At 60.2% G+C, this 115343-nt stretch carries 93 protein-coding genes, 1 CRISPR repeat array and 1 other annotated feature (1 of these 95 running past the window's edge); of the genes, 31 read left to right on the forward strand and 62 right to left on the reverse strand.

All coding sequences use genetic code 11. From position 1 onward, the window contains the following. Positions 1–625: 625 nt before the first annotated feature. The 5 genes from CYR32_RS09275 to CYR32_RS21400 all read right to left on the reverse strand — a co-directional run bounded on the left by CYR32_RS09275 (position 626) and on the right by CYR32_RS21400 (position 6288). Positions 626–1147, reverse strand: coding sequence for a hypothetical protein (locus tag CYR32_RS09275; protein ID WP_101824114.1), 522 nt, complete (start codon positions 1145–1147; stop codon positions 626–628). Between the two features lie 942 nt (positions 1148–2089). Next, the gene (locus CYR32_RS09280; RefSeq protein ID WP_101824115.1) at positions 2090–2491 is read right to left on the reverse strand and encodes a flagellar protein FlhE; all 402 of its coding nucleotides are present in this window, start codon (positions 2489–2491) and stop codon (positions 2090–2092) included. Continuing rightward, positions 2491–4578: a flagellar biosynthesis protein FlhA gene (flhA, locus tag CYR32_RS09285; protein WP_101824116.1), complete on the reverse strand. Its 2088-nt coding sequence runs from the start codon at positions 4576–4578 to the stop codon at positions 2491–2493. Before flhA ends, CYR32_RS09280 begins: the two co-directional genes overlap by 1 nt. After that, complete coding sequence (gene flhB, locus CYR32_RS09290) at positions 4571–5719, reverse strand: flagellar biosynthesis protein FlhB (RefSeq protein ID WP_101824117.1); 1149 nt, start codon at positions 5717–5719, stop codon at positions 4571–4573. The genes flhA and flhB overlap by 8 nt, the downstream gene beginning before the upstream one ends. A gap of 320 nt (positions 5720–6039) precedes the next feature. Continuing rightward, complete coding sequence (locus CYR32_RS21400; RefSeq protein WP_146000685.1) at positions 6040–6288, reverse strand: hypothetical protein; 249 nt, start codon at positions 6286–6288, stop codon at positions 6040–6042. A gap of 200 nt (positions 6289–6488) precedes the next feature. Here CYR32_RS21400 and CYR32_RS09300 point away from each other — a divergent pair, with 200 nt between their 5' ends. Then, complete coding sequence (locus CYR32_RS09300) at positions 6489–8213, forward strand: retron Ec67 family RNA-directed DNA polymerase/endonuclease (protein ID WP_101824119.1); 1725 nt, start codon at positions 6489–6491, stop codon at positions 8211–8213. Between the two features lie 424 nt (positions 8214–8637). Here CYR32_RS09300 and malI read toward each other — a convergent pair whose 3' ends face one another. Together malI and CYR32_RS09310 are read right to left on the reverse strand one after the other, a co-directional pair. Continuing rightward, positions 8638–9654 carry a Mal regulon transcriptional regulator MalI gene (malI, locus tag CYR32_RS09305; protein ID WP_101824120.1) on the reverse strand — a complete coding sequence of 339 codons (1017 nt, stop codon included), beginning with the start codon at positions 9652–9654 and terminating at the stop codon, positions 8638–8640. 75 nt (positions 9655–9729) lie between these two features. Then, positions 9730–11229 (reverse strand): PTS transporter subunit EIIC, encoded by a 1500-nt coding sequence (locus tag CYR32_RS09310; RefSeq protein ID WP_101824121.1) that lies wholly within the window; start codon positions 11227–11229, stop codon positions 9730–9732. 356 nt (positions 11230–11585) lie between these two features. Between CYR32_RS09310 and CYR32_RS21675 the strand changes: the two genes are divergently transcribed. Further along, positions 11586–11795 carry a hypothetical protein gene (locus tag CYR32_RS21675; protein ID WP_165698212.1) on the forward strand — a complete coding sequence of 70 codons (210 nt, stop codon included), beginning with the start codon at positions 11586–11588 and terminating at the stop codon, positions 11793–11795. Positions 11796–12289: 494 nt separating this feature from the next. Here the strand turns inward: CYR32_RS21675 and cheZ are convergent, their stop codons facing one another. The 16 genes from cheZ to CYR32_RS09390 form a co-directional block, all read right to left on the reverse strand. After that, positions 12290–12934: a protein phosphatase CheZ gene (gene cheZ, locus CYR32_RS09315; RefSeq protein ID WP_101824122.1), complete on the reverse strand. Its 645-nt coding sequence runs from the start codon at positions 12932–12934 to the stop codon at positions 12290–12292. A gap of 10 nt (positions 12935–12944) precedes the next feature. Beyond that, positions 12945–13334, reverse strand: a complete 390-nt coding sequence (gene cheY / locus CYR32_RS09320) for a chemotaxis response regulator CheY (protein ID WP_101824123.1) — start codon at positions 13332–13334, stop codon at positions 12945–12947. A gap of 68 nt (positions 13335–13402) precedes the next feature. Then, a complete protein-coding gene (locus CYR32_RS09325) occupies positions 13403–14455 on the reverse strand; it encodes a protein-glutamate methylesterase/protein-glutamine glutaminase (protein ID WP_101824124.1) in 1053 nt (350 codons plus the stop codon). Further along, positions 14452–15324, reverse strand: coding sequence for a protein-glutamate O-methyltransferase CheR (gene cheR, locus CYR32_RS09330; RefSeq protein ID WP_101824125.1), 873 nt, complete (start codon positions 15322–15324; stop codon positions 14452–14454). The genes CYR32_RS09325 and cheR overlap by 4 nt, the downstream gene beginning before the upstream one ends. 140 nt (positions 15325–15464) lie before the next feature. Beyond that, complete coding sequence (locus tag CYR32_RS09335) at positions 15465–17135, reverse strand: methyl-accepting chemotaxis protein (protein ID WP_101824126.1); 1671 nt, start codon at positions 17133–17135, stop codon at positions 15465–15467. A gap of 116 nt (positions 17136–17251) precedes the next feature. After that, on the reverse strand, positions 17252–18292 hold the full coding sequence (locus CYR32_RS09340) for a fimbrial protein (RefSeq protein WP_101824127.1): 1041 nt from the start codon (positions 18290–18292) through the stop codon (positions 17252–17254). After that, positions 18289–19023 (reverse strand): fimbrial biogenesis chaperone, encoded by a 735-nt coding sequence (locus CYR32_RS09345; protein WP_101824128.1) that lies wholly within the window; start codon positions 19021–19023, stop codon positions 18289–18291. Before CYR32_RS09345 ends, CYR32_RS09340 begins: the two co-directional genes overlap by 4 nt. A gap of 58 nt (positions 19024–19081) precedes the next feature. After that, entirely contained in the window at positions 19082–21544 is a 2463-nt protein-coding gene (locus tag CYR32_RS09350) for a fimbria/pilus outer membrane usher protein (RefSeq protein WP_165698213.1), read from the reverse strand. Positions 21545–21643: 99 nt separating this feature from the next. Further along, positions 21644–22195, reverse strand: a complete 552-nt coding sequence (locus CYR32_RS09355) for a fimbrial protein (RefSeq protein ID WP_101824130.1) — start codon at positions 22193–22195, stop codon at positions 21644–21646. A 265-nt stretch (positions 22196–22460) separates the two neighbouring features. Further along, on the reverse strand, positions 22461–22958 hold the full coding sequence (gene cheW, locus CYR32_RS09360; protein ID WP_101824131.1) for a chemotaxis protein CheW: 498 nt from the start codon (positions 22956–22958) through the stop codon (positions 22461–22463). A 44-nt stretch (positions 22959–23002) separates the two neighbouring features. Then, positions 23003–25012, reverse strand: coding sequence for a chemotaxis protein CheA (cheA, locus tag CYR32_RS09365; RefSeq protein WP_101824132.1), 2010 nt, complete (start codon positions 25010–25012; stop codon positions 23003–23005). 4 nt (positions 25013–25016) lie between these two features. Next, complete coding sequence (gene motB, locus CYR32_RS09370; protein ID WP_101824133.1) at positions 25017–26111, reverse strand: flagellar motor protein MotB; 1095 nt, start codon at positions 26109–26111, stop codon at positions 25017–25019. Further along, positions 26108–26989: a flagellar motor stator protein MotA gene (gene motA, locus CYR32_RS09375; RefSeq protein WP_101824134.1), complete on the reverse strand. Its 882-nt coding sequence runs from the start codon at positions 26987–26989 to the stop codon at positions 26108–26110. The genes motB and motA overlap by 4 nt, the downstream gene beginning before the upstream one ends. Before the next feature lie 156 nt (positions 26990–27145). Continuing rightward, positions 27146–27727, reverse strand: a complete 582-nt coding sequence (gene flhC / locus CYR32_RS09380) for a flagellar transcriptional regulator FlhC (RefSeq protein WP_101824135.1) — start codon at positions 27725–27727, stop codon at positions 27146–27148. Next, positions 27727–28086, reverse strand: coding sequence for a flagellar transcriptional regulator FlhD (gene flhD / locus CYR32_RS09385; RefSeq protein WP_165698218.1), 360 nt, complete (start codon positions 28084–28086; stop codon positions 27727–27729). The genes flhC and flhD overlap by 1 nt, the downstream gene beginning before the upstream one ends. A gap of 1068 nt (positions 28087–29154) precedes the next feature. Next, positions 29155–29979: an SDR family oxidoreductase gene (locus CYR32_RS09390; protein ID WP_101824227.1), complete on the reverse strand. Its 825-nt coding sequence runs from the start codon at positions 29977–29979 to the stop codon at positions 29155–29157. Positions 29980–30258: 279 nt separating this feature from the next. On the opposite strand from CYR32_RS09390, the gene hisL reads away from it, so the two are divergent. The 9 genes from hisL to hisIE all read left to right on the forward strand — a co-directional run bounded on the left by hisL (position 30259) and on the right by hisIE (position 37547). Beyond that, positions 30259–30306 (forward strand): his operon leader peptide, encoded by a 48-nt coding sequence (gene hisL, locus CYR32_RS21405; RefSeq protein WP_118665699.1) that lies wholly within the window; start codon positions 30259–30261, stop codon positions 30304–30306. Then, positions 30282–30407: a sequence feature (His leader region), on the forward strand. Its footprint overlaps the gene before it by 25 nt. 58 nt (positions 30408–30465) lie before the next feature. Continuing rightward, positions 30466–31365: an ATP phosphoribosyltransferase gene (gene hisG / locus CYR32_RS09395; protein WP_101824137.1), complete on the forward strand. Its 900-nt coding sequence runs from the start codon at positions 30466–30468 to the stop codon at positions 31363–31365. 2 nt (positions 31366–31367) lie between these two features. Beyond that, complete coding sequence (hisD, locus tag CYR32_RS09400) at positions 31368–32678, forward strand: histidinol dehydrogenase (RefSeq protein WP_101824138.1); 1311 nt, start codon at positions 31368–31370, stop codon at positions 32676–32678. Further along, positions 32675–33787, forward strand: a complete 1113-nt coding sequence (gene hisC / locus CYR32_RS09405; RefSeq protein WP_101824139.1) for a histidinol-phosphate transaminase — start codon at positions 32675–32677, stop codon at positions 33785–33787. Before hisD ends, hisC begins: the two co-directional genes overlap by 4 nt. Beyond that, complete coding sequence (gene hisB, locus CYR32_RS09410; RefSeq protein WP_101824140.1) at positions 33784–34851, forward strand: bifunctional histidinol-phosphatase/imidazoleglycerol-phosphate dehydratase HisB; 1068 nt, start codon at positions 33784–33786, stop codon at positions 34849–34851. The genes hisC and hisB overlap by 4 nt, the downstream gene beginning before the upstream one ends. Beyond that, complete coding sequence (gene hisH / locus CYR32_RS09415) at positions 34851–35441, forward strand: imidazole glycerol phosphate synthase subunit HisH (protein WP_101824141.1); 591 nt, start codon at positions 34851–34853, stop codon at positions 35439–35441. The genes hisB and hisH overlap by 1 nt, the downstream gene beginning before the upstream one ends. Before the next feature lie 5 nt (positions 35442–35446). Beyond that, the gene (gene hisA, locus CYR32_RS09420) at positions 35447–36184 is read left to right on the forward strand and encodes a 1-(5-phosphoribosyl)-5-[(5-phosphoribosylamino)methylideneamino]imidazole-4-carboxamide isomerase (protein WP_101824228.1); all 738 of its coding nucleotides are present in this window, start codon (positions 35447–35449) and stop codon (positions 36182–36184) included. Further along, entirely contained in the window at positions 36166–36942 is a 777-nt protein-coding gene (gene hisF / locus CYR32_RS09425) for an imidazole glycerol phosphate synthase subunit HisF (protein ID WP_101824142.1), read from the forward strand. Before hisA ends, hisF begins: the two co-directional genes overlap by 19 nt. Beyond that, entirely contained in the window at positions 36936–37547 is a 612-nt protein-coding gene (gene hisIE / locus CYR32_RS09430; RefSeq protein ID WP_101824143.1) for a bifunctional phosphoribosyl-AMP cyclohydrolase/phosphoribosyl-ATP diphosphatase HisIE, read from the forward strand. The genes hisF and hisIE overlap by 7 nt, the downstream gene beginning before the upstream one ends. A gap of 82 nt (positions 37548–37629) precedes the next feature. Here hisIE and gndA read toward each other — a convergent pair whose 3' ends face one another. The 8 genes from gndA to rfbC form a co-directional block, all read right to left on the reverse strand. Further along, positions 37630–39036, reverse strand: a complete 1407-nt coding sequence (gene gndA, locus CYR32_RS09435) for an NADP-dependent phosphogluconate dehydrogenase (RefSeq protein WP_072928447.1) — start codon at positions 39034–39036, stop codon at positions 37630–37632. Positions 39037–39348: 312 nt separating this feature from the next. Continuing rightward, positions 39349–40161, reverse strand: a complete 813-nt coding sequence (locus CYR32_RS09440) for a glycosyltransferase family 2 protein (RefSeq protein ID WP_101824229.1) — start codon at positions 40159–40161, stop codon at positions 39349–39351. Positions 40162–40175: 14 nt separating this feature from the next. After that, positions 40176–41102, reverse strand: coding sequence for a glycosyltransferase family 2 protein (locus CYR32_RS09445; RefSeq protein ID WP_101824144.1), 927 nt, complete (start codon positions 41100–41102; stop codon positions 40176–40178). A 74-nt stretch (positions 41103–41176) separates the two neighbouring features. Then, on the reverse strand, positions 41177–45184 hold the full coding sequence (locus CYR32_RS09450; protein ID WP_165698214.1) for a glycosyltransferase: 4008 nt from the start codon (positions 45182–45184) through the stop codon (positions 41177–41179). Continuing rightward, positions 45171–46559, reverse strand: coding sequence for an ABC transporter ATP-binding protein (locus CYR32_RS09455; protein ID WP_101824146.1), 1389 nt, complete (start codon positions 46557–46559; stop codon positions 45171–45173). Before CYR32_RS09455 ends, CYR32_RS09450 begins: the two co-directional genes overlap by 14 nt. Next, entirely contained in the window at positions 46549–47382 is an 834-nt protein-coding gene (locus CYR32_RS09460) for an ABC transporter permease (protein WP_101824147.1), read from the reverse strand. Before CYR32_RS09460 ends, CYR32_RS09455 begins: the two co-directional genes overlap by 11 nt. 118 nt (positions 47383–47500) lie before the next feature. Beyond that, positions 47501–48373: a dTDP-4-dehydrorhamnose reductase gene (gene rfbD / locus CYR32_RS09465; RefSeq protein WP_175578813.1), complete on the reverse strand. Its 873-nt coding sequence runs from the start codon at positions 48371–48373 to the stop codon at positions 47501–47503. Between the two features lie 101 nt (positions 48374–48474). Beyond that, positions 48475–49008, reverse strand: coding sequence for a dTDP-4-dehydrorhamnose 3,5-epimerase (rfbC, locus tag CYR32_RS09470; protein ID WP_101824149.1), 534 nt, complete (start codon positions 49006–49008; stop codon positions 48475–48477). Positions 49009–49584: 576 nt separating this feature from the next. Between rfbC and rffG the strand changes: the two genes are divergently transcribed. Both rffG and rfbA read left to right on the forward strand, forming a co-directional pair. Beyond that, positions 49585–50649, forward strand: a complete 1065-nt coding sequence (rffG, locus tag CYR32_RS09475; RefSeq protein ID WP_101824150.1) for a dTDP-glucose 4,6-dehydratase — start codon at positions 49585–49587, stop codon at positions 50647–50649. Between the two features lie 19 nt (positions 50650–50668). Then, positions 50669–51535 (forward strand): glucose-1-phosphate thymidylyltransferase RfbA, encoded by an 867-nt coding sequence (gene rfbA, locus CYR32_RS09480; RefSeq protein WP_101824151.1) that lies wholly within the window; start codon positions 50669–50671, stop codon positions 51533–51535. Between the two features lie 99 nt (positions 51536–51634). Here rfbA and galU (CYR32_RS09485) read toward each other — a convergent pair whose 3' ends face one another. The 20 genes from galU (CYR32_RS09485) to CYR32_RS09580 form a co-directional block, all read right to left on the reverse strand. Continuing rightward, complete coding sequence (gene galU, locus CYR32_RS09485) at positions 51635–52522, reverse strand: UTP--glucose-1-phosphate uridylyltransferase GalU (protein ID WP_101824230.1); 888 nt, start codon at positions 52520–52522, stop codon at positions 51635–51637. A gap of 263 nt (positions 52523–52785) precedes the next feature. After that, positions 52786–53802 (reverse strand): UDP-glucose 4-epimerase GalE, encoded by a 1017-nt coding sequence (gene galE, locus CYR32_RS09490; protein ID WP_101824152.1) that lies wholly within the window; start codon positions 53800–53802, stop codon positions 52786–52788. A 147-nt stretch (positions 53803–53949) separates the two neighbouring features. Then, complete coding sequence (locus CYR32_RS09495; RefSeq protein WP_101824153.1) at positions 53950–54948, reverse strand: glycosyltransferase; 999 nt, start codon at positions 54946–54948, stop codon at positions 53950–53952. Beyond that, positions 54945–55892 (reverse strand): polysaccharide pyruvyl transferase family protein, encoded by a 948-nt coding sequence (locus CYR32_RS09500; RefSeq protein WP_165698215.1) that lies wholly within the window; start codon positions 55890–55892, stop codon positions 54945–54947. The genes CYR32_RS09495 and CYR32_RS09500 overlap by 4 nt, the downstream gene beginning before the upstream one ends. An 11-nt stretch (positions 55893–55903) precedes the next feature. Then, positions 55904–57385 carry an MOP flippase family protein gene (locus tag CYR32_RS09505; RefSeq protein WP_101824155.1) on the reverse strand — a complete coding sequence of 494 codons (1482 nt, stop codon included), beginning with the start codon at positions 57383–57385 and terminating at the stop codon, positions 55904–55906. Positions 57386–57541: 156 nt separating this feature from the next. Beyond that, positions 57542–59470 carry a hypothetical protein gene (locus CYR32_RS09510; RefSeq protein WP_101824156.1) on the reverse strand — a complete coding sequence of 643 codons (1929 nt, stop codon included), beginning with the start codon at positions 59468–59470 and terminating at the stop codon, positions 57542–57544. A gap of 193 nt (positions 59471–59663) precedes the next feature. Further along, positions 59664–60569, reverse strand: a complete 906-nt coding sequence (locus CYR32_RS09515; protein ID WP_101824157.1) for a sugar phosphate nucleotidyltransferase — start codon at positions 60567–60569, stop codon at positions 59664–59666. Between the two features lie 43 nt (positions 60570–60612). Beyond that, positions 60613–61503 (reverse strand): UTP--glucose-1-phosphate uridylyltransferase GalU, encoded by an 891-nt coding sequence (gene galU / locus CYR32_RS09520; RefSeq protein WP_165698216.1) that lies wholly within the window; start codon positions 61501–61503, stop codon positions 60613–60615. Between the two features lie 77 nt (positions 61504–61580). Further along, positions 61581–63014, reverse strand: coding sequence for an undecaprenyl-phosphate galactose phosphotransferase WbaP (wbaP, locus tag CYR32_RS09525; protein ID WP_101824158.1), 1434 nt, complete (start codon positions 63012–63014; stop codon positions 61581–61583). Between the two features lie 90 nt (positions 63015–63104). Beyond that, entirely contained in the window at positions 63105–64478 is a 1374-nt protein-coding gene (gene cpsG, locus CYR32_RS09530; RefSeq protein WP_101824159.1) for a phosphomannomutase CpsG, read from the reverse strand. An 88-nt stretch (positions 64479–64566) separates the two neighbouring features. After that, positions 64567–66021, reverse strand: coding sequence for a mannose-1-phosphate guanyltransferase (gene cpsB, locus CYR32_RS09535; RefSeq protein ID WP_101824160.1), 1455 nt, complete (start codon positions 66019–66021; stop codon positions 64567–64569). A gap of 18 nt (positions 66022–66039) precedes the next feature. After that, the gene (locus CYR32_RS09540) at positions 66040–67194 is read right to left on the reverse strand and encodes a glycosyltransferase family 4 protein (RefSeq protein ID WP_101824161.1); all 1155 of its coding nucleotides are present in this window, start codon (positions 67192–67194) and stop codon (positions 66040–66042) included. After that, the gene (locus CYR32_RS09545; RefSeq protein ID WP_101824162.1) at positions 67184–68191 is read right to left on the reverse strand and encodes a glycosyltransferase family 4 protein; all 1008 of its coding nucleotides are present in this window, start codon (positions 68189–68191) and stop codon (positions 67184–67186) included. Before CYR32_RS09545 ends, CYR32_RS09540 begins: the two co-directional genes overlap by 11 nt. Continuing rightward, positions 68184–69422, reverse strand: a complete 1239-nt coding sequence (locus tag CYR32_RS09550; RefSeq protein ID WP_241523798.1) for an O-antigen ligase family protein — start codon at positions 69420–69422, stop codon at positions 68184–68186. Before CYR32_RS09550 ends, CYR32_RS09545 begins: the two co-directional genes overlap by 8 nt. After that, positions 69419–70588, reverse strand: coding sequence for a glycosyltransferase family 4 protein (locus CYR32_RS09555; RefSeq protein ID WP_101824163.1), 1170 nt, complete (start codon positions 70586–70588; stop codon positions 69419–69421). The genes CYR32_RS09550 and CYR32_RS09555 overlap by 4 nt, the downstream gene beginning before the upstream one ends. 46 nt (positions 70589–70634) lie before the next feature. After that, the gene (locus tag CYR32_RS21990) at positions 70635–71219 is read right to left on the reverse strand and encodes an acyltransferase (protein WP_101824164.1); all 585 of its coding nucleotides are present in this window, start codon (positions 71217–71219) and stop codon (positions 70635–70637) included. 28 nt (positions 71220–71247) lie between these two features. Continuing rightward, positions 71248–72081: a glycosyltransferase gene (locus CYR32_RS09565; protein WP_101824165.1), complete on the reverse strand. Its 834-nt coding sequence runs from the start codon at positions 72079–72081 to the stop codon at positions 71248–71250. Positions 72082–72217: 136 nt separating this feature from the next. Further along, a complete protein-coding gene (gene wzc / locus CYR32_RS09570; RefSeq protein ID WP_101824166.1) occupies positions 72218–74395 on the reverse strand; it encodes a tyrosine-protein kinase Wzc in 2178 nt (725 codons plus the stop codon). Positions 74396–74407: 12 nt separating this feature from the next. Further along, positions 74408–74842 carry an arsenate reductase/protein-tyrosine-phosphatase family protein gene (locus tag CYR32_RS09575; protein WP_101824167.1) on the reverse strand — a complete coding sequence of 145 codons (435 nt, stop codon included), beginning with the start codon at positions 74840–74842 and terminating at the stop codon, positions 74408–74410. Between the two features lie 5 nt (positions 74843–74847). After that, on the reverse strand, positions 74848–75981 hold the full coding sequence (locus tag CYR32_RS09580) for a polysaccharide export protein (RefSeq protein WP_101824168.1): 1134 nt from the start codon (positions 75979–75981) through the stop codon (positions 74848–74850). Between the two features lie 1130 nt (positions 75982–77111). On the opposite strand from CYR32_RS09580, the gene CYR32_RS09585 reads away from it, so the two are divergent. After that, positions 77112–78698 carry a TerC family protein gene (locus tag CYR32_RS09585; protein ID WP_101824169.1) on the forward strand — a complete coding sequence of 529 codons (1587 nt, stop codon included), beginning with the start codon at positions 77112–77114 and terminating at the stop codon, positions 78696–78698. A gap of 54 nt (positions 78699–78752) precedes the next feature. Here CYR32_RS09585 and CYR32_RS09590 read toward each other — a convergent pair whose 3' ends face one another. The 5 genes from CYR32_RS09590 to udk form a co-directional block, all read right to left on the reverse strand. Continuing rightward, on the reverse strand, positions 78753–79841 hold the full coding sequence (locus CYR32_RS09590; RefSeq protein WP_101824170.1) for an acyltransferase family protein: 1089 nt from the start codon (positions 79839–79841) through the stop codon (positions 78753–78755). Between the two features lie 243 nt (positions 79842–80084). Next, positions 80085–81437 carry an anaerobic C4-dicarboxylate transporter DcuC gene (gene dcuC, locus CYR32_RS09595; protein ID WP_101824171.1) on the reverse strand — a complete coding sequence of 451 codons (1353 nt, stop codon included), beginning with the start codon at positions 81435–81437 and terminating at the stop codon, positions 80085–80087. 294 nt (positions 81438–81731) lie between these two features. After that, positions 81732–83573 (reverse strand): outer membrane assembly protein AsmA, encoded by a 1842-nt coding sequence (gene asmA / locus CYR32_RS09600; RefSeq protein ID WP_101824172.1) that lies wholly within the window; start codon positions 83571–83573, stop codon positions 81732–81734. Between the two features lie 36 nt (positions 83574–83609). Continuing rightward, positions 83610–84191: a dCTP deaminase gene (gene dcd / locus CYR32_RS09605; RefSeq protein ID WP_101824173.1), complete on the reverse strand. Its 582-nt coding sequence runs from the start codon at positions 84189–84191 to the stop codon at positions 83610–83612. A gap of 28 nt (positions 84192–84219) precedes the next feature. Next, positions 84220–84861, reverse strand: a complete 642-nt coding sequence (gene udk, locus CYR32_RS09610) for a uridine kinase (protein WP_101818105.1) — start codon at positions 84859–84861, stop codon at positions 84220–84222. A gap of 303 nt (positions 84862–85164) precedes the next feature. On the opposite strand from udk, the gene CYR32_RS09615 reads away from it, so the two are divergent. Continuing rightward, complete coding sequence (locus tag CYR32_RS09615; protein WP_101824174.1) at positions 85165–85818, forward strand: phosphatase PAP2 family protein; 654 nt, start codon at positions 85165–85167, stop codon at positions 85816–85818. Between the two features lie 67 nt (positions 85819–85885). Here the strand turns inward: CYR32_RS09615 and apbC are convergent, their stop codons facing one another. Further along, the gene (gene apbC / locus CYR32_RS09620; RefSeq protein WP_101824175.1) at positions 85886–86998 is read right to left on the reverse strand and encodes an iron-sulfur cluster carrier protein ApbC; all 1113 of its coding nucleotides are present in this window, start codon (positions 86996–86998) and stop codon (positions 85886–85888) included. Positions 86999–87157: 159 nt separating this feature from the next. Here apbC and metG point away from each other — a divergent pair, with 159 nt between their 5' ends. Beyond that, positions 87158–89188, forward strand: coding sequence for a methionine--tRNA ligase (metG, locus tag CYR32_RS09625; protein ID WP_101824176.1), 2031 nt, complete (start codon positions 87158–87160; stop codon positions 89186–89188). Between the two features lie 109 nt (positions 89189–89297). Here metG and rhaR read toward each other — a convergent pair whose 3' ends face one another. Together rhaR and rhaS are read right to left on the reverse strand one after the other, a co-directional pair. Continuing rightward, positions 89298–90134: an HTH-type transcriptional activator RhaR gene (gene rhaR, locus CYR32_RS09630; RefSeq protein ID WP_101824233.1), complete on the reverse strand. Its 837-nt coding sequence runs from the start codon at positions 90132–90134 to the stop codon at positions 89298–89300. Between the two features lie 96 nt (positions 90135–90230). Then, positions 90231–91055, reverse strand: a complete 825-nt coding sequence (rhaS, locus tag CYR32_RS09635) for an HTH-type transcriptional activator RhaS (protein WP_101824177.1) — start codon at positions 91053–91055, stop codon at positions 90231–90233. A 391-nt stretch (positions 91056–91446) separates the two neighbouring features. Between rhaS and rhaB the strand changes: the two genes are divergently transcribed. From rhaB to CYR32_RS09660, 5 genes are all read left to right on the forward strand, one after another. Then, positions 91447–92919: a rhamnulokinase gene (gene rhaB / locus CYR32_RS09640; protein ID WP_101824178.1), complete on the forward strand. Its 1473-nt coding sequence runs from the start codon at positions 91447–91449 to the stop codon at positions 92917–92919. Next, the gene (locus CYR32_RS09645; protein ID WP_101824179.1) at positions 92916–94175 is read left to right on the forward strand and encodes an L-rhamnose isomerase; all 1260 of its coding nucleotides are present in this window, start codon (positions 92916–92918) and stop codon (positions 94173–94175) included. Before rhaB ends, CYR32_RS09645 begins: the two co-directional genes overlap by 4 nt. 85 nt (positions 94176–94260) lie before the next feature. Then, complete coding sequence (fucO, locus tag CYR32_RS09650) at positions 94261–95409, forward strand: lactaldehyde reductase (protein ID WP_101824180.1); 1149 nt, start codon at positions 94261–94263, stop codon at positions 95407–95409. A 48-nt stretch (positions 95410–95457) separates the two neighbouring features. Beyond that, positions 95458–95772: an L-rhamnose mutarotase gene (rhaM, locus tag CYR32_RS09655; protein ID WP_101824181.1), complete on the forward strand. Its 315-nt coding sequence runs from the start codon at positions 95458–95460 to the stop codon at positions 95770–95772. Between the two features lie 249 nt (positions 95773–96021). Next, entirely contained in the window at positions 96022–97176 is a 1155-nt protein-coding gene (locus CYR32_RS09660; protein WP_101824182.1) for an iron-containing alcohol dehydrogenase, read from the forward strand. 10 nt (positions 97177–97186) lie between these two features. Here CYR32_RS09660 and CYR32_RS09665 read toward each other — a convergent pair whose 3' ends face one another. Then, positions 97187–97813, reverse strand: coding sequence for an NUDIX hydrolase (locus CYR32_RS09665; protein WP_101824234.1), 627 nt, complete (start codon positions 97811–97813; stop codon positions 97187–97189). 233 nt (positions 97814–98046) lie between these two features. Here CYR32_RS09665 and CYR32_RS09670 point away from each other — a divergent pair, with 233 nt between their 5' ends. Further along, positions 98047–100953 carry a hypothetical protein gene (locus CYR32_RS09670; RefSeq protein ID WP_101824183.1) on the forward strand — a complete coding sequence of 969 codons (2907 nt, stop codon included), beginning with the start codon at positions 98047–98049 and terminating at the stop codon, positions 100951–100953. 9 nt (positions 100954–100962) lie between these two features. After that, entirely contained in the window at positions 100963–102123 is a 1161-nt protein-coding gene (locus CYR32_RS09675) for a hypothetical protein (protein WP_101824184.1), read from the forward strand. A 79-nt stretch (positions 102124–102202) separates the two neighbouring features. Here the strand turns inward: CYR32_RS09675 and ansP are convergent, their stop codons facing one another. Continuing rightward, entirely contained in the window at positions 102203–103672 is a 1470-nt protein-coding gene (gene ansP, locus CYR32_RS09680; protein ID WP_101824185.1) for an L-asparagine permease, read from the reverse strand. 385 nt (positions 103673–104057) lie between these two features. On the opposite strand from ansP, the gene CYR32_RS09685 reads away from it, so the two are divergent. Continuing rightward, a complete protein-coding gene (locus CYR32_RS09685; RefSeq protein ID WP_101824186.1) occupies positions 104058–104453 on the forward strand; it encodes a YgiW/YdeI family stress tolerance OB fold protein in 396 nt (131 codons plus the stop codon). Positions 104454–104516: 63 nt separating this feature from the next. Here the strand turns inward: CYR32_RS09685 and CYR32_RS09690 are convergent, their stop codons facing one another. After that, positions 104517–106061, reverse strand: coding sequence for a methyl-accepting chemotaxis protein (locus tag CYR32_RS09690; protein ID WP_101824187.1), 1545 nt, complete (start codon positions 106059–106061; stop codon positions 104517–104519). Positions 106062–106689: 628 nt separating this feature from the next. Further along, positions 106690–107023: direct repeats of the CRISPR family, unit length 29 nt; unit sequence GGAAACACCCCCACGTGCGTGGGGAAGAG. Between the two features lie 470 nt (positions 107024–107493). Between CYR32_RS09690 and cas3 the strand changes: the two genes are divergently transcribed. The 7 genes in view from cas3 to cas1e are tightly spaced (at most 9 nt apart) and all read left to right on the forward strand, a layout consistent with a single transcriptional unit that may run on beyond the window. Next, positions 107494–110115: a CRISPR-associated helicase Cas3' gene (cas3, locus tag CYR32_RS09695; protein ID WP_101824188.1), complete on the forward strand. Its 2622-nt coding sequence runs from the start codon at positions 107494–107496 to the stop codon at positions 110113–110115. Then, positions 110112–111587 carry a type I-E CRISPR-associated protein Cse1/CasA gene (gene casA, locus CYR32_RS09700; RefSeq protein WP_101824189.1) on the forward strand — a complete coding sequence of 492 codons (1476 nt, stop codon included), beginning with the start codon at positions 110112–110114 and terminating at the stop codon, positions 111585–111587. The genes cas3 and casA overlap by 4 nt, the downstream gene beginning before the upstream one ends. Then, entirely contained in the window at positions 111584–112117 is a 534-nt protein-coding gene (gene casB / locus CYR32_RS09705) for a type I-E CRISPR-associated protein Cse2/CasB (protein ID WP_101824190.1), read from the forward strand. Before casA ends, casB begins: the two co-directional genes overlap by 4 nt. Next, complete coding sequence (cas6e, locus tag CYR32_RS09710; RefSeq protein ID WP_101824191.1) at positions 112110–112760, forward strand: type I-E CRISPR-associated protein Cas6/Cse3/CasE; 651 nt, start codon at positions 112110–112112, stop codon at positions 112758–112760. Before casB ends, cas6e begins: the two co-directional genes overlap by 8 nt. A gap of 9 nt (positions 112761–112769) precedes the next feature. After that, positions 112770–113798, forward strand: a complete 1029-nt coding sequence (gene cas7e, locus CYR32_RS09715; RefSeq protein WP_101824192.1) for a type I-E CRISPR-associated protein Cas7/Cse4/CasC — start codon at positions 112770–112772, stop codon at positions 113796–113798. Between the two features lie 5 nt (positions 113799–113803). Then, positions 113804–114511, forward strand: a complete 708-nt coding sequence (gene cas5e / locus CYR32_RS09720) for a type I-E CRISPR-associated protein Cas5/CasD (RefSeq protein ID WP_101824193.1) — start codon at positions 113804–113806, stop codon at positions 114509–114511. Further along, on the forward strand, positions 114511–115343 hold the 5' portion of the coding sequence (cas1e, locus tag CYR32_RS09725; RefSeq protein WP_101824194.1) for a type I-E CRISPR-associated endonuclease Cas1e. 43 nt of this gene lie beyond the right edge of the window; the window shows 833 of its 876 coding nt (coding positions 1–833); its start codon is at positions 114511–114513; its stop codon lies off the right edge, out of view. Before cas5e ends, cas1e begins: the two co-directional genes overlap by 1 nt.

Genomic DNA, 115343 nt, shown 5'->3' on the forward strand with positions numbered 1-115343 from the left:
CCGCTGCCGCCACCGCGCAAGGGGCGCGTAGGCGCGCGCCCCTTGCATCCCCGCGCCTTGGGTGATCCGGCTGAATCATTGCACGCTCTCGCGTGTCCCCTCACTTCGTCTCCGGGCTTTTCGGGCCGGTACAGACACGCTCCCAGCGTGGCTGTACCTCTCGCGGACGTCCTGTCCGCTCGCCCGGCCCTGCGTCTCCGTTCGGCAATGATTTTTACGCCCCCACCACTTCTGCAAATCATCAGGTATGTAAGGAAAGAGTAGGGGAGGATCTCTATAGGAACTGTGTGTTCAACTGGCTTTGCATCTCTGTTCGGCAATGATTTTTACGCCCTCACCCCCCTCTGCAAACCATTGGATATGTAAGAAAGAGTAGGGGCGTATCTCTATAGGAACTGTGTGTTCAACTGGCTCTGCATTTCTGTTCGGCAATGATTTTTACGCCCTCACCCCCTTTGCAAATCATCGGGTATGTAAGGAAAGAGTAGGGGCGGATCTCTATAGGTACTGTGTGTTCAACTGGCTCTGCATCTCTGTTCGGCAATGATTTTTACGCCCTCACCTTTCCTGTAAATCGTTGGGTAGGTGAGGAAATGGTAAGTGGAGATTGCGGCTGAGCATTGCGCTAGTTTGTGGTGACCTGGCTGAACATCATGCCGACGGCGCGATCCTGGTTAAACAGATAATGGACGCTGTTCAAGGTAGTGAACTGGCCTGCTTCACGGCTGTGGAACAGGGTGGCGCAGGCGGCACCGGGCGGTACGGCGGTGTGGAAATGGTGGTTGATGGCGGCGAGATCAGCGCCGGGCGCGGGGAGTGTTACGCCGGTGAGTGAGAGCGGTCTGGCCGGTTGCCCGCAAAGGTTGTGCTTTTCAAGCGGTGTGACCGCCAGCGATGAGACCCTCCCTTGTTGCATCGGCATATAGGAGAGGAACCAATACGCCCGGTTACCAGGTTTATCCTGATAACAGACCCAGCGGCTCTCACCGTTTTCCTGAAGGGTGCCGCCAAACAGACGCTGAATATCCTCAAGCGTCGTCTCTTCCAGCACTACCCGCGCACCGCCTGCGGTAAAGACGCCGGGCAGCGGCTGCCCGGTCTCCAGCTGACCATTCTCCCCGGCACACCCCTTTTCAAGCCAGGCCACAGGGCCGCTTAATGTTGCTGATTGCGCACAACAAGCCCACAACGCAGCGATTCCAACGACTTTCATTATCTGTTTCATTTCATTACCTGCCCTCTTTCCCGCTCCCTTACCCCAGATATTTTTGCGCACAGAAAACATGGCAACGATACCCCCTTTGCAACGCCCCTCCAGCATTGCAGGCGTGTCCGCCCGTTATTTTGAGAGCAAAACCCCGGTTGCAAAACCTTAACCACACAAAAAATATGGCTAGGTCACACATCACCCTATGTGTCCATTAACAGACAACAGAGGAAGACAGAGAAAAAATCATTGCCGAATGGAAACGCCTGACGAAAGCCAGTAGCCCAGCGCATAGATGCCCACCTACTCTTTCCTTACATACCCAATGATTTGCAGAAGTGGTAGGAGCGTAAAAATCATTGCCGAACGAAGACGCAAGGCCGGATGAACAGATAGATCATCCATAAAACTCCCCCCTACTCTTTCCTTACATACCTAAAGATTTGCAGAAGTGGTGGGGGCGTAAAAATCATTGCCGAGTGGAGACGCAGGGCCGGGTGAGCGGGCATGGATGCCCGCGAGAGCCGCCCATGACAGGGACTGTCATTAGCGGCGGCCCGATCAGCCCGGAGGCGTAATGAGGGAACACGCGGGAGCGTGCAATGATTCAGCCAGATCACCCAGGGCGCGGGGATGCAAGGGGCGCGCGCCTACGCGCCCCTTGCGCGGTGGCCGCAGCGGGGCCGCAGAAAGACGCCGGGCGTATGCCAACGCAACCTACCCCGATCCCCTCCAAACCCAACGACATAACCGCCCATGAATAATTGAAGCAGGCCACATGACACCCGGTAACGGCAGCAGCCCCACAAAAAAACGGCCAGGCCACCCCTGCCCCAAACCTTCCCCCATAAAAAAAGAAAAAGGGCGCTTTCGCGCCCCCAATCACCGATAGTTAACCCGTAACTCCTGCCCCACCACCCGCAAGGGCGGGTTCAGCACCCCCCGGCCCGCGACGCTGAAAATCAGCCGCAGCGGCTGGTTGGCGGCTTCACCGCCCAGGCCGCGGGTGGTGCCGCTCTGGCCGCTTATCTCCGTGCAGCGCTGCAACGTGCAGAGCCGCACCAGCAGGCCGTCCGGCGTCGGGCCGAGCAGCCGGTAGCGCCAGCTCACCGTGGAGATCAGCGCCTGCCCCACCGGCGCGCTGGCCGGGGGGGGCAGCGCCGGGGTGCTGATCGCCTGGTTGCGCAGCGGCAGCGTGATGCCTGCGCTGCCCGCGCTCCAGGTGCCGTCGGCAAACCCGGCGGCGGGCAGCAGCGCCAGCAGCATCAGCAGCAGCGGGCGCATTACTGGCCTCCGATGGTGGCGGTCATGCGGATCTGGCGGTTGTCGCTCAGCTCCAGATTGGAGAGCACCACCATGTTCGGCAGCGAGCGGCGCAGGAAGCGCGCCAGCAGCGGCCGCAGGGCGGCGTTCACCAGCAGCACCGGCGGCGCGCCCAGCATCTCCTGGCGGTGCAGCGCCTGCCGCGCCTGATCCAGCAGGCGATCCGCCAGGCCCGGCTCCAGCCCGCCGCCGCCCTGCAACGCCTGCAACAGCAGCCGCTCCAGCGGGGTGTCCAGCCCGATAATCTGAATCTCGCCCGTGCCCGGGTACCACTGCTGGGTGATCGCGCGGCCCAGTGCCACACGCACCACGGTGGTCAGCTCCTGCGCGTCCGTCTGCGTCGGGGCGTGCTCCGCCAGCGTCTCCAGAATGGTGCGCATGTCGCGGATCGACACCCGCTCCGCCAGCAGGTTCTGCAACACTTTATGCAGCGTCGTCAGGGAAACCACGCCCGGGATCAGATCCTCGGTCAGCTTCGGCATCTCCTGCGTCACGCGGTCGAGCAGCTGCTGCGCCTCCTGGCGGCCAAACAGCTCATTGGCGTACTGGCTGATGATATGGTTCAGGTGAGTCGCCACCACGGTACTGGCTTCCACCACCGTGAAGCCCTGGATCTGCGCCTGCTCACGCAGCGCCGGTTCAATCCACACCGCCGCCAGACCAAAGGCCGGGTCTTGCGTCACTTCGCCCGGCAGGCTGCCGGCCGCATTGCCGGGGTTGATCGCCAGCCAGCGGCCCGGGTGCGCCTCGCCGCGCCCCACTTCCACCCCTTTCATCAGGATGCGGTAGCTCGCCGGGGCCAGCTCCAGGTTGTCACGGATGTGCACCACCGGCGGCAGGTAACCCATCTCCTGCGCGAATTTCTTACGGATACTGCGGATACGCCCCAGCAGCTCGCCGTCCTGCTGGAAATCCACCATCGGGATTAACCGGTAGCCCACTTCCATCCCCAGCGGATCTTCCAGCTGGACGTCAGACCAGCTCGCCTCCACGGTTTGCGGGCTTTCCGGCATCGCGGCGGCGGCAGCGCTGTTCGCCGCAGTGGCGGCTTTCTGCGGCTGGCCGCGGCGCCACCATGCCAGCCCCAGCAGGGCGGCGGTGAACAGCAGGAACACCAGGTTCGGCATCCCCGGCACCAGGCCCAGCAGGCCGAGTACCCCGGCGCTCAGCACCATGACGCGGGTATTGGAGAAGAGCTGCGTCACCATCTGCTCGCCGACATCCTGATCGGTGCCGACGCGGGTCACAATCACGCCCGCTGCGGTGGAGATCACCAGCGCCGGGATCTGGGCAACCAGCCCGTCACCGATGGTCAGCAGGGTGTAGGTCTCGGCCGCGTGGCCCAGCTCCATACCGTGCTGCACCACGCCCACCAGCAAGCCACCGATGACGTTGATCGCCATGATCATCAGCCCGGCCACCGCATCGCCGCGCACGAACTTACTTGCCCCGTCCATTGAGCCGTAGAAGTCCGCCTCCTGCGTCACCTCCTGGCGGCGGCGCTTCGCGTCATCTTCACCAATCAGCCCGGCGTTGAGGTCGGCGTCGATGGCCATCTGTTTACCCGGCATCCCGTCCAGCACGAAGCGGGCACCCACTTCGGCGATACGCCCGGCCCCTTTGGTGATCACCATAAAGTTGATCACCACCAGAATGATAAACACCACGATACCGATGGCGAAGTTGCCGCCCACCAGGAAGTGGCCGAACGCCTCCACCACCTGCCCGGCCGCAGCCGCGCCGGTGTGCCCTTCCATCAGGATCACACGGGTCGAGGCGACGTTCAGGGAGAGGCGCAGCAGCGTCGAGAAGAGCAGCACCGTCGGGAAGGCGGCGAACTCCAGCGTGCGCTGGGTGAACATCGCCACCAGCAGCACCATAATCGACAAGGCGATGTTGAAGGTGAACAACAGATCGAGGATGAACGGCGGCAGCGGCAGCACCATCATCGACAGGATCAGCAGGATCAAAACCGGCCCTGCCAGAGCCTGCCACTGTGAGTCTTTCATGTTTGCGGGCAACCGCAGGAGTGAGGCCAGATTAGCCATTCGACGTGCTCTCTTTTGCAAAATCCAGTGCGTCCGGCACCGGCAGGTGTTCAGGTTTTTTCGGGATCAGGCCGCCCTGGGTGCGCCAGCGTTTCAGCTGGTAGACCCAGGCCAGCACTTCCGCCACCGCCGCATAGAGCGTGGCGGGGATCTGCTGACCAATTTCGCTGTGACGGTAGAGCGCACGCGCCAGCGGCGGGGCCTCCAGCATCGGGATGCGGTGGGTGCCGCCCAGTTCGCGGATTTTCAGGGCGATGTCGCCCGCGCCCTTGGCCAGCACTTTCGGCGCGCTCATTTTGTCGTTGTACTGCAACGCCACGGCGTAGTGCGTGGGGTTGGTGACGATCACATCCGCTTTCGGCACATCTGCCATCATGCGGCGGCGGGCGATGGCCCGCTGTTGCTGGCGGATGCGCGCTTTAACCTGCGGGTTACCGTCGTTCTCTTTGAACTCATCGCGGATCTCCTGCTTGGTCATGCGCAATTTTTTCAGGTTGCTCCAGATCTGCCAGAACACATCAAACCCGACCATCGGCAGCAGGCCGAGCAGCACCAGCATCGCGCAGCCCACCACCATGCCCAGTGCGTCGCCCAGAGCCGGCAGCGTCGGCGAGGCCATCAGCCGCAGCATCTCAGGCCAGTTGTGCGCCAGGTAGAGCCAGGTGACCCCGCCCACCAGCAGCGCCTTGAGGATCGCTTTCAGCAGCTCCGCGCCAACCTGGCTGGAGAAGAGCCGCCCGAAGCCGCTTATCGGGTTCAGGCGGCCAAAATTGGGTTTCAGGGACTCGGCGCTGAACAGCAGCCCGCCCAGCAGCATCGGCGCGGCCAGGGCCATCAGCACCAGCCCGCCGAAAATCGGCAGCATCGCCCAGAACGCGCCGGTCAGCAGCGTGCCGATCTGGCGCAGGATCTGTTTGTCATCACTTACCACGCTGTGGTCAAAGTGCAGCCCGGAGGCCAGCATGGCGGCCAGCTTGCGCGCCATCGGCTCTCCCGCCATCCACAGCAGTGCCATCCCGGCGGCCAGCATCAGGATCGAGGTCAGCTCACGCGATCGCGGGATCTGCCCCTTCTCCCGCGCTTTCTCCCGCCGGTGGGGTGTGGGGTCTTCGGTCTTTTCGAGGTCGCTCTCTTCAGCCAAGGCGGTTTTCCTCATCACGCTGACGGCGGAATAATCTGAGGCATAGCATGACAAACTTCGGTCGGTCTAATGGGGGGAACAAGGGGGAGAAATGGGGGTTATTTGGGTTATGGGGAAGGAGACAGCCTCTGCCGGCTGAAATTCATCCGCTGACAGCTTTGGTCGTGGCATCGTCGCGTGGTCTTGCTGCCAGACATCTTACGGCAGCAGAAATGGATGCGCTCAAGGGAATGATCTTCATTTTTATACAATGCAGGATGTTCAGGGTTAACCGTGACATACATCAGGCCCGGCTCCGGGCACTATCCCAGATGCCCTTTTCACGGGATGACATAGGTTCCCGTTTTTACCACCACATTGACAGAGGGCCGCGGCATCACCGCTTTGGCGCGCATCATCTTCAGGTTCTCTTCGTCGAGGTGTTCAATGAGTTCACTGAAAGCGTCAGCCCGTGACTGCCATATGTTTGCAAGGTTGCCACTCCAGCTTGTGGGACTCGTTAATTTTGCAAAAGACTCAAGTACCAAGGAACGTTCAGGTGCCGCCTCCAGGAATTTAACAGCATTCATTTAATGGCTAATCATGTTGAAAACATACGGAATGTGTGAAATATTTGAGACTGGTGTGCAGGCAGAATTTTGAATTGTGTTTCGCAATTCTTGACTTCAAAGGCTCAAGCTCTCGCTGCTATGATTCTCATAGCAGGATTTGCTGGGAATACTGCAAAAGTGCGTAAGAGTGCCTGCACACCGCTATTTAAGGAGCAGTGATGACTACCCGCCTAGAAAAATTAAAAGCATGTAATTCCAAACCAGATTTCGCACGACTTTTAGGAATTGACCCGGTTTTTATGACCCGTGTCATATATATAAGAAATACTGATAACCTATATTCACAATTCGCTATTAAAAAAAAGAATGGTTCTAATAGAATTAGATCAAACCCAGACTCTGAGCTCAAAGAAATACAAAGCAAGCTTTCCGATTTACTACAAGAATGTTTAAATAACCTCCGAGAAAATTTAAAAGAAGATAATCATTTCTCTCATGGATTTGAGCGCAACCGTAGCATTATTACAAATGCAGAAAAGCATAAGTCAAAGAAGTGGGTTCTTAATATAGATCTTTGTAATTTCTTTGATGAATTTAATTTTGGAAGGGTTAGGGGTTACTTTCTAAAAAATAATAACTTTTCTCTCAACACAGAGCTTTCCACATTAATAGCCAAAATCGCATGTCATCAGGATAAGTTACCCCAAGGTAGCCCCTGCTCTCCCGTAATAACCAACTTAATCCTAGTTTCTTTAGACAGGCGGCTAAGTAATCTATGTAATAACGTTGGCTGTACATACACACGATATGCTGATGATATAACAATCTCAACTAATAAAAAAGAGTTTCCTAAGGAGATTATCAGAGACCAAGATGAGAAATCCATTATGTTAAATAACAAATTTCTTAAGGAAATAACATCTTCAGGCTTCAGAATTAATCATAACAAGTTAAGGCTTCTCGACAAAAAAATCCGCCAAGAGGTTACAGGATTAACTGTTAATCGTTTTGTAAATGTAGATAGTAAATATGTAAAAACAGTTCGCGCAATGGCACATAGTCTATTTAACAAAGGGGAGTACACATTAATAGACAGAAAAACGCGCCAAGAAAGAGCTGGCACTATCAATGAGTTAGGTGGCATGCTGAGCTTTATTGATTTTGTAGATAAATACAACAATAGATTACCGCACGTGATCAAATCCTCACATAACAAGCGTGAAAAAGTATATTCGGATTTTCTTTATTACTCTGCTTTTTGGGGAAATACAAAGCCAACAATCTTGACTGAGGGAAAAACAGATATTACGTACCTGAGGGTAGCTTTGGATGCGTTATCAGAAAACCATCCCAATCTAATTGGGAATAAAAACCTGGGCAATAAAACAGTACGAGATTATGGGATTAAATTCTTCAAAAACACATCTAAAACAAAATATCTTTTAAACTTAGACGGAGGGGCTCCACATCTCAAAGATTTTATTATTGGCTTTGAAAAAAAGACAGATGCGTTTAAAGCAATCGCCAATCAAAAGCCTGTGATTGTTATTTTAGACAATGATTCAGGCAGCGCTGGTGCTAATGGAATTTTCCAAACTTTAATTGGAAAATCTTTCCCTAACATTACTCTTACAAGAGGTGAACTAAGAAATCAGAAGTGGACGTGGGTTACAAAAAACTTATATATAATTTTCACCCCTCTTAATGGTTTAAAAGATAGTTCTATGGAAGATCTTTTCCACAGTTCAGTATTACAAACAACGCTTGGTGATAAAGTATTTAACCGAACTAATACCAAATGCAAGGATAATGAATACGGCAAAGAGTTTTTTGCTACAGGCGTTGTGTTAAAACAGCGTAAAACAATCGATTTTTCAAATTTTAATTACATTTTTGAATCAATTTCAGAAATAATTGAACATAATAATTCCAGAAAAAAATAATTAAAGTTAATATTAAGCAAGATTCATTAGGTTGCTAATTATAATAATTAGTAGTTCCTGATTGAAGCAACTGTAACTTAGAGTGCAAACACTCAAGAATCACGCTGGCGGCGATTGTGAGCGACAACTTTTGACAACTCCCTCCCTTCACAAACTGACTGACCTCTTCTCGATTGATTAACACATATGATTTCAGCAATATTCGCTCCTGGCACAACGCAGACATTCGCTTGCCACACCCGCAACCCCTTTTTTTCCGTGAAGCAACAGGAGCGTGAAACATTCAGGTATGCCAATGCCCTGAAAGCCGGGTGGGGAGAAACCCTGCGGCTCCGCCCGGCAACAATGTTGATTCCCCCCTGCCACACCCGCAATGCAATGAGCCTGTCAGAAAACGGCGGGGGCAGCGGCTGTTCAACGGGCATCAGGCCGACTCCCGGATCACCAGGTGGCCGGAGAGGGTGATCTGTTGGGGCGGGAGATCCGGGTCGCTGAGTTTGCGCAGGATTAAGGCGGCGGCCTGGCGGCCTGCCTCGTCGCTGGCGGAGGAGACGTAAGTAAAGGAAGGCGACGTGAGGTTGACGTGCAGCATGTCTTCAAAGCCCAGCAGCGCCACTTGCTGGGTCAGAAAGACATCCTTGCCCAGCGTGCGGCCGACCTGGTGGATACCGGCGATCCCGCCAATCACCGCGTTCGGCGAGTGGCAGAGCAGCGCGGTAATGCTGTTGCTCTTCTCCAGCAGGCGGCGCGTCACCAGGCCCGCGGCCTGCGTGCTTTCAGCACACGCGGGCGCGAACTCCTCCCGGTAAGGCAGGCCGTATTGCGCCAGCGCGCTGCGGTAGCCCAGCAGGCGCTGCTGGCGGATGCGGTCCTCTGCCGTGCCGCCGAGATAGGCGATCTGCCGGTGGCCGCGCTCGATCAGGTAACGCGTCGCCAGCCCGGCCGCCTGCCGGTTGTCCCGCAGTACCAGATCGCCCGCCTCCTCCGGCAAAGACTGCGACACCACCACCCGCGGCAGCGGACAGCGGCGGATCTTCTCCGGCAACGCCGCGGACGATGAACCGGCAGCCAGGTAGATCACCCCCGCCACCCCCTGCTGCGCGAACGACAGCAGGCAGCGGTCCAGCGCCTCGCCCTCGTCCTGCGGCTGCCCCAGGAACACCATATACCGCTGCGCCTCCAGCGCCTGCACAATGCTCTCCATCACCCGCACGGTAAAACTGTCACTGAAATCGCGCACAATCAGCCCGATCAGGTTCGACGTATTGGCGCGCAGGTTCGCCGCTGCCACATTATGCACATAGCCCAGCGCCTGAATCGCCGCCTGCACCCGCGCAATGGTCTCCGGGGAGATCTTCCCTTTCCGGCGTAACACCAGCGACACGGTGGAGACCGACACCCCCGCCTCCCTGGCGACATCAACGATGCTGACCTTTTTCACCTCTCCTCCCTGAACGCGCGACATAATCCGTAGAGAATAAAGCCTCCGGCGGGGAGCCCACAGCGAAATTTCCGCTTATTTACCCAGTGCCGCCGTCATCCGCTGGGCGATAAATTGCGCCCGTGCACCGAAGATCACCTGAATGCCGCGATCGCCGACGAACACCACGCCGCGCGCGCCCAGGCTGTTCAGCCCCTCTTTATCCACCGGCCCGCCCTGGGCTACCTCCAGGCGCAGGCGGGTGATGCAGGCCCCCACGGAGCTGATGTTCCCGGCCCCGCCCAGCAGCCCGATGATCTCGGTGGCCAGCTCGTCGTCGCTTTTGTCCCCGGCGTCGGCGGTGACATCCGCGCGCCCCGGCGTTTTGATGTCAAACCGGCGGATCACGAAGCGGAAGGTGACGTAGTAGATCAGGCCCATCGGCACGCCGATGATAATGGCGTTGAGGAAGTTGGTCTGGTAGCCGTTGAACGACGGCAGAATGCCGAAGGAGATGTAGTCAATCAGCCCGGCGGAGAAGGATTTGGCGATATGCGCATGCAGCAGGTACATGCCCATGTAGGCCAGCCCGGCCATGATGGCATTGAAGACGTAGAGCACCGGCGCGACGAAGATAAAGGTGAACTCCACCGGTTCGGTAATGCCGGTGAGGAAGCAGGTGAGCGCGGCGGAGAAGAGGATACCGGCGGCAATTTTTTTGTTTTTGCTGTGCGCTTCGTGGTACATCGCCAGGCAGGCGGCGGGCAGCGCAAACAGCATCAGCGGGAATTCGCCCTGCATGAATTTACCGGCGTTCTGGTAGCTGTCGCTGCTGAAGGATTTAACGCCCTCTTCCAGCATTTTGAACCAGATGGTCTGGTCACCGTGGATCACCTGCCCGGCCTGGGTGGTGTAGTCACCGAACGAGTACCAGAAGGAGGGGTACCAGATGTGGTGCAGCCCGAGGGGGATCAGGGCGCGCTCGACCAGCCCGAAGATGAAGGTGGAGGCCGCCTGGTTGTCGCCGTTGACCACCACCGAGAGCGCATCGATGCCGGACTGGATGTACTGCCAGATGTAGGGCAGCAGCAGGCCGAGCAGGAAGGAGAGGAAGGCGGTAGCGATGGCGACGAAGCGTTTGCCGGAGAAGAAGCCGAGGAATTCCGGCAGCTGGATGGTATGGAAGCGGTTGTAGCACCAGGCGGCCAGGATGCCGCAGATCAGTCCGCCAAAGACGCCCATCTGGAGGGTCGGGATGCCGACCACCATCGCATATTTGCCGCCCTGCGCCGCCATTTCCGGGGTAATGGAGAGCACCGTGCCGATGGTGACGTTGGTGATAAACACCGACACCGCCGCCGAGAGCGCGGCGATGCCCGATTCCGACGCCAGCCCGACCGCCGACCCGATGGCAAACAGCAGCGGCAGGTTATCGAAGATCACCCCACCGGCATTCATCATCAGCGGTAAGTGGAACTTATCCCCGAACGCCAGCAGCAGCCCGGCGGCGGGCAACAGCGAGATCGGCAGCATCAACGCCCGGCCAATCATTGAGAGCTTAGACAGCGACTTCACTAACCCTGAGAGCAGACTCATCGTTATTCCCCTGAAAAACACCCAAACCCTGCGCCAACCGCGCGCTGATAATGTAAGTAGAACGTTCTAGTAAAACGTTCTACTACTGTGAAATACGCGCCGGAAACGCGCAACAGAAATCACGTCCCCAGCCATAGGGAATTGTGATTGTTTGAACCGCATCAATAATCGCTGTACATACTTCCGCCCGCCCCGCATCAATGCGCAGCGTTCTTCCCGTTGTTGGGGGAGCCGACCTGAAGGGAATGAAAGAACAATTGCTGAACGGAGACACAAAAGGAAAGTAACAGCCGGTTTGCGAAATCCATCGCCTCTGCTTTTTTCTGGTATGTCAAAAAACTTGCGGAGGGGGTGAGATGGTACGTAAAAATCCTTGCCGAACAGAGTCAGAAAACGCCTTCATCAAAGATAACGCCCCTGCTCTTTCCTTGCCGAATACGAATCAAAAGGAACGTAACAGCACGCTGCGACATGAATCGCCCCTACTCTTTCCTTACATACCTGATGATTTGCAGTCTGGTGGGGGCGTAAAAATCATTGCCGAATGGAGACGCAGGGCCGGGTGAGCGGGCATGGACAAATTGGCCGGGAGCCAATTTGAACAACGCGAAGCGTTGGCCCCGAAGGGGTGAGCCCCAGGGATGGGGCGAATCTCCCCGCGAGAGGGACAGCCACGCTGGGAGCGTGTCTGTACCGGCCCGATCAGCCCGGAGGCGCAATGAGGGACAAATTGGCCGGGAGCCAATTTGCACAACGCGAAGCGTTGCCCCGAAGGGGTGAGCCCCAGGGACGGGGCGAATACACACGCGGGAGCGTGCAATGATTCAGCGGGGGCACCGGATGTGCGCGGGTGCAGGGCGAGCGCACTGGCGCGCCCTGCTCGGTTGAGGCTCGGAAAGCCGGGTAGACAACGGGACATAAACAACCGAAACATCCCGCCCCGCCTATCAAAGACAAATGCGGCGTACCCACGCCCGCAGGCGCTGGCCCCAATCGCCCCCTGCCGGCAGGCAAAAAAAATCCCCCCACGGCCACCGTGGAGGGATCACCAAAAGCAGGATCAGAACCCCAGACTATCCAGCAGATCGTCAACCTGTGCCTGGCTGGCAACAACACCCACACCGTTCGCATCGAGTTGCGGCCCGTTGAGCAGGCTGTCGTTTTCGCGCTTCGGTTTGGCGGCCTGATCGGGAATGTTCTCCATCAGCACCATCAGCAGCTGCGTTTCGATCTCTTGTACCACGCTCATCATGCGCTTGATCACCTGACCGGTCAGGTCCTGGAAATCCTGCGCCATCATGATCTCCATCAACTGGGCGTTGGTGAAGCTGGTGTGGTCCGGCACGGCCGCCAGGTAGCCGCGGGTGTCGGTGACCAGTTCGCGGGCGTCCGCCAGCTCGATCGGGTTTTCAAACCAGGCGTCCCAGCGCCCGGAGAGCGCTTTCGCCCCGGTTTCCAGTTCGTTCTGGCGCGGCTGGGCCGCCTCCACGCTGCTCAGCGCACGCTCGGCGGCCTGCGCGGTCATGGTGACCACGTAGTCCAGCCGGTCACGGGCGTCAGGAATGGCTTCCGCCGCCTGCGCAATCGCCTGATCCAGCCCCAGTTCCCGCATACTGTCGCGCAGCATACGCGTCAGCTGCCCGATGCGCGAAATAATGTCGCCGGCGGAGGCGGCATCCAACGGGGGCGTGTGATGTTGTGCCATACCCTTCTCCTTACATCCCGAGTTTTTCGAAGATCTTATTCAGTTTTTCTTCGAGGGTGGCTGCGGTGAACGGTTTCACCACGTAGCCGCTTGCGCCGGCCTGGGCGGCGGCGATGATGTTCTCTTTCTTGGCTTCGGCCGTCACCATCAGCACCGGCATGGAAGCCAGGGCAGCGTCGGCACGGATGGTCTGCAGCAGTTGCAGGCCGTCAACGTTCGGCATGTTCCAGTCAGAGACCACGAAATCAAACGGCGCGCTGCGCAGTTTGTTCAGGGCGTCGGCACCGTCTTCGGCCTCTTCGACGTTGTTAAAGCCCAGCTCTTTCAGCAAGTTCCTGACGATGCGGCGCATCGTGGAGAAGTCGTCCACCACCAGGAAGCGAAGGTTCTTATCTGCCATACGTACTCCTAACTAAGGTTTGTTATTCAGTTCTGAGCGAAATTGCTCATGTTAAAAGGCACCGCGCATCAGATGCGCAGAGCCTGCCCGGCTGAGATTTGCGCCAGCATCCGCTGGCTTATCTGGCTCAGGTCCACCACTTCGCTGACACCGCCGGCGGCGATGGCTTCACGCGGCATGCCGAATACCACGCAACTGGCCTCGTTCTGCGCCAGGGTGTACGCGCCTGCCCGGTGCATCTCCAGCATGCCTGCGGCACCGTCGTTGCCCATCCCGGTCAGGATGACCCCTACCGCATTGCGCCCGGCGTACTGCGCCACCGAGCGGAACAGCACATCCACTGACGGCCGGTGGCGGTTGACCGCCGGGCCGTCAGTGATTTTGACCTGGTAGTTGGCGCCGCTGCGCGCCAGCTCCATATGCCGGTCGCCCGGCGCAATATAGGCGTGGCCCGGCAGCACACGCTCGCCGTCTTCCGCCTCTTTCACCGTGATCTGGCAAAGCTTGTTGAGCCGGTCCGCAAAGGAGCGGGTAAAGCCCGGCGGCATATGCTGGGTAATCATCAGCGCCGGGCTGGAGGGCGGCAGCGGTTGCAGCACATGGCGGATCGCCTCGGTGCCGCCGGTAGAGGAGCCGATGGCGATCAGCTTCTCACTGCTGAGCAGCGGCGCATGGCTGAGCATCGCCGGGCTGTGTGCGCCCGGCTGGCGCTGGGTCAGCCGCGCCTTGGAGGCGGTGCGGATCTTGTCGGCGATCATCTCGCTGTAGGCCAGCATCCCCTCGCGGATGCCGAGCTGCGGCTTGGTGACGAAGTCGATCGCGCCCAGCTCCAGCGCCCGCAACGTGATCTCCGAGCCTTTGCCGGTCAGGGAGGAGACCATCACCACCGGCATCGGCCGCAGGCGCATCAGCTTCTCGAGGAAGTCCAGCCCGTCCATGCGCGGCATTTCGACGTCCAGCGTCAGCACGTCCGGGTTATATTTTTTGATGAGATCGCGCGCCACCAGCGGATCGGGCGCGGTGGCAACCATGTCCATGTCCGGGTGGCTGTTGATGATCTCGGTCATTAACTGGCGCATCAGTGCTGAGTCATCAACACTCAGTACCCTGATTTTACTCATGACTTCTCCTTGGCCAGGCTATACACGGTCTGGCCGCGCAAGCAGAATTCCCGGCTGATCTGACTGAAGTTTTCAGAATGGCCGGCGAACATCAGCCCGCCCGGCTTCAGCAGGGGAACGAAACGCCGCAGGATGCGCTCCTGGGTCTCTTTATCGAAATAGATCATGACGTTGCGGCAGAAGATGGCATCAAACTGCCCCGGCAGCGCCCACTCCGGTGCCAGCAGGTTCAGCGGCTGGAAGGCCACCATCGCCGCCAGCTCCGGCCGCACCCGCACCAGCCCCTCATGCGGGCCGGTGCCGCGCAGGAAGAAGCGCTGCAACTGCTGCGGGCTGAGGGTGCGCAACTCCTCCTGCCGGTAAACGCCGGCGGTGGCCTTCTCCAGCACCTGGGTGTCGATGTCCGAGGCGATCACCTGCACGCCGTTGCCGCGGTTGCCGAGCGCCTCCATCAGGGTGATGGCGATGGAGTACGGCTCTTCGCCGGTTGAGGCTGCCGTGCTCCAGACGCTGTAGTTGCCGCCGCGCGACCGGGCGTGCTCCGCCAGGATCGGGAAGTGGTGCGCCTCGCGGAAGAACGCCGTCAGGTTGGTGGTCAGGGCGTTGATAAACGCCTGCCACTCCGCGCTGTTCTGGTTCTGCTCCAGTCTGGCCAGATACTGGCCGAAATCGTTCATCCCCAGGGTGCGCAGGCGGCGCACCAGCCGGTTGTAGACCATTTCACGTTTGTGGTCGGCCAGCACGATGCCGGCACGCTGGTAAATCAGCTGGCTGATGCGCCGGAAATGCACATCAGACAGCGGCAGGCGCTGGGCCATCTGTGACAATGAGGCCAGATCAGGTTCCGGGGTCAGTGGTTGCCGGTTCATAACGCCCCCTCAGGGTGCAAACAAAGCGCTGTGTTAATACTCAATCTCGGTCTTCCTGTGCTGCGGGCTGTTTGCGCCTGCCGGTAGGGCACCGGCAGGGTAATCACCGTCCTGTGGCCTCTGTCAGGCGTTGCCGCCGGTCAGAAGGTTTCCCAATTTTCTGTAGAGCTTGCCATTGAAGGCTTTTTCAGCACCGGGGCCGCGGCCGCCGGGCTTTTCGGTGCCAGCCCGGCCACCGCGCTGCGCTGCTGGCTGGTGGTGAGGCGGAACACCGCCACCGACTGGGTCAGGCGGCTCGCCTGCTCTTCCAGCGCAGCGGCGGCGGACGCGGACTCCTCCACCAGCGCGGCGTTCTGCTGGGTGACGCGGTCCATCTCGGTGACGGCCAGCCCGACCTGCTCGATGCCGCGGCTCTGCTCGTCAGAGGCAGAGGCGATCTCGCCCATGATGTCGGTGACGCGGGTCACGGCGCTGACGATGTCGCTCATGGTGTCCCCGGCGCTCTCTACCAGGATCGAGCCGGTGTCGACGCGGGCCACGGAGTCATCAATCAGCCCTTTGATCTCTTTTGCGGCCTGGGCGCTGCGCTGCGCCAGGTTGCGCACCTCACCGGCCACCACGGCGAAACCGCGGCCCTGTTCACCGGCCCGGGCGGCTTCCACCGCGGCGTTCAGCGCCAGGATGTTGGTCTGGAAGGCGATGCCGTCGATCACGCCGGTGATGTCAGCGATCTTCTGCGAACTGCTGGCGATGTCCTGCATGGTCTGCACCACGTTCGCCACTACCTTGCCGCCTTTCTGCGCGGTTTCGGAGGCGCTCAGCGCCAGCTGGCTGGCCTGACGGGCGTTTTCGGCGTTCTGTTTCACGGTAGCGGTGAGCTGCTCCATGCTGGCGGCGGTCTCTTCCAGGGAGGAGGCCTGCTGCTCGGTGCGTGAGGAGAGGTCATTGTTACCGGCGGAGATTTCGCTCGCGCCGCTGTAGATGGCGTCTGCCCCCAGGCGCACGCCGCTGACGGTGGTGATCAGTTCGCCCTGCATGTGTTGCAGGCTGGCGGCCAGCTGGCCCATCTCGTTGCGGCCTGCCCCTTCAACCGGGTGGGTCAGGTCACCGGCGGCGATGTGTTTGATGTGGCCGATCAGGCGGTTAAGCGGCGCAATCAGCGCGCTCTGGATGCCGAACCAGGCAGCGGCAATCAGCACCACCACCAGCACCAGCACGGTGCCGAGCACCCACATGGCCTTGTCGAAGGAGGACTGGCTTTCATTGACCGCATGTTTGTAAAGCTCGTCGTTCTGGTCGATGTAGTCGACGAACGCCTTTTCAAAGCCGTCCTGGTAGCTCTGGGTCGGCTGGTCAAAGAAGTCTTTGATGCGGCCGTTTTTGAGCATCTCGATCAGCTCGCCCAGCGCGTTGTGCAGGATGTCGTAGTTCTTTTTCACCTCATCGGCGTAGCGCGGGTCCTGGCCGGCGTCCAGCGGGATCTTCTGGTAGAGGGCGTAGTGCTGCGACGCAATCTCCAGATCCTTTTCGGCCACAGCGATAAGCTCGCTCACCGTGGCACCGCTGCCCATCTGGTTAGCGTCCATCGAATAGCGAATGCCCGCGCGGTTCAGGGTGTTGCGGGTTTGCAGCAGGTAGATCCAGCTCGCATTCATCTCCGCCTGTTGCTGGCGGATACGTTGCGAGGTGGCAAAGTTATCTTTGTCGTTTTTCAGGGCTGAGAAAAACAGGCCGCCTGAGGCCAGTTGCAGTGCGCCGAACAGCGCCAGCATGATGACCAGGCTGGTGACCACTTTCATTCGCTTTAACATGATGTCCCTTAGTAGGTGATTCAACTGAACAGGTTATCGGCACCAGAGAGGGGAACTTTATGCGGCATTTGCTGAAAAGCGTGGGGGGCAGGCGGCAAGCCTGCCCGGGGGGATAATCAGTAGTAGTTGATCCTGAAAACCGTGGTGGCTTCCCACGGGCCGGGCGTGAGCGGCCGGCCGGGGATCGGCAGCAGCTGCGCCACAAAGGCGTTACTGACGCTCAGGGTGCCGGTGCTGAACTCCGCGAACAGAAAATAGTGGTTGAAAAGCTGCGGCGTTTTTGCTTGCAGGATTTTCAGCATCAACCCGTTTTGCAGATCCAGCGCGGTGTTGCCCTCCCGCAGCGGCTGGTCCGTGTAGAACTCGGCGGCCAGCCGGAACCCGGTGCTGCAGGCGTGGTCCTGGATTTTGGAGGCGGTCACCGAAAAGGCGCGCTCACGCGGCCCCCCGGCCAGGTCAACGGCGCTGAAGGCACCGAAATCCACCACCTGGTTCTCCGGGTGCACCGACAGCGTGGCCCCGCAGTCCAGCACCGTGATGTTGTTCAGCCCGCTGAGGCGGTATTTGAGGTTGCGGGCGTCCGCCAGCTGGTTGATGCCGCCTTTGCCGTCAAACTGCACCAGCGCGTAGCTGCTCAGGGAACTGCGGTAGCCCGGCGGCGGCAGGCTGTTCAGCTTCACATAGAGGCGGAACCGCACGCTGAACGTCCGGGAGGGGTGCACCTCCTCTGCCCTGCCCGAGCAGAGCTTTTCGGGGTGCGCCTGCCTGCTCACCGGGTCAGCGGCCAGGTCGCGGTTATCCACGCACTGGCGGGTGTCCAGCCCATAAGTGCCGCCTGATGCGTCAAAACGCTGGCCGTCAAAGGTCACGCCGAGTTGGTAATGGGGATCGGTCTGCGCCGGGTAGGGGTTAATCCAGGCGAACACATCCTCGTGCGCCATCTGGGCGGCGGTGTTGTTGTCACAGTAGACGGTAATGGTGTAGTCGTTGCTCTCCCAGATGATGTCGCCGGGCTTCGCGTTGGCGGGCACCGCAAAGGGCTCGACCTGTGCGGTGACATCCACCTCCCCGCCCGGCCCGTTGAGGGTGCAGTCCAGCGCCAGTACGCGGCCGCTTAACAGCAGCAGGCCGAGCCACCACCAGGCTGCCCACCTCATGGTGCCACCCCGTTGTCAGGCTTCACGTCACAGGGGGACGCTGCCGCACAGTTCACCCGCAGCATCTTCAGCGCGCCGTAATCATTGATATAACCGATCAGGAACACCGGGTGCAGCGAACCGCCGGTCGCGGCGCTGACCGTGCCGAACGGCGGCACCATCACCCCGGCAAAGTCTTTGATGCCCGGCTGGGCGCGGTGGCCGACAAACCCCACGGTGATGAAATAGGGCGAGGGGTTGCTCAGGGTCAGTGCGGCGGCGCTGCGCGTCACCTGAAGGCGCTCCTGCCACGGCACCGCGGGAAGGGTTGCAATGGCCGCCGGGCGGTAGAACAGCTTGATGCGGCTCTGGATCGCCATCTGCATCACGTTGCGCTGGGTGGCTTTGGGCGGCACTTCGCGCACGTTGAAGTAAAACAGGCTCTCACGGTCAGCGGGCAAGGCTGCCGCGCCCGGCTGGCGCACCAGCCTGACCTGACTATTGCCCTGCGGCTCCAGCCGCTGGATCGGCGGCAGCGCCATAAACGCCGAGGCGTCTTTATCACCGGCGGCGTTCTCCACCCAGGCGTGTGCCAGATAGGGCAACGCGTTGCTCTGGTTGGTCAGCATCACACTGACCGATTTATCCGCCTCATAGGCGATAAGCCGGGTACGGTCGAGGTTGACGGCGGCGCGGCCACTGAGGGCAGCGCAAAGCAGCACGGGCAACAGCACTCGCAATAAAAGTTTCATGATGGTCACTCCTTTGATGGCCGGGCCAGGCGGCCGGAAAAGATCAATACGGTGGCGGTCAGGGCGTGCGGCACGGCAGCAGCAGCCGGTCACCGGCGGCGAAGGCATCCGGCAGCACGGCGCGGCAGGCCGCCGCCCCGCCCCACTGCACCCGGAGCGCATGGCCCGGCGTGACGCCCTGCAGCCAGGCCAGACCCGCTTCGCTGACCATGCCGACGCTCAGCGCGTTCGCCTCATCCACAATCTCCGCGCCCAGCGGCGGGAAACGGCCGTCCGCCAGCCGGAACACCACCACGGCCTGCCCGCCCTGCACCGCCTTCAGCGGCCGGTAGCCGATCGCCCCTTCGGTGAAGGTCTGGCGCAGCACGTTGTCATGCACGGTCACCTCATCAGGCAACTGGTTAACGTCGACCCGCACCTCGTTGGGCTGGTAACTGCTGAGGGAGGGAACCACCGCCACGCCAAACGGGTTAGTGACGGCGCTGCCGTTATTGAGCGGGATGGCCGCCACGCCGTTGCCGTCCACCATCAGCCGGGGTTCGTTGCCCTGGTTGTAGCGGTGCAGCGCCGCGCCGTGGCGGGTGGCGGTGAGGGAACCGGACCAGCCGGCACTGACGGTGTGGTAAGCCTGCTGTTTGACGCCGGCGGCCAGGGCCAGCTCACCCTGGGGCAGGCGCTGTTGATAGTTGCCGCGCGCCAGCACGCCCTGCCGGCTGTTGCCCTGCTGGTGGCCGAGGCTGATGCCCCAGTTGCTGTCGCGCGCCGGGAAGGCGGCATAGCTCAGCGTCTGGTCCACCCCGTCGCCCTGCTGCACGCTGTAGCTGAGGCGGTCGCCGCCGCTGAGCGGCAGGCTCAGGGTAAAATAGAGCTGGGTGTCCGCCTCGCCCCGGTCGCTGAGAGTACGGCTGGCGGAGAGGGAAGCGGAAAGGTTGCGCAGGCGGCCGGAATCAAACAGCCGCCCCAGCGTCAGGCTGTAGGTGTTGTCACTCTTACCCTGCCGGTAGGCCTGGTTGCGCAGGCTGAGCGTGACCGACAGGGCCAGCGGTGTGATGTACTGGTTGGCGATAAGGGTAAACGCCTGCTTTTCTGCCCGGCCTGACTCCGGCCCGCCCTGCGCCCAGTCGGGCAACGGGAGGAAACGGGCGGCGTAGCGCTCGCCGGAGAAGGCGATCTCGCTGTTGGCCGCGGCAAAGCGTTTATTGTAATTCAGGCGGTAGCGCCGCCCGCGCTGTGCGGCCTGCTGCGGTAACGCCGCCCCGGTTCCGGTCACGTCAAATGAGAGTGCCCCAAGCTGCGCCAGGTTCTGCCCCACCCCGGCGCTCACCGCGCGGTAACCGCTGCCGCCCATCAGCAGCCCGCCATAGAGCGAGGTCTGGTTAAACGCCCCCCATGAGGCTTCGCCGCTGTAAAAACCGGGCTGGTGCGCCCCCTCACCCGGCCACGCCAACTGCCCGGCGGCGAGCCTGTAGCGCCACTGCCCTTTGCGCGTCAGGAACGGGACAGAGGCCGTCTCTACCGTGAAGGTGGTCTGGCTGCCGTCCTCTTCAGTGACGTTGACCTCCAGCGCGCCCTGATGCGCCTCGCTGAGGTCCTGAATCAGGAACGGGCCGGGCGGCACCCCGGCCTGGTAGAGGACACGGCCATTCTGGCTGACGGTGACGCGGGCGTGGGTTTTGGCCAGGCCGCTGACCTGCGGCGCATAGCCGCGCAGGGCGTAGGGCAGCATCCGCTCATCGCTCTCCAGCGCGGCCCCGGTAAAGGGGACGCTGTCAAAAAGGTCGGAGTGGAGATCGGTTTCGCCAAGCCTGGCGGTGCCCTGGAGTGACGGCAGCGGCCGGAAAGCATAAAGCCGCGACGGGCTGAAGCGGCCCTGCTCTGCCCCCTCACCGGCCGTATAGTGCAGATCGCTGCGCAGCCGCCAGGCACCGAGGTTGATGCCCGCCGTGCCGTAGGCGTCGGCGCTGGTGGTGCGCCCGTTCTGTTGCGCTGCCCCGTCCTGTGCTGAAACATAGTGGGCGGCAAACAGGCTGTAGTCGAGGAACGCGCCGCTGATGCCGGTATCCCACTGTTCGGGCGGCACCCACTCCCCGGGGTGGTAGCGCAGCCACGCCTGCGGCACCGTCACGGCCAGCGTCTGGGTGGCCCGATCCAGCCGGAAGGTGATTGCCGGGTGTTCAGTAAAGGAGACGCACCCCTGTTGCAGCGGCAGGCGGCGGCGAACCGTGGGTTGCAGCCCGAGGCTGTCGGCCAGGTCAGCAGGGACGCAGAGCTGAGGCTCCGGCATGCCGGGGCGGGCGTGCCAGGTCATCATCCGGCGGCCGGGCAGGCGTTCACCGTTAATGGTGACATCCAGAAGATAGTCCCCGGCGGCGATTACGCCGGGGCGGGAAAAGGCCGCGAGGTCGATATTTCCCCGGACATCAGCATCAAGGGCATGGAGATTAAATTCCGTGGCGAACAGGGGGAAAGAAATAATCAGCAGTGACGCCAGCGCGTTTATTACGCGCTTTCGGAAGGGCAACGTGATTAACCGCATAATACTCTGACCGGCCGGAAAGAAATAAACGCCGGGGCGTGCCCCGGCGGTGAAGAAATTGCGGCCTGATACCGCAACAGACGATCAGAGATATTCGAGAACGTAATTGGCCGTGGCTTCGACTTCACCCGGCGTCGGGGCGCCGCCTACCGGCTCCATATGCGCTTTAAACTTCAGCACCTGGATTTTGTTGGTGCCGGTCAGCGGCACCTCAACGGTGGAGCCGATGCCGATATGCTGCTCGTTCTCCTGCATCAGCCGGACGCCCACATGCTGGGCACCGCCGGACAGCAGGTTCGCCAGCAGGTTGTTATCCACGCCGGTGACGGAGGCGCTGGTGAATTTCACTTTTACCTTGCTGAACAAGGCCCCGCCGCTGCCGTCATCCAACACGCAGTCATTCAGCTGGATGTTGACCGGCACAGCGGCCGAGGTGCCGGAGGCCAGCGCCTTATCCGAGACTTCGCCCAGTGAAACCTGCAGGTCCACACTCTCCGGGTCCACCGAGCACGGCGCATTGATCACCAGCCCTTTGAAGGTAATTTTCCCCTGCCCCTGTTCAGCCGCGGAGGCACCGCCAACGGCAAACAGCGCAGAGACAGCCAGGCAGAGCAGCGTTTTCTTTATCGGTTGCATCTTGATTTCCTTATAGGATTAAAATAATCCGAACTGTGCCAAAAAGCACAGTCGCCTTATTGAGAAACAGATACTAGGTAGGGATACAGGCTCTTACAATTTAAAGGCGGTATAAAATGACATGACGGAAATTAAATAGTGGTGCCAATTAATAATCCAGGAATTATTAATTTCAGCCAAAAGAAGGGAGGCAATAAAATAGCGGGGCAGACGACCACAACAAATAAAAAAGCCCCCTTTCCCGGTGGGAAAAGGGGGCGGTTTATCAGGCTTTGGCGACCACTTCCATCAGCGCCATCTCTTCGCTGCTGAGCAGCTTTTCGATGTCCACCAGGATCAGCATCCGCTCGCCGAGGGAGCCGAGGCCGGTCAGGTATTCTGTCGCCAGCGTGACCGCAAATTCCGGTGCCGGGCGGATCTGCTCAGTCGTGAGTGACAGCACGTCAGAGACGCCGTCCACCACAATGCCCACCACGCGCTGCTCAAAGTTCAGCACAATCACCACGGTGTTGTCGTTGTACTCGACGTCCTGCTGGGCGAACTTCACCCGCAGGTCGATGATCGGCACAATCACGCCGCGCAGGTTGGTGACGCCTTTAATAAAGGAGGGGGTGTTGGCGATGCGCGTTACCTGATCGTAACCGCGGATCTCCTGCACCTTGAGAATATCAATCCCGTACTCCTCGTCGCCCAGCGTAAAGATCAGGAACTCCTGTCCTACCGTTTCGCCCGCCAGTTTTGTCACAGTTGCCAGTCCTGCCATGTTAGTTACCCTACTCGTTATGCGGCTCTAGATAATGGGCGGCCTCAGGCGGCCACACCCGATACCCGTTTTTCACGGTTCAGCGCCTGAAGCGCGGAGACATCAACGATCAGCGCCACGCTGCCGTCGCCAAGGATGGTGGCCGCGGAGATGCCCGGCACCTTGCGGTAGTTGCTCTCCAGGTTTTTCACCACCACCTGGTGCTGGCCGATCAGCTGATCCACCAGCAGCGCATAGCGGCGGCCGGCGCTTTGCAGGATCACCACAATGCCCTGCGTCGCTTCGGTGCGGGCATCGGCCACGTCAAACACCCGGAACAGCTCGACCAGCGGCAGGTATTCGCCGCGCACCTGCAGCACGCGCTCGCCCCCGGCCAGCGGGTGCAGATCTTCTGCCAGCGGCTGGAGTGACTCCATCACCGCGTTAAGCGGCAGGATGAAGACCTCGCTGCCGACCTTCACGGACATGCCGTCGAGGATCGCCAGCGTCAGCGGCAGCAGGATGCGGATGGTGGTGCCTTTGCCCTGCTGGGAGTGGATCTCCACATGGCCGCCCATCTCCTGGATGTTCCGTTTCACCACGTCCATGCCGACGCCACGGCCGGAGACGTCGGTGACCTGTTCGGCGGTGGAGAAGCCGGGGGCGAAAATCAGCATCCCGACCTCTTCATCCGTCATGCTGTCGCTGACCGGCAGGCCTGAGGAGGCCGCTTTCGCCAGGATGCGTTCGCGGTTCAGCCCCGCGCCGTCATCGATCACTTCGATGCAGATGTTGCCGCCCTGATGCTCCGCAGAGAGGATCAGGTTGCCGACCGGGTGTTTGCCGTTGGCCTCACGGGTCGCGGCATTTTCGATGCCGTGGTCGAGGCTGTTGCGCACCAGGTGGGTAAGCGGGTCGATGATGCGTTCAATCAGGCTCTTGTCCAGCTCGGTGGAACTGCCGCGCAGCGTCAGCTCCACCTGTTTGTTGAGTTTGCTGGCCAGGTCACGCACCAGGCGCGGGAAGCGGCTGAAGACATACTCCATCGGCATCATACGGATCGACATCACCGACTCCTGCAGATCGCGGGCGTTGCGCTGCAACTGCCCCATGCTGTTCAGCAGGTCGCCGTGGTTGACCGGGTCCAGGGTGCCGGAGCGCTGCGCCAGCATCGACTGGGTGATCACCAGTTCGCCCACCAGGTTGATCAGCTGGTCAACTTTCTCTACCGCGACGCGGATGCTGGTGGATTCCGCTGCCTTGCCGGCTTTCGCCGCTTTGGGTGCGTCCGCTTTCGGGGCGGCAGGCGCAGGGGCGGCCGGCGCCGGGGCCACGGCGGCCGGGGCCGGTTCTGCGGCGACAGGCGCGGCGGCAGCCGGGGCCGGGTTAATGCTGATCTGCTCCGGTTCCAGCACGAAGCAGAGCACTGCGCTGATGTCGTCGGCGCTCACTGAGGTCACCAGGGTAACGTCGAGGGTGCTTTCGGTCTGTTGCGGCGCGGTCACCTCGCCGAGATTGCCCAGCTCTTCGAGCATCAGCGGGATCTCCTGCGGCTTCAGCCCGCTCAGGCGGATATGCAGGCCGCCGCCGGAGGCCGGGCCGGCGGCCGGGGCCTGTGCCACCGGCGCAGCCGGGGTGCTGACGGCCGGGGCGGCAGGGGCCGCAGCGGCCCCCTCCCCGCCCTGGGCTTCCAGCGCCAGCTGGCGCAAGGCGGCGCAGATGTAGGTAAAGCTCTCTGCGTCCGGTTCCCGGGAGGATTTATAGGCGTCCAGCTGCTCCTGCATAATATCTTTGGTTTCCAAAAACAGGTTGATGATCTCGGTGCTGAGCTGCATTTCACTGCGGCGCGCGCCGTCCAGCAGGTTTTCCAGCAGGTGGGTCGTCTCCTGCAAAATTGAAAAACCGAAGGTTGCTGCCCCGCCCTTTATCGAGTGCGCCGCGCGGAAAATCGCGTTGAGCTGTTCGATGTCGGGGCTGTGCGGGTCAAGCAGCAGCAGGTGCTGCTCCATATCCGCCAGCAATTCATCCGCTTCGTCAAAAAACGTCTGATAAAAATCACTGATATCCATGCTCACGGTGTCACCTCTGCTGTGAGTCGCGGCTGCCCGGTGCAGCCTGGCTGTCCGGTGCGGCCGGCAGTGCGGCGGTCGGCCGTGCTGCCTGGGCGGCCGCCGGCACAGGGGCCGCTACCGGGGTCGGTTGTTGTTGTTGTTGTGAAGTCGGGGGTGCCGGCGGCGGTGTCGCGGGCTGGGCCGGTTGCACCGCTGCCGGTTGCACCGCCGCGCCGGGCTCCAGCGCTTTCAGCGCGTCAGGCTGGCTGATGTCCACGCCGGCGCTTTCGCTGTTTTCGCGCTCAATATGGGCCTGCGCCTCTTTATTCAGCACCAGGATGCTGATGCGGCGGTTGATCGCATCATCAGCCTCATGGTTTTTCAGCTGCATGGTGGAGCCAAGCCCCATCACCCGCAGCACTTTGCCTTCGGTCAGGCCGCCGTAGACCAGCTCACGGCGGCTGGCGTTGGCGCGGTCTGCCGAGAGCTCCCAGTTGCTGTAGCCGCGTTCGCCTGTGACGTACGGCATGTCATCGGTGTGCCCGGCCAGGCTGATTTTGTTCGGGAAGTCATCCAGGATCGGGGCGATGGCGCGCAGGATGTCACGCATGTACGGCTCTACCTGCGCGCTGCCGGTGCGGAACATCGGCCGGTTCTGGCTGTCGATGATCTGGATGCGCAGCCCCTCTTCCGTCAGGGTGATCAGCAGATGCGGGCGCAGCGCACGCAGGCGCGGGTCGGAGGCCATCAGCTCATCCAGGGTTTTATGCAGCTTTTCGAGTTTTTTCTTCTCTTCATCCTGATCGGCGTGGTTCAGCACCGCCTTATGGACTTCGCCCTCCTGGCGCGTCGGGTCATCGCCGCCGCCGGGGATCGGGCTTTCGCTGTCGCTGCTGCGCTGGCCGCCGGTGATGGCGACCTTCAGCGGCGTGCGGAAATATTCAGCAATCTGCGTCAGCTCTTTCGGGCTGGCGATGGAGATCAGCCACATCACCAGGAAAAACGCCATCATGGCCGTCATAAAGTCAGCGTAAGCGATCTTCCACGAGCCGCCGTGATGGCCGCCGCCATGCTTACCTTTCTTCTTTTTGACCACGATTACCGGGTGATTTTGCTGTTTCATGCCTTCTCTTCCGCTGCGGCCGGGGATTTGGTTTTGCGCACGTGCTCCTCCAGCTCAACGAACGACGGGCGCTCGCTGGTGTAGAGGGTTTTACGGCCGAACTCCACCGCAATCTGCGGGGCGTAGCCGTTGATGCTCGACAGCAGCGTCACCTTGATGCACTGCATCATCTTGACGTTCTCCGCGCACTTCTGGCGCAGCACCGAAGCCAGCGGGGAGATAAAGCCGTAGGCCAGCAGGATGCCGAGGAAGGTGCCGACCATCGCGTGGGCAATCAGCTCACCCAGCTCTGCCGCCGGGCGGTCTGCCGAAGCCAGCGCGTGCACCACGCCCATCACCGCCGCCACGATGCCGAACGCCGGCAGCGAGTCACCGATCATCGACAGGCTGCCCGCCGGCACTTCGCTCTCGTGCTCGAAGGTTTCGATCTCCTCATCCATCAGCGCTTCGATCTCATGGGAGTTCATGTTGCCGCTCACCATCAGGCGCAGATAGTCGGTGATGTATTCCATCAGCACTTTATCGGCCAGGATGCGCGGATAATTAGAGAAAATTTCACTCTCCGGCGGGGAGTCGATGTCCCGCTCCAGCGACAACATGCCCTGCTGGCGCGATTTGGCCAGCAGCCGGTAGAGCAGCCCCATCACATCCATGTAGACCGCTTTGTTGTATTTGGAGCCGCGCATCAGTTTCGGCAATGCCCGCATCGTCGCTTTGATCGACTTGCCGTTATTGCCGACGAAGAAGGCACCCACTGCCGCGCCGCCGATGATGATCAGTTCGGAAGGTTGATAGAGCGCACCCAGTTCACCACCGACCATCATGTAGCCGCCCAGGACGGCGCCTAAGACCAGGATGTAACCTATGATAACTAACACGATGATTCCTTAATAAAATGGTTGGAAAGGCGGGGTGTTGCGCACAGCAGGAGAGGCCGGGCTTTCGCCGCGGGCACAGAACATCGGGGGGGTGGTGCTTGCTGAACCGGGCCGGCCTGGTGCCGGCCCCTGTTCAGGTGGTTGCCGTTATTCCGCTCAAACTGCGCGCTTGACCTGTTCGTCCAGCGTTTGAGGAGTTATATCGGCCATTTGCGGCGAAAGTTTACGTCTTTTTACTGCGCGGGAAGGTGGCTGGCACAGGCTGCACACAAAGGTGTTGGCCGGGTGGTGCGCATGGGTGATAAATGCACCGTTGCAACAGGTGCAACCCGACATCTGCAACATGCCGCTGTCGACAAAGCGCACCAGCGTCCAGGCGCGGGTCAGCGCCAGCACCGGGGCCTCACCCGCCTGCTGCGGGCACTGCTCCAGGTAGAGGCGGTAGGCTTTGATCACCGCTTCCACCCCGTTGCAGCGCCCTTTCTCCGTCAGAAACAGGTAGATGTTGTAGAACATCGAGGAGTGGATGTTCTGTTCCCAGGTCATAAACCAGTCGGTGGAGAACGGCAGCATCCCTTTTGGCGGCGGGCTGCCGCGCAACTCTTTATAGAGCTTGATCAGGCGGCCGCGGCTGAGCTGGGTTTCACTCTCCAGCATCTGCAGGCGCGCGCCCAGGGTGATCAGCTCCATCGCCAGGTGGATATCCTTGGCTTCCTGAACAATGCTTTTCTCGCTCATCACATCGCCCTTTTCTTTTGTGCGGCGGCGGCGGAGTCTGCCTGCGCCTGGCTTTTGCGCATATTGCTGGATAACAGGATGCCGGTGTGGATCTGCTGGAGATCGTCTACCCGCGAGGCCTGGGTCAGGCGCTCGATCGATTTGTGGTCTTCAAAGCGGAACTGGCAAAGCAGCTGATTGGTTTCCGCCAGTTTGACCATCTGCGGCAGGGTTAACTGCGCCAGTGCATCTGCCATGGCCTCATCAATTCCCAGCCGGAACATGGCTGCATCTTTTTCGTCATTGATTAAACGCTGTGCTAAAAGCAGATACGACAAGTTAATGTCATAAATATGTTTGAGTAATTCGGACATACTCAGTAACCCCACCTGACCATCTATGTTTCTTAACATAAATAGCTAAATAAATATCACATGCCCCAGGTGAATCCCCAGAACAAACCTTGATGACTTGGCCGGAAACGGCCGTAATCGTATTCCTGGCGTACTATAAAATAAGAGTTGACAGCTTAAAAACAGACCGATTGGTCAACAGAATTTGACGTTTTGCGGCGTTATTTCCTGAGGGAAACTATTCCATTGCTGAAACGCTTTTACACACTTTCTTAGGATTATTCCTAATTGGCGCAACTCTACTCTTCCTACCGGTAAGGACACAACGGAGGCGGGTAAGAATTTTCGAAAAAGTGTGACGTGAGTCACAAAAATAAAATAAATATTGGTCTAAAAAGCGTAAAAGTTTCGTTTAGGTCATCAAAATGCGCGTTAAAAATCATGCCAATGTAAAAATCCGGCTAAAAACCCCCGCATTAAAGGCAAATATCTGCCCTTTTTGAGATCATTTCGAACTTGTGCATAAAAAAGTGGAATTAGCAGATTTTCATGCTGGTTTTTGATCCTTATGTCAGCGTGACCTGCTGTTTTATGCCTTTTTTCAGGAAAGTGAAGAGAATCAATCGGCTAGGATTTATACCAATAATTTCGCTTAATGAACGCGATTTAATTGGTTATTTATTAATCAACGGGATGAGAAAAGTTAAGAGTCGCTGTTGCTTGGGGGCAACAAGACAGGAAAGGTAAAAAAATGTGTCAGAGACGTGACAATGCCTCCCGGCCAGGTGGGCAGGATAGGCAAAAAGCACTTAATAGATGCGAATGGATATTATTTAATAACTGGAATAATGACTATCGGCATTAATTAAAAAAACTTTAGCCTTAATAATAAAAAAAACAGGAGGTGTTGCATTATTGTTATTTTTTACCGGGTGCAGGTATCGCTTATTTTCCCTTACCCGAGAGTTTTTCAGATTGCGGTCAGACGTGGGCAGAGTGACCTGAGACAGGCCGGGCCTGGCAGAACAGATTGCCCGCCATGCAGCAGGGCAGCCTGCAGGCTGCCCTTTTATGCGCGTGGGGAGGAAAAGAGGCTCAGCTGACCGGCATCCGGTCAGGGTCAGGGAACTGGTAGGCAAACCCGAGTTCGCGGCAGATGCGGCTGCCGTCCACGATCTTCCCGGCGCTCTGGTCATCCGGCTCAAACTGCGGCGGCGTCAGCCCCAGCCGCGCGGCGGCGCTGCGGTAAAACACCGCTTTGGGCGGGTGCTGCGGCGCGCAGAGGTTATAGGTGCGGTTGCCGTCCGGGTGGCGGAGCAGCAGGCGGATGGCGGCGATCACATCGTCCTGATGCACCAGGTTCACGCCGTGTGAGCCGTTTTTGATGCCGGTTTTCCCCGCCAGGAAGCGGCCGGGGTGGCGGTCCTGCCCCACCAGCCCGCCGAGGCGCAGAATGTCCACCGCAATATTGGGCAACTGATTCAGCCAGACTTCCAGCTCTGCCAGCGCCCGGCCGCTGTGGGTCACCGGGTCAAGCGGGGTCGTTTCATCGACGTCGCGCGGCTGGTCGCCATACACCGCGGTGGAGCTGGTGACGATAATCCGCTTCACCTGGTGCGCCAGTGCGCTGTCCACCAGCAGTTGCACCGCCTGTAAGTAGAGGCGGCTGCCCTCCGGCGTGCGGCGCGCCGGCAGGGTGATCACCAGCGCGTCCACATCCAGCAGCTGCGCCAGGTCTTCGGCGTCACCGGCCATCTCCGGTGTAATCTCCAGCGGGTAGCACTCCACCCCCGCCATACGCGCGGCGTCCACCCCATCCGGGGTGGTTTTGCTGCCGACCACCTGCATTCCGTCGGCGGCCAGGGCCAGCGCCAGCGGCATCCCCAGCCAGCCCAACCCCACAATTGCGACTTTTTTTATCGCCCCGTTTTCCATCTTCTCTCTCCTGCGGTGGTCTCTCTCTTCGTACCACGCTACGCCGCCCCACCCCGCCCGGCAATAGGACTGGCCTGAGAGCGGCGCGTGGCCATACTGTCTGCTTATTCTATTACCCGGCGTGATGAATACTGCGCCGCGATGAAAAAAAATCATGCGCAGAAAAAAAGGTTGCGCGCGGCCGCACCGATGGTTTAGGTTAATTAACAGTTAAATCTGAACCGGCCACGCCGCCGGTTACCCCAAACAGACGAGAAAAAAATTATGAAACGCGTTCAGTTCAACCACCATCATCACCATCACCCTGACTAGTCTTTCAGGCGATGTGTGCTGGAAGACGTTTAACGGATCTTCCAGTGGCGGCAGAACGCGAGAGAAAAGCCCCCGGAAGAATCTTCCGGGGGCTTTTTTTTTAACTCCTTCATCATAAAGAATTTTTTAAATCACAATTACGGGTAAGAGGGTGTCACCATGCTGGATAAAACACGTTTACGGATAGCAATGCAGAAGTCGGGCCGCCTGAGCGAGGAGTCCCAGGAGCTGCTGGCCCGCTGCGGGATCAAAATCAACCTGCAGCAGCAGCGCCTGATCGCCTTCGCGGAAAACATGCCGATCGACATTCTGCGCGTGCGGGATGATGACATCCCCGGCCTAGTGATGGACGGCGTGGTAGACCTCGGCATCATCGGTGAGAATGTGCTGGAAGAGGAGCTGCTCAGCCGCCGCGCCCAGGGCGAAGACCCGCGCTACACCACCCTGCGCCGCCTGGACTTCGGCGGTTGCCGCCTCTCGCTGGCGGCCGCGCTGGACTTCGACTACACCGGCCCGCGCAGCCTGCAGAATGCCCGTATCGCCACCTCTTACCCGCACATCCTGAAACAGTACCTCGACAAACAGGGCGTGGAGTTCAAATCCTGCCTGCTGAACGGCTCGGTGGAAGTCGCCCCGCGCGCCGGCCTGGCGGACGCCATCTGCGACCTGGTCTCCACCGGCGCGACGCTGGAAGCCAACGGCCTGCGTGAAGTGGAGGTGATCTACCGCTCCAAAGCCTGCCTGATCCAGCGCGACGGCGAGATGCCGCAGGAGAAGCAACTGCTGATTGACCGGCTGATGACCCGCATCCACGGCGTGATCCAGGCGCGCGAATCCAAGTACATCATGATGCACGCGCCGAGCGAGCGGCTGGAAGAGGTGATCGCCCTGCTGCCGGGCGCGGAACGCCCGACCATCCTGCCGCTGGCCGGTGACCAGAACCGCGTGGCGATGCACATGGTCAGCAGCGAAACGCTGTTCTGGGAAACCATGGAGAAGCTGAAAGCCCTGGGTGCCAGTTCGATTCTGGTGCTGCCGATTGAGAAGATGATGGAGTAACCATGCGCGCATTCGATCAGATTATTGACTGGGAGCAGTGCAGCGCCGATGAACAGCAGGCGCTGCTGACCCGCCCGGCGGTCTCCGCCTCGGCACGGGTGACGGAATCGGTACAGGCGATCCTCAGCCGGGTGAAACAGGAGGGCGACGCCGCCCTGCGCGACTTCAGCGCCCGATTCGACAAAACCACCGTCGGCGCCATCCGCGTCAGCGAGGCGGAGATTGACGCGGCCGCCGCCCGCCTGGGTGACGACGTGAAGCAGGCGATGGCGGTGGCGGTGCGCAACATCGAAACCTTCCACAATGCGCAGAAGCTGCCGGTAGTGGATGTGGAGACCCAGCCGGGCGTGCGCTGCCAGCAGCTTACCCGCCCGATTGATTCGGTCGGCCTCTATATTCCCGGTGGCTCCGCGCCCCTGCCCTCCACGGTGTTGATGCTCGGCACGCCGTCGCGCATCGCCGGCTGCCGCCGCGTGGTGCTCTGCTCGCCGCCGCCGGTGGCGGATGAGATCCTCTACGCGGCCCAACTCTGCGGGATTCAGGATGTGTTCCAGATCGGCGGCGCGCAGGCGATTGCCGCGATGGCATTCGGCACCGAAAGCGTGCCGAAAGTGGACAAAATCTTCGGGCCGGGCAACGCCTATGTCACCGAAGCGAAACGCCAGGTGAGCCAGCAGCTCGACGGCGCGGCGATCGATATGCCCGCCGGGCCGAGCGAAGTGCTGGTGATCGCCGACAGCGGTGCCACCCCGGCGTTTGTCGCCTCTGACCTGCTCTCCCAGGCGGAGCACGGGCCTGACTCCCAGGTGGTGCTGCTGACGCCGGACCGCGCCCTCGCCGAGGCGGTGGCCGTGGCGGTAGAGGAGCAGCTCGCCACCCTGTCACGCAGTGAGATCGCCCGCCAGGCGCTGGCGGAAAGCCGCCTGATTGTGGCGCGTGACCTGGCGCAGTGCGTGGCAATCAGCAACCGTTACGGGCCGGAGCACCTGATCCTGCAAACCCGTGACCCGGATGCGCTGGTAGAGAGCATCACCAGCGCCGGGTCGGTGTTCCTGGGTGACTGGTCGCCGGAGTCGGCGGGCGATTACGCCTCCGGCACCAACCACGTGCTGCCGACCTACGGCTACACCGCGACCCACTCCAGCCTCGGGCTGGCCGATTTCCAGAAACGCATGACGGTGCAGAAGCTGACGCCGCAGGGGCTGCTGCAACTCGCCCCGACCATTGAAACACTGGCCCAGGCCGAGCAGCTCACCGCCCACAAAAACGCCGTGACCCTGCGCGTGGCCGCCCTCCGGGAGACACAACCATGACCGATCGTGATGACATCTCCGCCCTGGCGCGTGCCAATGTGCGGGAACTGACGCCTTACCAGTCCGCCCGCCGCCTGGGCGGCAACGGCGACGTCTGGCTGAACGCCAATGAATACCCCGAAGCGCCGCACTTTGCGCTGACGGCGCAGACCTTCAACCGCTACCCGGAGTGCCAGCCGAAACAGGTGATCGCACGTTACGCCGCCTACGCCGGGCTGCTGCCGGAACAGGTGCTGGTAAGCCGCGGCGCGGATGAGGGCATCGAGCTGCTGATCCGCGCGTTCTGCGAGCCGGGCCGGGACGCGGTGCTCTACTGCCCGCCGACCTACGGCATGTACGGCGTCAGCGCCGAGACCTTCGGCGTGGCGCGCCGCACCGTGCCCGCCAAAAGCGACTGGCAGCTCGACCTGCCGGCGATCGCCCGCAGCCTCGACAACGTCAAGCTGGTCTATCTCTGCAGCCCGAACAACCCGACCGGTAACCTGATCGACCCGGCGGCAATCCGTGAGGTGCTGGAGATGACGCGCGGCCGGGCGATTGTGGCAGTGGACGAAGCCTATATCGAGTTCTGCCCGCAGGCTACCGTCACCGGCTGGCTGGCGGAGTACCCGCACCTGGCGGTGCTGCGCACCCTCTCCAAAGCGTTCGCGCTGGCAGGGCTGCGCTGCGGCTTTACGCTGGCGAACGAGGCACTGATTACGCTGCTGCTGAAAGTGATCGCCCCCTACCCGCTCTCCACGCCGGTGGCGGACATCGCCGCACAGGCGCTGAGCGAGCCGGGCATCGCGGCGATGCGCGCCCGCGTGGCGGGGGTGCTGGAGACCCGCCGCGCCCTGATGCAGGCGCTGGAACAGTGCGCGCAGGTGGAGCAGGTGTTTGCCAGCGAGAGCAACTATGTGCTGGCGCGCTTCACCGATTCCGCGTCGGTATTTAAATCCTTATGGGATCAGGGCATTATCCTGCGTGACCAGAACAAACAACCGGGGCTGGCCGGCTGCCTGCGCATCACGGTCGGTACCCCGGACGAGTGCCGCCGGGTAATAGACGCCCTGCGCGCGCTGCCGGCCGCGGCCGCCCCCCTTAACAGCCCCAGCAAGGAGCCGATGTGAGCGAGAAGTTTCTGTTTATTGACCGTGACGGTACGTTGATTGCCGAGCCGCCGGAGGATTTCCAGGTAGACCGGCTGGATAAGCTGGCGCTGGAGCCGGATGTGATCCCGGCGCTGCTGGCGTTGCAGGGTGCGGGGTTCCGGCTGGTAATGATCACCAACCAGGACGGCCTCGGCACGGCCAGCTTCCCGCAGGAGACCTTCGATCCGCCGCACAACATGATGATGCAGATCCTGACGTCGCAGGGCATCCGCTTTGATGAGACGCTGATCTGCCCGCACCTGCCGGACGACCACTGCGCCTGCCGCAAGCCGAAAACCGCGCTGGTGACCTCCTACCTGGAGAGCGGCGTGATGGACACCGCCAACAGCTATGTGATTGGCGACCGCGAGACCGACATGGTGCTGGCGCAGAACATGGGCATCGCCGGGTTGCGCTACCAGCGCGACACCCTGAACTGGAAAGCGATTGAGAAACAGCTGACCCAGCGCGACCGCCACGCCCATGTCAAACGCGTGACGCGTGAAACCGCCATTGATGTGGATGTCTGGCTGGACCGTGAAGGCGACAGCAAGATCAAGACCGGCGTCGGCTTCTTCGACCACATGCTCGACCAGATCGCCACCCACGGCGGCTTCCGCATGAACATCGAGGTTAACGGCGATCTCTACATCGACGATCACCACACCGTAGAAGACACCGCGCTGGCGCTCGGCGAGGCGCTGAACAAAGCGCTGGGCGACAAACGCGGCATCGGCCGTTTCGGCTTTGTGCTGCCGATGGATGAGTGTAAAGCCAGCTGTGCGCTGGACATCTCCGGCCGCCCGCACCTGGAGTTCAAGGCGGAGTTCAGCTACCAGCGGGTCGGTGACCTGAGCACCGAGATGGTGGAGCACTTCTTCCGCTCACTCTCCTATGCGATGGCCTGCACCCTGCACCTGAAAACCAAGGGCAAGAACGATCACCACCGCGTAGAGAGCCTGTTCAAAGCCTTTGGCCGCACCCTGCGCCAGGCGATCCGGGTGGACGGCAATACCCTGCCGAGCTCAAAAGGAGTGCTGTGATGAATGTGGTGATTCTGGATACCGGCTGCGCCAACCTCTCCTCGGTGAATTATGCCGTTCAGCGCCTCGGCTATACGCCTGTGGTGAGCCGCGACGCCGACGTGGTGCTGCGGGCGGACAAGCTGTTTTTGCCCGGCGTGGGCACCGCGCAGGCGGCGATGGAGCAGCTGGAACAGCGCGACCTGATCGACCTGATCAAAGCCTGCACCCAGCCGGTGCTGGGCATCTGCCTCGGGATGCAGCTGCTGGCCTCCTCCAGTGAAGAGAGCGGCGGCGTGCCGACCCTGGGCATTATTGATACGCCGGTCATCAAAATGGAAGATCGCGGGCTGCCGCTGCCGCATATGGGCTGGAACCAGGTCACGGCCAACGCCGACAGCCACCTGTTCCGCGGCATCCCTGAGGATGCTTACTTCTACTTCGTCCACGGATACGCCATGCCCGTATGCGCCGATACCATCGCTCAGGCCCGTTACGGCGAGCCCTTCACCGCCGCCGTCGCCAAAGACAACTTCTTCGGCGTGCAGTTTCACCCCGAGCGCTCCGGTGCCGCGGGCGCGCAACTGCTGAAAAACTTTCTGGAGATGTGAGCAGCATGATTATTCCCGCATTGGATCTGATCGACGGCAGCGTGGTGCGGCTGCACCAGGGTGACTACGGCCAGCAGCGCGACTACGGCAACACCCCGCTGCCGCGCCTGCAGGATTACCAGCAACAGGGCGCGCAGGTGCTGCACCTGGTGGATCTCACCGGCGCGAAAGACCCGGCCGCGCGCCAGATCCCGCTGTTGCGCAGTTTGCTGGCCGGGGTGAACGTGCCGGTACAGGTCGGCGGCGGCATCCGCACCGAGCAGGATGTGGAGGCGCTGCTGGCGGCCGGGGCGGCCCGCGTGGTGGTCGGCTCCACCGCCGTGAAACAGCAGAAAACCGTACAGGGCTGGTTTGAGCGCTTCGGCGCGGACGCGCTGGTGCTGGCGCTGGATGTGCGCATCGACGCGCAGGGCACCAAACAGGTGGCGGTCAGCGGCTGGCAGGAGAATTCCGACGCCACGCTGGAGCAGCTGGTCGAGGCCTACCTGCCGTTTGGCCTGAAACATGTGCTCTGCACGGATATTTCGCGTGACGGCACGCTGGCCGGTTCCAACGTCGCGCTCTACCGTGAGGTAAGCCAGCGTTACCCGCAGGTGGCATTCCAGGCCTCCGGCGGCATCGGCAACCTGGACGACATCGCCGCCCTGCGCGGCAGCGGCGTGCAGGGGATCATTGTAGGGCGCGCCCTGCTGGAAGGTAAATTCAACGTGAAAGAGGCGATCTCATGCTGGCAAAACGGATAATTCCTTGTCTCGACGTGAAAGACGGCCAGGTGGTCAAGGGCGTGCAGTTCCGCAACCATGAGATCATCGGCGACATCGTGCCGCTGGCGCAGCGCTATGCGCAGGAAGGGGCGGACGAGCTGGTGTTTTATGACATCACCGCCTCCTCCGACGGCCGCGTGGTGGACAAAAGCTGGGTGGCGCGGGTGGCGGAAGTGATCGACATCCCGTTCTGCGTGGCGGGCGGCATCAAAACCGCCGACGACGCGGCGCAGATCCTCTCTTTCGGCGCAGACAAAATCTCCATCAACTCCCCGGCGCTGGCCGACCCGTCGCTGATCACCCGGCTGGCAGACCGCTTCGGCGTGCAGTGCATCGTGATCGGCATCGACACCTGGTTTGACGCCGCGACCGGCCTCTATCACGTCAACCAGTACACCGGCGATGAGAGCCGCACCAAAGTCACCACCTGGCAGACGCTGGAGTGGGTGAAAGAAGTGCAGGCGCGCGGCGCGGGCGAGATTGTGCTGAACATGATGAACCAGGACGGCGTGCGCAACGGCTATGACCTGACCCAGCTGAAGCGGGTACGCGACGCCTGCCATGTGCCGCTGATCGCCTCCGGCGGGGCCGGCACCATGGAACACTTCCTGGCGGCCTTCCAGGTTGCCGGGGTGGACGGCGCGCTGGCGGCGTCCGTGTTCCATAAACAAATTATCAATATCGGCGAGCTGAAAACTTACCTGGCTGAGAATGGCATGGAGATCCGACTGTGTTAACTGAACAGCAAAAAGCCCGGCTTGACTGGGCAAAAACCGACAACCTGATGCCGGCCGTTATCCAGCACGCCGTCTCCGGTGAAGTGCTGATGCTGGGCTACATGTCCCCGGCCGCCCTGGAGGCCACCGAGCTGAGCGGCAACGTCACCTTCTTCTCCCGCACCAAACAGCGGCTCTGGACCAAGGGCGAGAGCTCCGGCCACTTCCTGAAGGTGGTGAGCATCACCCCGGACTGCGACAACGACACCCTGCTGGTGCTGGCCAACCCGATCGGGCCGACCTGCCACCTCGGCACCTCGAGCTGCTTCAGCCCGGCCGCCAGCGACTGGGGCTTCCTCTACCAGCTGGAGCAGCTGCTGGCGGAACGCAAAACTGCTGACCCAGCCAGCTCCTACACCGCCAGCCTTTACGCCAGCGGCACCAAACGCATCGCCCAGAAAGTCGGTGAAGAGGGCGTAGAGACGGCGCTGGCCGCCACGGTGCATGACCGCAACGAGCTGACCAATGAGGCGTCTGACCTGGTGTATCACCTGCTGGTGCTGTTGCAGGATCAGGATCTCTCCCTGAGCGATGTGATCGCCAACCTGCGCCAGCGCCACCAGTAACCCTGAGCGCCGCGCATAAAAAAAGCCGCCGGGCAGCAACCCGGCGGCTTTTTTCTGGATGGCGGTTACGCCGGGGCGGGGATTAGTCCAGCCACTCGGTGTGGAACACGCCGTCTTTGTCGATGCGCTTGTAGGTGTGCGCGCCGAAGTAGTCACGCTGTGCCTGGATCAGGTTCGCCGGCAGCACCGCAGAGCGGTAGCTGTCGTAGTAGCTGATGGCCGCAGAGAAGGTCGGGGTCGGGATACCGTTCTGCACGGCGTAAGCCACGACGTCACGCAGCGCCTGCTGGTATTCGTCGGCGATGTTTTTGAAGTACGGTGCCAGCAGCAGGTTCGCAATCGCGGCGTTTTCTGCGTAGGCATCGGTGATCTTCTGCAGGAACTGGGCGCGGATGATGCAGCCGGCGCGGAAGATCTTGGCGATTTCGCCGTAGTTCAGATCCCAGTTGTTCTCGTCAGACGCGGCTTTCAGCTGGGAGAAGCCCTGTGCGTAAGAGACGATTTTGCCGAGGTAGAGCGCGCGGCGTACTTTCTCGATGAACTCTGCCTTGTCGCCTTCCACGGTTTTCACCGCCGGGCCGCTCAGCACTTTAGAGGCGGCAACGCGCTGCTCTTTCAGGGAGGAGAGGTAACGGGCAAACACGGATTCGGTGATCAGAGTCAGCGGCTCGCCCAGGTCCAGGGAGCTTTGGCTGGTCCACTTACCGGTGCCTTTGTTGGCCGCTTCGTCCAGGATCACATCAACCAGGTAGTTACCCTCTTCATCTTTCTTGGTGAAGATATCTTTGGTGATGTCGATCAGGTAGCTGCTCAGCTCGCCTTCGTTCCACTCGCTGAAGGTTTTCGCCAGCTCGTCGTTGCTCAGGTTCAGGGCATTTTTCAGCAGGGAGTAGGCTTCTGCGATCAGCTGCATGTCGCCGTACTCGATGCCGTTGTGCACCATTTTCACGTAGTGGCCGGCGCCGTCAGCACCGATGTAGGCCACACAGGCTTCGCCTTCAGCGCGGGCTGCGATCTGCTCCAGGATCGGGGCAACCAGCTCATACGCTTCTTTCTGACCGCCAGGCATGATGGACGGGCCTTTCAGCGCGCCCTCTTCACCGCCGGAGACGCCGGTACCGATGAAGTTGAAGCCTTGCTCAGAGAGTTCACGATTACGGCGGATGGTGTCTTTATAGAAGGTGTTGCCGCCATCGATCAGGATGTCACCCTTATCCAGGTGCGGGGTCAGCGAGGCGATAGTTTTGTCGGTTGCTTCACCGGCCTTCACCATCAGCAGGATGCGACGCGGCTTTTCCAGCGACTCAACAAACTCTTCAACCGTATAGTGCGGAACCAGGTTCTTGCCCGGGTTCTCAGCGATGACTTCGTCGGTCTTATCGCCTGAACGGTTAAAAATGGAAACGGAATAACCACGGCTTTCGATGTTAAGCGCGAGGTTACGGCCCATGACCGCCATACCGACAACGCCGATCTGTTGTTTGGACATTAGCAACTCCTGTCTGAAATATACGATAACCCGATTGCTGCATAACCCTCTGTTATCAGGGGATTTAATGCGCCGGGCCTCACAGATGAACACCCGCATTGTACATGAGAAAAGGCGCCCGTGTACCTATCGCAGCCATTACATTCTTCTTACAACGCATGGCCGGTCAGAGACGCCCTGCCCCGCCTTCCTGCGGGCCTGCCGGAGTACTTTACCGGTAACATCGGAAAAATACAGGGCAAATTATGCCGGGCGGCGGTTAATTTTGGCGGACAACGCCCTCCCCATCCGCCCAGGCCGCGCCCGCTGCGGCTATTTCACGCCGGGCAGCTCCGAGAGGCAGCGCTGATTAAGACTTTTACGCTGCCGGTCACTGAACCAGCCCCACTTGTTAAAATAGCGGATAGCCGACGTGATGTGGAACAGTAAAAACCGGACGTCGCGGTAGGAACGGCGCTGTGACTCATGGATCACCAGCGCGTCCGGGCAGTAGCGCACCACATGCTGCGCCTGGCAGACCCGGCGCGAGAGATCCACATCTTCCAGGTAGAGGAAGAAGCGGGTATCGAACCCACCGACGTCTGACAGCGCGTGGCGGCTCAGCAGCATAAAGCAGCCCGAGAGCGACGGCGCAAAAAACGGTTTGCTGTAGTCCGCATTGCGCAGTTCATATTCGGTGTTGATATTGCTGGAGAAACGCGAGATAAACCGGCGGATCAGCAGCTGATAGGGTGACGGCAACAGTTTGCAGCCGTGTTGCAGGCTGCCGTCCGGGTAGACCACTTTCGGGATCGACAAGCCGGTCTGGTGGCGTACGCTGAACGCATAGAGCTTGTCCACTTCGCCCTGTTTAAAGGCGATATCCGGGTTGCAGATCAGAATAAACTCCGCCTGCTGGCGGTAACGCGTAATCACCGCGTTGTGGCCCGCCCCAAAACCGCGGTTCACGGGCAGGGTAATGATTTCCAGCTTCTCATGGGTCAGGGTAGAGAGCCAGCCGCAGTGGGCACCGTTATCCACGATGACCACTTTGGCAATGCTCTCCTCATTGAACAGCGAGGTCAGCGTTTCTTGAACATCCTGATACAGGTGCTTATACAGCACCAGAGAAGCAATTATTTTCACCAAAGACACCAAAATTAAAGTCTGTTGAGCAGCACATAGGTGAGCGTGGTCAGCATACCCACCGGCTGCTGATGGTAGAGGCCGGACGCCGCAAACAACCGCAGGCGCGTCAGCAGGCCGCTGTGGCGGATCTGCCGGAACGCCGCCAGCCGCCGGGCATTCTCAGGGGTCAGATCGCCTGCCACACGCATCAGTACCTGATAGTTACGATCGTTCCAGCCGGCCGCCCTGCCTTTGTGCGCCGCGATAAAGTTGCGCAGACGCCGCAAAGGGGACATACCGTTACCAATCTGGTTATTACCGTGCTGGCGGTAGAGTACCGTGGGGGTGGGATCAAAAAAGACAGCACCGCCGCAGCCACTGACAATCTGGTAAAGCGACCAGTCATGCACCACCATGGGCGTGCCCTGCGCCTTTTGCAACAGCCGCCGTGCCTGGTGATTAAAGACCATGGTGTTGCCGCTGGCAATGTTCTGCAGCAACGCATTGCCGAACCCCGGCGCTTTACGGTAGTCCGGTGACAGCCCGGTGGGGTGGCCCTCCGCATCCGTCAGCCGGGTGCGCGAGCAGTACAGCGCCGGCACCGACGGGTCAACCGTTTCCAGCCAGGCAACGGCCCGGCTGAGTTTGTCATCCAGCCAGACATCATCCTGGTCAGCAAAGGCATAATACGCTGCCCCGATCGCCGGATGACACACCATAGACATAAAATTGTCACAAAAACCCCGCCGCGGGCCGGTCAGCAACTGCCCGCTCACCCCCGGTTGCCGGACAAACTGCTCAATCAGGGCCGGGGTGGCGTCAGTCGAGCCATCATCAGAGGCCCACAGCGTCCAGTGCGGATACGTCTGCGCCCGGAAGGAGTCCAGCTGGGCAGCCAGGTGCCCGGCACCGTTATAGGTGCCAAGCAGAATGGCGACACGTTTTTCAGGTTGAGACATCGTAACGGATTTTTCCTGGGTATAGAAAACCGGCAACAGAGGCAAAAGGCTCTGTTGCCGGCCGGAAATACAGGCTATACGCGTGGTTCACGTGGAGGGAAAGCCAGCGTACAGTGGCTGCTGTTTAACGCGAGATTCGGGTTAAAGGCGGGATCGTAATCCAGCGCGTCACCATAGGTCTCCCGCATATATTCCACTTCACGTTTAAAGCGTTCAACCTTATCCGCGTCCAGGTCATATCCCCGCGTAGCGGACTCATGATGGTAGAGCTCAGCATATGGCGTCCAAAGATTACGATAACCCGCATCACGCACACGGATGCAGAAATCGACATCGTTGAAAGCAACGGTCAGGTTTTGCTCATCAAGGCCTCCGACCTGCTGGTAGACATCCTTACGGATCAGCAGGCAAGCGGCGGTCACGGCAGACAGGTTCTGGATTAGCCAGGCCCGGCCAAAATAGCCAAGGTTATGACGCGTAATCCCTACATGCACATGCCCGGCGACGCCGCCCATGCCCAGAATTACCCCACCATGCTGCAAGGTATCATCCGGATACCACAGGCGTGCACCCACGGCACCAATCCCGGGACGCACCGCATGGCTGACCATTTCATCCAGCCAATCCGGCGTGATGACCTCAATATCATTATTGAGCAGGCAGACCAGCTCACCCCGTGCGACTGCCACAGCGCCGTTATTCAGCGCGGAATAGTTAAATGGCCGGTCATCACGCAGGACGGTGATGTTTTCCCGTTGGTTGAGTTCGGCAAAATAGGCAAGCGCCCCGGCATCATCACTGCCGTTATCTACCAGGATGATTTCATAATTCGGGTAGGTGGTTTTTTCAGTGATACTGTCAATGCACTGCTGCACCAGCTGCTTGCCGTTGCGGGTCGGAATAATGATGGAAACCAGCGGTAAGTCGTCAGGCAGGGCATATTTCACCCGTATCATGGACATGCCCTCGACGGCCTCATCCACTTCGGCCCGGATACTCTGGCGCTCCAGGTGCTCTTTCACCACGCGCAGGGCAGCCAGGAACGCATAAGGCTTCTCACCGCCGCCGGCTGCGGTGCTGCCCGGGATAATCCGCCAGTGGTAAAGCACCTTCGGAATATGGTGCACGGCCTGATGACCGGCCGCCTCAATACAGCGCAGGGCCAGATCGTAATCCTGGCTGCCTTCCACGCCCAGGCGGAACCCACCAACCTCTTTTACCAGGCTGTGTTTATACACGCCCAGATGGGAGAACATATTCTGAGACAGGAAGAGATCGGGGTTCCAGTCCGGCTTGAAGTAAGGATGGCAACGAACGCCCTCAGGGTCGACCTTGTCCTCATCACTGTAGAACATGGCTGCATCAGGGTGAGCCAGGGCCGCTTTCGCCACCTCAAACAGGGCATTTTCCGGCAGCAGATCGTCATGGTCCAGCAGGGCGATATACTCCCCGCTTGCCAGGGCCAGTGCGCTGTTACTCGCTGCTGAAATATGCCCATTCTGCTCACGCAGGCAGATCTTGATCCGTGGGTCACGTGCTGCGTAGGCTTTCAGCACCTCCTGCACATCACGGTTTGGCGAACAGTCATCTGCAATGCAGAGTTCCCAGTGCGGGTAGACCTGACGCATCACCGACTCAATCGCCTCACTCAGCAGTTCAGCCGGCGGGTTATAGGCAGGCATGACCACACTGATCACCGGATGACGCGCAAACGCACCAATTTCCTGGCGTGCCTGCTCGCGCTTTGCCTGATCGAATGTGTCGTATTGTGCGACCCATTCTACGTAGTCAGCACGGCGCTGGGCCGGTGTTTCAATCGCGGACTGGTTTAACTTGCCGCGGGCGCGTGACAGGATACCGCCGATCCCCTCACGGCGCAGGGTGCGGTAGACCAGCGTCGCCAGCGGTTTCCAGCCACCCATTTCACGGGCATAGTGCGGGGCATTTTTTGCCAGCCGGCCAACAGAGTGCGCTTTATGCACAGCAAAATGAGCATATTTACGTTTATCTGCCGGCAGACGGCGGCTGATGGCACGCAACGGGGCGGTGGCACGCCAGCTGGCCGAGGAATAGACGCCGCTCAGATTCTGGTCAAGGTTGACGGCGTGTTGATTGAGGTTAGCCAGATGGTGGTTCAGATCGGCCGTTTGCTGGCTCAGTTCAGCAATTTGCTGGTGCAGCGCATCCACCTCTTCCTGGGAATAACCTACCGGGTCAGGCAGCACACTCAGGGCAGTCAGGCGCTCATCCAGCGTCATATTCTCTTTGGTCAGAATATGTTGTACCTGCACCAGCAGGTTATTTTCCTGGGTCAGCCGGTCGATATATTGCTGGAACGTCAGGGCCTCTTTTTCTGCAGACGCCCGTAACTGGCCAATATGCTCCGCCAGCTGCGGCAGGTTGATGCGGGTACGTAAGCTGACCGGGCGTAATTGCTCCGCAATCGGGGCAGCCGTCTTGTTCTGAATGCGGGCCATAAAGGCAGCATCCTGTGCCAGATAGGCCCTGCAATCCTCTTCGTCACACTCAAAGCCCAGCGCCTGCATCAATGCCAGCGTCAGCAGGAAAACGTTGCTGTTACACTCCGGCGGCAGGCTGTCCAGCGAGGTGATCCGGAACAGCGAGTGGTAAATGCCGCGATAGGCAACATACCCCAGGGCAACTGAGGTATCCAGATCCCACTCCAGATCAAAATAGACGATCTCACCGGAAGGGGTACGGATGGCATTAAACGGCAGGGCATCCTGGTATTCAGCAGGCAGCGCCAGATCTTTATCATAACGGCCCACAGGCTGGCCGGCACGGGTGAGTAAGCTGTCCAGCCAGAAGGCCGCCCAGTCACGTACCTGCTCAAAGCGCCAGCCAGGACGGTTTACCTGTTGCAGCAAATCCTGCCACAGTGAATTACCGGGAATAAAGGGGTTCTCTTCCGGCTGATTACGGCATGCCGGATCGGCCGCGCCGGGAAGATTCACCATCGGCCCCGTCAGGACAGAGAGGTCACCCGACACCGTGCGCTCAAAGCGGGTCACTTTATTAAACGCCGGGATGCGGCCGTCCGAAAAGTGGTAAGCGGCAGTCTGCGGATGGAGGGGTTCAACCGGCCGGCGGGAGCTTACCATCAGGAAGGAGTTGCTCAGATCCGGTGCCAGGCCATTTTCCCAGGTGCTTTTGGTCGCCTGTTCAAGGGAGAAGAGGTATTCAGGAACCTGCTGCGGATCCTGGTGTACGGTCTCTATCGCCAGGTGGCTCAGTTGCGCGGCATGATGTTGCCAGCCGGAGGGCGTCACCACTGTCACCGGCAATTTATAGTCCGGCAGCGGCAGGTACTCTTCCACATTGCCGAAACCGCTGCTGGCCAGCAAGGCGATCAGCTCGCGGCGGCCAAGGGTGGAGACGCCGTTGTCAGCATAGGCATTATTAATCCCGATCATCGGCTTGCCGAGATGATCTTCGTTGGCACCGGCAAAATATTTCAGGCCCAGCTTATTCTCAATAGCGACAAACAACCTGCCTTCCGGACTCAGGCGGCGTTCGCAATCCTGCAACAAATGTTGCTGGCCCTGGGTACCGAGAAAGACGTTGGCGTACTCAAGTACCCCAATCAGTAAGACGGCATCAAACTCGCCCAGGTCGGGCAGTTGATCGCTGGGTGCCGACACCACGGTGACATTCGGCAGGTCACGGGTACGCTGACGGGCGATCTGGCCGCGGCGTGGGCTGCCTTCCACGGAAACCACTTCCGCACAGGACTCCCCCAGGAAGCGGGTGATGGCACCGCACCCACAGCCGATCTCCAGCACCCGTTTCCCGGCAAACCAGGATTTGAACGGCAATAGAAGATTGGAACGGCGCGAAATAAGATGATAGGTGGAGGGCCAGTCCTTCATCTTCTCACTCAGTTCCAGTGAGTACACACTCAGGTCGCGGGCATGCGTCACCGCGTCCAGCACGTAGTTTTCAACCTCATCGCCGTCATTATAGGCAAACTCTTGTTGAGTATTCAGGCACCATACGCCGGTTTGTTCATTCAGTGAAAAACCATGCGCAGAGAGGCAGTGTGGCACATCAATCTGTTTCAAATTTAATTCTCGCATTCAAATCAGCCAAACCGGTGAACGTCCCTACCGGTTGCACAGTGAGATGGATTGAATCATAGCGGCGGTCATGCGGGATGATCTCACCACCGGCTGAGCAACTGGCAATACCGACAGAGACAAAATAGTCACCCTCGTACAGCCTGACCGGCATCATCACGGTCACCAGGGCTTCAGCCCCGGCCATGCCTTCGTTCAGCAGCTCAATATTCTGGATTTCAGAGTTGGTGTTGTAAATGGTCACCCCCTCTTTGGTTTTAACGGCAAAACCAAAAATAGGCCGGACGACCAGGCTGTTAAAGCGCACGCGGAAAACAAACCGGATCTCTTTGTGCGGTGCCAGGCTGACCGGATAAGCGTCGTCTTCCTGTTGCAGGTGGAAGTCCACCAGCTCGGCTGCCCGGTCGCCCCAGCGGTATTCCGCGGGGTTATAGTTTACCCGCTCTTCATACGCGCCGTTTACCAGGTTTTTCAGCGCCCCTGCGGAGGCCGGGGCCGCTTTCCCCTCTTCCCGTGCTGAGCGCGCCGTTTCGCCGATTACCGCTTCCTCGATCAGCGCTTCAGCCTCTTCCCGCGCCCCTTTTTCTGCCTGCGGTTTGCCGAACAGAATGTCCAGGTAACGGTTGACCACATCACGCGGCTTGCCCTGCACCTGCACATGGCCGCCGTCAAGCAGCAGCGCGCTGTCACAATGGGTGACAATCTGTTCCGTGGCATGGGAGACAAACAGAATCGAGGTGCCCTGCTCTTTGAGCTTCTTCAGGCGGGCGAAACATTTGGCCTGGAATTTGGCATCGCCGACCGCCAGCGCCTCATCAACAATCAGGATTTCCGGGTCAATCTGTGCCTGGACGGCAAACGCCAGGCGTACCAGCATCCCGCTGGAGTAGGCGCGCACCGGGGAGTCGATAAAGTGGCCGATATCCGCAAATGACAAAATGTCATCCAGCTTCGCATCGGTCTCCTCTTTGCTCAGCCCCAGCAGCGAGGCATTCAGGTAGACGTTGTCACGGCCGCTGAAGTCCGTATTAAAACCCGCCCCCAGCTCCAGCAGCGCGGCGACCCGGCCATTGACTTTGACGTCACCGGACGTCGGCGTCAGCGTACCGGCAATAATCTGCAGCAGGGTCGACTTGCCGGAGCCGTTCCGGCCGACAATCCCCATGGTCTGGCCGCGCGGCAGCTCCAGTGAGACATCACGTAGCGCCCAGAAATCCTGGTGATAAACCCGCGGCTGGCGGCCAAGGCGGCGATCCAGCTGCGGAACAATAAACTGTTTGAGGCGACGAACCGGGCTTTCGTAAACCTGATAGCATTTGCTTATATTTTCGATGCGGATCGCATACTCTTCAGAGGACATCAGCAAACCCTTTTCTCGTCTTTTGGAACCAGGCATAACCCAGCCACATTACCACCACGGCAACCAGGGTATAGGTCCCCAGGCCAACGAAGTCCGGCATTTTTCCCCAGATCAACACCGCCCTGGCCTGCTCAATAATAAAGGTCAGCGGGTTCAGCAGGATCACAGGCTGCAACTCCTGCGGCAGCGCAGCAATCGGGAAGAAAACCGTGGAGAGGTACATGGTCACCACCATCAGCAGTGACACCGTCTGCCCGACATCCCGGATAAAGACCCCCAGCGAGGCGATAAACCAGGCCAGCCCCAGGGTCAGCAGCAGCAACGGCAGGAACACCAGCGGGGCGAAGATGGCCGTCCAGTGCAGGAAGCCATTAAACACAAAGAAGGCGAGCAGCAACACAATCAGGCTGATCAGGCTGTGGAACAGCACGGAACAGAGGGTGACAATCGGCAGGATCTCCAGGGGAAACACCACCTTTTTGACATAGTTTGCATTATGCACAATCAGGAACGGTGCCCGGTTGAGCACTTCAGAGAACAACCCGTGGATAATCAGGCCGACGAACAAAATCACCGCGAAATCGGTTTTTGACTCCGTGGCCCCGCCGCCCGCCCAGCGGGCTTTAAACACCACGGAGAAGACCAGCGTATAGACGGCCAGCATAAAGATCGGGTTGATGAAGGACCAGAGCAGCCCCATGACGGAGCCTTTGTACCGGCCAATAACATCCCGTTTGGCCATCTGAAATATGAGGTTCCGGTGCCCCCAGGTGGTTGCCGCCAATGAGAGCAGTGAGGCGGGCTTACGCGAATGTGGATTCATTACCTTTCTCTTACCTTACGTCCTGAACCCTGCCGGCACGCCGATGCCTGCCGCCCGGGCCGGGCGGCAGAGAAGTGCTTACAGGAGTATGATGAACCAGCGTTGCAGCACCCTGCCGTTACGCATAGCGTGTGATATCACGCAGGGCTGCCTGCCAGTCGCTGGGGGCAATCCCGAAGGCCGCGCCGATTTTGCTGCAATCCAGCCGGGAGTTGGCCGGGCGTTGCGCAGGCGTGGGGTATTCTGCGGTGGTGATCGGGTTGATCCGCGGTTTCCGGGCAATAATACCCGCTTCTGCCGCGTGGTCCAGCAGCGCCCCGGCGAAATCTGACCAGCAGGTATAGGGCGCGCCGCTGTAGTGGTAGATGCCCCACGGCGCGTCGGCCTTGCCGGCAACCTGGCGCGCAATGGCCAGCAGCGTCTCGGCGATGTCGCCGGCGTAAGTCGGGCTGCCGAGCTGGTCACTGACCACGGATAGCTGATCGCGATCGCGGGCCAGCCGGATCATGGTTTTGACGAAGTTATTACCGTAAGCGCCGAACACCCAGGCCGTGCGCAGAATAATGTGGCGCGGGCAGGCCGCCGCCACTGCCTCTTCCCCGGCCAGCTTACTGGCACCGTAGACGCCGGTCGGGCCGGTCTGGTCATCTTCCCGGTATGTGCCGGCTTTGTCGCCTGGGAAGACGTAATCGGTTGAGATGTGCAGCAATGCCGCGCCGGCATGGTGTGCCGCCGCCGCCAGGGCCGCCGGGCCATCGCGGTTGATGGCGTAAGCCAGCGCCTGTTCACTTTCGGCGCGGTCAACGGCGGTATAGGCCGCGGCGTTGATGATCACGTCCGGCTGGAAATCAGCCACCTGGCGTTCAACGGCTGCGCTGTCCGTAATGTCCAGTTGCTGGCGATCCACCGCCCGTACGTCCCACTCTGCCGGCGCACGGCTTGCCAGCTCCTTGCCTACCTGCCCCGCCCCGCCAACAATCAACAGTTTCATAATCGTTTTTATTACCTTGAATAAAGATCGGCCACTCTGCCTTTATAAGGGAAAAGGCCCCAGGGTTCTCCCGGGGCCTCAGTAAAAGGCACTGCGTCTGGTCAGAACAATTCAGAGAATGTTTTGCCCAGCTGGTCTTTCGCCGACAGGCGCGGTTCGGTGACCGGCCAGTCGATGCCTACCTCCGGGTCGTTCCAGATCAGGCAGCCTTCATTGGCCGGATCATAGTAATCCGTGCACTTGTACTCAAAATCGGCAAACTCTGAAATCACCACAAACCCGTGTGCCAGGCCCGGTGGAACCCACAACTGGTTTTTGTTCTCTTCAGAGAGGGTCACGCCGACCCACTGTTTAAAAGAGGGCGAGTCCGGGCGGATATCGACCACGACGTCGAACACTTCACCCCGTACCACGCGCACCAGTTTGCCCTGCGGCCGGGCCGTCTGGAAGTGGAGGCCGCGCAGCACGCCCTGTGAGGAGCGCGAGTGGTTGTCCTGAACAAACTCCAGATCAATATCAAGCATCTCCTGATAACGATCCCGCTGGAAGGTCTCTAAAAAGAAGCCGCGCTGATCGCCAAATACTTTAGGCTCGATCAGTTTTACACCTTTGACCCGGGTCTCAATCACATTCATTTCGTCATTCACTCATATACTGACACGCAAACGTGCTGCCGATATTTAATTACGCTGGGACACACCCTATCAAAAACCCATCCATTATGCGCCTGATTACGGGTGTATTTGATCCCAAAATGTTAGCACAGATGATCCTTATGCCAGAACCTTCTTAAAGAAAATATCTCAGCCTGAACAAGGTTCAGGTTACACGCTCCCCGTTCCGCTCCACAACTTCTTTTCTTCCCTGCCCCGGCACCCGGAAAACCGGCGTCTGCCGCGGGGAAAAAAACGTTAACTTTATAATTAGCGCGCTATTAATTTATCTCTTTATTTAAACGCTCTGTTATTGACCAAAAGAGAACGGCCTGCTTTTTTTCACCGCCCTTTCTCTACGAATAATCCGAAAATAAAAAAGAGCAGTTTTGCTTATCTTTAATTCCCCAACCATTCCTGTTGAGCATATCTTGCCAACAGGTATAATTCGTCGGTTTTGTATCAGGGTGTTGCATCCCGGATCGGGTGCCATTGATACGTCTGAGCGACTCACGGCAGTGACGTGAGAGTAACTATTCCAGATATGAGTCTACGTTTATGAAAATTTTGGTTACGGGTGGAGCAGGGTTCATCGGTTCGGCGGTGGTGCGCCACATCATTAACCACACGGACGACAGCGTTCTGGTGGTGGACAGCCTCACCTATGCAGGGAACCTGGAGTCGCTGGCCACGGTGGCGGACAATGCCCGTTATCAGTTTGCGCAGGTGGACATCTGCGACCGCCCTGCCCTCGACGCGCTGTTTGCCGATTACCAGCCCGATGCGGTGATGCACCTGGCCGCCGAAAGCCACGTTGACCGCTCGATTGACGGCCCGGCCGCCTTTATCGAAACCAACATCATCGGCACCTACTCCCTGCTGGAAGCGGCGCGCCACTACTGGAACGCGCTGGAGGGCGGCCGCAAGGCGGCTTTCCGCCTGCACCATATCTCCACGGATGAGGTCTATGGCGACCTGCACGGCACCGATGACCTGTTCACGGAAACCACCCCGTATGCGCCGAGCAGCCCCTACTCCGCCTCGAAAGCCTCCAGTGACCATCTGGTCCGCGCCTGGCAGCGTACCTACGGCCTGCCGACGCTGGTGACCAACTGCTCCAACAACTACGGCCCGTACCATTTCCCGGAGAAGCTGATCCCGCTGATCATCCTGAACGCCCTGGCCGGCAAACCGCTGCCGGTGTACGGCAACGGCCAGCAGATCCGCGACTGGCTCTACGTCGAAGACCATGCGCGTGCGCTGTATAAAGTGGTGACCGAAGGCGAGATTGGTGAAACCTACAACATCGGCGGCCATAACGAGCGCAAAAACATCGATGTGGTGAAAACCATCTGCGGCATCCTGGATGAGCTTATCGCTGAAAAACCGGCCGGGGTGACCCACTTCGCCGATCTGATCACCTACGTGACCGATCGCCCGGGCCACGATATGCGTTACGCCATCGATGCCGGCAAAATCGAGCGCACCCTGGGCTGGACACCGGAAGAGACGTTCGAAAGCGGGATCCTGAAAACCGTACAGTGGTACCTGACCAATAAAGAGTGGTGGCAGCGCGTGCAAAACGGCGCCTACGCAGGCGAACGTCTCGGCCTGCAAAAATAATTACCTGGAAGGTGAGTCAATGAAAGGCATCGTTTTAGCGGGCGGCTCCGGCACCCGCCTTTACCCGATTACACGCGGCATCTCGAAGCAATTGCTTCCGATTTACGACAAGCCGATGATCTACTACCCGATCTCCGTGCTGATGCTGGCCGGTATCCGGGAGATCCTGATTATCAGCACGCCGGACGACCTGCCGGCGTTCAAACGCCTGCTGGGTGACGGCTCGCAGTTTGGCCTGTCGCTCTCCTATGCGGAGCAGCCATCGCCCGACGGCCTGGCGCAGGCGTTTATCATCGGTGAAGAGTTCATCAACGGCGAGCGCTGCGCGCTGGTGCTGGGTGACAACATCTACTTCGGCCAGAGCTTCGGCAAGAAGCTGGAGACGGTGGCTGAGCGCACCCACGGCGCCACGGTATTCGGCTACCAGGTGATGGACCCGGAACGTTTCGGCGTGGTGGAGTTTGATGACAATTTCAACGCCCTGTCGATTGAAGAGAAGCCGCTGCACCCTAAATCCCACTGGGCGGTGACCGGGCTCTACTTCTATGACGAGCGCGTGGTGGAGATGGCCAAGCAGGTCAAGCCGTCGCACCGCGGCGAGCTGGAGATCACCACCCTCAACGAGATGTACCTGCAACAGGGTGACCTGAAAGTGGAGCTGCTGGGGCGCGGTTTTGCCTGGCTCGACACCGGCACCCATGACAGCCTGGTTGAGGCGTCGCAGTTTATCCACACCATTGAGAAGCGTCAGGGCTTCAAGGTCGCCTGTCTGGAAGAGATCGCCTTCCGCAAGGGCTGGCTGAGCGCTGACCAGGTGGCGGAACAGGCGCAGATGCTGGCGAAAACCTCTTACGGCCAGTACCTGAAAGATCTGATTGCCGAGTAAACCGGCTCGCCGGTCAGACAAAAAAGCACAGCGCAGGCTGTGCTTTTTTTATGGCTGTGCGTTTTATGGGGTGGGTTGCTGCAGGCGCGAGGCTGAGGTTCAGGAAGCCAGCGTCTGCTTCAGCCAGGCGCTGAACGCCTCACCCTGGGTCGGGTGGCGCATCCCGTACTCCACGAAGGCTTTCAGGTAGCCGAATTTGTCGCCGCAGTCGTGGGAGCGGCCGACAATCGCGTACGCCTCGACCGGGTGCCCGGCCATCAGCATGGCGATGGCGTCGGTGAGCTGGATCTCATTGCCCGCGCCATACGGCGTGACCTGCAACAGCGGCCAGATCTCCTTGGACAGCACATAGCGCCCCACCACCGCCAGGTTGGAGGGGGCTTTGTCGGTGTCCGGCTTTTCGACAATCGCGTGCATCGGCGCAGAGGCCCCGGCGGCCAGCGCTTTGCCGGCGCAGTCCACGATGCCATATTTGGAGACATCCTGCTGCGGCACCGGCTCCACCATGATCTGGCTGGTCTGGCGCTCTTCAAACCGTGCCAGCATCGCCGCCAGGTTGTCCTTTTTAAGGTCGCAGGAGACATCATCCATCAGCACGTCCGGCAGCAGCACGGCGAAAGGCTCATCGCCGATCAACGGGCGGGCGCAGAGGATCGCATGGCCCAGCCCTTTGGAGTGGCCCTGACGCACGTTCATCACCGTGACCCCTTTCGGGCAGATCGACTGCACCTCATCCAGCAGCTGACGCTTGACGCGCGACTCCAGCATGCTCTCCAGCTCGAATGAGGTGTCGAAGTGGTTCTCGATGGCATTTTTAGAGGAGTGGGTTACCAGGATAATCTCTTTGATGCCCGCCGCCGCGCACTCATTGACGATGTACTGGATCAGGGGTTTGTCCACAATCGGCAGCATCTCTTTCGGGATCGCCTTGGTGGCGGGCAGCATACGGGTGCCGAGACCGGCAACGGGAATAACGGCTTTCATCATGGTGTAACTTACCTCTTCGCGGGTAACCAGCAGGAGCGGATGCACAGGCCGCACCGCCCGTCTTGGGCTGAATGGGTGCGCCTCCGCTGACTTAACATTGCGAATAATCCGAATTCGCGCCGCCGCAGTATACACGCTGCCACCCGCTTGACCAGATCCCGCCCCGACAAATCTGCTGCGTAACCCCCTGCCCTCGTTAAAGAAAACGGGGCTGTGCGATCAAAAAAGGCACCCGCAGGTGCCTTTGTTCAGCGCACAGGCGGTTACGCCTTGTAGCCGTTCGGGTTCTTGCTCTGCCAGTTCCAGGTGTCGCGCATCATGGTGTCGAGGTCACGCGTCACTTCCCAGTCCAGCTCCTGTTTGGCCAGGCGGGCATCGGCCCAGAAGGCCGGCAGGTCGCCGTCGCGGCGCGGTTTGATGCTGTACGGCACTTTGCGGCCGGAGGCTTTCTCAAACGCCTGCACCATCTCCAGCACCGAGTAACCGACACCGGCGCCGAGGTTATAGGCTTTGTAGCCCTGGAGTTTGGGCAGGTGGTCCATCGCCTTCAGGTGGCCTTCGGCCAGATCCATCACGTGGATGTAGTCACGCACGCCGGTGCCGTCTTTGGTCTCGTAGTCGCCGCCGAAAATCCCCAGGGATTCCAGTTTGCCGATCGCCACCTGGGCGATGTAAGGCAGCAGGTTGTTCGGGATGCCGTTCGGGTCTTCGCCGATCATGCCGGACTCGTGGGCACCGACCGGGTTGAAGTAACGCAGGGCGATAACCTTGAACTTCTCATCCGCTTTCGCGTAATCCCTGAGGATCTGCTCGACCATCAGCTTGGAGGTGCCGTACGGGCTGGTGGTGCCGCCGATCGGCGTGGTCTCGACATAAGGCACCGGCGCGTCGGTGCCGTAGACGGTGGCGGAGGAGCTGAAAATAAAGTTGTAGACGCCGGCGCGGCGCATCTCTTCCAGCAGCACCACGGTGCCGCTGACATTATTCTCGTAGTACTCCAGCGGCTTGCGGGTGGACTCCCCCACCGCCTTCAGGCCGGCGAAGTGGATCACCGCCTCAATCTGATGCTCGGCAAAGATGGTCTGCAGGCAGGCACGGTCCAGGATGTCGCCCTGGTAGAACGCCGGGGCCTTGCCGGCCAGCTGCTCGACCCGGTGCAGGGACTCGGCAGACGCGTTGGAGAGGTTATCCAGCACCACCACGTCATCACCGCGTGACAACAGGCTGAGCACCGTGTGGGAACCGATAAAACCGGCACCGCCGGTAACGAGAATAGACATAGTCACTCCTGAGTGGCACATCGGCCAGACTGACGGAAAGATAGATGGGTAACGTGTTGCAATTTCACTCTTTTTTTATCATACCCCACGTTCCCCCAGACTGACAGCCCCCGGCAGGCCGCCGGGGCTGTCATAGAAACCGGGCGATCAGCTGCCGAACAGCTGTTTCGCGCGGCGCTGGGCAAAGTTATAGACGCGGAAAGCGAACAGGCTGCGGCCGGCCAGCTTGACCTGCGGGGTGCTGTTGCGCTCCAGCAGGTCGTTGAAACGGCGGCTGCTCTCTTCCGACAGCACGACCCCATCCTCTTTCAGGATGCGGTAGATGGCGATGATGTTATTCAGGATGCGGGTGGAGAGGTTCCTGATCACCGTGCTGTCCTGCGCCTGGGCTTTCAGTGCCTCGAGGCTGCGGATGCTCTCGATATAGCCAACCACGTTACGCTCGCTGCGGTTGGTCTGCATGATCGAGCCCATGCGCACCCGGCGGCGGAACAGCACCTCGGTGGAGGAGACCACCTGCCGTGCCACAAAGAACAGCCGCGGCGTGAACTCTTCGTCCTCATGGATGATCGGCATAAACCAGAGGTTATTGTCGACAATCAGCGAACGGCGGAACACATAGAGCCAGGCGTTCGGGTAGAAGGTGCTGCGCTCCGACAGGATATTGAACGCGCTGACGCCGCTCTCATAGGCCTGGTTGAGCTGACGATCATACTGCGGCAACAGTTTGGCCGCCTCCGGGTCTTCCGGCACCACATCCCAGAACGACGCGGCGGAGAAGCAGTAGATGTCCAGCGCCGGGTGCTCCGCCAGGTGGCGGTAAAAGCTCTCCACCAGCGTCGGCACCGCCACGTCATCCGAGTCAAAATAGTAGATATAGTCGCCGGTGGCGTGGCGGTTACCTTCATTACGGGCCTCGCCGAGGCCCCGGTTCTCCGTATGAACGATACGCACAAAAGGGATATGCCCGTACAACTGCTCCAGCATGTCGCCGGAGCCGTCCGTGGAGCCGTCATCAACGATCACCACCTCAGACGGCGTCACCGTCTGGTTCAGGATCGAATCGACCGCGGTCTCCAGGTAATCTTTGACGTTGTATACCGGGATAATGACGGAAAGTGTCGCAGATGATTTGTCTGTGCTCATAGTTTCACTAACTCACAGCCGGGAACCGACTTGGTCCAGGATTCATAATAACCGGAGTTCTTGCCATAAGAGTTATCCAGCAGCCGGGTGTCCATCTTCAGCAGGCAGCACAGGATATGGCCGTGCATACGCGAAGTGGTCACTGACTGATATGACATGAACAGCTCATTGACCCGCGCCACCAGCTTGTCAGTATAGCGATACCACATGCGGGTGGTCGGGAACAGGTTGCCCGGGATCTTGCGGTTCAGGCGCTCGAAGCGGTGCATCATCACCATGAACTCGCGATCGCGGTCGGTACAGATGTCGTGCCAGTCAACACAGTGCGCCGGGTCCGGCGTTTCGCCGAGGCTGCTCAGGTTGGTCTCTTCGATGTCACGGCGGATCATCCACATCCGGTCGTGTTTGATGTTCTCTTTACGCTGCTGCGGGAAGATGTTCCACAGCGACTGGGCCATATCCGGGCAGAGCACCACGTTGTCGCAGAAGTAGGTCTCCAGAATCGCCTTGCTGTTGGTGTCGCGGCAGAAGATGGTCAGGTTCGGGTGCTGTTTAAAGATGCGGCCGGAGGCCTCCAGGTTCGCCTGCTCTTTGAAGTGAACGGTCTGCGGCAGAATGATCACCCGGTTGTTTTTGAACTTGGTGACCACCGCCTCGCGCAGGCGCTGGTGCGCCGGGTAGAGGTCACCGAAGTTGCCGCCACCGTGCAGCACGATGGTGACGTCCTGCGGAATGCTCCGGGTTTTTTCCACATACTGCATACTGGTCTGGTCCGAGCGGCGAACCAGCACATCATAGTTGTTCTCTTTAAAAAATTGTTCTGCCCCTTTCAAAATCAGCAAGTCGCCCACGTTCAGATGCAGCGGATAGTCCAGGTAGATAATTTTACTGCCGCGCGGTACTACTTTTTCGATAACAGACAAGTCATTTTTCAAAGTTTGCATATGATTCATGGTTAGCATTCCGCCCTAAATAATTTCCGTAATTTCTCGTTTTTAATTAATTGCGCTTTCACTTCCAACACCAGAGGTGCCTGGCTGAATAACAACACCAGGGCAAACGCAGCGACACCCAGCACGATCTGAATAAACAACACCGGCCCCACCGGAAGGTGGGACTGTAACGCAAACCCTGCCGCCCAGCTGACGACAATGGTGGGAATCGTCATCTTGAACGGCAGCCAGAGGCTCTCCACATACTGGCGGTAACTTTTGCCCAGTACCGGCCGGATCAGGATGAAATAGCTCAGGTAGGTGTTCAGGATCTGCACCAGCAGGAAGCCGAGTGCCACACCCACCGCGCCGCCCATTTTCGCGCCGATAATCATCGCCGGAATAAACAGGAACACTTTAAACACGTTGAATTTGAAGCTGATGTCGACGCGCGCCTTGGCCATCAGCAGGGAGCCTATCGGGTTACCCACCGAGCGCAGCAGGCCGACGATGCAGAGGATCTGCAGAATCGGGGTGATGAAGGCCCACTTCTCACCGAACACGAACAGCACAAAGTTGTTGGAGACCACCATCAGCCCCAGCAGCGCCGGGAAGTTGATCACCCCGACCAGCGAGATCAGCTTGTAGAAGTTGTCACGCAGCTTGGTGATGTCATCCTGGATTTTGGAGAAGGCCGGGAACAGCACGCGGGTCACAATCGGGTTCAGGCGCGTCGGCGGCATTACCGCGACGTTGTACGCCAGGTTGTAACCGCCGGTGACCACCGGGCCGAGCGTCCGCGCCAGGATGGCGGTGGAGACGTTGGTATTGATGAAGTTCACCAGGCTGTCGGCGGTGAGGTAGGCCCCGAACTTGATGTTCTCTTTGACCGCCGGGAACGAGAATTTAAAGCTTGGGCGGTAAATTTTGCGGCCGTGGTAGGCAAACAGCGCGGTACGCACCGCGGCATTGACCAGGTAGCCGATGATCGCCGCCATCGCGAACGGGTAGACGTAAGCCACCCCCAGCGTGGTGACGAAGCCCACCAGCACGCACAGGGACTCAATCATCCCGATGGTGGAGAACTCCAGCTCTTTTTGCATCAGCGCGCGGAACTGCTGCCCGTGCGGGATCACCAGAAATGCCAGCGACAGCACCTTGATCAGCGGTTCCAGCCCCGGCGCATGCAGCAGGTGGGCGATAATCCCGCTACAGGCGAAGGCCAGCACGCAGACGGTGATGCCGATGCAGACGTTGAGCCAGTAAAGCGTGGTGAGCTGCACCTCGGTAATGTCTTTTTTCTGGATAATCGAGTTGGAGATCCCAAAATCGGAGAGGGTATCGGCCAGCGCAATCACCACCATAGCGATGGTCAGCAGCCCGAACTCCCGGCCGTCGATCATGCGGGCCAGAATCGTCATCTGTAAAAAGCTCAGCCCGATGACGATAAAGGTCGACATGGCGGACCACTTGGCCCCTTTCACTGTTTTCTCGCGTAAACTCATCGTGTTGTTTCCACTTGCCAAAAGGTCATGACGCTTTTCCTTAACCGGCTGCCAGGCGCATCTCCCTACCCCTGGCGCCTTTTGTGTTATTCATCCTGCCCGCCTGTCTGCGCAGGCGGGTCATGGCTTACTGCCTGTGCGCTTTACTGCTTACCCTTACTTCTCACCGCGCCAGCTGGTTTTGCCGTCCACATTGATGTAGCGGAACGGCTGGCCGGCCTGGATCGGCCCCAGCACATCGGTGGTGGTGCCCGCCGGGAACGGCACATGCTGCGGGTGCGCCCAGTTGCTCACCTTCTGCGCCCGCACCCCGCGGGTGATGAACTCCGCGCTGCCCTGGTAGCCGAAACTGCCGCAGGAGAGGTCGTAGAATTCCGTGCTGCTGCCGGAGGCCAGATTAATGGTGTTAATGAATCCGCCGTAGAACCGCGCCCGCGAGCCGTTGGCTCCGGTCAGGTTGTCAATACGGCAGTCGCGGAACACCGTCACGGAAAATGCCGGTTTTGGCTTGCCCAGCCCTTTTACTGTCTTGATATGGCAGTTGGAGAAGCTGACGTCGCCCTGATATTCCGCTGTAAAATCAACTAATCCGATATCTACTGAGTTCATGGTCACATTTTTTGCGTTAAAGCGTAATTCGAATTCCTCTGAAATTACGCAGTTGGTGAACTGAAGATCGGACGAGGCGACCACGCGTTTGGCGCGCAGGTCAGAAATCGACAACTTGGTGACCGGGTCGGAGAAGTACCAGGCGTCACACGCCACCACATCGAAGGTCGAAAGGTGGCCGAAATTGGTGCAAAGGATGCCGTTGCGGGCATTCAGGGTATTCACCGCGCCGTAGTCGGCATTCAGGTTCACCGAGAGCTGGTGGCTGGTCACCGGCGTGCCGTCCGGGGCGGTTTTGGTGGTGGCCGCGTCCATGACCGCGTGGTTGATAATAGAGTTGCCGAGCAGGATAAAGGCGTTGCGGTATTTGACATTGGACTGGAGCTTGCTGCCGTCGTCATTGGTCAGGATGTAAGTACGTTCAGCGTGGATATTGTCAATCACGTCGCGCAGCACATCGATGTAGAGCGAGTAGTGGTAGGCCTGCTCACTCTGGATGCTGACGATGTGCGAGGCGTTGTGGGTGTCGCCGTTGCTGCCGAGCTTGATCTGCGGGGTGCTGATGTTGCCGCACAGCTCCGCCGACAGCCGCTGGGTGGTGGAGTCCCACACGGAATCCTGGTAGATGCCGATGCCGTTGAAGTTTTCGGCACGCACATGGCCGATGTTCAGCCAGCTCCCTTTCATATAGATGCCGTTCAGTTTGCGGCTGCGGCTGTGGGAGTGCGCGATCAGGATGCCGTCCAGCGAGACGCTGCCGCAGCGGCCACGGCCGGCTTTCTGTTTCGGGTCGCCGAGCTGGATCGCCCAGTCACCGTGGAAGTTTTCGGTGTCCACCATGAATTTGCCGGTGCTGTCGCTGACGATTTTCGACAGGTTGGTCAGATCCAGGGTGCCGCTGATCAGCCACGGGCCGTTGGTGAAGTCCACCACCCCGCCCCGGCAGGCGTTGATGTAGCGGCGCATATTTTCCGTGACGTCCACTTTGCCGCCGGGCACGCAGCCGAAGTGGCTCGGCAGCAGCTGGTCGGTGATGCGTTTCCAGCGTTTGCCCGCTTTGGTGACGATCACCCGGCCGCCGTCGTCCGGCGAGGCGGTGTCCGCCGCGTCATACCAGAACTCGCCGCCGCCGAGCGCGCCGTTGGCAACGTCAGACCAGCCGGGGTGGTAGCTCGCCACGTCAATTTTCTGGCCGATAATGGTCGGCTCAATGTTGCGCAGGTCGCGGATGTTGGAGCAGCGGCCAATCGATTTCAGGCCGTCGCTGGCGCGCATCATGCGGCGCAGGTCCTGCCCGGTCATCTCATTGTCCGGCGGTAAGGTGGTGATGGGGGCGGCCGCAGGGGCAGCCTGGGTTTTTTCGAGCGAGAGCAATGCGACCAGAGGTGTACCCACCAGCACTTTCGTCAGTGCCGACCGGCGGGAAGCGTTTATTGTATTTTTGGTTTTATTGGTCAAATTTTTAAGCAGTCGCATCAGAACCTCATAACAAAAGCAAAAATCGCGCGCGCAAAAACGCAGGCCGGTGGGCCATAACGGGCAGCCGGGCCGGCCTGTGAATCAATTAAGGGAAGCGCATGGGGATGAACCGGGCCGCGGCCCCTCCGGATGGAGGGAACCGCGCCCGGCAGCCTGACTTAACAGGATGGGAAGACGCGTAACGCGCGCCTCAGGCCGTGGCCTGCTGTTTGAACTCCGCCAGCCACTGTTTGAAATCCTCGCCCTGCTTGTCGTGACGCAGGCCGTAGCTGACGTAAGCTTGCATATAACCGAGCTTTTCACCGCAGTTGTAGGCGGTGCCTTTCAGCGCCAGCGCGTTGACCGGGCTGTGATCCTTCAGGGCATCAATGGCGTCGGTCAGCTGGATACGCCCCCAGGCGCCCGGCTCGGTTTTCTCCAGGTAAGGCCAGACATCGGCGGAGAGCACATAGCGCCCCACCGCCGCCAGATTGGAGTCGAGGCCGGTGGTATCGTCCGGCTTCTCCACCATTTTGGTGATGCGGCTGTGTTCACCCGGTTGCAGCGTGCTCTTCTCGCAGCTGATCACCGAATAGTTCGGCAACTCTTCGGCACCCAGCGGCTGCACCAGTACCTGGCTCTCACCGGTCGCTTCAAACTGACGGACCATCTCTGCCAGGTTGTCACGTGAGTAGCTGGCCTGGGCGTCATCGATCAGGACGTCCGGCAGCATGACGACAAACGGCGAACCGCCGACCAGCGGTTTGGCGCACAGTACCGCATGGCCGAGGCCCAGCGGCTGCCCCTGGCGGATATGCATAATGGTAACGCCTTTCGGGCAGATGGCCTGCACCTCTTCCAGCAGCGAGCGCTTCACGCGCGCTTCCAGCATCGCCTCCAGCTCGAATGAGGTGTCGAAGTGGTTCTCAACCGCATTCTTGGAGGAGTGGGTCACCAGGATGATGTCCTTGATGCCGGCCGCCACGCACTCATTAATGATGTGCTGGATGATGGGTTTGTCCACCACCGGCAGCATCTCTTTCGGAATCGCTTTGGTCGCGGGCAGCATACGCATGCCCAGCCCCGCTACCGGAATAACCGCTTTCAACGTCGTCATAAAAGTCCTCACAGCTCAATGCAATTGAAGAGAATCAGTAAATTCAGGCGTCAAGCTTCTTCAGCCATTCGGCGAACTTCTTGCCTTCGCTGTCATGGCGCACGCCATAGGTCACGAAAGCTTTCATGTAACCGAGCTTGTCACCACAGTCGTGGGACTTCCCGCTCATGTGGAACGCCTCAACCGGCTCCTGCTTCATCAGCATGGCGATGGCGTCGGTCAGCTGGATCTCATCACCGGCACCCGGCGGGGTTTTCTCCAGGATCGGCCAGATGTCTTTGGAGAGCACATAACGGCCAACCACTGCCAGGTTGGACGGCGCTTCTTCCTGTTTCGGCTTCTCAACCACGGCGGTCATCACGGTGCTTTCGCCCGGGGCGATGTCCACGCCGTTGCAGTCGGCCACGCCATATTTGGAGACATCTTTCTCCGGCACAGGCTCTACCATGATCTGGCTGTGGCCGGTCTCTTCAAAGCGTTTCACCATTGCCGCCAGGTTCTCGCGGGTCAGGTCAGCGGTGGCGTCGTCCAGCAGCACGTCCGGCAGCAGCACGATGAACGGCGCGTCGCCGACCATCGGCTGGGCGCACAGCACCGCGTGGCCCAGGCCTTTCGCCTGGCCCTGGCGCACCTGCATGATGGTGACGTCCGGCGGGCAGATGGACTGCACTTCTTTCAGCAGCTGGCGCTTCACGCGGGATTCCAGCACTGCTTCCAGCTCGAACGAGGTGTCGAAGTGGTTTTCGATGGCATTCTTGGAGGAGTGACTGACCAGCACGATCTCCTTGATCCCTGCAGCGACGCACTCGTTCACGATATACTGGATCAGAGGTTTATCCACGACCGGCAACATCTCCTTTGGGATCGCCTTGGTTGCAGGCAACATACGCGTCCCCAGCCCTGCTACAGGAATTACCGCTTTCAAATTCGCCATAGGTTTTTCTTCCCTTTTCGTGTAGGTAGTAACTTGTTTGGTTATACGGTTAACGATCACTAAGAATAGTAGAATTCTTAATATGCACCATCACGCTTCAGCACCACGTTCACGGTCTTGAACAGAATCGCGATGTCGTTCCAGAGTGACCAGTTTTTCACATACCACGCATCGAAATAGACACGGGTGTCGTAGTCCACATCATTACGGCCACTGACCTGCCACAGGCCGGTCATGCCCGGTTTTGCCATCAGGTAGTAGTCCACCTCACCGGCATAGCGTTCCAGCTCTTTCTCAATAATCGGGCGCGGCCCCACCAGGCTCATGTCACCGCGGAAGACGTTCCACAGCTGCGGCAGCTCATCCAGGCTGGTACGGCGGATGAATTTGCCCACCCGGGTGATACGCGGGTCATTCTTCAGCTTGAAGTCTTTGTCCCACTCGGCACGCGCTTCGGCGTCATTTTCCAGCAGGTTTTGCAGCACTTCCTGCGAGTTAGTCACCATCGACCGGAACTTCAGGCACTTAAATTTCTTGCCGCCGAGGCCCACGCGCTCATGGCCGTAGATCGACGGGCCGCCATCTTTCGACACCAGGTACATCAGGATAAACAGCACCGGGGCCAGCAGCAGCATAATCACCAGCGAGCCGAAGATGTCGAAGGCGCGCTTAATCATGCGGGAGGTCCGTTTCGCCAGGTTGTTGCTGACGCGCAGGATCATCACCTCATGGCTGAAGATAAACGACATATCGGTGCCGTACAGCGGCACACCGCGCAAAGTCGGGATCACAGAAACCGAACGGCACTGGTGTTTCGCCAGGTTTTTCAGCCAGTAGTCACGCAGGGCGTGCTCTTCAAACTCCACCGCCACGATGAACTGGGTATCTTCGGTGTTGGTGAGGTCCCACAGCGTTTTCTCATCCTGGATGACCGGCTTGCCCATCATCTCGGTGTCGCTGCACGGGGTCACGGCGTAGAACGCCACCACGTCAAAGCCCAGCACCTCTTCACTCTGCAACGCCACATAGGCTTCACGGGCGTTCTTCTGGTTACCGATGATCACGGTCTGTTTACGCCAGTAACCCATTTTGTTCAGCAGGCGTTTCACAATCGAACGCGCCAGCGGCACGGTGATCAGAATAGTGACCCAGGTGAGCAGCCAGAAGTAACGGGATAATTCCCATTTTGAGAAACCGACCATCGCCAGGGCGATAATGGCGAAAATAGCCAGGGTACGCAGCGTCTCTTTCAGTTCAAACCAGAACGGTTTGCGATAGGTGTAATGGCGCAGGCGAACCCAGAACCAGACCACCGCAATCAGGGAGAGCAACAGATGCGCTAAATAGAAAGAGGTCATCTCGTAACGCGGAATATAGAGGTACACGTCATCAGTGACATGCCTTAATATCGCGATCGCGAAAAACAGCGAGAGATTAAAAAACAGGAAATCGGATATTGCCAGTGACAGCTTAACGAAAAAGCCACTCAAATTTACATTATAAACGCGCATAATTGACTCTTCTTATATATTCATACTTGCCAAGAAGGTATCAAACGGGCAGCGCCTGCCTGGCTGCCGCCCGTTCAAGCCAAGTAAAAATTAATTCCGTAATAGTTTTAATATTTCTTCGGTTTTTTCATTCATCAGCGCGGTATTACGGCGTGACTCCACGTTCAGGCGCACCACCGGCTCGGTGTTGGAGCTGCGCAGGTTGAAGCGCCACTCTGCATACTCCAGGCTGATGCCGTCGGTCTGGTCGATGTTCAGCGCGTCCGGCGCGAAACGGTCGTACACGCGCTGGATCGCCTCTTTCGGGTTGGCGATCACGCTGTTGATCTCGCCGGAGGCCGGGTAGGCTTCCATGCGGTCAGAGACCAGGTCACCCAGCGATTTTTTCTTCAGGCAGAGCAGCTCTGCCACCAGCAGCCACGGGATCATGCCGCTGTCGCAGTAGGCGAAATCGCGGAAGTAGTGGTGCGCGCTCATCTCGCCGCCGTAGATGGCGTCTTCTTTGCGCATACGCTCTTTAATGAACGCATGGCCGGTTTTGGACATCACCGGCTCGCCGCCCGCGGTGGTGACGATGTCCACGGTGTTCCAGCTCAGGCGCGGGTCGTGGATGATTTTTGCGCCCTTCTCTTTCTCCAGGAACGCCTGGGCCAGCAGGCCGACGATGTAGTACCCCTCGATGAAGCGGCCCTTCTCGTCGAACAGGAAGCAGCGGTCGAAGTCGCCGTCAAAGGCGATGCCCATGTCGGCGTTGTGCGCCAGCACGGCGGCGGTGGTGTCTGCGCGGCACTCCGGCAGCAGCGGGTTAGGGATGCCGTTCGGGAAGTTGCCGTCCGCCTCGTGGTGCACCTTGATGAACTCCACCGGCACGCCGGCCGCCTTGAAACGCGCTTCGATGGCGTCAACCACATGGCCCGCCGCGCCGTTGCCGGAGTTGACCACCAGCTTCAGCGGCGTGAAGTTTTCCAGGTTCACGTAGCCCATCAGGTGCTCAATGTACTCGTTCAGCAGGGAACGCTGGGTGTAGCTGCCGCGCTTCGCCGGGTCAACCGGGGCGAAGTCGTTGGCCTCTGCCAGGCGCTGCACGTCACGCAGGCCGGTGTCGCCGCTGATCGGTTTGGCGTTCTCACGCACCAGCTTCATGCCGTTGTAGTTCATCGGGTTGTGGCTGGCGGTAACTTCAATGCCGCCGTCGATGCCCAGGTGGAAGGTGGCGAAGTAGATCTCTTCCGTGCCGCTCAGGCCGATGTCGATCACATTGGTGCCGGCGTCCTGCAAGCCTTTGGCCAGGGCCAGTTTCAGCCCTTCGCTGGTGAGACGCACATCCCCGCCGACCACAATGGTGTCCGGCTTCAGATATTCCCCATAGGCACGCCCGATCCGGTAAGCAATATCCTCATTAAGTTCTTCACCTAATTGACCGCGAATATCGTAGGCTTTAAAGCATGACAATGAAGTAGGCATATACATTTCCTTGAGCATAATATCCCACACCGGCGTGCCGTACCCGGCACGCCCTGGTGAATAATAAATAAAGAGTAAAAAGGGCTATTTACACCCGGCCGTAATTATCCTGGAAACGGACAATATCATCCTCTTCCAGATAGGCGCCCGAGCGTACTTCAATTAAGTCCAGCGCAATTTTGCCGGGGTTTTCCAGTGAGTGGGTTTCACCCAGCGGAATATAGATTGATTCATTTTCCGTCAGGATAAATTGCTCTTCGCCTTTGGTGACTTTCGCCGTGCCGGCCACCACCACCCAGTGCTCAGCACGGTGATGGTGCATCTGCAGGGAGAGTTTCTCACCCGGTTTTACCGTGATGCGTTTTACCTGGTAGCGCGCACCGGCGTCGATGGAGTCATATTTGCCCCACGGGCGGTAGACTTCGCGGTGGATGTGGTGCTCCTGGCGGCCGGCGGATTTGATCTTCTCAACGATCTTCTTCACATCCTGCACCTGGTTGACGTCGGCAATCAGCACCGCGTCTTTGGTCTGCACCACCACCAGGTTCTGTACGCCCACGGTGGTCACCAGGCTCGACTCGGCGAAGACGTAGTTGTCCTGCGAGTTGTGGCTGATGACGTCGCCCTGATGCACGTTGCCGAGGTCGTCTTTGTCGCTGATCTCCCACAGGGAAGACCAGGAGCCGACGTCGCTCCAGCCTGCGTCCATCGGCACCACGATGGCGTCCTGGGTTTTCTCCATCACCGCGTAGTCGATGGACTCATCCGGGCAGCGCAGGAAGGCGTCGACGTCCACGCGCACGAAGTCGAGGTCCGGGTCGATGGTGCCGACCGCCTCGGCGCAGGCGCTGCTGATGTCCGCACGGAATTTGTTCAGCTCTTCCAGGTAACGGCTGGCGCGGAACAGGAACATGCCGCTGTTCCAGTAGTAGTGGCCGCTCTCCAGGTAGCTTTGCGCGGTGGCCAGGTCCGGTTTCTCACGGAAGTCTGCCACGCGGAACGCGACGTCATCCGGTGCGTTGACCGGGTTGTCCAGCGCCACGGCTTCGCCGCGCTTGATGTATCCGTAGCCGGTTTCCGGGCCGGTCGGCACGATGCCGAAGGTCACCAGTTTGCCTTCCTGCGCATACGGGATGGCGTCGGTCACCGCTTTCTGGAACGCCGCGGTGTCTTTGATCACGTGGTCGGCGGCCAGCACCAGCATCAGCGGGTCTTCATCCGCGCCTTCCGCCTGGTCTACCGTCAGGGCAGCCAGCGCGATGGCCGGGGCGGTGTTGCGGCCGGCCGGCTCCAGGATGATGTTTTTGGTCAGTTTGCCCATTTCACGCAGCTGTTCCGCCACGATAAAACGGTGTACTTCGTTGCAGATCACCACCGGGTTCTGGCAGCTCAGCCCATCCAGACGCTTCAGCGTGGATTGCAGCATGGTCTCGTTGCCGTTCAGGTTCAGGAACTGCTTCGGGTAGAGGATGCGGGATAAGGGCCACAAACGGCTGCCGGAGCCGCCTGCCATAATCACTGGATAGAGTTTCGTTGAGCTCATGAGATTTTCCCCTTACACCTAGTAAATGATCTTTTTGGATTCGTTGAACGCCTGCCATTTGGCATCGACGTATTGCTGCATCTCCTGACGGAAACGCGCTTCAGAAAACTTGGTGGCATTGAGCCGGCAGTCCGCGGCGGTGATGGCGTCACGGTTCTGCTCAAAGCGTTCAACGGCGGCCACCAGGCTCGGCACGGTCTGCGCGTCAAAGAACAGGCCGGTCGGCCGGGCAACGCCCAGCGGGCGCACGGTTTCCAGCGCCCCACCCTTGCCGAAGGCGATCACCGGTGTGCCGCAGGCCTGCGCCTCGACCGGGGAGATGCCGAAATCTTCCTCGGCGGCAAACACAAACGCCTTGGCGCGGCGCATGTAGTCCACCAGCGTGGCGTCATCCTGGAAGCCCAGGATTTCGATGTTGGGCTTGGCCAGGCGTTTCACCTTCTCCATCTCGCTGCCGTCGCCGATCACCACCAGTTTTTTGTCCGGCATGGCGGCAAAGGCTTCGACGATCAGGTCCATACGTTTGTAAGGCACCATGCGCGAGGCGGTGAAGTAGAACTCTTCTTTGTTCTCGTTCAGCGTAAAGCGATCAACGTTTACCGGCGGATAGATCACATCCGCTTTGCGGCCGTACACCTTGTGGATACGGCGGGCAATAAACTGCGAGTTGCCGATGAAATGGTCGACACCCTTGGCGGTGCGGTAGTCCCACAGGCGCATCTTGTGCAGCAGGTACTTGGCCAGCGAGCCTTTCATGCCCTTGTCCAGCCCGGCACCGCGCAGGTACTGGTGCTGGAGGTCCCAGGCGTAGCGGATCGGCGAGTGGACATAGCTGATGTGCAGCTGGTCCGGGCCGGTCAGCACCCCTTTCGCCACCGCGTGGGAGCTGGAGAGCACCACGTCATGGGAGGAGACGTCGAGCTGCTCGATCGCCAGCGGCATCAGCGGCAGGTAGTTCTGGTACTTCTTCTTCACCCGCGGCAGGTTCTGCGCGAAGGTGGTGGTGGCGCGTTTGTTGCCGATTTTCTGGCGGTCTTTGTCAGACAGGAAATCGATCACGGAGTAGAGGTCCGCGTCCGGGTAGATCTGCACCAGTTCGCTCAGCACCTTTTCGGCCCCGGCGTAGGTCACCAGCCAGTCGGTCACAAACCCGACGCTATAGTTATTTTCCATTGTGTTCCTCGGCAAGCACGTCATTCAGGGCGTTCCTGACTTTCTCAGCGGTTTTTTCCCACGAAAACTTCTTCGCCTGAATGAATCCTTTCGCAATCAGTTTTTCCCGCAACGCCTCATTAAAATAGAGCTGATTCATTGCAGTTGAAATATCATCCACATCCAGTGGGTTCACCAAAATAGCCGCATCGCCCGCCACTTCCGGCAATGAGGTGGTATTAGAGGTAATCACCGGGGTGCCGCAGGCCATCGCTTCAATGACCGGCAGGCCAAACCCTTCATACAGCGACGCAAATACCAGGCCGCTGGCGCTCTTATAGAGAGAAGGCAAATCTTCCAGGGCGACAAAGTGGGTAAAATGCACCCGGTCTGTCACCTTTAATTTTTCCATTAAGGTGGTCAGCTCTTCACTCGGCTTGCCGGTAAATACCAGCTTTACCTCCGGCGGTAAATTCGCCTTGCTGAAGGCTTCCAGTGTCCGCAGCTCGTTTTTGTGGGCTTTACGGTTACTGACACACAGGAAGTATTTGAAGTCGACATTATAAGGTTTTACATCAACATTAAAACTTTCTGATACGCCATTACCGACGTTAATGACCTTATTAGGATTAATACCACTCCACTCCACAATGCGTCGCTTGGAAAATTCTGAAACGGTCAGGATTTTTTTGGCTTTTTTACAGCCGTTACGAATAATCACCTGATAAAACAACCGTTTGAACTTACTGGAGTTTTCCGGGCGATCCAGGTGGTTCAGGTCATGCACCGTAAACACATAAGGAATTTTCGAAAACAGCGGCGGGATATATCCCGGGAAAAAGATCACATCACCGCGTTTTGACAGGCTGGCCATCGCCGTTTTTAACGTATCCGCCGGGGAAACCGGCTTGCCGGAAAAATTCGCGCTCTCGAATTTATTTATCCGGTTGATCTCATCTGCGAAAGTACCAATGCCGCCGGAACCGTCCCATCGGTTATCGAAAATAATCCTACTCATTAGTCATCTCTCTGCGATAGACACTATAAAACCCGAGGTATAACCACGGATACACCATATATAACTGCGCACCGAGTAAAAACGGCAGAACGAACAGGACAAAAAACACCATGCCCATTTCATCAAATTTGAAATACCGGATTGTGGCGATTAAAAACAGGATTACCCCTATTGCGCCATTCTCAATCATCAGGTTGAAAAATCCGCCCAGGCCGGTTAAATCCCAGCCCGGCACCACCGGGAACGGCCCGCGGTATTCAGAGTTATTACGCACCAGGGAATAGGCACCCAGCCCGACGCCGATATAAGGATTGTCTGAAATAATATTCGGGCCGATATAGGTCGCGGCAATACGCCCCATCACCAGCGACGGGTCATTGCCGCGCAGCGCCAGCACCTCGTTCAGGTTGCTCAGGTCATCCACGTAGTTTTCCGCCACCTTGTACATCACCGCGCCGCCGAGCAGCACGCCCACCAGCATCAGGGTGGAGAAGCGGAACACATTTTTCGGGTTGATGAAGCTGCGCAGGAACGGGTAGCGGAAGGTCATCGCCAGGAAGCCGAACACCACCGCGCCGACGATCCCCGCCTTGGACTGCGACAGCAGCAGCGCCACGGCAAACATCGCCAGGAAGAGTTTGCGCTTCAGGAACATCAGCTCCAGCAGCAACAGGGTACTGATGTAGAGGCCATAGGGGCCGCCCTCGACGTAGAAGCCGCGCATACGGTGCGTCGGGCCGTAGGAGACCAGTTTGCTGCCGGCGGCGACGTCCACCATAAACAGCGCAAAGATCCCGAGCAGGATGATACCGTTATAGTTCAGGAACTTGCGCACGATGTCCGTGTAGGACAAGCCGTTGTTACGGTAGAAGTTAAACGGCAGGCAGGCCACCACCAGGCAGAGCACCAGCTCCACGAAACGCACCAGCGAGATGATGTATTTGCTTTTCAGCCCGCCGTAGTTGGAGAAGTAGACGTCGGTGGTCGCCCCTTTGAACAGCGAGAGCAGCATCAGCAGCACAAACACCACCAGGAACACCAGCAGCTTGGTCTCAATGCGGCGGATAAAGAACGGGAACAGGGAGATCGCCATCAGCTCCCACACCTTGACCGGCCCCAGCGCCACGTCAGTGAGCTGGCAGGCGATGGCGGTAAAGAATATAACAATGCTGGAAATCGACAGGCCGCGGCTGTTTCCCATGGTCATGGCCCGTGAGCTGCTCATCATCATAGACGTTCTTCTTTTATTGTTGAGTTGACGGAGTGACCGGCATTCAGGGTCTGGCGGCTCGCCTGCCCCTTGCCGGTGCGGCGCGTGGCCTCCGGCTGACGGGCGGTGATGCCGAGCTGTGTGCTGACATAGTCAGAAATTTTCACGGCCAGGGCGGCCGGCTCATCGGCCGCGTCTTCCGGGCCATACACCGCAGAGGCGGGCAGGTAATCTTTCATGCCGTCACGGCGCGACGCGATGATCGGGATGTTGCGCTTCTGCGCCTCCAGCATCACCAGCGGCACCCCCTCAAACTGCGACGGGATGACGATGAAGTCCGCCTCGGTGGCGTAAGGCCACACCGGGCTGACCCAGCCGAGGAAGCGGAAGCGCACGTTGTCCGGCAGCGTGGCAGCGCGCGCTTTCAGCGCCTCCAGGTCGGGGCCGTCACCGGCCACCACCACCTCAAAGGTCACCGGCAGGGAGCCGAGGCGCGCCAGCGCATCGGCCAGCACATCCTGCCCTTTCTGGCGGAAGCTGACGCGGCCCGGCATCAAAATGCGCACGGTGCCGGGCTGCGGCGTGAAGGTATAGCCGGTGCCGCGGATCTCGGCAGCCGGCGGCACCGGCACAAAGTTCGGCAGCACGCGCACCTGCGCCTGCGGGTTCCAGCGGCGCAGGTCGTCGGCGAAGCAGGCGGAGATGGTGATGTAGCGTTGGCAGCGTTTGTAGGCCACCGCGCCCAATGCATCTTTTACCCCGGCCAGTTTTGCCCCCATTTTGCTGAAGCTGTGGGCGTACGGGATGTAGGAGATCACCGGGAGCTTCTGGCGCGCCGCCATATTGACGAACACCGACCCGAGTTCGATGTCGCCCTGGATCAGCACAATGTCATCGACCTGCGGGGCGAGCTTTTTCAGGAAGCGGGCCGCCCGGGCGCGCAGGCTGAGGTTGAAGAAGGCGTGCAGGATCTCCAGTTTCTGGTGGCGCACATCGTGCTGCTGGTAAGGGATCTGCGCCTGATCCAGGATCGCCATCAGCTTCTGGTTATCATCCGGCACAAAGCAGACCAGCTTCAGCCCTTTCTGCCGAAGTTTTTTAATGTGCTCGACCGCCATCAGTTCATGGCCGCCGACAATGGCGGCAGTGAAAACGATCGCAATGTGACGATTTTTTAGCGTTGGCATACGGCGTAGCAGCCCTGTGAGTTATCAGAAAAAATGCAGTAACGGATTACGCGTGAACCGGGCGCTGGCTGACCACTTTGGCCGGCACCCCGGCGACGATGCTGTAGTCCGGGACGTTTTTGGTCACCACGGCACCAGAGGCAATCACGCAGCCGTTGCCGACCCGTACCCCCGGCAGGATCACCGCACCGGCCCCGATCCAGACATCATCCCCGATGGTGACGGAGGTTTTGGTGTTGTCCCACAAAGCATCTTTCATGTACTCGGTGGTATTTATTTCATGGTTACTGGCGATCATGCTCACATATTGGGAAATAATGCATTTCTTGCCGATAATAATTTCCCCGCCCGACGCCCGAATATTGTTATATTCGTTAATAGCCGTATCCTCACCAATTTCAATACGGCTGCGGACGCCTTTTTTCGCCATCTCATCGGAACAGGTAATCACACTGCCTTTTCCGACCGAGACGCCGGGCTTCAGCGTCAATATATTGTCCGGCCCGGTAAATACCGTGGCGGATTTATCAATCCGCACCCGGTTGGCGCGCATCTTTGCCCGGAAGCCAAGATGGGACAGATAGTTCAGCGCATCCTTCACCATCAGAAGAATGAAATAAATCAGACTCATTGTTATTCCTTGCGCACGCGCGTTCTGGTTACATCAATATTTTGCGGGCCTGGTATTTAATGACGTTCACCACATTACCCGGGTAGCAGACCTGCATTAAATCCTGCATGGAGAGGCGTTCATCGCGCGCCATTTTGTAGTTGAACAGCAAGTTTTTGCGGTGCGCCGGTTTCAGCAGTTTGCGGTGTTTGGTCACGAACTGGTTGTAGCCGATCTCCAGCTTGTTGCTCTTGGTAATGCGGCCGAACTCATGCTCCAGGTGCTGGATGTAGGTGGCTTCGCAGATGTTGTACCCTTCCCCGTAGCGCGCGCCCAGGCGGACCCAGGTGTCGTAATCCTGCCAGGCTTTGAAGCTCTCATCGAAGCCGCCAATCGCACGCAGATAATCGGTTTTGGTAAAGACCTGGCTGCCGACGATGTTCTGGTATAACAGGGAGTCCAGCCGGATATGGGTAACTTTATTAAAGCCTACTTTCTGGTGCTTACCGAAATTAAAGATGATGCCTGAACTTAAATAGGGGTATTTATGGCGCTCAAAGAATTTAACGAATTTCTCAATGCGCTCCGGCAGGAATTCATCGTCGTCATCCAGGCCGGTAATATAGTGGCCGGTGGCGGCGTTAATCCCTAAATTACGGGCGGCACAGGCGCCTTTCGGCGTCTCATTTTTCAGGTAGACGATATTGTCATGCTGCGCCTGATAACGCTCAACCAATTGCTGGGTGTCATCTGAGGAGCCGTCATCACAAATCAGAATTTCCACATTCTTGTAGGTCTGGTTAATTACCGACTTAATAGCCCGCTCCAGCAGCGAAGACCGGTTGTGCGTCGGAATATACACGGACACGCGTTTTTCGTTCATAGTTTCACTCTCTGCTCTTGGTGCGTCTTAATTATGACTCATCAGCCCGGCGCTTTGCGGCCCGATGGCGTAACCCTGGCAGTACAGCCCGATGGTATTCAGAAGAGGGGGCAGCCGCCTGGCTGCCCCGGGGTGCTTACTGCTTGGCAGACTTGTACTCGTATTCGTAATAGCCGTAATCACCGTAGTAATTGCTGGCTTTCTTGATCACGGAGTTCAGGATAACGCCCTTGATCTCAATGCCGTTCTGCTCAAAGCGGTTGATACTGACTTCAATCTCTTTCAGGGTGTTGACGCCATAACGGGCCACCATCAGCGCCGTACCGGCTTTGCGCCCGACAATCGCCGCATCCGTCACCGCCAGTACCGGCGGGGTGTCGATCAGCACGATGTCGTAGTTGGCGCTGGCCCAGTTCAGCAGCTCGTCAAAGCGCTCATGCATCAGCAGCTCGGACGGGTTCGGCGGCACCTTACCGCGGGTGATGATGTCAAAGTTCTCCACACCGGCGCTCTTCACCGCATTCTGGATGCTGCTCTGGCCGGAGAGGATGTCGGAGAGGCCGCTGTTGTTCGGCACGCCGAGCAGGTCATGGGTGTAGCCTTTGCGCATGTCGCCGTCGATGATCAGCACGCGTTTTGCCGTCTGCGCCACCACCACCGCCAGGTTGGTACAGACGAAGGTCTTACCAATGGACGGGCTGGCACCGGAGATCATCAGGATGTTGTTTTTCGCTTCCAGCATGGCGAAGTGCAGGCTGGTACGCAGGCTGCGCACGGCTTCTACGGCCAGGTCGGTCGGGTTGCCCATCGCCAGCACGCCGGCGGCCTGCTCTTTGCGTTTGGCATTTTTCAGGCCACCGGCAAAGATTTCGCGGTCTTTCTTCTGCTGCCACTCAGAGAGCGGGATGCTGGCGTAGACGTTGATGCCTGCCTCTTCCAGCACGGTCGGGCTTTCGATGCCGCGGTAGAGCAGGATTTTCACCACAATCCAGAAGATGGAGACAATCAGCCCCAGCATAATGGCGATGATGATGATCAGGATCTTCTGCGGTTTGACCACGCCCGGCTGGGTCAGCGCGTTATCCACGATACGCACGTTGCCCACGGTACTTGCCTTGGTGATGCTCAGCTCCTGCTGTTTGTTCAGCAGCTGCATGTAGACTTCCTGGCCGGCCTGCACGTCACGGGTCAGGCGCAGGATCTCCTGTTGGGTCTCCGGCATGGAGCTGACGCGTTTGTTCAGGTTGGCTTTCTCTTTCTCCAGCGTCTGGCGTTTCTCCAGCAGGGTGCGGTACGCCGGGTGGGACTTGGTGTACAGCTTGGAGATCTCCGCCTCACGGAACGTCAGCTCGTTCAGCTGGCCTTCCAGGCCGACCATCTGGTCCAGCAGCGCCTTGGTCTCCAGGGACATGTCCACCGAGTCGTTCTGCTGGCGGTAGCGGTTCAGCTTGTCTTCTGCCGCGTCCAGCTTGCCGCGCACCTGCGGCAGTTGCTCACGCAGGAAGGCCAGGCTTTTTTCCGCTTCAGCCGATTTGCGCTCCACGTTCTGCATCAGGTAGTTGTTGGCGATGCTTTCCAGGGTCTTCTGGGTCAGGTCCGGGTCCGCGCCGGTCAGGGAGAGGTTCAGCACGCCGGTGTCACGGCCTGCATCCTCAATCACCAGCTGGTTCTGGATCTGCTTGATGGCAGAGATTTCCGGGCGTTTGACGATGTCGAAACGGGTGCCCGGCTCCGCCTTCACGTCGCTGACCAGCAGGCTGAAGTCGCCCTGGGTCGCCAGCTGGCCAACTTCACCCTTCAGCACTTCACCGTCATCGGTAGAGAGCACGAAGTGTTTGCTGTCGGTCAGTTCCAGCTCCAGCTTCTTATTCATCCATACCGTCGGCACGCTGAAACGGGACACGGCGATCTCGGCCGGTTTCTGGCCGGTGATGCGCGCCCAGCCGCTGCCGAACACCGGGAAGTGGTGCTCCTGCACCTGGGTGTCCAGGTTCAGGTCAGCCACGGTTTTCCCCAGCACCATACGGGACTGGATCAGCTGGATTTCCGCATCGGAACCCGGCTTGGCACCCGGCATGATGCTGTCCAGGTTGTCCATGATCGCGTTACCGACCGTGGACTCCACCTGTACCATGGCATCCGCTTTGTAGATAGGCGTCGCGAACAGGGTATAAATAATGCCGATAACGGCGAACAGGGAGGTAATCCCGATGATCAACCAGCGGTGATCCAGCAGCGTACCAAGGAGCCTGCCCAGGTCGATTTCGTCATTGCCGCCCATGTGGCTTGATTGAACTTTATTTTTCACAGACATCTTATTCCCTGATTAGCTAGTAAGTGCTTTTGCCCATTTCTGAGCCGCATCATCAAGTAAACGGTATACGGACTCGAACGCTTCACGACTCTTTCTGTACGGGTCCGGGATATCGCGCTGATTGTCCCAGTGCCCGAAAAGCATCGTTTTGCCCCGTACCTCGGGCGCCAGGTTCGTTACCGCGTCAATATGCTTTCGTTCCATGACCAGAATTAAATCAAATTCTCTGCACAGGGAGGCGGTAAGCTGCCGGGCAGTGTGACCCTCAAGGTGCAATCCATGTTCTTCGGCCACCAGCCTGGCCTGCGCATCGGCAGGTTTCCCTGCCAGCGCGGACAACCCGGCAGACTGGATGACTTTATTGTCGGTATAGCGGCGCAATAACCGTTCCCCGGTCGGGGAACGGCAGATATTGCCCACGCACACCACCAAAACAGAATTAAACATCTGGCTTACCAATCCTTAATGTCATGCACCGTATCGGTCATGTAACGGACGCTGTTGATGGTTGGCAGCAGCTGGTTGATCAGGCGGTTCCAACGGACAATCGGTGCGGCGGTCACATACACAATGTCGTACGGCTGCAGCTGGAACTCGGTACCGAGCACCATGCTGGAGGCGTCAGAGGTGTTGAGCTGGTAGATGTTCGCCAGCTTGCTGCCCTCAGCGCCGCGGGTCGGACGGATGACGAAGATGCCGGTGGCGTTGGCCACGGTCTGGTCAACACCCTGGGCGTTGCCCAGCGCTTCCGTCAGCGTCATGCCGCTGCGGTCCATTTTCAGGGTGGACTGTTTCACCACTTCACCCATCACGAAGACTTTCAGGTCGTCATTACGCGGCACGAACAGAATGTCACCCGGGTAGAGCAGGCGGTTCTGGCCGAGGTTGCCGTTCTGCATCAGGGCCTGCAGGGAGATACGCTCCTCGCGGCCGTTGTGCGTCAGCACCACGTTGCGCCAGTCCGCGTCAGCCGTCAGGCCGCCGGCGGCGTTGATGGCGTCGAGGATGGTCAGCGGCACGTTGGTGATCGCCTGCTGGCCGGAGGTGCCCACTTCGCCGGACACATAGACTTTCTGTGAACGGAACGAGGCGATGCTGACATCCACCTGCGGGCTTTCAACGAACTGCGCCAGGCGGCGTGAGATCTCGTCGCGGATCTGGGTCACGGTACGCCCGACCACCCTCACCCGGCCGATGTACGGGTAGAAGATGGTGCCGTCAGCGTGCACCCAGTTGCCGGTATCGCTGGCGCTGCGGTATGTCCCTGCCGGCGTGGTCAGCTCCGGGTGGTCCCAGACGATGATGTTGAGCACGTCGCCCACACCCACGCGGTATTGATAGTTGGCCAGCTCAGTCTGCAGGCCGGGATTTTGCTGTGCAACCAATGGGCGGACCCGCATCTGCTCCACCAGCTTCGGTGTGAGCGGATAGACATTGACCAATTTGTCGATGTCGTAATCGGCGTCATCCTGTTTGACTACCATTTTCCCACTGGTCGAAAGGGTCTGACCAGGAATGACGGCACAACCACTGATCAGGGTGATCGATACCAAAAGCGGTATCAGTTTTAATTTTCTTTTAGCCATTGAATTATCATCACTGTCGCTGATTTTCTGAAAAGGACGTATTCCGCCGCCCCTGATAAAGTCACTGCTTAACCCTTCAAAGCCCCAAGCGTGTAGTAGACGCATCTGCTCATTGGCATCGCGTAATATGCGTTGAATCCTTTATGAAAAGAGGTGTATTGATGACCGTACTATAACGATCTTTATCAAACATTCATCTGTAGAATGCGTTTGGTTAACCGATTTCATATAAACTGCTTATCAATTTCACCCGAATTCACTTCTGCTGTTTCTCTGCCGGGAAGTTAACCCCGCCGGGAATCAGGTTCCGCATGCGGATAACCCGGAAAGAGCATCATGGCGGAAGTAAAGAGTATTGACGTTAGGAATGGTCTATTTATTTGCTCACTCCCCGACAATATCGCGGTGCTGAACAGTTGACCTTCCCTTCATCCGGACACGCTACCGCCCTTGGCTTACAGCTACCAATGTACTGGGGGGAGAGCGCCATTAACCGGTGGCCGGTTTCCCCCCGCTGGCGGGTGGTGAAGGCGTGGTCAGTGGTATTGCACAAATGATAGCCTTGTCACAGAACCGACAATTTATCGTCATCATTTACGCAATGGGTGGAACACGATATATAAATTGTGTCTAAGATTCTTATACTATTGAGGAGGTGTTACAAGCCTGTTGTAGCCCTCAGCTATTCTTTTAGGAATAAGACTACCCCCCCTATTTCTCCACTTTTTTTTCAGGCGATTTTTTAACCATCACAAGCTTGATTATTAAGCTTTTTCCGATTCTAAACCCTGGCTTTCTGTTATTTTTCTCATAAAGCAAGCAACAGATAAAAAAAGCCTGCAATTCAGATTAATCAGATTGCTCCTTATTAATTCCCCTCTCTTTCCTGGCCAGCCCGCTAATTACGGCCCCCGCAGCGCATAAAATTAGGATTATCCTTAGGCTTATTTTCAGTTTTACGCGCGAAATTACCCTGATTAATCGCATGTCCTGGCGTTTATGGGCAAACATTAGCCAACCCTATGGTAAAAAGCGGCCGCTTCCGGGATTTAAAGTTGAATTTTATGGTGTCGGCTTACATTATTCCCTGTGCGGTATATGCCGTGAAACGATTAGGGTGTTAACAGTTTATGGAATGGATCGCTGATCCAACAATTTGGGCCGGCCTGGCAACGCTGGTGGTGCTTGAGATCGTCCTCGGCATCGATAACCTGATATTTATTGCCATCCTGGCGGAGAAAGTGCCGCGCAAGCAGCGTGACCGTGCGCGGATTACCGGCCTGTTGCTGGCGTTGGTGATGCGCCTGCTGTTGCTGGCCTCTATCTCGTGGCTCTCTACCCTCACCCAGCCGATGTTCAGTGTGCGCGGCCACGGCTTCAGCGGCCGTGACCTGATCATGCTGATAGGCGGGGTCTTCCTGCTGTTCAAGGCCACGGTAGAGCTGAATGAGCAGCTGGAAGGGAAAGACAGCGAAAGCGGCAACAACCGCAAGGCGGCCCGTTTCTGGCCGGTGGTGGCGCAGATTGTGGTGCTGGACGCGGTCTTCTCCCTGGACTCGGTGATCACCGCCGTGGGCATGGTGGATCACCTGCCGGTGATGATGCTGGCGGTCTGTATCGCCATCGGCCTGATGCTGCTCGCCAGCAAGCCGCTGACCCGCTTTGTGAACGCGCACCCGACGATTGTGATCCTCTGCCTCAGCTTCCTGCTGATGATCGGCTTCAGCCTGATTGCCGACGGCTTCGGTTACCACATTCCCAAAGGTTACCTCTATGCGGCGATCGGCTTCTCAGTGCTGATTGAAGCACTGAACCAATTGGCGCAGTTTAACCGCCGCCGGTTCCTCTCCTCGCACCGCTCCCTGCGCGAGCGCACCGCCGAAACGGTGCTGCGGATGCTGGGCGGCCGCCATGACGACGCCGAGCTGGACAGCCACGCGCCCGGCAGCGCCGACCAGGGCGGCGAGGTGCAGGAGGTGTTCAACGAGCAGGAGCGCCGGATGATCGAGCGGGTGCTCGGCATGGCGCAGCGCACCGTGAGCAGCATCATGACCTCACGCCACGACGTGGAGAGCCTGGAGCTGAATGACCCGCCGGAAGCGCTGGCGGAGCAGCTGACGCGCAACCAGCACACGCGGCTGGTGGTGACGGAAGACAGCGCGGCCGATGAGCCGCTGGGCGTGGTGCACATCATCGACCTGCTGCGGCAGAAACTGACCCAGCCGGATCTGGACTTGCGGGCGCTGGTGCGCCAGCCGCTGATCTTCCCGGAGCAGCTTTCGCTGCTGATGGCGCTGGAGCAGTTCCGACAGGCGCAGACCCACTTTGCCTTTGTGGTGGATGAGTTCGGCTCGGTCGAAGGGGTGGTGACGCTCACAGACGTGATGGAGACCATCGCCGGTAACCTGCCGGTGGCGGGCGAGGACAACGACCCGCGCCACGACATCCAGCAGCTCGACGACCGCACCTGGGTCGCCAACGGCTATATGCCGCTGGAAGATCTGGCGCTCTACATCCCGGTGCCGGTGGATGAGAAGCGGGAATACCACACGCTGGCGGGCTTGCTGATGGAGTATGCGCAGGCGATCCCGCAGCAGGGTGCCACGCAGCAGATCGGGGATTACCTGTTTGAGGCGCTGGAGGTGAACAGCCACCGCATCACCAAAGTGAAAATCACGGCACCGCTGCAACCGGTAGAAGAGGATTACGAAGTGTGAAAGCGGGCGGTGCCGGACTGCGGCACCGCCCGCTTTTTCTGAAGGTGTTCCGCGTTACGGCAGCTTGGCCAGCGCCGGCACAGGTTTTATCATGCCCGGGTACTGGAACAGCGCCCGCCCTACCCCGCGGTTGATCAGCCGCCAAATCCCCAGTGAGAGACAGACCGACAGCGCCACGCCCACAAACGGGAAGGCCAGCAGCCATACGGCGGAGAAGCTCCAGCTCTCAAAGGCGTGGTAGTGAACCAGCGCCCCGACGACGCAGACCGCAATTACTTCCGTGACAATCTTGTGGATCACATAGACCTGAAGGGTATTTTTCCCCAGCCAGTTCAGGCTGTTGGGCGTCATCCGCGCGTTCACCTCGCGGCAGATCACCACACAGAGCACAATGGCGATAGCACAGTGGAAAATACTTTTATTCATGCCGAAGTGGGCGTGCAGCAGCGCCAGCGGCAGGGCCACCAGCAACACGCCCAGCACATGGCGGCGGTGCTGCAGGAATTCCACCACCTGGCGGCCATAAAAACAGCCGACGCAGAAGTAGAGCGCATTCTGCGCCACGCTGTTCGGGCCCCAGCCCGGCAGCAGGCCGCGCGCCGCCACATAGTTCGCCGCCACGCCCAGCAACAGCAGGGAGAGCATGTTGTTTTTAAACAGCTTGCAGACCACAAAATAGATCGCCAGCGCGTAGAGATACCAGGTGTTGGCCATCGCCGTGAGGCTATACACCACAAACTGGTTGAGCGAATCGGCATAGGAGGTGCCGACCATGTTCTTCACCCCCCACTGGTCAAAAGAGAGATAGTGGTTGATGAACGACACCAGCGCCCACTGGATCAGGCACCACAGCACGTAGACATAAAGCAGGTTGACCACGCGCTTGGTGAAGACCTCACGCCAGGTTTTGCGCAGCACGGCGCTCGCCGCCAGCAGGCCGGAAATGAAGAAGAACGAGGGCATCCGCAACGGCGTCAGGTGGGCATTGAGCGTCAGCCACCACTGCCCGAGGGCGCTCTCTTCGCCGATGATACCCAGCGAGGGAATAAAGCTGGTTAACATGAGGTGGTGCAGTATCACCAGCAGAATACAGGCGCCTTTCAGCGTGTTAATCCACTGGATCTCACGATCGTTTCCACTCATAACATACCCCCCGGTATCACTGCCGCGCCGGATTGGCCCAACGCTGTAAAAAGATAAAAGTGCCAGATGACAGGCAAAAGAAAACTCAAAAATAATATTGGCGTGGCCGGAAAAATGTCGAGTGAAATAGCGGCAGGGCACAGTGAGATTATAAATTTTTCACTTTAAAAAGCAGAGAAGTCTGAATCTTTACAAAACTAGCGGGCAGCTCATTACTCTCATTTTCTGCCCGCCTTTTCACCTTTACTGTAAGGGAATCAATAACTCTGTGGCGATGATGACCACCGCCAGCCCGGTCAGCACCGGCACCGATGTCCGTTTCACCACTTCAAAAGGTGAAATTTTAGCCATACCCGCCACCGCGACCACCACACCCGACACCGGGGACAGGGTGCGGCCCAGATTCGAGGCCTGTAACATCGGCACCGCCAGGTAAGCGGGGCGGATGCCCAGCTGCGCCGCCAGTTGCGGGATCAGCGCCACAAAGGCGTAGAACGGCGCATTGCCTGAGCCGGTGGTCATTGCGGCCAGCATGGTAATCACCACCAGTACCAGCATCATCACCAGCGCCCCGCCACCGAACGCGTGCGCCAGCCCAATCAGCCCGCTGATAAAGCCCACGGTACTCAGGCCGTGGGCAAATACTCCGGCTGCCACCAGCAGGATCACCACGTTGGCAAAAGCGTCCGCCATGCCGCGCCAGGCGCTCTCCAGCCCGCGGAACACCGGCTGCGCCGCCCGGTGGCGGATAAACTCAATCAGTGCCGTCATCGCCAGGCAGAGGATCAGCACGGTAATAATGTGCAGTTCCGGCCCCCAGCGGCCGTCAAACAGCAGCACGCCCAGAATCGGCGTAAACGGCAGGATGGCGTAGACGCGCGGCGCATCGGCGGTGATGCCGGCCGGCGTGAGCGGTGCCTCCTGCCCCGCCGGGGCGCGCCGGTCGAGCCAGCGCTGCCAGAAAAAGTGGGCCACCGCCATGCTGATAATCGCCACCACGGACACCGGCAGCGTGGTGCTGAAGGCAAACTGCACCAGCGGCATCTGCGCCGCTTTGGCCGCCACCACCACATCGCCGGAGGTGGGCGACAGGATAATTGCCGCCGGTGAGGCGCAGATCGCTGCCGCCGCCCCGCGGCTGATGCCGACATTCACCATTAGTGGGAACAGCGTCGCCATCAGCAGCACCCCCAGCCCGGTGGCGGACGAGACCGCCAGCGACATCAGGCAGGCCATAAAATAGGCGGCAATCATCAGCAGATAGGGCGAGTTGATTTTTTGCAGCGGCGTTGAGGCGAGTTTCACCACCACGTCATTGGCACCGATGTGGGTCATGTAGGCGGCAAAACCGCACAACACCATAATCATCATCCCCAGATCGCCGCCGCGGCTCATCAGCAGGGTTTTGATGTACTCCGCCACATCCAGCGCCTGCCAGCCGGTGGTGCCCTCCGGCAGCACCGTTTTGCCCATCAGGGCGCTGAGCAGCAACAGCAGCACCCCGCCGGTCAGCAATACCCCGCTGGCCGGATACCCTTTAATGATGTACCGGCCCACGCCCACCGTGACCACCAGCCCGACTGCCAGATCCAGCATACCCTTTCCCCCATCCTGTTTGGCCTGCGCAGCTTGATTGCCGCGCCCGAATAAAACAGGCGGGACTGTGCCGAAAGCCCGCGCAAAAGGCGCTGACTTTCGTCAACCTTTCCCGTAACAGAGGGATTGCCCTGCAAAAAATAACTGGGGAAGCCGCGCAGGCGTAATGAGGAAGAAAGAGGAAGAAAGATGAGGAAACAAAATGAGGAAGAAACCAGGGGAAACACCACAGAAAAGGGCGGCAGCCAGAGCCGCCGCCTTCCGGAAGCCGGGGCGCAGGCGCGCCCCGTAGGGTCAGTCGCGGTTGAGCAGTTTATTCAGCGGCTTGTTCTCCCGATCGCCGCTGTTTCTTTCTGCCCAGTTTTTCAGGGCGCGCCTCGCCTCCTGTTGCAGTTGCTTGCGCAGCACCTGATCCACCTGCAGCTGGTAATTGAGCTGCTGCCACGGGCCGTAGATGCGCAGCGGCACCGACGTGCGGCTCAACGTCTCAATCAGGCTGCTGTTGTCGCCGTGCCAGCCGCCGGTGACCTGTGCCGCCAGGGTGACGTCACACTGCTCGGCGGCCAGGCTCAGGGTACCGCCGCCGTTCAGCGTCAGCAGCGGCGAAGAGGCCTGAAGGTTGCTCAGGGTCAGCACGCCGTTTTTCAGGTCACCGTGGGACTGTAACTGATCCACTTCAGTGTAGCGCTCATAGCGCTCCTGCCCCCGCACGCCGCCGTTGTTGCGGGCCACCGCCTGCTGGATCAGCTGCTGCACGTTCAGGCCGTGCAGCCGGGCATTCTGCATCGACATATCCGCCTGTCCCTGCCAGCGCTGGTTCACATCATCGCTGGTCAGCCCCTCGCCCGACACCGCGCCGGTCAGGGAGAAGCGGCCGGTCAGCGCTTCCGGCAGGCCATAGGCGCGCAGCACCGGCCCCAGCTCTACCTGATTCAGCACCGGCGAGAGGCTCAGGCGCAGGCGGCTGCCGGTGGCATCCAGCGTGCCCGGCAGGGAAAACGTCCCCTGCCCCAGCGTGCCGCTCAGGGCCGCCAGCGCCACCTTGCCGCGCTGGTTATCCGCCCGGAGGTCAAACTGCGTCACTGCCAACCCGCGGTAGGTCACCGCAGCGGCCTTCAGCGCCAGCTGGGCGTTGAAACCAGTCAGCATCGCCAGCTCATTCGGGTGCGCCAGCACATCCCGGGAGATCACCGGCGCGAAGCTGGTGGTCTGGCCCTGCTGTTGCGGGTTGTTGGCGGCAGGCGTCCAGCCGGTCAGGGCATCAATGTTCAGGCGGTCAGCCTGCAGATCGGCCCGGTAACGCGGCACTTCGCCCAGTTCGGCCGCAATCTCGCCGCGCAGCTGGCTGTCATTGGCGGAGAGCACCAGCTGGCTGAGCGTGAGTGAGGCGGGCGACTGTTGATAGGCCGCCTGCAACGTGCCCTGCCCTTTGATGCCCCCGGCAGGCAGGCCGACCCCCTCGAGCTGGTAGTCGAGCTGGTCAATCTTGCCGGAGAGCGCCTGCGGGAAGCGCGACATGTCCGCCTGCCCGGAGAGGGAGAACGTCAGATCGCGCTGGTCACGGTTGATACGGCTGGAGAAGCTGATCGCCGCCTGGCGGTGGTCGCGCTGGGAGAGCGAGAGGTTGATGTCACGGACGTTGATCGGGTTGTCATCGCCGCGCTGCCAGATGAGCAGGCTGTCGGCGACGTTGAGTTCGTCGATGTCATACTTCCAGTGCACCGGCTCCGCCGGTTCCGGCCGGCCGCCGGGCGCGACGGGCGCATCCTCCTGCGGCCGGGCTTCGCTCTCCGGCGTCAGGCGGATCACACCGTTTTTCAGCATCACCTGCTTTACCGCCAGCTGGTGGGAGAGCAGCGGCCAGAGCTTCACATCGAGGCGCATGTTGTCGGCGCTGACCACCGGGGCCTGGGCGCCGGGGGCAGTGAGCGTCATCGGCCCGGCGATAATGCTGAGCTGCGGCCACACATGCCAGCGCAGCTCACCGTTCAGCGCCAGCTGGTAGCCGCTTTTCTGCTCCACCTGCTGCACCATGTAATGACGGAAATCGTTCGGATTAACCAGCAATACCAGGGCAGTCATGCCCGCCACCAGTACCAGCAGCAAAATAGCCAACGTTGTCAGTAATCTTCTCATGCCTTCCTCATTGTGATGCCGCGCCCCGCTCCGGAATCAATCCTTGTCAATCCGGCTGGCGACCGCGCCCTGCTGGTCGCGGTATTTGGCATCTTCGCGACGGTTATAGGGCCTCGCGGCCGGGCCGGAGAGCGGTTCAAAACTCAGTGCGCCAATCATCATGCCGGGGCGCAAGGCCAGGGGTAACTTACCCGAATTATAGAACTCTAGTACAATCCGCCCCTGCCAGCCCGGGTCGATGCGGTGTGCCGTCACGTGGACCATCAGGCCGAGGCGCGCCAGCGAGGAGCGGCCATCCAGCCAGCCCACCAGGTCAGAGGGCAGCGTCACCGACTCCAGCGTCACCGCCAGCGCCAGCTCGCCCGGGTGCAGGAAGAAGGCCTCGCCTTCCGGCAGCACAATCTCATCACTCATCACGCGGTCCAGGGCGGCGCTCACCTCATCCTTGGGGCCGCTCAGGTCGATATAGGGCGCAGTATGGCCGCGGAACACGCGGAACTGGTTGCCGAGGCGCACGTCCACGGTGGCCCCGCTGATGCGCTCTACCGGCGGACGCGGGGTAATTGCCAGGCGGCCGTCGTCCAGCCAGGCTTCAATGTCTCGGTCGCAGAGTCTCATGGGTTACTCCATTCAGGCGCGGGGAACGCTATTCAAAAAACTGGCTGATTTTGGCTTTCAGGATGTCGATGGCGATGCGGTTCTTGCCGCCGCGCGGCACGATGATGTCCGCATACTGTTTGGACGGCTCAATAAACTGCAGGAACATCGGGCGCACCGTTTTCTGGTACTGCTGCATCACGGAGTCCATCGAGCGGCCGCGCTCGTTGACGTCACGCTTCATGCGGCGCATCAGGCAGATGTCCAGCGGGGTGTCGACGAAGATAGAGAAGTTCATCTCCTGGCGCAGGCGGATGTCGGTGAGCAGCAGGATGCCCTCGACGATAATCACCTTCTTCGGCTTCAGGTGGACGGTTTCCGGCTTGCGGGTGTATTCCACATAGCTGTAGAGCGGCAGCTCAATCGGCTTGCCGGACTTCAGCATCTGCAGGTGCTGGAACAGCAGGTTATGGTCCATCGCGCCCGGGTGGTCGTAGTTAATCTGCAGGCGCTCTTCCATCGTCAGATGGCTTTGGTCTTTGTAATAACTGTCCTCAGGGATGACGCCGATGTGCTCGTCGCCGACCTGCTCGCGCAGCTCGCGGTAGAGGGTACTGGCGATAAGACTTTTACCTGAGGCGGAAGCGCCGGCGATACCGATAATGACGCATTGGTGGGGCTTGTCAGTCATAACTTTTAAAGACCTGATTCATAGTAGGAAAGGGCACACCCCGGCCGGGGCAGCGATCGCGGCAATTATAGGGAGTTAAAGGATCGGTTGCCAGCACTTAGGCGGCACGCCTGCCCGGCCTGCGGCCGGGATCGCAGCGTCAGGGTGCAACGTTCCGGGGGGCGTTACATTTTTAAGAACATTCATACTACTTATTAATGAGCGCATTACGTTAACATAACCCTTTACCGCCGACACCGGCACGTTCTCTGCACCGGGCAGATCCCTGCCGTGAGAATTTTATCTTTAGGGTGAGCACACCGCATGAACTGGCATTGGTTAACCTATTTCGGCGACAGCATGCTGCTGCTGCCCTGCGCGGCCCTGATCCTGCTGCTGTTGCTGGCTAACCCGGAAACCCGGCGCGCCACCTGGCAGTGGATGCTGCTGTTCGGCATCGCGGGCGGGCTGGTCTGCCTCTCCAAACTGGCGTTTATGGGCTGGGGCATCGGCAGCCGCCGCTTCGATTTCACCGGCTTCAGCGGCCACTCGGCGCTCTCGTCCAGCATCTGGCCGGTGCTGATGTGGATGCTGACCGGCCGGATGCCGCGCCCGGTCCGCATCGGGGCCATTACCGCCGGCTATGTGCTGGCGTTCTTCGTCGGCTATTCGCGCCTGGTGATCCACGTCCACTCGCCGGCGGAAGTGGTGGCCGGGCTGGCGCTGGGCTTTACCATCAGCACCACCTTCCTGATGCTGCAGACCTCCGCCACGGTGCCGCGCCTCTCTTACGGCCAGCTGGCGATGGCGCTGGTGGTGCCGCTGTTTTTGATCAACACCGGCAAAGTCGCCCCGACCCAGGGGCTGTTAGAGCGTATTGCCGTGGCGATCTCCCCGGCGACCCGCGCCTTTACCCGCGCCGACCTGCACCAGCTCAGCGTGCTGACGCCGCCCGCCGCGCCGCTCTCGCTGAAATAGCCCGATGGCGCGACGAAAAAGAGACAGCAAAAAGCCCGCCGGAGCGGGCTTTTTTTATGCGCCGGAATTACACAGCACGGAAGGCGATTTCCGTCGGGATCGGCTCGCCCTTCCAGTAGAGCGCGGCGGCGACGCGCCCGGCCAGCCGGCGGTAGAGTGCGGTCAGCTCGCCCTGCGGGTCGGCGATCACCGTCGGCTCGCCGCGGTCGAGATCCTCGCGCAGCGCGATGTGCAGCGGCATCTGGCCCAGCAGCTCGCAGTGGTATTTCTCCACCAGCTTCTCCGCGCCGCCGGTGCCGAAAATCGGCTCATGGTGGCCGCAGTTGCTGCAGATGTGCATGCTCATGTTCTCAATCACGCCCAGTACCGGCACATTGACCTTTTCGAACATCACGATGCCTTTCATCGCGTCTAAGAGTGCGATGTCCTGCGGCGTGGTGACCACCAGCGCGCCGGTCACCGGCACGTTCTGCGCCAGCGTCAGCTGGATGTCGCCGGTGCCGGGCGGCATGTCGAGCACCAGGTAATCCAGCTCCGGCCAGAGGGTGTCCTGCAACAGCTGCATCAGCGCTTTGCTCGCCATCGGCCCGCGCCACACCATCGCGTTCTCATCATCCACCAGGTAGCCGATGGAGTTGGTCGCCAGCCCGTGCGCCATGATCGGTGCCATGTGGGTGCCGTCCGGCGAGGTCGGGCGCTCATGCTGGGTGCCAAGCATCGCCGGCACCGACGGGCCGTAGATGTCTGCGTCCAGCACGCCGACTTTCGCCCCTTCCGCTGCCAGCGCCAGCGCCAGGTTCACCGCGGTGCTCGACTTGCCCACCCCGCCCTTGCCGGAGCTGATGGCGATGATATTGCGCACCCCTTTGATGCCGGGGCGGTCGCCGACGCGCTTGAGCGTCGTGATGTCATGTTTCAGCGTCCACTCCACCGCCCGTGCGCCGGTGGCCTGCATCAGCGGCGCGCTGGCCTGCTCCTGCAGGTCAAGGAACGCACTCTGCCAGGCGAACGGCATCTGCAGGTCGATATGCAGCACGCCGTCCAGCACCGTGCAGTGGTGCAGCGCCTTCAGCGTGACCAGGTCCTGCTGCAGCGTCGGGTGGGTAAAGGCGGCCAGCTCGCCGGTCACCAGGGCGCGCAGCGCCGCGGGGGTATTCTGCTCAGGGGATTTAGGGTTCATCCCGGCTCCTTAAACAATAACCAACGGAAAATAGTGCAAGCATATCAGATCCGCGCCGCCGCTGCCGCGCGCACCCGCAAGAAACCCACCTAGCGGCCTGCGCCGCGATCGGGTAACATCGAAGGCCCTTTTTCCTCATACAGAAACCAATTTCCCACTATGGCTCAAGTCGCGAAAAAATTATTGGTGACGTGCGCACTTCCGTACGCCAACGGCTCTATCCACCTCGGCCACATGCTCGAGCACATCCAGGCAGACATCTGGGTCCGCTTCCAGCGGATGCGCGGCCATGAGGTTCACTTCATCTGTGCGGACGACGCGCACGGCACCCCGATCATGCTGAAAGCGCAGCAGCTGGGCATCGCCCCGGAGCAGATGATTGCCGAGATGAGCCAGGAGCACCAACAGGATTTCGCCGGCTTTGACATCAGCTATGACAACTACCATTCGACCCATAGCGACGAAAACCGCGAGCTCTCCTCGCTGATCTACACCCGGCTGAAAGAGAACGGTTTCATCAAGAACCGCACCATCTCCCAGCTTTACGACCCGGAAAAAGGCATGTTCCTGCCGGACCGCTTCGTCAAAGGCACCTGCCCGAAATGCAAATCACCGGACCAGTACGGCGACAACTGCGAAGTCTGCGGCGCGACCTACAGCCCGACAGAGCTGATTGACCCGAAATCCGCTGTCTCCGGCGCGACGCCGGAAATGCGCGACTCCGAGCACTTCTTCTTTGACCTGCCCTCTTTCAGCGCCATGCTGCAGGCCTGGACCCGTTCCGGCGCGCTGCAGGAGCAGGTGGCGAACAAGATGCAGGAGTGGTTTGAAGCGGGCCTGCAGCAGTGGGACATCTCCCGCGATGCGCCCTACTTCGGCTTTGAAATCCCGGATGCGCCGGGCAAATATTTCTACGTCTGGCTGGATGCGCCGATCGGCTACATGGGCTCCTTCAAGAACCTGTGCGACAAGCGCGGCGACCTGGATTTCGACGAGTTTTGGAAGAAAGAGTCCACCACCGAGCTGTACCACTTCATCGGCAAGGACATCGTCTACTTCCACAGCCTGTTCTGGCCGGCGATGCTGGAAGGCAGCGGCTTCCGCAAGCCGACCAACCTGTTCGTGCACGGTTATGTCACGGTCAACGGTGCGAAGATGTCCAAATCCCGCGGCACCTTTATCAAGGCGGACACCTACCTGAAGCACCTGGATGCCGACTGCCTGCGCTACTACTATGCGGCCAAGCTCTCGTCCCGCATTGATGACATCGACCTGAACCTGGAAGATTTCGTCCAGCGCGTCAACGCCGACATCGTCAACAAGGTGGTGAACCTCGCCTCGCGTAACGCCGGTTTCATCAACAAGCGCTTTGACGGCAAACTGGCTGACACGCTGGCGGATGAGGCGCTCTACGCCACCTTTACCGCGGCCGCAGAGAGCATCGCCGAGGCCTATGCCGCGCGCGAATTCAGCAAGGCGATCCGTGAAATCATGGCGCTGGCCGACCTCGCCAACCGCTATGTGGATGAGCAGGCCCCGTGGGTGGTGGCGAAGCAGGAAGGGCGTGACGCTGACCTGCAGGCGATCTGCTCCATGGGCATCAACCTGTTCCGCGTGCTGATGACCTACCTGAAGCCGGTGCTGCCGGCCCTGACGATGCGCGCCGAAGCGTTCCTCAACACCCCGCTGACCTGGGAAGGCATCGCTTCCCCGCTGCTCGGCCATCAGGTGATGCCGTTCAAAGCCCTGTTCAGCCGTATTGATCTCGACAAGGTACAACACATGGTAGACGCTTCAAAAGAAGACATGGCGGCCGCAGCGGCCCCGGTGACCGGCCCGCTGGCGGATGACCCGATCCAGGAGACCATCACCTTTGATGATTTCGCCAAAGTGGATATGCGCATTGCGCTGATCGAACAGGCGGATGTGGTGGAAGGCTCTGACAAGCTGCTGAAACTGCAACTGGATCTCGGCGGCGAGAAGCGCCAGATCTTCTCCGGCATCCGCTCCGCCTACCCGGACCCGAAAGCGCTGGAAGGCCGCCTGACCATCATGGTGGCGAACCTCGCGCCGCGCAAAATGCGCTTCGGCATCTCGGAAGGCATGGTGATGGCGGCCGGCCCGGGCGGGAAAGAGATCTTCCTGCTCAGCCCGGACAGCGGCGCCCAGCCGGGTATGCAGGTGAAATAAGCCCTGCACGCTGAACGTTAATAAGCGCGGCCCCGGTGGCCGCGCTTTTTTTATGCCTTTCTCCCGCCCTGCTGCCGTAATTTCCCCGGCAGTGGGCAGGCGCAGCGGGTCAGCCCTGGAAGCGTTGCCGGTAGCCGCTGGGGGTGGCACCGAATGCCCGGTTGAACACCACGGCGAAGTAGTTGCTGTCGTCGAAGCCGCAGGCGGCGGCCACGTCGCTGATCGGCTGCTGGCCGTGGCGCAGCAGCGCCATCGCATTGCAGAGCCGCAGCTGGCGCAGGTAATCACTGATGCTCATGCCGGTCTGCTGTTTGAACAGCGCACGCAGGGTGCGCGGCGTCAGCTGGTGTTGTTCGCAGAAGGTCTCCAGGCGGAACGGCCCGGCAATGCTGCCGCGCAGCGCCAGCATCAGCAGATCCATCTGCTGGGCGTCGGCCAGTTCGCGGCTTTCCGGGTGGTGGCGGTAGCGCTGTAACAGCAGCGCCAGTTGCAGCAGCAACGCCTCGGAGAGCTGCAACGACAGCGGGTCAGACTTCAGGCACTCCTGCGCCAGCGCGTCCACTTTGCAGCGCAGCACATCCATGCCCAGCATACTCAGCCGCCAGTAACGCCCGGCCTGCGGCACCTCACGCCCCGGCAGCAGCGCGGCCCAGTCTGCCGGCAGCCGCAGCTTCTCGCGGGCGAACAGGATATTGTCCAGCTCCAGCCCGTTTACCGACTCATAGCTGTGGCGGTCGCGCGCATCAATATAGAACAGGTCGCCGCAGGTGATGCGGTAAGGGATGTCATTCCAGATGTGCAGCCCATTGCCGCGCCACACTACCACCAGCTCATCGAAATCGTGATGGTGCAGCGGGAAAGCCGGCTGCGGGTGGCGTTCAGCCACGCTCACCGCCTGCTGGCCGGTCAGAAAAAAGTCTTGTTGCTGAAGTTTCAGCAGCGGCATGGCATCCACAGCTCCCGGGCAAAAGGCAAACGGCTATCCTGCCATAAACCCCGGCCGCCGGGGTTGACGGCGGCCTGAAATCCGGAAAATTCCTGCTCAGCGCACGCTGTTGCGCATCATTTTCGGCGAGAGATCGAACTCGCGCCGGAACTGGGTCGAGAAGTGATTGCTGTCACCAAAGCCGCACTCATGGGCGATCTGGGTGATGCTCTGGTCAGTCTGGAACAGGCGGCGGCGCGCCTCCAGCAGCCGCAGCCGGTTCAGGTAGCGCTGCGGCGTCATGCCGGTGTGCTGTTTGACTTGCCGGTGCAGGGTACGCAGCGCCAGCGAGTAGCGGTCAGCCAGCTCGCTCCAGCCCACCTCTTCCGTGAAATTTTTATCCAGCCAGCGCAGCAGCGCCAGCACGTTGGCGTCCCGCCCGCTGTTGGACTCCAGCTGGCAGCAGCTGCGGTGCAGCAGCAGCAGCAGTTGCAGGAAACGGCTCTCGCTGGCCGCTACGCCCTCATCACTGTAGTCCTCAGAGAGCTGCGCCAGCGTGCGGATATGCTGCCGCGCCTCCTGCAACGCCTCCTGGCCAATGTGCCAGTGTACCTGCCCCTGGCCATCCTCCGGCGGCAGGAAGCGGTCGATGCCGGTCAGGAAGCGGAACGACTGCGGCGAGCGGTAGAGCACATTGGTGAGGTAAAGCCCCTCCACGTTCTCAAACAGATGGTGGTCGCGGTCGCGCACAAAACAGACGGTGCCGCTGCACAGGGTATAGGGGCGGTCATTAAAGACATGCACCCCCGCCCCGCTCTCCACCAGCACAATCTCATAGAAGTCGTGGTGGTGCTCCGGGAAAGGCGGCTGGGGCGCGCGGGGTTCCACCGTCACGGTCATCGCCCGGGACGCAAAAAAGTCATCACCTGCCAGTAACGTCATTTTCAAGGCCTCCGGTAAAGGATCAGGGCGCGCAGGCGGTGCCGCACTGCACACGGGGGCGCAACAGAGTGAAAGAACCGGCGTGTGCCGGTGCTCTGCTGGCCTGAGGCAGTGTAAGGCGTGCCCGGCTGCCCCTGCCTTGAAACCACGGCAGCCACGGCGCGGAAAACGGTCATTTTTTTAAGATCGTGCGGGTTAAGGCGGGAACTGTGTAGCAGATCACATCTCATTAACATCCCTGCGGCGCAGGGGGGATTAACGGGAAGTGTGATCTGATTCACGGGGATCTTTGCCATTTTGCCAACCGGTTTTCAGCGATGGCAACCACCGGAAGGTGGGGCGTTTTCCCTTTCCTTACACTCGCTGCATAGTCTGTTAAGGGATAACCACGATGACCGTACGCAATATCGCCACAGTGGATTTGGGCGCCTCCAGCGGGCGGGTAATGCTCGCCCGCTACCACACCTCCTCACGCCGCATTGAGCTTACCGAGATCCACCGTTTCACCAACCAACTGGTACGCTGCGAAGGCCATGACGTCTGGGATGTGGACTACCTCGAAAGCCAGATGCGGCACGGCCTGCAACAGATTGACGCTGACGGCATCACACTCGACAGCATCGGCATCGACACCTGGGGCGTGGATTTTGTGCTGCTGAATAACCAGGGCGAACGCGTCGGGTTGCCGGTCTCCTACCGCGACAACCGCACCGACGGCATCATGGCAGACGCGGTACGTGAGCTGGGGGCAGCGCCGCTCTATGAGCGTACCGGCATCCAGTTTTTGCCGTTCAACACCCTGTTCCAGCTCAGGGCGCTGAGCCGCCAACAGCCGGCGTGGGCCGCGCAGGCGGACCACCTGCTGCTGATCCCGGACTACTTCCACTACCGCCTGACCGGCTGCCTCAACTGGGAATACACCAACGCCAGCACCACCCAGCTGCTGAATGTGGACAGCGGCGACTGGGACGCCGACCTGCTGGCCTGGGCCGGGGTGCCGGCGCGCTGGTTTGGTGCCCCCAGCCAGCCGGGCCGTGCGCTGGGCCACTGGCACGCCCCCTCCGGGCAGCAGGTGCCGGTGGTCTCGGTCGCCACCCATGACACCGCCAGCGCGGTGGTCGCCACGCCGCTGGCGGGTGACGGCAGTGCCTACCTCAGCTCCGGCACCTGGTCGCTGATCGGCATCGACAGCGATCGCCCCTACACCCATGCCGCCGCGCGCCAGGCGAATATGACCAACGAGGGCGGCGTCGAAGGGCGCTACCGGGTGCTGAAAAACATCATGGGCATGTGGCTGCTGCAACGCATCTGCAAAGAGCTGGCGATCGCCGACATCCCGGCGCTGGTGGCACAGGCCGCACAGGAAGCGCCCTTTGCCAGCCTGATCAACCCGAACGACGCCCGCTTTATCAACCCGGCTTCAATGGCAGAAGAGATCAAACAGGCCTGCCGTGACCATCAGCAGCCGGAGCCGCAGACCCCCGCCGCGCTGGCGCGCTGCATCTTCGACAGCCTGGCGATGGCCTACCGCCAGGTGGCGCTGGAGCTGGCCGCCCTGCAGGGCGCGCCGCTGACCGGGCTGCACATTGTCGGCGGCGGCAGCCAGAACGATTTCCTGAACCAGCTCTGTGCCGACACCTGCCGCATCCCGGTCACCGCCGGGCCGGTGGAGGCCTCGGCGCTCGGCAATATCGGCTGCCAGCTGATCGCGCTCGGCGATGTGGAGGATGTCGCCGCTTACCGCCGCCTGCTGGCGGACGCCGTGTCGCTGCGCCGGTTCACGCCCCAGCCGCACCCCGATTTTGATACCCACTGCCGCCGCTTTGAGGCGCTCAGTCACGCTCATGAGGAGTATTCAGTATGACCGCATCTATCGACCAGGCCTGGGAACTGGCAAAACAGCGCTTCGCCGCCCTTAACATTGACGCCGAGGCCGCCCTGGCCACGCTCGACACCCTGCCGGTCTCTATGCACTGCTGGCAGGGCGATGATGTCGCCGGCTTTGAGAACCCCACCGGCGGGCTGACCGGCGGCATCCAGGCCACCGGCAACTACCCCGGCAAGGCGCGCAATGCCGCCGAGCTGCGCGCGGATCTGGAGCAGGCGTTCGCGCTGATCCCCGGCCCGAAACGCCTCAACCTGCACGCCATCTACCTGGAGTCGGAGACGCCGGTGGCGCGCAACGAGATCAAACCGGAACACTTCGCCAACTGGGTCGCCTGGGCGCGGGACCACCAGCTGGGGCTGGACTTCAACCCGAGCTGCTTCTCCCACCCGCTGAGCGCCGACGGCTTCACCCTCTCCAGCGCCAACCCGGAGACCCGTCAGTTCTGGATCGAGCACTGCCAGGCCAGCCGCCGCGTCTCCGCCTATTTCGGCCGCGAGCTGGGCACGCCGTCGGTGATGAACATCTGGGTGCCGGACGGCATGAAAGACCTCACCGTTGACCGGCTCGCCTTCCGCCAGCGCCTGCTCTCGGCGCTGGATGAGGTGATCAGCGAGAAATTCGACCCGGCCCACCACATCGACGCGGTGGAGAGCAAACTGTTCGGCATCGGCGCGGAGAGCTTCACCGTCGGCTCCAACGAGTTCTGCCTCGGCTACGCCGCCAGCCGTCAGACGGCGCTCTGCCTGGATGCGGGCCACTTCCACCCGACGGAAGTGATCTCCGACAAGATCTCCAGCGCCATGCTGTTTGTGCCGCGCCTGCTGCTGCACGTCAGCCGCCCGGTACGCTGGGACAGCGACCACGTGGTGCTGCTGGATGATGAAACCCAGGCGATCGCCGGTGAAATTGTGCGCCACGACCTGTTCGACCGCGTACACATCGGGCTGGACTTCTTCGACGCCTCAATCAACCGCATCGCCGCCTGGGTGATCGGCACCCGCAACATGAAAAAAGCGCTGCTGCGCGCCCTGCTGGAGCCGACTGACCAGCTGAAAAAACTGGAGCAGGAGGGGGACTACACCGGCCGCCTGGCGCTGCTGGAGGAGCAGAAATCCCTGCCGTGGCAGGCGGTGTGGGACATCTACTGCCAGCGCCACAATGCGCCGGTCGGCAGCCAGTGGCTGGAGACGGTGCGCGGCTATGAGAAATCAGTGCTGGCGCAACGCGTTTAAATTGACTTCCGAGCCGGGTTCGCCCGGCTCACCGCAGACCTCACCGCAAAATGATTCTTATGTTTCTCTTTAAGAGGGTTTTGCCATGAGTTTTATGCTTGCGTTACCAAAAATCAGCCTGCACGGCGAAGGGGCGATCCAGGATCTGGTGGGGCTGCTGGCGCAGCGCGCACCGGGCAAGGCGCTGATCGTCACCGACGGCCAGCTGGTGGATCTCGGCCTGCTGGAGGGGCTGTTCGCCGCGCTGGAGGCCGCCGCCCTGCCCTATGCCCTGTTCCGCGACGTCACCCCCAACCCCACCTCTGAGCTGGCCGACGCCGGGTACGCCTGTTACCGGCAGCAGCAGTGTGACTACCTGATCGCCTTCGGCGGCGGCAGCCCGATCGACACCGCAAAAGCGATCAAGATCCTCACCGCCAACCCCGGCCCGGCCACCGCCTATGCCGGTGTCGGCAAAGTGACCCACCCCGGCGTGTTTCTGGTGGCGATCAACACCACTGCCGGCACCGCCGCCGAACTGACCAGCAATGCGGTGATCACCGACAGCCGCAAACAGGTCAAAGAGGTGATTATCGATACTCACCTGATCCCGGACATCGCCGTGGATGACCCGTCGGTGATGCTGGCGATTCCGCCCGCCGTCACCGCCGCCACCGGCATGGACGCCCTGACCCACGCCATCGAGGCTTATGTTTCGCTCGGCGCACACACCCTGACCGACCACTCGGCGCTGGAGGCGATCCGCGTCATCAGCCACTGGCTGCCGCAGGCGGTGGAGAACGGCCGCGACCCGCAGGCGCGTGAAATGATGGCCTACGGCCAGTACCTGGCCGGGATGGCGTTCAACAGCGCCGGGCTGGGGCTGGTGCATGCGCTGGCGCACCAGCCGGGCGCGACCCACAACCTGCCGCACGGCGTCTGCAATGCCATCCTGCTGCCGGTGATTGAGGCGTTCAACCGCCCGGCGGCGGTGGCGCGCTTTGCCCGGGTGGCGCAGGCGATGGGCGTGGAGACCCACGGCATGAGCGACGAACAGGCAAGCCACGCGGCGATTGCCGCCATCCGCGATCTCTCCGCCCGCGTGGGCATCCCGGCCGGGTTCCGTGAACTGGGCATCCGCGAGCAGGATATCGAAGCCTGGCTGGACAACGCGCTGGCCGACCCGTGCGCCCCCTGCAACCCACTGGCCGCGACCCGCGAGCAGGTGCGCCACCTCTACCGGCAGGCGCTGTAATCTTTTAGCGGGCGCGGCTGCCGCGCCCTTTCTCCTGAGGCCTTTGTTATGATCCGAAAAAGTTTTGTCATGCAGATTCACCCCAACGCCCACGCCGAGTATGAGCGCCGCCATAACCCGATCTGGCCGGAACTGGCCGAGGTGCTGAAACAGCACGGCGCACACCACTACAGCATTTTCCTGGATGAAAAGCGCAACCTGCTGTTCGGCTTTGTGGAGATTGAGTCGGAGGCGCGCTGGGAAGCGGTGGCCCAGACAGAGATCTGCCGGCAGTGGTGGGCGCATATGGCAGACCTCATGCCCAGCAACCCGGACAACAGCCCGGTGAGTGACCCGCTGCGCGAAGTGTTTTACCTCGAATAGCCGTTTATCCGGGAGGGCGGTGCAATCCGCCTTCGCTGTTTTATCCGGAATGGCTGTTTTTTTATCCGGAACGGCGGTTTCGCCGCGGTATGGTTGTTCCGTTTCCCGGCACCGGGTGCCCTGCCCGGTGCGCACATTCCCCCCTTCCGCCCCCGGAAAAATCCGCTACCCTGTGAAACAGCCCCAGGCGCGATGCCTGCGTTGACGTATTATTCTTTCGTTGATTCCCCGTTGAATAAGGAAAGCCTCATGTTCAATTTTGATTACTACAACCCGACCCGCGTGCTGTTCGGCACCCAGCGGATTGCCGATGTGGCGCTGCACATCCCGGAGGATGCACGGGTGCTGATCACCTACGGCGGCGGCAGTGCGGAGAAGTACGGCACCCTGGCCGAGACCCGCGCCGCGCTGGGCGGCCGCGAGGTGCATGAGTTCGGCGGCATCGAGCCTAACCCCCATTTTGATACGCTGATGCGCGCCGTGGCGCTGGTGCGTGAAAAGGGCATCACCTTCCTGCTGGCGGTGGGCGGCGGCTCGGTGGTGGACGGCACCAAATTCATCGCCGCGGCGGCGCACTACCAGGGGGATGTCTGGGCGATGTGGTCACAACGGCAGCCGCCGCAGGAGGTGCTGCCGCTGGGCTGCATCATGACGCTGCCGGCCACCGGCTCGGAGATGAACCCCACCGCCGTGGTGACCCACACGGAACTGGGGGCCAAAATGGGCTACAGCCACCCGGCGCTCTACCCGCGTTTCGCCATCCTCGACCCGCGCAAATCCTACACCCTGCCGCCGCGCCAGGTGGCGAACGGCGTGGTGGATGCCTTCGTGCATGTGATTGAGCAGTACCTCACCTACCCGGTCTACGCCAAAGTGCAGGACAGGTTCGCCGAGGGGCTGCTGCTGACGCTGATCGAAGAGGGGCCGAAAGCGCTGACCGACCATGAAAACTACGACGTGCGTGCCACCGTGACCTGGGCCGCCACGCTGGCGCTGAACGGCCTGATCGGTGCCGGGGTGCCGCAGGACTGGTCAACCCACCGCATCGGCCACCAGCTCACCGCGCTCTACAATCTGGACCACGCGCAGACGCTGGCGGTGCTGCTGCCCTCGCTGCTGCATGTGCAGCGCGACACCAAGCGGCTGAAGCTGTTGCAGTATGCGGAGCGCGTCTGGGGCATCACCGACGGGGATGAGGCGGAGCGCATCACCCGCGCTCTGCAAAAGACGCGGGATTTCTTCGAGGACATGGGCATCAAAACCCGCCTCAGCGCCTACGGCCTGCCGGAGAAGTGCATCGACGAGGTGCTGGAGAACCTGCGGCGGTTCAACCTGTTGCCGCAGGGCGAGCACCATGACATCGATGAGGTGAAGGCGCGCCGTATCCTCAGCCTGAGCTACTGAGGCCGCGCGGTCAGTCGATCACCACTGTCGGGATCGGGCTGAGGGAGTAGCTGAAGGCGTCCAGGATGTCCGCCTCCAGCACCCGCAGGGTAGAGAGTGCGGGCAGGTCGTCCGGGGCGAACAGCCCCACTTCCACGGTTTCGCTCCCGGCCTGGTATGGGGTGGCATCGACCCGGCGGCAGAGGAAAAAGAGCTTATAGAAGTCGAGAATGTCAGGCGGGTAGGCGTGTTTGGCCTTGTGGCGGATGCTGTAGAGCGCCTGCACTTCCACCGCCACCCCCGCCTCCTCCAGCACCTCTTTCACCACGTTTTCGCGCGGCGACAGGCCGATTTCGGCAAAGCCGCCCGGCAGCGTCCACAGCCCGTCGGACTTCTCCCGTACCAGCACAATTTTGCCGTGTTCAATGATCGCCGCACGCACATCGATTTTCGGCGTGGCGTAGCCCTGGCCGCTGTCGGCGTAGATGCCCTCAATGCGATCCACCGGCACATCGGTGATGTCCGCCAGCATCCCGCGGGCGATCTCCGCAATCTCTTCGTAGCGCTCGCGGTCGTACTCATCCCGGCAATAGTGCAACCCGGTGGAGGCGATGGCGTGCAGCTTTTTTGCCCGGCGTAGCCAATTATTTTCATGCATCTGATCCACGTTACTGCTCCTGTTAACAAGGCATCAGGCTTGATAACAGCACGGAAACCCTGTGGGTTCAATGGCTTTTTCCCCTGGCTGCCGCACCGGCCGCCGGGTCAGGATAAGAATAATTTATGCGCTGCACCGGGCAGCCCGCCTTCTCCCCCCTGCCCTGCTACGCTTAGCTCTCAGGAGCCGCGCAACCTAAGGATTCCCTTTCCCCGCCCCTGTGAGGTATCGGTATGGCCGATCCCATCATCACTGATATTTTCCGCTTTGTGGCCGTGCGCCCGGCAGAGCGGGTTTCCCCGTCGCGCAGCGCGCTGCACTTTATTGAGGATCAGCGCCTCGCCCCGCCCGACGGCCCCCGCCTCCTGAAACGGCTGGCGCGTGAGCTGGCCACCCCGGCGCAGGCGCTGGAACGCTACAGGGCGCTGGATCAGGCCGCGCTGGCCCCGCTGGAGAGTGCGCACGACCGGCTGCTGGCGGAGTACGGCGCGCAACCGGCCGACGAAGCGCTGCCCGGCTTTGAGCAGGCCGGGGGCGCAGATGAGCTGCTGGCCGGGCAGAAGCCGCAAACGCTGCGTGAGCTGGCGTTTGATCTGCTCTACGCCGCCTGGATGAGCGGGCCGGACGCCGGGCCGCGCCTGCAGTGCCCGATGGACGCGCTGCGCCTGCTGCACTTTTTGCAGTGTTATCAGGACGGCCATTTAACGGATGTCGCGTCCGCCCGCGCCGCGTTGCAGGCGCAGCCGCTGGTGCCGCCCGCGCTCGCGGAGTTTGCCTCTCCTGCCGCCCCCCCGGCAGAAACGGGGCGCGACGCGGCGGAGCAGGCCCGCCAACAGGCGGCGGTGCAGGCGTTACGCCCGCTGTTTGAGGAGTACGCCGCCACCCAGCGGCTGCTCCGGGCCACCCAACAGGCCCCGGCGGCCCGGCGGCCCAGTGAAACCCGCAGCGCGGATGGCCGCAGCCTGACGGTGACCAGCATGCTGCGGCTGAGTGAGGTGATGACCCCCGCCGCCCGCACGCTGATAACCCGCCTGTCGCTGGATGACCAGACCCCGCTGCCGCGCGCCACCGCCGCCCTGCAACGCCACCTGCAAACGCTGACCCGCGACATCGCCGCGCAACCGGACACCACGGCGCTGCACACCCTGGCGCAGGAGTACAGCGTTCAGGCGCTGAAAAAGGTCATCGCCATCAAACTGCCGATCCCGGTTACCCCCATCGGGGCGGAAAAAGCCGACGATGTGGAGATGGGCGGGCGCATCCGGCCGCTCGGCATCGGTGACCTGCTGGTAGTGAAACAGCAGCTCGCGGCCTATGTGCCGGGCGAGGTGGCCCACATTGAAAACGTGCTCAAGGGCGAGTTCCGGGAGCGCACCCATCGCACGCTGGATCGCACTGAAACCATCCTGTTCAGTTCACTGGAGGAGAATCAGGAGACGGAACGCGACACCCAGTCCACCGACCGGTTCGAGCTGAAGAAAGAGGCGGAGGCGACGCTCAATGAAGAGATGGCGCTCAGCGCCGGGGTAACGGTCACCGGCAGTTACGGCATGGTGAAAGTGACCGCGCAGGGGGAGTTCGCCTACAAAACCGCCAAAGAGGAGTCCGCCAAAAACAGCAGCAGCTTTGCGCAGGAGGTGGTGGACCGCGCCGTCAGCAAGGTGCAGAAAAAGGTCAAAACCGAGCGCACGGACAAAACCTTCCGCGAAGTGGAGGAGACCAACAAACACGGCATCGACAACAAAGCGGGCAGCGGCCACGTTACCGGCGTCTACCGCTGGGTGGACAAGAAATACCACGCGCAGATCTATAACTACGGCCGCTGCCTGATGCTGGAGTTTATCCTGCCGGAACCGGCCGCCTACTACCGCGCCTCGCTGATTAAAGAGGCGGTGGCAGCTTCCGGGGCGGTGCCGCCGGTGCCGTTCTTTGACCTCAACGGCCAGCCGCTGGGCATGGAGGACATCACCGAGGAGAATTATCAGATCTTCGCCGGGCGCTATCACGCCGCCGTCGCCCCACCGCCGCCCTACTGGAGCTACGTCGCCACCAGTATGGATCAGAGCGGCATCGCCAACGGTGCCACGATCTCGAAGTCAGTGAAGGATCTGGTGATCCCGGAGGGGTACCGGCTGGCGATGTTCAGCCTGCAGGTGGCGCTGGCCTGGGATAATTACCCACAATGCGTGGTGCAGGTCGGCGAGTGGGCCTGGCATGTGCTGAACAACGCCCACGCCCTGCACGGCAGCAGCAGCAACTACGGCTTCGCCCCGCTGGATGTCAACCAGCTGACGGATGAGCCGCTGGCCCCGGTGGGCACCCTGCCGCTGAGCATCATGGGGTATGACATCAACGCCTACGCCGTGAACCTGGCCGCCAACTGCGTGCGCACCCCGGAGAAATACCAGGCCTGGCAGGCCGCCGCCTTTGAGAAGATCGTCACCGCCTATCAGGCGCTGAAAACCGCCTATGACCAGAAAGTGGCGCAGGCCGACGCGCAGGCCGCGGCGGTGATCATCGAAGGGCGCAACCCGGCGGCCAACCGCGAGATTGAGAAACGCGAGCTGAAAAAGCTCTGCATCACCATGCTGACCGGCCAGCATTTCGACCAGTTCAACGCCATGACCAGCCCGGCCGGCCAGCCCCGCAACCTGCCGGAGCTGAAGCCGCTGGAGGCGCTGAGCGAAGGGCGTTACATCCAGTTTTTTGAACAGGCGTTTGACTGGTCACAGCTGACCTACCTCTTCTACCCCTACTTCTGGGGCCGCAAAACCAGCTGGGTCGCCACCAGCAACCTCACCGACAACGACCCGCTGTTCGCCCAGTTCCTCCAGGCGGGGGCGGCGCGGGTGATCGTGCCGGTGCCGCTGGCCTACAGCACGGCGGTGCTCTACTTCCTGCAAAAAAGCACCCCGCCGCTGCCTGTCCAGAGCAAGCTGTGGCTGGGCGGCGAAGCGCCGACGCTGGACGACCCGCAGTTCAAATCCATCGCTTATGAGATCCGCAAGCAGACGGATGACCGCTTTGGTGCGGTGCCGGTGGAACCGAAAGCGCAGAACGGCTGGGATTTCACCCTGCCGACCACGCTGGTGTGGCTGCAAAGTGACGCCACCCTGCCCACTTACCCGGTCACCCTGTGAGGCGCAGCCATGAGTGAAGCCCCCGACAGCGCCCCCGGCGGCCCCTTTGATGCCCTTTGCGGCGGCTTCAAAAAGCCGGTGCCGCGCCAGTCGTCAGTGCCGCTTATCGCCCAGGCGTACGCCGCGGCGCTCTACCGGGAAAATTTTTTCCAGCGCTATACGCTGGGCGAAGTCTTTTTTGAAACCGAATACCGCTGGGTCGGCACCGGCAACCCCTTGCTGGACATGACGCTCAGGCAGATCGTCTCTGAGATGCGTAACTACTACGCCAAATCGCGGGAAAACCTCGCGCTGGCAAAAAAGGGCACACCGGCGGTGGCGCTCAAAGAGGGGCGATATATCCGCCCCGATGTGCTGGGGCTGGCGCTGGATATTCCCCGCCGTGCCATCTGCTGCGAACTGCTGGAGATCAGCACCATTGACCAGGCCAAAGAGACCATCGCCGGCGATCTGGTGCCGAAACTGGCGATCCTGCGCGGGCCGGTGAAAACCCTGCTGGAGGAGGCGCTGCTGCGCATGAACCAGCTCGGTGAATTCCCGCAGACCTTTGAGGCCAACGGCGCGCCCTGGGTTATCCCGCCGCAGCTTATCATCGTGCCGCTGTTCCCGGAGGCGGGCACCGCCACCGCCTCCACCCGCTTCCGCTGGCTCTGCTTCGGCCCCACCTACCAGTACCGGCCGATGCCCTTTGCCGGCATCGTCAACGAGCCGCCGGACTCCCCGGCGCGCGGGCTGCTGCTCTACAGCTACCACGAGGCGGGGCTCAACGAGGCGGCGGTGCCGCAGGAGGTGTTTGTCAAAATGCGCAAGTGGCTGGCGGACAAGCAGCGCGCGTCGGCGCGGCTGGAGCTGCTGCCGCTGCACAGCTACACCCAGTACTGGCAGCAAAACCCGGATGACCTGAAGCGCCTGCTCGGCTACCTGGCAGTGGGCGTGGCCGCTGTGGCGGTGGTGGCGCTGGCGGTGTGGCTGGCCCCGGTGATCGCCGGGTCCGCCGCGGCACTGCTGAGTGAGATGGCGGTCGCGGCCTCGGCCGAGGCGATGATTGCCCAGGGCACCGCCGTCGCCGCTGCGCTCTCCAGTTTCCTGCCACAGATTATGCGTACCGCGCAGTCAGCCATCGGCGCTGCTGCCAGCCTGGGCGGCCTGCAACCGGTATGGGGGGGATAGCCGGGAAACGGGGGAACGGGGGGAAAGGGAAAGAAGGGGAAAAAGCGGGCCGCCACCGGGCCGCCCGCCTTAAGGGGGATTACTCCGCCGCGTGGTTCGCTTCGTGCGCCTGTTGCTCGGCTTTCACCTCTTCCGCGCGTTTGCGCAGGCCGAACCAGCCCAGCGTCAGCAGGAGGATCAGCACCGGAATGGTGGCCACGGTGTAGGTGCCGTTCGGGTAGTCAAACGCCATCAGCACCAGCACGCCCAGCAGGAACGCCAGCGTCAGCCAGGAGGTGAACGGCGCGCCCGGCATCTTGAAGGAGACATCCTTGGCATGGCCCTCTTTCACCGCTTTGCGGAACTTCATCTGGCAGACCACGATAAACGCCCAGGAGCTGAGGATACCCAGCGACGCCACGTTCAGGACGATCTCAAACACCTGCGACGGCACGTAGTAGTTCAGCACCACGCCCACCACATAGACCGCGGCGGTAACCAGGATACCGGCATACGGCACCTGCTGGCTGCTCATGCGGGACATCAGCTTCGGCGCGGAGCCGCCCATCGACAGCGACCGCAGGATGCGCCCGGTGGAGTAGAGGCCGGAGTTCAGGCTGGAGAGCGCCGCGGTGAGCACCACGATGTTCATGATGCTGCCGATGTACGGCACGCCCAGCTTGCTGAAGAAGGTCACGAACGGGCTCTGGCCCGCCTGGTAGGCGTTCCACGGCAGCAGGCAGACCAGCAGCGTGATGGAGCCGACGTAGAACAGGGCGATACGCCAGATCACGCTGTTAATCGCTTTCGGCAGCACTTTTTCCGGCTCTTTGGTTTCACCGGCGGCGGTGCCGACCAGCTCAACCGCGGCAAAGGCGAACACCACGCCCTGTATCAGCACCAGCGCCGGCAGCAGCCCGTGCGGGAACAGCCCGCCGTTATCGGAGATCAGGTGCAGGCCGGTGGCGTTGCCGTCCAGCGGCTTGCCGCTGCCGAGGAACACCACACCGACGATCAGGAACAGCGCAATCGCCGCCACTTTGATCAGGGCGAACCAGAACTCCATCTCGGCGAACCACTTCACGCCAATCATGTTCATGGTGACCACAATCGCCAGCGCGCCGAGGGCAAACACCCACTGCGGCACATCCGCAAACCCGCCCCAGTAGTGCATATAGAGCGCCACGGCGGTGATGTCGACGATGCCGGTCATCGCCCAGTTCAGGAAGTACATCCAGCCGGCGACGTAGGAGGCTTTCTCCCCCAGGAACTCGCGGGCATAAGAGACGAAGCTGCCGCTGGTGGGGCGGTGCAGCACCAGCTCACCCAGCGCGCGCAGGATGAAGAAGGAGAACAGCCCGCACACCGCATAGACCAGCGCCAGCGCCGGGCCGGCCATCTGTAAGCGCGCGCCTGCGCCGAGGAACAGCCCGGTGCCGATAGAGCCGCCGATGGCGATCATCTGAACCTGGCGGTTACCCATTCCTTTGTGATACCCGGCTTCGTGAGAGTCCAGCCAGCGGCGCTTCGCGGCACGGCGCGTACTCTCGGATTTCTTATGTGATTTCATTGATATCCTAATTTCCTGTCTGCCGGCGCGTGCCCCGGCCCCGCCAGGCAACCGTTTGCCGATGGGAGGGGGAACCGCGCCCGTTCTCTAACGCTTAGTTATTAAGGTGATTGGTTATTAAGGTGATTTTTTGTCGCTGATCACGACCTGGTAACACGGCGGTGAATGCTACCTTTTCTGATGAAAGGAGGCAAAAAATCTCATGCAGAAATCGTGATTATTTATGTAACGGCCTGCCGCGGTGTGAAACCGGTCACGGTAAGTTAAAAAAGTGCCGGGCGCACATCGCCTCGCAAATCAGTCACCTTGTGCCATGCTTAAGGGTAAGCATAAAAATTGCCGGGCGGAAAACAGGCCGTGCCGGACCATGACAAAGGAGAGTTAAATGAAAAAGTTAACGATTGCTGCGCTGCTGACCGTGATGACCCTGCCCGCCTTCGCCGAAGACAACGGCGGCTTTAAGGCTGACGAGCCGGCACCGCCGCCGCACAAACAGGACGCCGGTATCCGCGGTTCTGAAGATGCCCGCGGGGCCACCGTCGAGCTGGCCCGCACCATGCGCCAGGACGCCTGGGTGACGCTGGAAGGCCATATCATCAAGAAAACCGGCAAGGATCAGTTCGAGTTCCGCGACAAAACCGGCACCGTAGGGATCACCGTCGGTGCCAACCGCTGGAACGGCGATGAAGTCACCCCAGAGGATCTGGTGATGATCAGCGGCCGCGTGAAGCATGAAGGGAAGCAGACGCATGTGGTGGTAGAGCACCTGCTGAAACAGTAAGCCAGCCAGGTTGATTAACGGGCGCGGGTGTGTAACCCGCGCCCGTCTGCCCGCCAGAACGGCTTACCTGAACACCTTCAGCGCCATCCCTAATCTTCCCACCTGGTGCTTCATCCGCGTCGCCGAGACCGCACTCTCCTGCACCTGCTCGGCGTTCTGCTGGGTGATGCGCTCCAGCTCCTTCACCGCCTTGCCGACCTCCGACAACCCGGTGCCCTGCTCAGCAGTGGCCGCGCTGATGCGCGCGATCAGCGCGGTGACGTTGCTGACCTGGCGCACAATGTCGTCCATCGTCGTCCCGGCGTCATGCACCTGACCGGAGCCGGAGAGCACTTTATTGACGCTGGCGTCGATCAGGCTCTTGATCTCACTGGCGGCGGTGGCGCTGCGCTGCGCCAGCCCGCGCACCTCCCCGGCCACCACGGCAAAGCCCTTGCCCTGCTCACCGGCGCGCGCGGCTTCCACTGCGGCATTCAGCGCCAGGATATTGGTCTGAAACGCGATGCTGTCGATCACGCTGGTAATGGTGCCGATTTTCTTCGAGCTGATGGCGATCTCATCCATCATCCGCACGATCTCCTCCATCGACTCGCCCCCCTTCTCCGCCGCCGAGCTGGCCGCGCTGGAGAGCTGGTTGGCCTCGGCCGCGGTGGCGGTGTTGCTCTGCACCGTCGCCGTCATCTGGTTCATGGTGGCGGAGGTCTGCTCCACGTTGGCGGCGGTCTGGTCAGTGCGGCGGCTCAGCTCCTCATTGCCCTGCGCCAGCACATCACTGGCGCGGCTCACCGTCATCACCTGGTTGCTGACGTCATCCACCAGCCAGCGGAACATCACCCCCAGCTGCCCCACGGCGCGCAACGTCATGCCGATCTCATCCACCCGGTCGAGGTGGTCCACCCGGTAACTCGCCCCGGTCGCCACATCCTTCGCCTGACGGCACACCTGCGCCAGCGGCCGGGCGATCTGCGCATCCAGCCAGGCGGCAGAGAGCGCCAGCAGCAGCGCCATCCCGGCGGTGAAGCCGCCCAGCGCCGGGCCCCCCAGCCCCAGCGCCGACGCCCCGGCCACGCTCAGCGGCAACAGGGCCAGCAGCGGCGCGAAAAGCCTGGCACGCAGCGACATGGTTTTCAGCAGAGAACGCCAGCGGCCGGGGCCGGTCGCCAGCAGCACCCCTTTATGCAGGCGGCGGTTCTTCAGTGTGCCGTCGCGCATCTTCTGGTAGAGCGCCGAGGCGGCTTCCACCTCCTGATCCGTGGGCTTGATGCGCACCGACATATACCCCAGCAATTTACCGTTACGGATCACCGGGTTTACATTGGCGCGCACCCAGTAGTGGTCGCCGTTCTTGCAGCGGTTTTTGACCAGCCCGGTCCACGGCTCGCCCTGTTTGAGGGTGGCCCACATATCCGCAAACGCCTCGGCCGGCATATCGGGGTGGCGCACCAGATTGTGCGGCGCGCCGGTCAGCTCCTCCGCGCTGAATCCGCTGATCTCAATAAAGGCGTCATTGGCATACAGGATGCGGCTGTCGAGATCGGTGGTGGACATGAGCGTCGCATCATCGGGAAAATTAAAGGGTTGCTGGGTAACCGGCTGATTATTGCGCATGGTGAATTCCTGATCTCTATTTCACAGAATGAAGCGGGCGAATTTCCTTAATAAAACAGCTTGGTTTTCGGCAAAGGGCATAAAAACTTTAGGGATAAAAAAGCCGGTTTTTGATAAACCGGTTTATAAAAATAATGTGCGAAAATTTTTTAAATAAACACTTTCTCCTTAAAAATCTGCATTTTCCTATTTATCAATAGGTTATTCCACGCCCTGTCAAAAACCAGATAAATCATTAAATATCATTAATTTAAAATGATCCATGTTTCGCGCGGGCAGAGCTTTCCTGCGCGAATGGCACAACGTTACGGCAAGATAAAAAGCAAGGCAGATGTTGGTATGGCGATAAATGAAACAGCAGGTAGGCCATTATTTTTTCCGGCAGCTTAGACTTTTCCCGAAAAAGATCACGGGCGGGATAATTACCCGCCGGACATTGTTTTTAAATATGCGGATAAAAAGACGGCGTATGAAAAGTCTACGGTTAGAGGCAGAAAGTAAAGGAAATATCGAATAAATTTCCTGCGAAAGTGAGGGAGAGGCAGATTAGTTAACTCCGCCTTCCCTTTGGAGCAAATCCCTGGGTGTGAGGAAGTGGCCAGCCGCTAAGCTCCGCCAACCCCTGCGAGGAAACACCCCCACGTGCGTGGGGAAGAGTTCATCAGGTTCCTGATCTGGCGATCAGACAAAGAAACACCCCCACGTGCGTGGGGAAGAGTGCTGATGCCGTTCCATCTGCCCGAACCGGGCGGAAACACCCCCACGTGCGTGGGGAAGAGTCGAAATCTGTCCAAAAACGACCCGTCGCCCGGGAAACACCCCCACGTGCGTGGGGAAGAGGGGGAGCGCAAAACCCACGCGGGAATAAAGCTGGAAACACCCCCACGTGCGTGGGGAAGAGACCCCAATCATGCAAGGGCGCTATTATTGTGTAGAAACACCCCCACGTGCGTGGGGAAGAGACCAATATTATGTAGTGAATCTATAAAAAAATACATCATCTTGTGTTTCCCCACTTTATTCACGCCATCTATAAATTAATAACCCATAAAATTAACCTTCACTAAAAATAAACAGGAAAATACCCCTCACCTTTCTTTATTTGAAAAAAGGCTATTCATTTCCCCTATCTGAAGATGGTAGTTTTCACACCAGAAAAAAAGCAGCTCGCCTTCTCCCTGCGCCACATTACCCCCCTCTTTTCCAGATTAACTGGAAGTGTTTCACTAATATTTATTACAATAAAAACAACAAGATAAAAACTATTAACAGAGAGAGTTATCCAGAAAAAGAGAACTCCATTTTATTTATGCGACGGATAGATTCATTAAATACATACGGCAAACGGATAAATTGTTGTGTGATCTTATTAACAGAACATCTGATTATTGAATCTAATATTTATAGCCACGTTTTCTGGCGTAAAAATCGTATGCGTCCTCCAAAAAACATTACCTCTGATTTACCCGGCATTCCCTACCGTCAGTGCCCGGCTAAAACCTGGCAGCGACAAGACAACAAGATTGTGCTGGGCCAGGATGTATTTACCCATTGCTTAATTGTCGGGCATATTGCCCGCCGCCTGATCGCCCTGTTTCCCGTTGCACTGCGCCGGGTGTTATTTCCGTCCGGCAGTGCGCTGAGTGCCGCCAGCCATGATGTCGGAAAAGTCTCCCCCACCTTTGCCGAAAAACTGCTGCGCGCCCTGGGTGACTACCTCCCCAATACGCACCCGGCGCTCCGGCATAGTAATCCGTCACTGGAGGCCCAGTGGGGCGGCCATGCCGGTGTCAGCCAGCTGACGTTGGCCGCGCTGCGTGTGCCGCCTTATGTCGCGGAAATCGCCGGGCAGCATCATGGCTTTTCGCCCCCGGTGGCCCATTATCACGCAGCACAGCCGGTGTTTGGCGGAGAAACCTGGCAGGCAGAACGGGCCGCCCTTCTGGCAGCATTGCAACAGGAGATGCAGGAGCCGTGGCCGGCACTGAACCCGGCGCAGGCCAGGGCGCTCGCCGGGCTGACAACCGTGGCGGACTGGATCGGCTCCGGTAAGGCGTTTGACGATCCGGCCCAACCCTGGGAGCCGAAAATCGAACCGGCCCTGGCGGCGGCCGGTTTTATGCCGTTTCACCTGAAGCCCGGCCTGAGCTTTGCGCAGATCTTTGGTTTTGCCCCCCACCCGGCCCAGCAACAACTGGTTGCCGGCCTTGACGGCCCAGGGGTTTATCTGCTGGAAGCCCCGATGGGAATGGGCAAAACAGAAGCAGCCCTGTATGCCGCCTATACCGCCCTTCAGGCCGGATACGCGACAGGCATCTACTTTGCCCTGCCGACACAGCTGACCTCCAACAAGATTTACGAGCGGTTCACCCCCTTTCTGAACGCTATCCTGGCTGAAGAGGGCCCCAACCGGCGGGCGTTGTTACTGCATAGCCAGGCGTGGCTGGCCCACACCGCCCTGGGTGAGGAGGGGGAACCGGGGCAGAGCTGGTTTGATCAAAGCAAGCGCGGCCTGCTGGCCCCGTTTGCCGTGGGGACGCTTGATCAGGCCCTGATGGCGGCCATGCATGTCAAACATGGGTTTGTGCGGGCGTTCGGGCTGGCCGGCAAAGTCGTTATTCTTGATGAAGTCCATACCTATGACGCCTACACCGGCACGATCATGGACGCATTGGTTGCGCTGCTGAAGGCGCTGCACTGCACGGTGATTGTGCTCAGCGCCACCCTCAGCAACGCACGGCGGGCAGCCTTGCTGGGGCAGCCGGTGTGCGGCGACCGTGCTGCGGCACACAGCCGCTCTCCGTCTTCTCTCCCTTATCCGCTTATCAGCGCGCTGTCTGCCAACGGGCTGAATGAGGTGCCGCTGACGCCGCCCCCTTCCCATCGCGTCGCGCTCGCCTGGTGCCGCGAAGCCGAGGCACGGGAGGAGGCGCTGCGACGGGCGAAGGCGGGGCAACAGGTCTTGTGGATTGAAAACAGCGTCGCGGATGCGCAGACCTGCTTTTTGGATCTGGCAGCCCGTGCAGCCGCAGAGGGCGTGGCCTGTGGTTTGCTGCATTCACGCTATACCGCCGCCGACCGGCAGCAGCGGGAGGCGGAATGGGTCACGCTGTTCGGCAAAACCGGCCATACCCGCCGCGGCCTTCAGGGGCGAATCCTGTTCGGCAGCCCGGTACTTGAGCAGTCGCTGGATTGTGATGCTGACTTTTTAATCACCCGGTTCTGCCCGACCGATATGCTGTTACAGCGTTTAGGGCGCTTATGGCGGCACCGGGAGACACCACGCCCGGCAGAGGCCCGTTGCGAGGCCTGGATTATCGCCCCTGACCTGCACGCAGCCTGTGAAAACCCCGCCCTGTTCGGCCGCAGCCGGTCTGTTTACAGCCCTTATGTGCTCTGCCGCAGCCTTGAGGTGTGGTCAGCCCGTACCCACCTCACGCTGCCTGAGGATATCCGCCCGTTGATTGAAGCCACCTATTCCCCCCGGCCGGAGCAGGGGGCGATGCGGAAATGGCTTCACCAGCTGGATCACGGTGTGCGCGGGCAGCGCGGGCGGCTGGCCCTGCAACAACTGGCGCGCCTCTCCCTCTCGTTTGACGGCATCACCCTGCCGGAACACAAAGCCGCAACCCGCTACAGCGAAACCGAAAGCGCGGATCTGCTGCTCTTGCGCCAGATCCGTTTTCTGCCGGGGCAGCACGCCACGCAGCTCACCCTGCTGGATGGCCGGGTGCTGCACCTTCCCCACCGGCGTTCTGCACTTAATCCGCCGGAATGGCGCGCCCTGGCCGCAACGCTGGCGCAACAGGTCGTCCGGGTGCCGGCACATCAGGCCCCCGCTGCCCTGCCCCGTCGCCTGCTGGCGGAGGCCGGTTTCCATCACTGTTTCTCTCTGGGCGATCCCGCTCAGGATGAGGCGCTGCTGCGGGTCGCGCGGGTCAACCCGGACGGCAGTATGCAGGGCTGGCAGTGCGACAGCCTGAATGAGCGTTACCGGCTGGATTACTCCCTCCCTCTTGGCTTTCGTGCCAGAGAATATAAGGAAATGTCATGAGCTCTTTTAACCTGATTGACCACCCCTGGCTGCCCGTGGCGGACGGGCCGGACATCTCGCTGCGTGAGCTGTTCAGCACCCCCGGCTACCGGATGTTGGGCGGCACGCCGCCGCAAAAAATCGCATTGATGAAATGTTTGCAGGCCATCGCCCAGGCCGCGGCCACACCGGAAAGCGAGGCGCAATGGCAGGCGGGCGGCTGGCAGGCGATGCAGGCGCAGTGCCTCGTCTATCTGGAGCGCTGGCATGACCGTTTTGACCTCTATGGCGAACGGCCTTTTTTGCAGATGCCCGCCATCAGCGCCGCCAAAATCCGGCCGTATGGCGCGGTTATCCCTGAGATCGCAACCGGCAACACCTCTGTGCTCAGCCAGTGGCAGGTGGAAAAACCGTTGAGTGACGCCCAGAAAGCGCTGCTGCTGCTCACCCAGATGGGCGGCGCGCTCGGCGGGAAAAAAGCCGATAACAGCGTGGTGCTGACGCCCGGTTACCCGGGGAAAACCAAAGAGAACGGCAATATCTCCAGCGGCGGCCCCGGCCCGGCAGTCGCTTCTCGCGGCCTGCTGCACAGCCTGGTGCTGGGTGAGCATTTGCTGCAAACCCTGTGGCTGAACCTGTTTACGCCCTCTGCCGTGCAGGCAATGTTTCCCGGCGGCATCGGCACCCCACCCTGGGAGCAGATGCCGGCAGGGGAAGATTGCCTGGTGGCGCAACAGCTGAAACAGACCCTGATGGGCCGCCTGGTGCCGCTTAACCGTTTCTGCCTGCTGACAGAGACAGGGTTGCACTATTCGGAAGGGATCCTCCACGCCAACTATGCCGACGGCGTCTGGGATCCTACCGTGGCGGTCGATAACCAGGGCAAAAAGCCCCGCGCGATCTGGGCCGATCCGGAGAGGCGCCCGTGGCGGCAGCTCACCGCCCTGCTCAGCTTTATGGGCCAGGCCCGGCGCGTCACCTGCCTGCAACTTCAGGTGGCCGTGCCGCGCGCCCTGTGCCACACCACAACGTTTGCCATCTGGAGCGGTGGGTTGCGCGTCAGCAGCAATGCCGGGGAGCAGTATCCTACCGGCGGTGATGACATCGTTGACTCACTGGTCTGGCTGAACAGTGCCTGGATCGGTGAGCAGTGGTTTGAGCAGTTACAGGCGGCATTCCACCAGCTGGAACGCCTGGAAAAAACGTTGTATGCCGCCTGTTGCGGTTATTTCAGAACGCTGAATGTAGAGGGCAACGCGTTGGCCGCTCAGGCCACCCACCGCTTCTGGCAACAGGCTGAAGCCCTGTTTACCGCGCTGGTCGAGGCCTGCGGCAGCCCCGGCGGAACCGCCCTGCTTCCGCTTTACCGCCGGCTGTCCGGCCATATCCAGCAGATTTATAACCAATTTTGCCCGGCTGAAAGCGCCCGGCAGCTGGACGCCTGGGCAAAATGCCGCCCGCGTCTCTTCCTTCAACCTAAGGAGGTTTTATGACACCCGCCGGTAGCCCTACCCGACCGGACAAAGCCGGTCAGTTTGTCAGCGGCATTTTTACCTATTGCACCACCAACAAAGGGTTAGCCGCGCGCCTGCGCCGGGCTGACAACCCGGACACCGAAACACAGAGCTGGGAGGTGCTGGCCGCCTGGCGCATCAATCTTGAGTGGGAAGATGAACGGCTGCCCTATGCCACGGTTGCCGCTGCCATTGCCCGCAGTAAACAGGCCCATAACGGCAGCCTCTCCCTCGGCCGGGCGCTGGCCGCCTGCTATGACAACAACCCGGAAAACGCCCAGGGCAAAGCCAGGCTGCGCCGCCTGCTGGCCTGCCACACCACGCCGGAGTTGTGCCGCATCCTGCGCCCGCTGCTGCGGCTGATTGAGAATAAGGTCTCCGCCGTGCTGGATTACCACCGCCTGTTAAACCAGTTGCTGCGTTTTCAGGGCAATCCCCAACGGATTAAAGCGCAATGGGCCGGTGAATTTTACGGCGCACTGGATGAAGAGGCGGCAGGGAATGACTGATTTATATCTCAGTGAGCTTACGCTCGACCGCCGGGCCATGCAGGGCCTGCGCATCACCGATGCCTATTCACTGCACCGCGTGGTCTACAGCCTTTTTCATGACTGGCGCAGCGATGCCGAAAAGTTCACCAGTCTCCCCAGCGGCATTGTGTTTGCTGACCGGGGCGGCGATCTGCGTGGCCGCCATGTGCTGATGCTTTCAGACCGCCCGCCGCTGGCGACGGACATTGACGGCTACGGCCATGTCAACAGCAAGCCCCTGCCGGACAGCTTCTTTAACCACACGCGCTACCGCTTTCAGCTGATCGTCAACCCGACCCGCCGGGACGCCCGGAGCCATAAGCTGATCCCGGTCAGGGGGCGTGAGGCAATAGCGGACTGGTTCTGCCGTCGCGCGCCGCAAAACTGGGGGTTTACCGTCGCCCCCGCGTCACTGCAAATCAGCCGGGTTGAAGTGCAGTGTTTCAACGATAAGGCCCGGCGGCCGGTCACGCTGGCGCAGGCCCACCTGAATGGCCTGTTGCAGGTCACCGATCCCGTGCGTTTCCGTCACAGCGTTGCGGCCGGCATTGGCCGCGGGCGCGCCTTCGGCTGCGGCCTGCTGCAACTGGCTCCCTTTACTGATGCGCTTTTTGATAAATAAGGAACAGCAATGAACACGTCATATAAGAACTTACGTATTGAATATCACATCCTGCAATCCTTCCCGGTCAGTTGCCTGAACCGGGATGACGTCGGTGCGCCCAAAAGTGCCCTGGTGGGCGGCACCAGCCGGGCGCGCGTCAGCTCGCAGTGCTGGAAACGCCAGGTGCGCCTGACCCTGAAAGCGCTTGGGGTGACGCTGGGCGTGCGCACCAAAAAAGTGGCCCCGCTGATTGCAGAGGCGTGCCGCGGGCTGGGTGCCCCTGAAGAGGCTGCACAGGCATGCGCATCGGCGCTGGCTGCCGCATTCAGTGATGACACCCTGCTGTTTATCAGCCGCCATGAGGCGCAGGCGCTGGCGGAGTATGCCCGGCAGATTGAATTCGATGCCGGGAAAATTAACAGCAAAGAGCTGGCAAAATTATTGAAAAAAGTGGTCAACCCGGCGCTGGACGCGCTGGACATTGCGCTGTTCGGCCGGATGGTGGCCAAAGCCACGGAGCTGAATGTCGAGGCGGCCGCCTCGTTTTCCCACGCCATTTCCACTCACCGTGTCAGCAACGAAGTGGAATTCTTTACCGCGATGGATGATGCCCACCCCGACGCCATCTCCGCCCATATGGGCAGCCTGGAGTTTAATGCCGCGACTTACTACCGCTACATCAGCCTGGATCTGGGCCAGCTGGCGCAGACCCTCAGCCCGGAGGATCTGCCTGACGCCGTGGCGGCGTTTACCCAGGCGCTGTTTCTGGCCGTGCCGTCGGCACGGCAGGCGACCATGTCCGGTGCCAGCCCGTGGGACTTTGCACGGGTGCTGGTGCGGCGCGGCCAGCGGCTGCAAATGCCGTGCGAGACCGCCGTCAAAGCCCGTGACGGGGGTTACCTCGCGCCCAGCATTGAGGCGCTGACAACCTGGCTGGATAAACAGGAAGCGCTGCACGGCTCCCTGTTCGGCAAAGTGGCGGCTTATGAGTATGGCAAACGGGCCGATTTTTCTATTGACGATCTGGTCAATGCCCTGAAACAGCAAGTGGGGTAACCCTTATGCACGCACCTTATATGCTGCTGTGGCTGGAGGCACCCCTTCAGTCCTGGGGTTGCGACTCTAAATTCGGCCGCCGTGATTCCCTGCCTTTTCCAAGTAAGTCCGGCGTATTGGGGCTGATCTGTTGCGCCCTGGGCGCAGGGGGGGAACAACAGGCGCTGCTGGCTGAGCTGTCAACAGGTGATATGCAGGTGGTGGCATACGGCCCGGCGGCCCCCGGCGACCGGCCGCCGCTATTGCGGGATTTCCAGATGGTCGGCAGCGGTTATGACGATCGCGATCGCTGGCAAACACTGTTGATCCCAAAAACCTGCGAAGGCAAAAAACCCGCCATGGGCGGCGGCCCCAAACTGACCCACCGCTACTACGTGCAGGACATGGCCTTTGCCGTACTGCTGCAACTGCCCGCCGATCAGGCCGCGCGGATCGCCCACTATCTGCACGCCCCGGTGTGGGATCTCTACCTCGGCCGCAAATGTTGTGTTCCTACGGAGTTTATCTACCAGGGCACCTTTGCGCAGGCGGAAGAGGCAGAGGCACGGGCCGCCGGGCTGGCCGCCGCCAAATCACGCCGGTTCAGCTTCCGGGTGCTGGAGGGCGAACACGAAGGCGACCTGATGACCCTGAACGATGTCCCGCTGCAATTTGGTGAGCACAAGCGTTACCGCGATCGCCGGGTCACCCTCCAGACGTGGCAGGCACCGTGATGGCGCAGGGAACCCGGCTGTTTGTCGGCATTACCCGCGATACGCTGCCACAGGTGAAGGATAAGTATCCCTTTGTCTATCTGGAGCGGGGCCGGCTGGAGATAGATGACAGCAGCGTAAAGTGGCGGGATGCAGACGGCAATGTTGTCCCCCTGCCGGTGGCCACGCTGAATACGCTGCTGTTGGGGCCGGGCACGACAGTGACCCATGAGGCGATCAAAACGGCGGCCGCTGCCAACTGTGCCGTCTGCTGGGTGGGGGAAGACAGCCTGCTGTTTTATGCGGCCGGTTTTTTGCCGACGGCAGATACCCGCAACCTCAAACAGCAGATGCGCCTCGCTTCAGAGCCAGGTTCAGCCCTGGCCGTGGCACGGAAAATGTTCGCCTTGCGTTTTCCAGAAGTGGATCTGACCGGGAAAACCCTGCAGGAGATGATGGGCATGGAGGGCAGCCGGGTGCGGGCGCTTTATCAGCAGAAAGCGGAACAGTATCAGGTTGGCTGGCGCGGGCGCCACTTTATCCCTGGGAAGTTTACGCTCAGCGATATGACCAACCAGATCCTGACGGCGTGTAACGCTGCACTGTATGGCATTCTCTGCTCTGCTATTCATGCAATGGGCTATTCACCGCATATCGGGTTTATTCATTCGGGCAGTCCCCTGCCCTTTGTTTATGACATGGCCGATCTCTATAAAGCGCCTCTCTGTATCGATCTGGCCTTTTCACTGACGCGTGAGATGGCCGGGTTTTACGACAAACATAAAGTCTCCGCCGCCTTCCGCCAGCGGGTGATTAGTTTGGATCTGCTGGCACAGGTAGCAATGGACTTAAC

It is taken from the genome of Chimaeribacter coloradensis (assembly GCF_002858715.1).
In the GTDB taxonomy this organism is placed as follows: Bacteria; Pseudomonadota; Gammaproteobacteria; order Enterobacterales; family Enterobacteriaceae; genus Chimaeribacter; species Chimaeribacter coloradensis.

What these genes read in the sequence shown, in the direction of transcription:
- CYR32_RS09280 (WP_101824115.1), bottom strand. Translation starts at nt 2,491, where the DNA reads ATGCGCCCGCTGCTGCTGATGCTGCTGGCGCTGCTGCCCGCCGCCGGG.
- flhA (WP_101824116.1), bottom strand. Translation starts at nt 4,578, where the DNA reads ATGGCTAATCTGGCCTCACTCCTGCGGTTGCCCGCAAACATGAAAGAC.
- CYR32_RS21400 (WP_146000685.1), bottom strand. Translation starts at nt 6,288, where the DNA reads ATGAATGCTGTTAAATTCCTGGAGGCGGCACCTGAACGTTCCTTGGTA.
- CYR32_RS09300 (WP_101824119.1), top strand. Translation starts at nt 6,489, where the DNA reads ATGACTACCCGCCTAGAAAAATTAAAAGCATGTAATTCCAAACCAGAT.
- CYR32_RS09310 (WP_101824121.1), bottom strand. Translation starts at nt 11,229, where the DNA reads ATGAGTCTGCTCTCAGGGTTAGTGAAGTCGCTGTCTAAGCTCTCAATG.
- CYR32_RS21675 (WP_165698212.1), top strand. Translation starts at nt 11,586, where the DNA reads ATGGTACGTAAAAATCCTTGCCGAACAGAGTCAGAAAACGCCTTCATC.
- cheZ (WP_101824122.1), bottom strand. Translation starts at nt 12,934, where the DNA reads ATGGCACAACATCACACGCCCCCGTTGGATGCCGCCTCCGCCGGCGAC.
- cheY (WP_101824123.1), bottom strand. Translation starts at nt 13,334, where the DNA reads ATGGCAGATAAGAACCTTCGCTTCCTGGTGGTGGACGACTTCTCCACG.
- CYR32_RS09325 (WP_101824124.1), bottom strand. Translation starts at nt 14,455, where the DNA reads ATGAGTAAAATCAGGGTACTGAGTGTTGATGACTCAGCACTGATGCGC.
- cheR (WP_101824125.1), bottom strand. Translation starts at nt 15,324, where the DNA reads ATGAACCGGCAACCACTGACCCCGGAACCTGATCTGGCCTCATTGTCA.
- CYR32_RS09335 (WP_101824126.1), bottom strand. Translation starts at nt 17,135, where the DNA reads ATGTTAAAGCGAATGAAAGTGGTCACCAGCCTGGTCATCATGCTGGCG.
- CYR32_RS09340 (WP_101824127.1), bottom strand. Translation starts at nt 18,292, where the DNA reads ATGAGGTGGGCAGCCTGGTGGTGGCTCGGCCTGCTGCTGTTAAGCGGC.
- CYR32_RS09345 (WP_101824128.1), bottom strand. Translation starts at nt 19,023, where the DNA reads ATGAAACTTTTATTGCGAGTGCTGTTGCCCGTGCTGCTTTGCGCTGCC.
- CYR32_RS09355 (WP_101824130.1), bottom strand. Translation starts at nt 22,195, where the DNA reads ATGCAACCGATAAAGAAAACGCTGCTCTGCCTGGCTGTCTCTGCGCTG.
- cheW (WP_101824131.1), bottom strand. Translation starts at nt 22,958, where the DNA reads ATGGCAGGACTGGCAACTGTGACAAAACTGGCGGGCGAAACGGTAGGA.
- motB (WP_101824133.1), bottom strand. Translation starts at nt 26,111, where the DNA reads ATGAAACAGCAAAATCACCCGGTAATCGTGGTCAAAAAGAAGAAAGGT.
- flhC (WP_101824135.1), bottom strand. Translation starts at nt 27,727, where the DNA reads ATGAGCGAGAAAAGCATTGTTCAGGAAGCCAAGGATATCCACCTGGCG.
- hisG (WP_101824137.1), top strand. Translation starts at nt 30,466, where the DNA reads ATGCTGGATAAAACACGTTTACGGATAGCAATGCAGAAGTCGGGCCGC.
- hisD (WP_101824138.1), top strand. Translation starts at nt 31,368, where the DNA reads ATGCGCGCATTCGATCAGATTATTGACTGGGAGCAGTGCAGCGCCGAT.
- hisC (WP_101824139.1), top strand. Translation starts at nt 32,675, where the DNA reads ATGACCGATCGTGATGACATCTCCGCCCTGGCGCGTGCCAATGTGCGG.
- hisH (WP_101824141.1), top strand. Translation starts at nt 34,851, where the DNA reads ATGAATGTGGTGATTCTGGATACCGGCTGCGCCAACCTCTCCTCGGTG.
- hisA (WP_101824228.1), top strand. Translation starts at nt 35,447, where the DNA reads ATGATTATTCCCGCATTGGATCTGATCGACGGCAGCGTGGTGCGGCTG.
- hisF (WP_101824142.1), top strand. Translation starts at nt 36,166, where the DNA reads ATGCTGGCAAAACGGATAATTCCTTGTCTCGACGTGAAAGACGGCCAG.
- gndA (WP_072928447.1), bottom strand. Translation starts at nt 39,036, where the DNA reads ATGTCCAAACAACAGATCGGCGTTGTCGGTATGGCGGTCATGGGCCGT.
- CYR32_RS09445 (WP_101824144.1), bottom strand. Translation starts at nt 41,102, where the DNA reads ATGTCTCAACCTGAAAAACGTGTCGCCATTCTGCTTGGCACCTATAAC.
- CYR32_RS09455 (WP_101824146.1), bottom strand. Translation starts at nt 46,559, where the DNA reads ATGTCCTCTGAAGAGTATGCGATCCGCATCGAAAATATAAGCAAATGC.
- CYR32_RS09460 (WP_101824147.1), bottom strand. Translation starts at nt 47,382, where the DNA reads ATGAATCCACATTCGCGTAAGCCCGCCTCACTGCTCTCATTGGCGGCA.
- rfbD (WP_175578813.1), bottom strand. Translation starts at nt 48,373, where the DNA reads ATGAAACTGTTGATTGTTGGCGGGGCGGGGCAGGTAGGCAAGGAGCTG.
- rfbC (WP_101824149.1), bottom strand. Translation starts at nt 49,008, where the DNA reads ATGAATGTGATTGAGACCCGGGTCAAAGGTGTAAAACTGATCGAGCCT.
- rffG (WP_101824150.1), top strand. Translation starts at nt 49,585, where the DNA reads ATGAAAATTTTGGTTACGGGTGGAGCAGGGTTCATCGGTTCGGCGGTG.
- rfbA (WP_101824151.1), top strand. Translation starts at nt 50,669, where the DNA reads ATGAAAGGCATCGTTTTAGCGGGCGGCTCCGGCACCCGCCTTTACCCG.
- galU (WP_101824230.1), bottom strand. Translation starts at nt 52,522, where the DNA reads ATGATGAAAGCCGTTATTCCCGTTGCCGGTCTCGGCACCCGTATGCTG.
- galE (WP_101824152.1), bottom strand. Translation starts at nt 53,802, where the DNA reads ATGTCTATTCTCGTTACCGGCGGTGCCGGTTTTATCGGTTCCCACACG.
- CYR32_RS09495 (WP_101824153.1), bottom strand. Translation starts at nt 54,948, where the DNA reads ATGAGCACAGACAAATCATCTGCGACACTTTCCGTCATTATCCCGGTA.
- CYR32_RS09500 (WP_165698215.1), bottom strand. Translation starts at nt 55,892, where the DNA reads ATGCAAACTTTGAAAAATGACTTGTCTGTTATCGAAAAAGTAGTACCG.
- CYR32_RS09505 (WP_101824155.1), bottom strand. Translation starts at nt 57,385, where the DNA reads ATGAGTTTACGCGAGAAAACAGTGAAAGGGGCCAAGTGGTCCGCCATG.
- CYR32_RS09510 (WP_101824156.1), bottom strand. Translation starts at nt 59,470, where the DNA reads ATGCGACTGCTTAAAAATTTGACCAATAAAACCAAAAATACAATAAAC.
- CYR32_RS09515 (WP_101824157.1), bottom strand. Translation starts at nt 60,569, where the DNA reads ATGACGACGTTGAAAGCGGTTATTCCGGTAGCGGGGCTGGGCATGCGT.
- galU (WP_165698216.1), bottom strand. Translation starts at nt 61,503, where the DNA reads ATGGCGAATTTGAAAGCGGTAATTCCTGTAGCAGGGCTGGGGACGCGT.
- wbaP (WP_101824158.1), bottom strand. Translation starts at nt 63,014, where the DNA reads ATGCGCGTTTATAATGTAAATTTGAGTGGCTTTTTCGTTAAGCTGTCA.
- cpsG (WP_101824159.1), bottom strand. Translation starts at nt 64,478, where the DNA reads ATGCCTACTTCATTGTCATGCTTTAAAGCCTACGATATTCGCGGTCAA.
- cpsB (WP_101824160.1), bottom strand. Translation starts at nt 66,021, where the DNA reads ATGAGCTCAACGAAACTCTATCCAGTGATTATGGCAGGCGGCTCCGGC.
- CYR32_RS09540 (WP_101824161.1), bottom strand. Translation starts at nt 67,194, where the DNA reads ATGGAAAATAACTATAGCGTCGGGTTTGTGACCGACTGGCTGGTGACC.
- CYR32_RS09545 (WP_101824162.1), bottom strand. Translation starts at nt 68,191, where the DNA reads ATGAGTAGGATTATTTTCGATAACCGATGGGACGGTTCCGGCGGCATT.
- CYR32_RS09550 (WP_241523798.1), bottom strand. Translation starts at nt 69,422, where the DNA reads ATGATGATGAGCAGCTCACGGGCCATGACCATGGGAAACAGCCGCGGC.
- CYR32_RS09555 (WP_101824163.1), bottom strand. Translation starts at nt 70,588, where the DNA reads ATGCCAACGCTAAAAAATCGTCACATTGCGATCGTTTTCACTGCCGCC.
- CYR32_RS21990 (WP_101824164.1), bottom strand. Translation starts at nt 71,219, where the DNA reads ATGAGTCTGATTTATTTCATTCTTCTGATGGTGAAGGATGCGCTGAAC.
- CYR32_RS09565 (WP_101824165.1), bottom strand. Translation starts at nt 72,081, where the DNA reads ATGAACGAAAAACGCGTGTCCGTGTATATTCCGACGCACAACCGGTCT.
- wzc (WP_101824166.1), bottom strand. Translation starts at nt 74,395, where the DNA reads ATGTCTGTGAAAAATAAAGTTCAATCAAGCCACATGGGCGGCAATGAC.
- CYR32_RS09575 (WP_101824167.1), bottom strand. Translation starts at nt 74,842, where the DNA reads ATGTTTAATTCTGTTTTGGTGGTGTGCGTGGGCAATATCTGCCGTTCC.
- CYR32_RS09580 (WP_101824168.1), bottom strand. Translation starts at nt 75,981, where the DNA reads ATGGCTAAAAGAAAATTAAAACTGATACCGCTTTTGGTATCGATCACC.
- CYR32_RS09585 (WP_101824169.1), top strand. Translation starts at nt 77,112, where the DNA reads ATGGAATGGATCGCTGATCCAACAATTTGGGCCGGCCTGGCAACGCTG.
- CYR32_RS09590 (WP_101824170.1), bottom strand. Translation starts at nt 79,841, where the DNA reads ATGAGTGGAAACGATCGTGAGATCCAGTGGATTAACACGCTGAAAGGC.
- dcuC (WP_101824171.1), bottom strand. Translation starts at nt 81,437, where the DNA reads ATGCTGGATCTGGCAGTCGGGCTGGTGGTCACGGTGGGCGTGGGCCGG.
- asmA (WP_101824172.1), bottom strand. Translation starts at nt 83,573, where the DNA reads ATGAGAAGATTACTGACAACGTTGGCTATTTTGCTGCTGGTACTGGTG.
- dcd (WP_101824173.1), bottom strand. Translation starts at nt 84,191, where the DNA reads ATGAGACTCTGCGACCGAGACATTGAAGCCTGGCTGGACGACGGCCGC.
- udk (WP_101818105.1), bottom strand. Translation starts at nt 84,861, where the DNA reads ATGACTGACAAGCCCCACCAATGCGTCATTATCGGTATCGCCGGCGCT.
- CYR32_RS09615 (WP_101824174.1), top strand. Translation starts at nt 85,165, where the DNA reads ATGAACTGGCATTGGTTAACCTATTTCGGCGACAGCATGCTGCTGCTG.
- apbC (WP_101824175.1), bottom strand. Translation starts at nt 86,998, where the DNA reads ATGAACCCTAAATCCCCTGAGCAGAATACCCCCGCGGCGCTGCGCGCC.
- metG (WP_101824176.1), top strand. Translation starts at nt 87,158, where the DNA reads ATGGCTCAAGTCGCGAAAAAATTATTGGTGACGTGCGCACTTCCGTAC.
- rhaR (WP_101824233.1), bottom strand. Translation starts at nt 90,134, where the DNA reads ATGCCGCTGCTGAAACTTCAGCAACAAGACTTTTTTCTGACCGGCCAG.
- rhaS (WP_101824177.1), bottom strand. Translation starts at nt 91,055, where the DNA reads ATGACGTTACTGGCAGGTGATGACTTTTTTGCGTCCCGGGCGATGACC.
- rhaB (WP_101824178.1), top strand. Translation starts at nt 91,447, where the DNA reads ATGACCGTACGCAATATCGCCACAGTGGATTTGGGCGCCTCCAGCGGG.
- CYR32_RS09645 (WP_101824179.1), top strand. Translation starts at nt 92,916, where the DNA reads ATGACCGCATCTATCGACCAGGCCTGGGAACTGGCAAAACAGCGCTTC.
- fucO (WP_101824180.1), top strand. Translation starts at nt 94,261, where the DNA reads ATGAGTTTTATGCTTGCGTTACCAAAAATCAGCCTGCACGGCGAAGGG.
- rhaM (WP_101824181.1), top strand. Translation starts at nt 95,458, where the DNA reads ATGATCCGAAAAAGTTTTGTCATGCAGATTCACCCCAACGCCCACGCC.
- CYR32_RS09660 (WP_101824182.1), top strand. Translation starts at nt 96,022, where the DNA reads ATGTTCAATTTTGATTACTACAACCCGACCCGCGTGCTGTTCGGCACC.
- CYR32_RS09665 (WP_101824234.1), bottom strand. Translation starts at nt 97,813, where the DNA reads ATGCATGAAAATAATTGGCTACGCCGGGCAAAAAAGCTGCACGCCATC.
- CYR32_RS09670 (WP_101824183.1), top strand. Translation starts at nt 98,047, where the DNA reads ATGGCCGATCCCATCATCACTGATATTTTCCGCTTTGTGGCCGTGCGC.
- CYR32_RS09675 (WP_101824184.1), top strand. Translation starts at nt 100,963, where the DNA reads ATGAGTGAAGCCCCCGACAGCGCCCCCGGCGGCCCCTTTGATGCCCTT.
- ansP (WP_101824185.1), bottom strand. Translation starts at nt 103,672, where the DNA reads ATGAAATCACATAAGAAATCCGAGAGTACGCGCCGTGCCGCGAAGCGC.
- CYR32_RS09685 (WP_101824186.1), top strand. Translation starts at nt 104,058, where the DNA reads ATGAAAAAGTTAACGATTGCTGCGCTGCTGACCGTGATGACCCTGCCC.
- CYR32_RS09690 (WP_101824187.1), bottom strand. Translation starts at nt 106,061, where the DNA reads ATGCGCAATAATCAGCCGGTTACCCAGCAACCCTTTAATTTTCCCGAT.
- cas3 (WP_101824188.1), top strand. Translation starts at nt 107,494, where the DNA reads ATGCGTCCTCCAAAAAACATTACCTCTGATTTACCCGGCATTCCCTAC.
- casA (WP_101824189.1), top strand. Translation starts at nt 110,112, where the DNA reads ATGAGCTCTTTTAACCTGATTGACCACCCCTGGCTGCCCGTGGCGGAC.
- casB (WP_101824190.1), top strand. Translation starts at nt 111,584, where the DNA reads ATGACACCCGCCGGTAGCCCTACCCGACCGGACAAAGCCGGTCAGTTT.
- cas6e (WP_101824191.1), top strand. Translation starts at nt 112,110, where the DNA reads ATGACTGATTTATATCTCAGTGAGCTTACGCTCGACCGCCGGGCCATG.
- cas7e (WP_101824192.1), top strand. Translation starts at nt 112,770, where the DNA reads ATGAACACGTCATATAAGAACTTACGTATTGAATATCACATCCTGCAA.
- cas5e (WP_101824193.1), top strand. Translation starts at nt 113,804, where the DNA reads ATGCACGCACCTTATATGCTGCTGTGGCTGGAGGCACCCCTTCAGTCC.